Source organism: Changchengzhania lutea, assembly GCF_006974145.1.
GTDB lineage: Bacteria > Bacteroidota > Bacteroidia > Flavobacteriales > Flavobacteriaceae > Changchengzhania > Changchengzhania lutea.
In genome coordinates, this window is the sequence record NZ_CP039456.1 from 2,401,785 (window position 1) to 2,517,127 (window position 115,343).

Consider the following 115,343-nt stretch of genomic DNA (forward strand, 5'->3'; position numbering starts at 1 on the left):
AGTAATATCATAATTCCCTTCAGGATAACCAGAAAGATTCAAGCCTCCAAACTTTGTAAGGTCACTTGAACCGGTCTCTACCAGCTGCCAAACAACTTCATCGCTTGTATTACTTGGGATAAAATTAAATTCATCACCATCCATTAAATCAATGTTAATGGAAAAATTGTTAAACTCTGAAGAATTCATCGGTAATCCTTGTGCTGGATCCCAGTTTGTAAACGAACCGTTAACAAACAATTCAGCAACCTCAATAACAAAAGGAGTAATAGATAAAGAGACTGTATTCGATACATCTCCATTAGATGCTACCACTCTTACATCTATAACAGATGATACAGCTTGAGGTATTTTTACTGCATTTACAAGAAACGTATTTAATGCTTCAACAGATAAGGTGAAATTATCTGAATCGGATGTTCCAGCTATAAAACTCTCAGCAAAATCTGTAGCGGACTCTGCAAATTCTATACTGTAAGAAGCGCCTGTATTTTGAGAGTCTGCCCAAGTTACAGTCAATGCCTGGTTGTCTGGATTTGCTCTGTTTAAGACAATATTAGATCCTGAATTTGGAACTTCTATCAAGAAACTGGCTTCAGGTTGTTCTAATATAAACTTATCATCATCAGAACAAGAAAAAGCGACTATAACAACTAAGAGACTTACAATAATTTTATATAATTTTTTCATAGTCTTAATTTAAAGTTAGTGAATATGTGTATTCTCTGGGAGTACTTAAATCTAGTACAACCGTGTAGTTGCCACCAGTTGGTACGGTAATATTTGTTGACCCAGCTACACTTTCTAAAGATCCATCGGCGTCATTATCTCCATAAGCCCAGTCCCAAGCATCATTTGCTCTAAATTTAATTTCTTCTGCAGTTAAATTAAGTGTGATTGTCCAAGTTTTAGAAACAGGATCATAGGTCATATCTTGGTCACTATCCCAATTGTCGGGAGTTGCTGAGCCAATAAGCCCCCAATTATATAAAGTTTCAGAATAGATTAAAGCATCAGTATCTGCCTGGATAAAATAATGTCCAGCAGGTGCAGCGATAATATCACTTTCACCATCTTCTAAAAGTTTGCCTGTAAACGTACCATCATCGCCCCAATCTATATTTCCCCATTCAAAATTACCATTATTGTTTGGACCCACAAATTTATGTCCACCATCTAACCATACGTATCCTTCATATTCAGTATTGCCAAATTCTAATGCAGCTAATAAAGGTGCTGTTGGAGGGTCCCATACTCCTTGATGGTCTCCAGGGACTGCTATTGTTGGCAAATCGGTTGTAAATGGTGTTACTAAAACTGTTATAGGTTCTGAATATATTGGTAATTCGTTTTGCGATCCTATGTCAGATTTAATTCTGATATCTAAGCTGGCTTCAGAAAATGGCACGAAACCTAAATCGGAAACGGCACTATTAAATTCTGAAATAGTCATTGTTAAAAATGGATTCGTTGTAACAGTAGCAATAACCGGTTCGGCAAAATTTGTTCCTGTACTAGCAAATTCAACAGTATAACTTATTACAACTTGGGTCTGGTAACTTGCTTCTTCCCAGCTAATAGTAATTGAAGGATTAGTAGATGTTTCTTCTATATTCAGCACAAATACATCGTTATTTTGTGGCGTATTAATTACTGCGCTAATACCACTGTCAGAACTTAATCGTGTTAGTTCTATATCATCTTCACATGACCAAAAAAGCACGGTGAAGCAACTAAGATAGATTAATTTATATATATGTTTCATTTTCATAATATTTAAAAATTAGTACCCCTGGTTTTGGGTTAGATTAGGATTTGTAGACAATAAGTTTACTGGTATAGGAAATATATTTCTAAACTCACCAACTGATGATCCATTAACAACATTACCTTTAAAAGGCCATAAAAGGCTACCTGTAGTAAAGTAATTGTATCGTACTAAATCGGTACGTCTTTGGCCTTCCCAATATAATTCTCTAGAGCGTTCATCTAAAACAAAATCTAAAGTTAAATCGCCACTACTAATATTCCCAGATGTATCGCCATAAGCACGAAGTCTTAATTCGTTTATTTTAGTAACAGCTAAGTTTAAATCGCCTCCGCTACCTCTCAAGCTAGCTTCGGCATAGTTTAAATAAATTTCGGCTAAACGTATTAATGGTAAATCGGTATCGACAAGATCTCCCGTGGTATCACTACCAGCATTTCCATTAGAATCTAGATTTTTAAATTTTCTAACAGCATAACCGTCTTCAAAATCAGTAATGGTAGCTATTTCTAAGTTTTGACCATCGGTATGAAACATTCCTCTAGCATCGCTACCTAACTCAAACTTATTTACTAAAGTTTTTGTAGTACGTAAACCAAACCAACCTCCATTTACCCCAAAATCTGTTGGGTCCATATTGCCTCCAATGGCTGCATGCACTAAAAAGCTTGTACCTCCAAAGGTTTGAGATTGGAGTCCATCGAAGTTTAGAGCGAAAATAAATTCATTTTGTGCACCATTGGAATCGTTATCTGCTAAAAACAACTCGTCGTATGAAGTGCCATTACCATTAGCATCATTCATATTAATAGTATAAGATGAATTCATAACCATATTAGAAAAGGTTACACATTCACTATATTTTGGAGTTCCTGTCCAAATTTCAGCATTTAGGTATAAACGCGATAATAATGCCCAAGCCGCAACTTGATCGACACGACCATACTCGTTTGAGCCACTTGCTGCTAATTGATCTTGAATTTCTAATAGTTCAGTTTCTATAAAAGTGAAAATTTCAGCTCTATTACTTTGCAGAGGCAACTCTGTAGAAACTTCTGTTACTAACGGCACATTGGCATATAAATCAATAAGGTTATAATACGCATAGGCTCTTATAAACCGCGCTTCTGCTATAAATGTTTGTACTTCGGCATCTGCTAATGCTGATGCGTTTGTTATATATGAATTCGAAAAACTTACTGTTTGTGCTAAACGAGAGTACATGGCTTCTACAAAGTCATTACTGCTTGACCAAGTCATAGCATGTAAATTTGGCAATCCTGGATCTGCCCAAGCTACCACAGCATGATCTGTAGTAAGTTCATTAAGGTTAAACAACATTCTCGAAAATTGTGAAAACCCTTCATCAATATCAGCAATATCTGGTTGTCCAGCAGGGCCTTGTTGTCCTGTAAGAGTCAAAGCACTGTATAATTTTGCTAAAGCCCCTTTGGCAATCTCTGCATTTGCAAAGACATCTTCTTGTGTAAAACTATCGGGATCAATCGGTAATTGATCTAAATCGTCATGGCATGAGGCCATAAAGAACGCAATAGAAACCAATAGTGTGATTTTTTTAATTTTATTTTTCATATTTAAATTTTTTAAAAATCAATATTAACACCAAAAACAAAAGTTCTTGGTCTAGGATAAAAATTATTGTCAATGCCAGATGTACCATCTGCTGTATTTACAATTTCTGGATCTAATCCATTATAATCAGTAACTGTGGTTACATTTTGTACAGACCCATAAAATCGTAAATTAAGGTCCTTAAAGACGTCTTTCGGTAAACTATACCCTAATGTAATATTATCAACCTTGAAAAAAGAAGCGTCTTCAATATTATAATCACTTAATAAGCTCTGCTCTGTTATTTCAACAAAACCGGTATTTAAAAAATCGGCATGCAAATTTGTTAAAATGTTGTTTTGGGTAGCTCTCGTTAAATATGCATTACTTGAGGCTACATTATTATAGGCATAATTACCAATATTAGCTCTTGTTACTACAGCCAAATCCCAATTTTTATAAGATAAATTTGTATTTAGTCCCATAATTACGTCGGCATAAGGATCCTTATATATATACCTGTCTTCACTATTTATAACATTGTCTCCGTTTCTATCAACATAAGCCCCTTCAATAGGTTTTCCGGCAGTATCATATATTTGTTTATACACTAAAAAACTAAATGGTGCTTCACCTTCCTGATGTGTTTGTACATTGTTTCCAACACCACCACTAATGCCTCCTACTGCTTGTTCAAAAGGAAGTCTTGTAATTTCATTATCGTTAAACGCTACATTATAACTAATGCTCCACTCAATATCATTAGTTTGTACAGGAATCACATTTACTGCCAATTCAATCCCTTTGTTACGCATATCACCAATGTTTTTATCTATCTTACTTCCAAAGTTTGTAAAAGGATCTATGTTAGCAAAAGCTATTAAGTCATTGGTGTCTTTTATATATGCATTGACAGAGCCAGATATTCTACTATCAAATAGACTATAATCTAAACCTACATTAAAAGTTTCTCCTACTTCCCAGCGTAAATCTTCATTGATAGGTTCTGGTCTAAATGTCTGAAGGAAGGCAGATCCAAATTGATAGTTTGCAGTGCTTTGACTTCCGGTATACCGAGTTAAAAAATTATAATCTCCTAATCCGTTAACATTTCCAATCTCTCCGTAACCTACACGTAATTTTAATTGGTTAATAAATGAATCTTCCATAAAGTCTTCTTTATGAATGTTCCAGGCTACAGCTACAGAAGGGAAATAACCCCATTGGTTATCGGGATTTAGTTTAGATGATGCATCTGCTCTTAGGGTCGCCGTTAACAAATATTTACCATCATAATCGTAATTTAGCCGACCAAAATAAGATAACAATACACTTTTGGATTTATCAATAAACTCAAAATCCTGACCTTGTTCTTCTTTTTCGCTATCATAATCAAAATTATCAAACTCAAAAGATTGATATGAATAACCAGCCACTGTTGTAATATTATGTACTTCGTTAATCGTTTTTTTATAGGTTAGATACGCATCAAATAATTGGTTAGTAGCTTCTTGACTGAAAGTTGTTCGAGAGCCATTAAAAGTTTGGTCTGCTGTTGGAATGATTTTCGATGTAATTTTTCGACCACCACTATCCGATTTATCTAGACCTACATTTATAGTAGCTGTTAGATCTGGAAAGAAATGCAGTTTGTAATCAAATTTAGCATTACCAACAAAGCGTCTTACTTCAGCGGTGTCATCTGTTAAATCTAATAATGCTCTAGGGTTTGCTGGAGCCAAATTAAATTGATAACCTGTACTGGCATCTATCCATGCAAAATACCCGCCAAATTTGTCCAATAAGGGGTTATTATTATCAAAAACCGACTGGGTTGGATCAAATTGTACTGCATTACCTATAGCACCTCTGTCAGCAAATGTGTTTTCAATGTACATACCACGTGCATTTAATTCTATTTTGAGATGGTCGTCTAAAAGTCTAGGTGTAAGGCTTAATGACGCTGTTGTGCGCTTAAAATTATCACCATCTAAATTACCATCTCGGTCAGAATAGCCTATTGAAGCGCGCATGGGCACACCCCAAGCACCACCTAGAGCACTAAAGGAATGATCTGTGCCCATGGCATCGACATAAATCTGGTCTTGCCAGTCTGTACTCGAAGAGCCTAATCTTGCAATAGCAGCTGCGTCACCGGTTGAATTAACCAGATCCCTAAATTTATTGGCAGATAAAAGATCTATTTTATCAATTTGCTTGTCAAAAGTCACTGAAGAATTTAAGTTGAATTTAAATTCAGAGCCCTTTCCTTTTTTGCTAGAAATTATAATGACGCCGTTTGCGGCTCTTGAGCCATAAATGGCTGTAGCGGAGGCATCTTTTAACACCACCATACTTTCAATATCGTTTGGATTAATCAAGTTTAATGGATTTCTTGTTCCACCAACACCTCCACCGTCTAAAGGTAAGCCATCAAGAACTATTAAAGGTGAGCTAGACAAAGACAAAGAACCAACCCCTCTAATTATAATTTCCTGACCTTCACCAGGAGCTCCACCACCAGAAGTTATAGATACGCCAGCAACCTTTCCTTGAATCAGTTGTTGGGGAGAAACAACAGGGCCTTTATTAAAATCTTCCGCTGATATCAAATCGGCAGCTCCTGTTAAATCTTCTTTCTTTACGCTACCATAACCAATAATCACTATTTCTTCTAACTGTGCTGCATCTTCAGCAAGTTGAACATCGAGTGTTGATTGACCAGAATAGTTAATTTCAATAGGTGTATAGCCAACATAAGAGAATACAATAACATCTCCATTATTAACTACAATTTCATAGTTTCCATCAAAATCCGTCGCTGTTCCTGTGGCCGTTCCTTTAATAACGACATTCACGCCAGGAAGCGGAATAGATGTTGATTGCTCAGTTACAGTTCCTGTAAGTGTTGTTTGACCGAATACATATACGGGTGCAAAAAACAGAAGAAACAGTAAGCTATTAATAATTGTCTTCATAAATTGTTATTTAATTAATGTCATAAATAGTTAGTTATATTTTCACTTCTCGGGTTAAATTTATGTAAATTTAGTATAGGAATAAAGTGAGATTTTGCGAATATCGCAACGAAAACGTTTTCGTGTTGACAACTTTTAAATATTTAACACGATAATTGTGTAAAAACGATAATTTAGCAATCAATTAAGACTTCATTATGAAACATGAATAACTAAAACTTGATACCCAAGTGAAATGATTAAATGGATGTCGCATGTGACCAATAAAAAGCAATACATATAAACACATGAAAAGAAAAGTAACCTTAAAACAAATTGCTAGGGAATTAGATGTCTCTATTTCAACCGTTTCAAAAGCATTAAGTAATAGCAAAGAAATCAGCCAAGACACGACACAAAAAATACAGGCCTTTGCCAAATTGTATAATTACAGGCCCAATAATATTGCTTTGAGTCTTAAAAACAGAAAAACAAAAACCATTGGTATTCTTATTCCTGAAATTGTGCATCACTTTTTTTCGACCGTCATTTTGGGTATTGAATTAGTCGCCAACAAGCGCGGCTATAATGTTATTGTAGGGTTATCAAATGAGTCGTTTACCAAGGAAATTATAAATATGGAAATGTTGGCCAACGGCAGTATTGATGGTTTTATACTATCCATTTCCAAAGAAACATTATTAAAACAAGATTATCATCACTTTAAGGCCACTATAAATCAAGGCATGCCCATAGTTATGTTTGATAGAGTCGTGAATGAAGTACATTGTGACAAGGTCATTGTTGACGACTATCAGGGTTCGGTTAAAGCCGTAAAAAAACTTATATCCAATGGCTGTAAACGCATTGCATTAATTACCACCATGGATTATGTAAGCGTTGGAAAATTGAGAACGCAAGGCTATTTAGAAGCTTTAGAAGCCAGTAAAATTACGCCCGACTCTAATCTTATCTTGAAGGTTGATGATCGTCTGGCAGATGAAGATGAACTGCAGACCTTAGAAAGTGAAATAGAACAGTTCTTGACTGTAAATAAGCAAATTGATGGCATTTTTGCCGTGAACGAATTGTATGCGGTAACGGCCATGAAGGTGATGAGGAAACTGGGTTTGAGTATTCCAGAAGATGTACAGGTTATTGGTTTTACAGACGGAGTCCTCTCTAAACATGCCACGCCAAGTCTAACAACGGTGAGCCAACACGGGCAGAAAATAGGTGAGCAAGCTGCTGATTTACTTATAGATAGGTTAGAGCTTGAAGATGAATCGCCAGACACATTTATAGAAGAAAGTGAACCTGAAGATAATTTTAAAACAGTAGTTATAGAGACCGAAATTATAGAAAGGGATTCGACCAAATAAAAAATTTTATTAGGAAAATTTAAAATCTTTTATATCTTTACCCCGAAATCAAAGCTTATATTTTCACTTCTCACATAAGTTTTGATAAGTAATCGCTTATCAAATAGTATTCATTTAAACATACTATTTCATGGAAAAGCGTCGATTAAGTTTCTGGCAAATTTGGAACATGAGTTTCGGATTTCTAGGAATTCAAATGGGTTTTGCCCTACAAAATGCCAATGCCAGTAGAATTCTTCAAATTTTCGGAGCCGACGTTCATGAACTGTCTTGGTTTTGGATTATAGCGCCCTTAATGGGTTTAATTGTTCAGCCAATTATCGGTCATTATAGCGATAAAACTTGGGGCCGTTTCGGAAGAAGAAAACCATACTTTTTAGTAGGTGCTATCTTAGCATCAATTGGGTTGGTATTAATGCCGCAAGCTGATATATTTATTGCTTTTTTACCCGCACTTTGGGTAGGCGCAGGGATGCTCATGATTATGGATGCGTCTTTTAACATCGCTATGGAGCCTTTTCGTGCTTTGGTAGGTGATAATTTAAGAACAGACCAACGGACTTTAGGATTTAGCGTACAAACAGCTTTAATTGGATTTGGTGCTGTTATAGGCTCATGGCTGCCTTATGCATTAACGAATTGGTTTGGTGTTTCAAACGAAACTGCAGCAGGTTCTGTTCCTCTCAATTTAATTCTGTCTTTCATTATTGGCGCAGTTATTTTAATTATTTCAATCCTTGTAACCGTAATTACTACTAAAGAATATTCTCCTGAAGAATTAGACAGTTTTGAAGACGAAGATTTACATGCAGAATCTACCGTAGAAGAAGAAGGGAAATCCAGTCTGATGGATATTTTTTACGATTTCCAAAAAATGCCAACCACGATGCGGCAACTCAGTTGGGTTCAATTTTTCTCCTGGTTCGGACTATTTGGTATGTGGGTTTTTGCTACGCCTGCCATTGCGCAACATATTTATGGCTTGCCATATACAGATAGCAGTAGTGCAGCCTATCAAGATGCTGGCGATTGGATAGGGATTTTGTTTGGTGTCTATAATTTAATTTCAGCACTTTATGCTTTTGCACTGCCTTATATAGCCAAAAAAATTGGTAGAAAAAGAACACATGCAGCCTCACTGGTCATAGGTGGCTTAGGCTTATTGTCTATTTATATTATGCCAGATAAAAATTGGCTTATCGTTTCCATGGTAGGTATCGGTATTGCGTGGGCCAGTATTTTAGCGATGCCATATGCCATTCTAGCTGGATCCATTTCTCCTAAAAAAATGGGTGTCTATATGGGGATTTTTAATTTCTTCATAGTGATTCCGCAAATTATCAACGCCCTTATCGGTGGACCATTAGTAAAATACGCTTATGATAATCACGCCATTTTCGCTTTGATGATGAGTGGCGTTAGTTTTATTATAGCAGCAACATTAGTTTCAAAAGTAAAAGATGTCGATGACATCGTTCAGTCTTAAAATATTATGGGTAAAAAAGGATTTATATTCGATTTAGACGGTGTTATCGTCGACACTGCAAAATATCATTTTCTAGCGTGGAAAGCCTTAGCCAATAGTATAGGTATTGATTTTTCACATCAGCAAAATGAACAATTAAAAGGCGTAAGCAGAGAACAATCGCTTATAAAAATTTTAGCTTGGGGTAATAAAAAATTATCCCAAGACGAGTTTTTAAGTCTGATGGCAAAAAAAAACGAGGCCTATTTAGAGTATATATCAAATATGGACGACAGCGAAATATTGCCCGCAGTTAACGAAACACTTAAATATTTGGCTAACCAGAGGCAACCTATCGCTCTAGGTTCAGCAAGTAAAAACTCTAAACAAATTTTGAAAAAGGTCAACCTCTTAGAAAAATTTGACGCCATTGTTGATGGCAACAATGTTACAAAGGCAAAACCAGACCCCGAAGTATTTTTAAAAGCTGCACAGGCCATTAATGTCCTGCCAGAAGATTGTGTGGTGTTTGAAGATTCTGTGGCAGGTATTCAAGCAGCAAATACGGCCCATATGATTTCTATTGGAATTGGAGAGGCATCTGTTTTAAATGAAGCAGACTTTATATTTAAGGATTTCACATACATGCCTCCAGGATTTCTATACAAGTTAACCACCTTAAAAAAAGATGCTATTAATAAGGATGATAGATCGAATCAACATTCGAGCTAATGTCTATTTTATAATTATTAGAAAATGAATTTAGATTATATAAAACCAGATAACTGGTCCATCATAGAAGAAGGGTTTGATGCTAATCACATGAAATCTTCCGAAAGTTTATTCAGTATCGGTAACGGTGCCATGGGGCAACGGGCCAATTTTGAAGAGCACTATTCAGGGCCAACTTTTCAAGGCAGTTACATGGCGGGTGTTTACTATCCTGACAAAACACGTGTGGGATGGTGGAAAAATGGCTATCCAGAATATTTTGCGAAAGTATTAAATGCGCCAAATTGGATTGGTATCAATGTAGAAATCAATGGAGAACCACTTGATTTATTTGCCTGTAAAAAAATAGAAAATTTTAAAAGAGAACTCAACATGAAAGAAGGTTGGTTGTCAAGAGAATTTATCGCAACATTGAAAAATGGCATTAGCGTTGCCGTCGATACCAAACGTTTTTTAAGTCTAGATTTAGATGAAATAGGTGCCATTCAATACAATATTAAACTGTTGAATAGTGATGCTGAAATTTTGTTTCAACCCTATTTAGATTCAGGGATTACTAATGAAGACACCAATTGGGATGACAAATTTTGGAATACCACAAAAGTGAGCCACGCCAATCATCAAGCGTTTATCGAGGCCAAAACCATGAAAACGGATTTTCATACCTGTACCTTCATGGCGTCAAAGCTTTTTATAAATGGAAAAACGGTATTGATTGAACCTGAAATCAAAGCAGATTCTAACTATGCATCATTTTGCTACAAACATCAGGTTAAGAAAGGTGAAACCTATTCCATTCAGAAATTTGGAGGTTATGTGGTGGATACAAATCATGATAAAACGAAGTTGCTTAGCGCTGCGAAACGTATTTTAAGTAAGGCGTCTAAAAAAGGGTTTAATCAATTATTAGAAGATCAAAAAAGGGCTTGGGCTGCTATTTGGAGCATGTCTGACATAACTATTTCTGGCGATGTAAAAGCGCAACAGGGTATTCGCTTTAATATTTTCCAATTAAACCAAACCTACTTAGGTAAAGATTCCAGATTAAATATCGGGCCTAAAGGGTTTACCGGCGAAAAATATGGCGGAAGTACCTATTGGGATACAGAAGCTTATTGCATTCCTTTCTATATGGCTACCAAAGATCAAAAGGTAGCAAGGAGCTTACTGGAATACAGGTATAATCATCTGGAAAAAGCTATTGAAAACGCTGAAAAATTAGGTTTTACCAATGGTGCTGCGTTATATCCTATGGTCACCATGAATGGTGAAGAATGTCATAATGAATGGGAAATTACCTTTGAGGAAATTCATAGAAATGGTGCCATCGCTTTTGCTATTTATAATTATCACCGTTATACGGGCGATTACAGCTATATACGTGAAAAGGGACTGGAAGTACTCATCGCCATTGCACGTTTTTGGCAGCAACGCGCTACGCTTTCAACAGCTAAAAATAAGTACGTTATTCTAGGGGTGACTGGCCCCAATGAATATGAAAATAATGTGAATAATAATTGGTATACAAACTATCTGGCGCAATGGTGTATAACATATGCTTCAGAAAATATTGCTAAACTGAAGAAGGAACATCCTTCAGATTATACGCGTATTTTGAATAAGGTCAAGCTATCGAACGCTGAACTTAAAGAATGGCAAAATGTAGCGGATAATATGTATTTCCCGTTTTCAGAAAAGCATGATATTTACTTACAACAAGACGGTTTCTTAGATAAAGAATTAATTACGGTTGAAGACTTAGCCAAATCTGAAAGACCTATAAACCAAAAATGGTCTTGGGACAGAATTTTGCGCTCACCGTATATAAAACAAGCTGATGTGTTACAGTGTTTTTATTTTTTTGAAGACCATTTTACTACCGAGGAATTAGAAAAACACTTTGATTTTTACGAACCATTTACGGTACATGAAAGTTCCCTATCGCCATGCGTACACAGTATTCAAGCTGCCAAATTAGACAGAATGGAACAAGCGTACACCTTCTATCTAAGAACATCAAGACTAGATTTAGATGATTACAATCATGAAGTGCATGAAGGATTACATATTACCTCCATGGCAGGCACATGGATGAGTATTGTTGAGGGCTTTGGAGGGATGCGTATTCAAAATGATATGTTATCCTTTACACCCAAAATTCCAAAACAATGGAGCGCTTACTCGTTTAAAGTTAATTTTCGAAATCAGATTTTAAAAATAAACGTCAGTCATTCTGAAACAAATTTTGAGTTAGAAGGAAATGAGGCGTTACAAATTTTATTAAATGGAAACTCTTTAACTATTGAGCCAAATCAATTGGTGGTTTATTAACGTTTAAATTATTATAGCATGAAACAATTACTAAAAATATATCTCATATGTACAATAGGCATGCTTGTTTCGTGTAAACAAGAAGAACGAATTAATGTGGTTGCCATAGAAAATAACGAGCCTATTGTCGAGCGAAATGATATTGCACGGGTAGAGCCCCCAAATTGGTGGATTGATTTTAAAAATACCGAATTACAAGTATTGATAAAGCATCCAAACATTGCAAAGGCTTCTGTTGAAATTAATTATGATGGTATCACTATAAAAAAAGTGCATCAAGCGGATAGTCCAAATTATTTATTTATTGATTTGAATATTGCTAAAACCACAAAAGCAGGACAATTCAATATTATTTTTACGTTTGATAACGGAAACCAATTAGAACAGACTTATCAACTCAATTCTAGAGAAAAACCAGCAGAAGAATATATAGGATTTGATAGTTCGGATGTGTTGTATTTAATAACGCCAGACCGTTTCGCAAATGGAGATGTTTCTAATGACATTGCCTTAAAACATTCTGGGATCAATGAATCTGGTCAAAAGGTGAGCATGCTAAAAGAAGCCACTATTAATAGATCAGATGATTATGCACGCCATGGGGGCGATATAAAAGGCATGACACAACATCTTGACTATATAGATGAAATGGGCTTTACTGCGATTTGGCCATGCCCGCTATTAACTAATGATATGCCCAAAGCATCCTATCACGGGTATGCTATGACCGATTTTTATCAAGTAGACCCACGTTTTGGAACCTTAGCCGAATACAGGGAATTGGCTGATAAAGCTAGAGAAAAGGATATAAAATTGGTTATGGATATGGTCGCCAATCATTGTGGGAGCGAGCATTGGTGGATGAAAGATTTACCATTTGACGATTGGATAAATTATCAAGAAAATTATGAAAACAAGGGAAAACTCATCACTTCTAATCACAGGCGTACTAGCAATCAAGACTTATATGCCTCACAAATAGATAAAAATGAAATGGCCGATGGATGGTTTGTTTCAGCAATGCCAGATTTGAATCAACGTAATCCGTTTATGGCCAATTACCTCATTCAGAATAGTATTTGGTGGATAGAAACTATTGGTTTAGCGGGTATTCGTCAAGATACCTATCCCTATCCTGATAAGACATTTATGAGCAAATGGGCAGGAAGCATTATGAATGAATATCCGAATTTTTCAATAGTTGGTGAAGAATGGAGTATCAATCCGTTATTAATTGGTTATTGGCAAGATGGTGCTAATAATAAAGATGGATATGATTCTAACTTAAAATCCCCCATGGATTTTGCCATGCAGCATCACATAGTAAATGCCTTGAACGAAACGGAGGCATGGGATACTGGTTTAGTGAACATATATGAAGGTCTGGCAAACGATTTTCATTATGCCAAACCAAAGGACATCATGATTTTTCCGGACAACCATGATATGAGTCGCATTTTTACACAACTAAAAGGGGATATTGTAAATACCAAAATGGCCTTAAGTTATTTATTGACCTTACCACGAATACCGCAAATTTATTACGGAACAGAAATCTTAATGAATGATTTTGAAAACCCTGGAGACCATGGCTTAATACGTACAGATTTTCCTGGAGGTTGGCAAGGGGATACGGTTAACGCATTTACCGGGGAAGGCTTGGCAGATGACCAAAAAGATATGCAGTCCTTTGTTAAAAAAGTATTGAATTACAGAAAAAACAGTAAAGCCATACATGAAGGGGAAACCATTCATTTTGCACCAGAAAATGGTATTTATGTATTGTTTAGAATTTTAAATGACGAAACGGTAGTACACATTCTTAATAAAAATAAGGACACTGTGAGTGTTGATCTATCTAGATTTCAGGAAGTCGGTCTGCAGGACAAAACCTTAAGAAACATCATTACTGGAGAAACAATTAAGTGGGGAGATTCCTTAAAATTTAATAAAGCGGGCAGTATAATGTTAACCACCAAATTGTAAAGTATGAGACCTTTTTATACCTTAATTATTTTCGTATTGCTAAGTGCGTCATGTAAAAATGCTATCAAAGAAACGAAAGAAACCATTGAGGTGAATGATATTGAGGTCGTTGAAGCCAAGACTGATGCAGTAGATACTATTTATAATGACATTCTAGTAAACAAATTAAGTGATGCTGTTTTAGAAAGCGGATCGATATTCAGAATTGATAGTTTCCCAACACACTTCATCAAGCCGCGTCCTGTTGATATATGGTTGCCAGAAAACTATTCAGAAGAAAATAAATATGCCGTTTTATACATGCACGATGGTCAAAATTTATTTGATAGCACGACCACCTGGAATAAAAAAGAATGGAAAGTAGATGAATGGGCGTCCAAACTAATGAAGAATCAAGCTGTCAAGAATTTTATCGTGGTGGGGATTCATAATATTCCCGAACTAAGATGGCAGGATCTATTTCCAGAAAAAGCTTTAAATTATTTAAATAAAGAGGTTAGGGATTCTTTGTTTTCCGATGCTAAAAAGAAGGATTTCAATATGGATTTTAGAGGTGATAATTATCTAAAATTTTTAGTAGCTGAAGTAAAACCATTCATCGATGCCAATTACACCACTTTTGCAAATCAAGAAAATACATTTGTTGCAGGTTCAAGCATGGGTGGACTCATGTCTATGTATGCTATTTGCGAATATCCAGATATTTTCAATGGAGCGGCATGTTTGTCTACACATTGGTTAGGTGGAAAGCCTAATGACCAAAATCCGTTTCCAGATGCAATATTCGATTATTTGGAAGAGCATGTGCCCGATCCAAATACGCACCGACTCTATTTTGATTATGGTACAGAATCATTGGATGCGTTTTACCCACAATATGCGCCAAGAGTGGATGCTATTTTTAAAGCTAAAGGTTATACAAATGATAACTTTAAAAATTTGAAGTACCAAGGAACGACCCATTCAGAATCGTCATGGAGTAAGCGTTTAGATATTCCTTTCACATTTTTACTAGGTAATAAAAATGACTAAAGTTTATTTCAATATTATTGTTTTTTTACTCTCGATATCTTGTTTGGCACAAAATAAAGATCGAGATTTTGTAAGTGCCAAAGTTCATGAAGACAAGATTCTAAAAGTTGAAGTAAGCGATGGCGAGTATCATATTCAATTCTATTCTACTGAAATTGTTGAAACCACCTTTGTTCCTTCAGGCGAAGCCTTAAATAATAGTTCTCATGCCGTAGTTTTAACACCATCAGTTTTAGAGACTCATCACAGTGAAAATGAATTAGAGGTGCTCTTTAAAACCAAAGGTCTCTCTGTAACTATTCAAAAGAAACCATTTCAAATTTCTTATAACAATAAGGGGAAATCCATCATTTCGGAAAAAGCGGGGTATGTTAAAAATGACAGTTTAGAAACTATAGAATTTAATATAGCAAAAGATGAGGTTTTATACGGTGGAGGTGCCAGAGCACTAGGGATGAATCGCCGCGGCCATCGCTTGCAACTCTATAATAGAGCCCATTATGGTTATGAAACGACAAGCGAATTGATGAATTTTACCATACCCATCGCGATATCGTCAAATAAATATATGTTGCACTTTGATAATGCACCCATCGGATTTTTGGATTTAGATAGTCAAGCTAATAATACCTTACGATACGAAACGATTTCTGGCAGAAAAACGTATCAAATTATAGTTGGTGATTCCTGGTATGAATTAATAGATAACTATACCAATTTAACCGGAAAACAGCCCATGATACCACGATGGGCATTGGGTAATTTCTCAAGTAGATTTGGCTATCATTCACAAAAGGAAACAGAGGCAACCATCGATAAATTTATTAAAGATAGTATTCCTGTTGATGCCATAATTTTAGATTTATACTGGTTTGGTAAAGCGTTAAAGGGGACTATGGGTAATTTGGAATTTTTAAAGGATTCTTTTCCAAATCCCAAACAAATGATTGCCAATTTAAAATCTAAACATGTCAATACCATTCTTATTACAGAACCTTTTATTTTAACCACATCAAAACGTTGGGATGAGGCCGTAAAGGCTGATATTTTGGCAAAAGATACGGTTGGAAAACCATTTACCTACGAATTCTATTTTGGAAACACAGGTTTGATCGATATTTATAATCCTAAAGGAAAAACTTGGTTTAAAAACATTTATAAAGAATTAGGGCAGATGGGTGTTACTGGGTTTTGGGGAGATTTAGGAGAACCCGAAGTACATCCATCCGAATTGCAACATGCCACAGGTACAGCAGATGAGGTGCATAATATTTACGGGCATCATTGGGCGCAATTAGTCTATGAGGCTAACAAGGACATTCTCCCAGAAAACAGACCTTTTATCTTAATGCGCGCAGGTTATTCAGGGTCGCAGCATTACGGACTTATTCCTTGGTCTGGCGATGTGAATAGAACATGGGGTGGTTTACAATCGCAGCCCGAAATTGCCTTACAGATGAGCATGCAGGGATTGGCATATATGCATAGTGATTTAGGTGGTTTCGCTGGGGCAAATTTAGATGATGAGTTATATGTGCGCTGGTTGCAATATGGTGTTTTTCAACCTATTTATCGGCCACACGCGCAGGAAGATGTGCCAAGTGAGCCCATTTTTAGAAGCACCAAAGCAAAAAATTTAGCTAGAACAGCTATAGAGTTGCGTTATAAAATGCTTCCTTATAATTACAATTTGGTTTACGAAAATAATCAGTTTGGAAAACCGCTGATGCGTCCGCTATTCTTTGAAGAACCCAATAATGTGAGTTTAAAAGAGTATTCTGAAGCCTATTTATGGGGGCATGATTTTTTAATAGCGCCCATATTGGAAGCTGCTAAGAAGGCCCAACAGGTTTATTTTCCTAGAAACAATAATTGGTTTGATTTTTATACCGATAAAAAAATTAAGGGTGGTCAAACCTTACCTGTGTCTACTAGAGAAAGCTCTATACCTACATTTGTACGTGGAGGCGCTTTTGTACCATTAAGTAAAGTTGTTCAAAACACGGAAAGTTATAATCCCAATGACATGGAACTGCATTATTATTATGATGAAAGCATAAAAGCAAGCCAAAGAACATTTTATAATGACGATGGAAAAATGGCAAATGCTATTGAAAAAGGACTTTATGAAAAACTGTATTTTGAAGCTGACATTGACATTAAAAAGAACATCTTAGAAATTGAGTATAAAGCAGAGAAAGGCGCAGGATATCAGTCGTCAACAAAAAACCTAAATCTAATGATTCACAATATAAATCGAGCCCCAAAGAAAGTCAAAATGAGTGGAAGGCGATTAGATTTTTTTTGGGATTCCCAAAAGAATCTCTTAACGATCCCTAGTACTTGGAACACGGTAAAAGACATTGAAATTAAAATCAAATTTAAATAATTAATACCCAATGAAAAAATCACACATCTGTATTTTATCACTGTTTTTCCTCATTTTTATGGGATGTAAAAATGAAGAAAAGCGGGTGGAAAAGTCTGATTTTCAGAATATAGAATTAAAGCAAAAACAGGTCGTTTACCAAGTGTTTACAAGACTATTTGGCAATAAGAACGATACCAATAAACCATGGGGCACCATAGAGGAAAACGGTGTAGGCAAATTTAATGATTTTACCGATAAGGCGTTACAGGAAATTAAAGATTTAGGGGTCACTCATATATGGTACACAGGGGTTCCGCATCATGATGTAATTACAGATTATTCTAAGTTTGGCATTTCTAAGGACGATCCCGATGTGGTTAAAGGGCGGGCAGGATCCCCATATGCGGTAAAGGATTATTACAATGTAAATCCCGATTTGGCCGTAAATGTTGAGAACCGTTTAGAGGAATTTGAAGATTTAATTGAACGATCTAATAAAGCAGGATTAAAGGTTATTATTGATATCGTTCCTAATCATGTAGCAAGAAATTATAAGAGCATCTCTAAACCAGAAAGCGTAAAAGATTTTGGAGAAGATGATGATACATCAGTAGTGTATCACGTTAATAACAACTTTTATTATATTTCTAAAGAGCCTTTTAAAGTTCCAATTTGGGAAGATGGTTATTCGCCATTAGGTGGCGAAAAACATCCGTTATCAGACAGGAAATTTGACGAGAATCCAGCCAAATGGACTGGTAATGGCTCACGATTAAGTCAGCCAAATTTTGGAGATTGGTACGAAACCGTTAAGGTCAATTACGGCATTAGTCCAGATGGTAAAAAGGATTTTGATGAACTGCCAGATGATTTTGCAAATAAAAATCATAAAGCTCATTTTGACTTTTGGAAAGATAAAACGGTTCCCAATTCATGGAAAAAATTTAGGGATATCGCTTTATACTGGACGGATAAAGGTGTGGATGGATTCCGGTATGATATGGCAGAAATGGTGCCGGTAGAGTTTTGGAGTTATATGAATTCATCCATTAAGATGAAAAATCCAGAAGCATTTTTATTGGCTGAAGTTTATAACCCGAGTTTATACAGAGATTATATAAGAAAAGGGAAAATGGACTATTTGTATGATAAAGTTAAGTTGTATGACACTATAAAAAATGTGATGCGAGGATATGGAAAAACAGATCATATTCCGCCTATACAAGAGGGTTTAAAAGATATTGAACATCACATGCTTCACTTTCTTGAAAACCATGATGAGCAACGCATAGCAAGTCCAGATTTTGCAGGAAGTGCCCTAAAAGGAAAACCAGCCATGGTAGTTTCGGCCACAATTAGTACCGCGCCAACCATGATTTATTTTGGTCAGGAACTGGGAGAGCCAGGAGCAGAGGATGCTGGGTTTGGAAAACCAACCCGAACGTCCATATTTGATTACATCGGTGTGCCAACAATTCAACGTTGGATGAATAATGGCGCTTTTGATGGTGGTAGATTATCACAAGAGGAAAAATCTCTACGTGATTTTTACAAACGTCTTTTAAATTTTACCATAAATAGTTCAGCCTTGGCAGGAAATTATGCCGATATCCACCTGTATAACAGAAAGTTCACAAAGGACTATACTGATAAAGTCCTGTCTTATGTCCGCTATAGTAATTCAGAAAAATTAATCATCATTTCAAATTTTGATGCTGAAAAAGGATATGAATTTGAATTGCAGATTCCAAAAGAGATCATCCTATTATGGAATTTGGAGGATAAAGATTTTCAATTATCAGAACAATTATATAACAAGTATAACACCAATTTGAGAGTAGATGAATCCATCGGAAACATTAAAATATCATTAAAACCATTGGAGTCATTCATCTTAAAATTAAATCAATAATCATCGCATATGAAAATATTTCTAAAGGCATTTTCGGTTTTGCTGATACTCGTAAGCTGTAAAGAAAATACAAAACAGCATACGCAAGAATCACAAGATATATCCGCTCAAGAAACCCCTTTTTTGTGGGAAGCAGCGAGTATCTATTTCATGTTGACGGATCGGTTTAATAATGGAGATCCTTCAAATGATGTCAATTTTGAGCGTAACAAAAAAACTGGTAAACTAAGGGGTTTTGAAGGAGGAGATATAAAGGGTGTGATTCAGAAAGTAGAAGAGGGATATTTTACGGATTTAGGGGTGAATGCCATTTGGATGACACCCATTGTTGAGCAAATTCACGGCGGAACAAATGAAGGCACAGGAATAACGTATGGGTTTCATGGCTATTGGACTAAAGACTGGACGGCCTTAGATCCTAATTTTGGCACCAAAGCCGACTTAAAAAAACTTGTGGAAGTGGCACATGTTAAGGGCATCCGTATTGTGCTTGATGCGGTGATAAATCATACAGGACCAGTTACTACAAAAGATCCTGTATGGCCTGAATACTGGGTACGCGTGAGTCCAAAATGTGCATATGATACTTATGAGAATACCATTACATGCACTTTAGTGGATAATCTTCCAGATATAAAAACAGAACGTAATGACACGGTTAGTTTGCCTCCAAGCCTTATTCAAAAATGGAAAAGCGAAGGCCGTTATGAAGAAGAGGTCAATGAATTGGATGCCTTTTTTAGGCGAACGGGGTATCCAAGAGCACCGCGATTTTATATTATTAAATGGCTAACGGATTATATTACAGAGTTTGGTATTGATGGCTATAGAGCAGATACCGTAAAGCATACTGAGGAATATGTATGGCAAGAATTTAAAACTGAATGTGATTATGCATTCTCAAAATGGAAAGCAAACCATCCAGAACGTGTTCTAGATAATAATAATTTTTATCTAGTTGGTGAGGTTTATAATTACAATATTAGTTCGGGAAAGACATTTAATTTTAGTGATAAAGCAGTTAATTATTTTGACAATACGTTTCATAGCTTAATAAATTTCGAATTTAAATACGACGCCACGAAGACTTACGAAACTATTTTTTATAAATATTCAAAAGTGCTTAACACCGATTTAAAAGGCTATGGCACTTTAAACTATTTAAGCTCACATGACGATTCTAGTCCGTTCGACCCAAGTCGGGAAAAATCTTTTGAAACGGCCAATAAGTTATTGTTGTCTCCCGGAACGGCTCAAATTTATTATGGTGATGAATCAGCAAGATCTTTAATTATTGAGGGAACAAAAGGTGATGCCACTTTAAGATCTTTTATGAATTGGGATGATATAGCCAACAATGATGCAACAAAAACGGTCATGGCACATTGGCAAAAACTAGGACAGTTTAGAGCGAAGCATCCTGCGGTTGGCGCTGGTGTCCATCAAATGATTACTCAAAAACCCTATGTGTTTTATCGCAGTTATTCCAAAGGGGATTTTGACGATTTAGTAATTATTGGACTAGATTTAAATAAAGGAAACAAAACGCTGGACATATCACGAGTTTTTAAAAATGGAACGCTGCTGCATGATGCTTATTCCAAGCAAGATGTAGAGGTTAAAGATGGTGAGGTAACCTTAAGCTCTGAATTCACTGTTATGCTTCTTGAAAAAAAATAATGATGAAAAAACTGATTTTACTATTTATTTTGATAACGTCGCTGTCATGCAGTCCTAATGTAAATGAACGATTAGAAGTTAAATCTCCCAATTCTAATATAGTGTTGATGTTCGATGTCGATTCAAAAGGCAAACCCTTTTATAACACGACATTCAATAATCAAACTATTATAGACACGTCCTATTTAGGTTTTAAGCTGATAAATGCGAAGCCTTTAAATGAAGATTTTAAAGTTGTTAACTCGTCATCACGATCATTTAATGAAACTTGGGATATGCCATGGGGAGAGCAATTACATGTAGTTAATCATTATAATGAATTAAAAGTAGAGCTTCAAGAAACCTCTCAAACACATAGAAAGCTAAACATTGTTTTTAGGATTTATGACGATGGCTTAGGTTTTCGATATGAATTCCCAGAACAAGAACAGTTTAAAGAAGTATTAATTAAAGAAGAGAACACGCAGTTTAATTTAACCAAAGACTATGAAACATTCTGGATTCCAGGTGACTGGGATAGTTATGAGCATCTGTATAATACAACGAAGCTTTCAGAAATAAATGCATTAAAATTTGCAAAACACAAAGATTTAGCACAATCTTCTATTCCAGTAAATGCAGTTAATACGCCAGTGACAATGGTTAGTGATAAGGGTGTTCATTTGAGTTTCCATGAGGCCGCTTTAGTTGATTATTCAGGTATGACTTTAATGGTTGATACCGAAAATCTAAGGTTAAAAAGCAACTTAGTGGGTTCAATAAACACCGATTATAAAGTAAAAAGAAGTTTGCCGTTTGAAACGCCTTGGCGAACCATTCAAATTACAGATAATGCACCAGATTTAATTGCATCAAATTTAATAGTGAACTTGAATGAACCCAATGCCTTAGGTGATGTTTCGTGGTTTATACCCATGAAATATACAGGGGTTTGGTGGGAAATGCACTTGGGGAAATCCTCATGGGATTATGGTATGACTTTAGATGCCAATGGAGCTTGGGTAGACACAGGGAAAGCACATGGAAAACACGGAGCAACAACAGAAAACGTTAAGCGATTTATTGATTTTTCAGCAAAAAATAATATAAAGGGCGTATTGGTTGAAGGCTGGAATACGGGATGGGAGCATTGGATTGGTTTTGAAGATAGAGAGGGCGTCTTTGATTTTGTAAGCCCATATCCAGATTATGATTTATATGAGGTCGTACGCTATGGTAAAGAAAAGGGTGTTGATATCATTATGCACCATGAAACCTCTGCGGCTACAGAAACTTATGAAAAACAGCAAGATACGGCCTATGCCTTAATGCAAAGATTGGGAATTCACGCCGTAAAATCAGGTTATGTTGGTAAAATTTTGCCTAAAGGCGAGTATCACCACGGACAATACATGGTAAACCAATATAATAGAGCGGCAATAAAAGCAGCTAAATACCAAATTGCTGTGAATGCCCATGAACCAATAAAAGCTACCGGTTTAAGAAGAACGTATCCTAATATAATTTCACGTGAAGGATTACGAGGTCAAGAATTTAACGCCTGGTCTACAGACGGCGGAAACCCACCTGAACATTTACCAATAGTAGCGTTCACAAGAATGCTTTCAGGTCCCATTGATTTTACTCCAGGGATTTTCAATATTAAATTTAATGAATATAAAGACAGCAATCAGGTAAACAACACTTTAGCACAGCAGTTAGCCCTGTACGTGGTGATTTATAGCCCAATACAAATGGCGGCAGATTTGGTTGAACATTACGAGGCTAACCCAGAACCACTACAATTTATAAAAGATGTTGGTGTAGATTGGGAAAAAACGATAGTTTTGAATGGCGCCGTTGGCGATTACGTAACGATTGCCAGAAAAGAACGTAAAACAGGCGATTGGTTTATTGGCGGTATAACTGATGAAAATGCACGGGTTCTTGATTTAAATTTAGATTTCTTGGATGAAGGGCAAGAATATACAGCAGTTATTTATAAAGATGGAGAAAACGCCCATTGGAACTCTAATCCTTTAGATATTAGTATTGAAACTATTGAGGTTAATAAAACATCTAAACTTAAAGTAAAATTAGCCCCAGGAGGAGGGTTTGCTATGAGTTTAAAGAAATAAAAAGCTCCTCAATAAAACATTGAGAAGCCCTTCAATTTGAGTTAGTCACTTATTTAATTTATTCAGAACCACTGAACTTGCTATAAACCAGACTAGCAAGAATACCCATAATAATATAGAATACTATATAAATAATGGCGTTTATAATGGTGCCAGATAAATCCAATAGATTAGAAGTCGCGTGATCAATTAATCCGCCACCAAGCCCAATTAATAGGGCTAACCATATTCCAAATTGCGCACCATGTGACACATTGTGTGTGCCTCTTGCCCATTTTGAATATATGGTGGAGAAAGCAAACCCACCAATCAGGCACCCAATTCCAAGTATTACCATATTCGGCATGTCTCTCATAAGACCAGCAATTAAGGTGTGGTCTTCTAGCATGGGCTCACCTATTAAGCCCCATAGCAACCAGCCACCTAAAAAGCCCCAAAGCGCAGTTACAAGCGTTGCGATTAAATTAGTTTTTGAAAACATATTGATAGTTTAGTTATTGATTATACGGTTAAAATTATTCTAAATTATCATATTCATAAATAAATCATAAAATAATTACGAACAATTTAATATGTAATTAAGTTAATAACTCTCCGACCAATAGTAATTATTACTATTTTTATAACATTAAAAAAAGAATTTCCAAAAAATGTACAATCTGCAAGAATCGCCCATGCAAATTTCCATAAGTTTTAATAAACTTATGGAGCATTATGAGGCTATGGCAAAAGGTAATAACCAGTTTGCTGCTATCAAGGCGCAACATATTTTAGATGTACAAAAACCTTATCCTGTTCTTAGGGATGGGTTTTCAGATTTTTCCTTGTTGGAAAAATATAAAGAAGAAATTGGTGTTATTCTTCAAGACACGTTTAGTCCAGTATTAACCAATAATGAAATTAAGGCAGCGTCTGCACCTTTTCAAAATATTATTTTTAATAGTTCAGAACGATTTAAAAATATTATTAAAGCAGCTGGAGATGACTTTGAGTTGCAGATAAAAAACATGCCCGAAGATGACACCTATATTATTGCATGTGGTATTATCTTAAACTTCTGCTATGGGTACAATCTTAATTTTAAACGGCCTTTCTATTACGAAATACCAGATGCAAATGGTGTGACAAGGTTTTATAAAATTCTTTATAATGCCGACTTTACTGAAATAATCCCTACTGAAAAAGCTATTAAAATCACTAAAGAGGATTATGATGAATTGATTGATGATTTTGAAAACATTGAGCTGTGGAAAGAAAAATTTCCACCAAATAGTTATATTTTTAAAGGATTTGTGATTTCTAATATATTCGATATTACCGATGATCAGTCTATTTCGAATATAAAATCGAACCTCATTGGAGAAAACAAGCATAAGGACCAAAACTTTATAAATAATTTCCAGGAAGTGTTTCGATCGCTTTTCGGAATCAAGGATCTTCGTGTTGGCTTTTCAATTTATAATCAAGAGGATGATGTTTTTGAGCACGTTTATGGCGAGGGCATGATTAGTTTTCTGTTAAATGGATTAGAAAATGTGGATTGTAATCAGGCATTGTGCGGTTGGTCATATGATAGATTATTGAAAGAGAATAAATACTTTTCAATTTCAGATGTTGACAAATCCTTTACTAGGTCAAAAGGTAAAGCACCACATATTAAAGCGCTACAAGAACAGGGTATTAAGAGTGCTATTTTTGCCCCTATAGCCAATGACAAAGGGCTAATGGGGATTTTAGAGATAGTCTCTCAGGAGCCTAAAGTACTCAATAGTATTAATGCAGTGAAGTTAGTTGATGTGATGCCATTTATCGTATCGGCCGTAGAGCGCTCAAAGAACGAAGAAAAAAATTTAATACGGTCCATAATACAACAGGAATGTACATCTATACACCCAAGTGTGTCTTGGAAATTTGAAAAAGCTGCCAAACAGTTTATTATAGATAGAGACCATCTAGGCGATAAAAAAGCGTCTTTTAAAAATATTGTTTTTAAAGATGTGTATCCTTTATTTGGACAAATTGATGTTAAAGGCTCTTCTGAAGCTAGGAATCTAGCCACTCAAAAAGATTTAGCTTTGCAGTTGTCGGTTATTGAAAAGATTATTAAAAAAATTTCAAAAGAAGATAAATTGCCAATTTATGACCAGATTAGATTTCAAATTGAAAATTTCAATGCAGAACTGGCAGATGATTTTAAAGTAAGTAGTGAACACCTTTTAACTGGGTTTTTTAAACAAGAGATTAAACCACTGTTTAAATTCCTTTTAGAAAAAAATACCATTGTAAAAGACGATATAACAGACTATTTCAATAAAATTGATGCCGATTTGGATTTAATTTATTTCTATAGAAAACATTACGATGACACGATTGCACTAATAAATAAAAACATGTCAGGCGTGTTAGATGAAAAGCAGGTAGAAGTCCAAGCCATGTATCCACATTTTTTTGAACGTTTTAAAACGGACGGGGTAGAGCATAATATGTACATTGGTGAATCTATCACCAAAGAGCATAGTTTTAATCCTATTTATTTATATAATTTGAGGCTCTGGCAATTACAAGTGATGTGTGAAATGGAAAATCATTTCTATCAGAATCAAAGTGATTATCCAATAAGTTTAGACGTGGCGTCTATGATTCTAGTATTCAACCAACCCTTGTCTATTAGGTTTAGAATGGATGAAAAACAATTTGATGTAGACGGTACGTATAATGCCAGATATGAAGTGGTTAAAAAGCGTGTGGATAAAGCTTTGATAAAAGGAACGGAAGAACGAATTACCACCAAGGGAAAAATCAGTATAATTTACTCCCAAAAAGAAGACGAAATGGAATACTTAAAATATGTGAAATTTCTTCAGTCAAAAAATATGTTGGCCGATGATATAGAGTTATTGGAGTTACAGGATTTACAGGGCGTTACTGGGCTTAAGGCCATTCGCATAGGTCTAATTTATGAAACTAATATTGGCGAAGAAAAATCGTTTTACACTTACAGTGACTTAATGAAGACCTTAAAGGCCTAATTAACCTAATCTATAAGTTTTATTAAGTTCTGGTGTCACCACATCTATTTGCATGGATGTGGGATCTGTTGGTAACACATCTTTTAATTCTGCTCCAGGATGAGTTTTTAATGCCACTCCAAATGCGATTACAGAAACAATCATGCCTGTCATGAAAATGGTGTACGTTACTCTAAGAATACGATATTTTCGTTCTAACACTTTACCAAGAAAATATAAATCCTTAGTTAGACTACTATAGACGTAATCTTTATCTTTTATCAATTCATTGACTGCCCATTCATATTCCTTGAGTTCCATTTTATGAAAATTACCAAAGAACGTCAGGTTCACATCTTTATTGGCAACATCTTCTTTGGTGAACTCCCCACTTGTAACATTGGGTCTTGTCGCAATAATAGATAATACCATAGAGATAACACAGGACAGTGTAAAAATGGCTGTAGGGTAAATCAAATAGGCATTAGTGTCTAATTTTGAAATAAGGTTGGCCAATACCAACGAAATGATAATGGCATTTACAGACAGTAATATATTGGCTTTGGTGTCTGCAATATCACTTAACTTTATATGATTTCTTAAAGCCACTCTATAAAACGTTTGAATCCCACGCTCAGGACTTGCGTTTTTGTATTGTGCTTTAAATTTGGCCTTCATCTCCTCTGTCTTCATTTTGCTCTTTGCCTTTTTCTTGGTTTTTATAAGTTTAGATAAATTCTTTTCCTTTCGAGGTTGCCAATTTTTCAAAGCATAATCTGTATAAAATTCATGCTTCTTAGAAAGAACTTTTATATTCTCATCAAGCCATTCAGAAGGCGAATAGGTTTTAATCCCCTGTATTTCTAATTCTTTTCTTAAGAATTCGCTTGCCTCTGGAAAGTATTTTTTTCCAAAATGAGAAGCATCAGCATCTCTAATAATTTTACCCAAATGTGTACTAGGAGAGTCTTTAAACTTGGTTTCCATAATACATTTTTCAACCTCATTAATGGTGGCTTCCTCAACTTTGTTTTCTTTTAAAAAGTCATCTGCAATTTTTACACTTTCCTCTTCATGTCCATCTCTAACTTTAGTATATCCAGTATCATGAAGTAGAGCAGCAAGTTGTAGAACTAGTGCATCATGCTCATTAATATCGCTATTTTCGATAATCTCTCTAGTACTTTTTAAAACACGTTCGGTATGTGTATGATTGTGATAAAGAAAGGTGTTATCCAAATCGTTTTTAAATAAATCAAAGACAAACTTTTCGGTTTTTTCAATAATATTAGACATGCTGAAGATTTTTTAAAAATTGTAATGCAAAATACAGAAAAATTAGTCACAAATATTAACCTTATCAAAATTAAAAGTAGTTGTAACCAAATATTTCAATATTTAGGTTTTCGTTGTATCTTAGAAACCTGAGATTATCGAGGTAAATATTTAACCGAATGAAGTAAACATACCGTAAGATTGCTTTATCTTTATTTTTTTAAAAGACAACTAAATGAAACATATTATTAAATATTTTACAGGCATTTTACTAATTGTTCTAATCCATTCTTGTGCTACCTATGAACCACAATATGCCAATGAAGAAGACAAGCAGAATATATTCCCTGAAAAAGAAATTGATAAAACATTTTATTTAATTGGAGACGCTGGTTTATCACCACAAGACGGTATGTCATTAGCACTAACAGCTTTTAATAAACATATTGAAGGCAAGAAAACAAAAAATGACTACACGCTTTTTTTAGGGGACAATATTTATCCTGCTGGATTACCAGACAAAGGAGAAGAGGGAAGGTCCAGTGCGGAAAATGCATTAGAGGCACAAGCAAAATCTGTTAAAGGCTTTAAGGGAGAAACCATTTTTATTCCAGGGAATCACGATTGGTACGCAGGCGGATTAAAAGGATTAAAGCGTGAAGAAAAATATGTTGATGATTTATTGGGAAAAAACACATTTCAACCCGAAGATGGCTGCCCGCTTAAAAGTATTGATGTTAGTGAAACCATACAATTAATTATTATTGACACCCAATGGTATTTAGAAAATTGGAATCAGCATCCAACTATGAACGACGAGTGCGAAATTAAAACCAGAGCACGGTTTTTTGAAGAAATAGAAGGTGAATTAAAAAAGGCACAAAATAAAACGACCGTTTTTGCCATGCATCACCCCATGTATACCAATGGTTCGCATGGTGGTAAATATGCTTTGAAAAAACATTTGTACCCGTTTCAGAGTAAAACGCCACTTCCAGGAATTGCATCGTTTATAACACAACTTAGGACCCAAGGTGGTGTCTCCATTCAAGATCGATATAACGAAAGTTACCATGAATTAATGAGTCGTTTAGAAACCATGACTTTTGGTGCTGATAATATTGTATTCGTTTCGGGGCATGAGCATACCTTGCAGTACATAGAAAATAAAGGCATTAAGCAAATTGTTTCAGGTTCTGGTGCTAAGGCGTCTTTTGCGGAGTTGAGTGATAACGGCTTGTTTTCATCAGGAGAACAAGGTTTTGTGGAGCTTACTATCTTTAAGGACGGAAGCAGTTGGGTAAAATATTTTGGTGAGGAAAATGGCGAACCTAAATTATTATTTCAAAAAGAGGTTTATCCTCCAACTGAGTATTTTGATGTTTCGCATTTACCAAATGCCTTTCCACAAGAAGTTGAAGTGTCTATTTATTCAGAGGAAGAAACTGAGAAAACAGATTTTTTTAAATCGGTTTGGGGTGATCGTTACAGAGAGGTCTATGGCACCAAGATAAAAGCAAAAGTAGCAACCATCGACACGTTATACGGTGGCTTGGAAGTGGTAAGAAAGGGTGGTGGCCACCAAACACGTTCACTGCGTTTAATAACAAAAGACGGAAAGGAATTAAATATGAGGGCACTCAGAAAAAGTGCGACACAGTATCTGCAGTCCGTTATTTTTAAAGACACCTATATTCAGGATGACTTTGAAAAAACAGCTATAGAAAGTTTAATTTTAGACTTTTATACGGCAGCACATCCCTATGCATTTAGTGTAGTTCCAGATTTATCGGATGCCGCTAAGATTTATCATACCAATCCAAAACTATATTATATCCCAAAGCATAAAGCACTAGGGGATTATAACACGGAATATGGCGGGGAGCTGTATATGATTGAAGAACGCCCGGAAGAAGCTTATACAAATGAAAGGAACTTTGGTTACGCCGATGATATTGAAAGTACGCATGATATTATTGAAAAAAGTCGCGAAGATGAAAAATATAAAATCGATGAAAATGCCTTTGTAAGGGCAAGATTATTTGATATGCTTATAGGGGATTGGGACAGACACCAGGATCAATGGCGTTGGGCACAGTTTGATATGGAAAATGGAGACAAGTATTTTAGACCTATTCCTAGAGACCGAGATCAAGTTTTTTCAAATTTTGATGGCGCTTTATTGGGGATTATGAAAATTATTTCTGGTTCTACAAAACAACTTCAAGTTTATGACGAAGAGCTAAAAGATATTGAATGGATGAACAGTGCTGGTATTAAACTAGATCGTGTTATGGTTCAGCAAGCCGATAAAGAAACATGGTTAAAGCACGCCAAGTTTCTTCAAGAAAATGTAACTGATGACGTTATTGACAAGGCCTTTTTAAAAGTACCTGAAGAAGTACGAGACGAAACACTTCAAGAAATAAAAGAAAAGCTTAAAGGTAGGCGTGGAAACCTTCAAGACATTGCAACTCGCTATTATAATTACTTAAATGAACTTGTGATATTAACAGGAACTGATAAAGACGATTATATCGAGGTTACACGAGTAGGTGATAAAGAAACCAATATTAAAATTTCTAGAATTAAAGATGGTGAGAAAGGGGAAGTTATCGTTGATAAGACCTTCAATAAAGACATCACAAAGGAAATCTGGATTTATGGATTAGATGACAAAGATGTTTTTGAAGTCACTGGACAAGCGAACAATTTAATTTTTACAAGACTTATAGGGGGTCAGGAAAATGACACCTATATTATAAAAAACGGTAGACGCATAAAGGTGTATGACCATGAAAGTAAAAAGAATACCGTTCAAGAAAACAATGGTGCTAAAATTAGAATGACCGATGTGTACAACTTGAATCTGTTTGACTTTAATAAAAACATTGTAAGAAATGGCGTTATTACACCGGCCATTGGGTTTAATCCAGACGATGGCTTTTTATTAGGGCTGTCCATGGTTAAAACAACCAATGGGTTTCAGCGAAATCCATTTTCCCAACAACATAGATTTAAAGGTGGATATTATTTTGCAACCAAAGGCTTCTCCTTAAATTATGATGGCGAATTTGCTAACATCATGAATGACTGGAATTTACACATCGGCGGACAATTTACCACCGAAAATTTCACGAATAACTTTTTTGGCTATGGTAATGAAACGGTGAACAATGATGATGAATTAGATTTAGATTACAACAGGGTTAAAACAAGTATCCTTGCAGCCAAGGTTGGGATTCTTAAAAAAGGGAGCTTTGGTAGTGATTATGGCTTTAGAGTCTTATTAGAAGGTATTAAAATTGATGAAACACCAGACAGATTTATCTCTACTTTCATGCCGTTAACTAATGAGGAGTTTTATGAAAGACGTTTCTTTGGGGCTATTGAGTCAGAATTTAATTATGCCAGTTTTGATAATGCCATAAACCCAGCTAAGGGGATGACCTTTCTTTTAACCATTGGTGGTAAAACCGAGTTTAAGGAAACTAAAAATACCTATGGTTATTTAAATTCTAACCTTGGCTTTTATAATTCTTTGTCTACAAACAAACAATTAGTTCTAAAAACAGATGTTAGAACTCAAATACGCGTCGGTGATGACTTGTTATTTTATCAAGCGGCAAATATTGGAGGCAAGAACGGGTTAAGAGGGTTTAGGACTGAACGCTTCACAGGTAGAAATTCATTTGTGGGAAGTGCAGATGTGCGTTATAGTTTCCCATCTTTTAAAACAAATACACTGCCGTTGCAAATTGGGATTTTTACTGGTTTTGATGTAGGTAGAGTATGGGTAAAAAATGATCCTTCTAAAAAATGGCACAACGATTATGGAGGTGGTTTTTGGGTAACTGCCGCAGAGAGTTTATCAGGGACATTCAACTTTTTTAATAGTGAAGAAGGTTTAAGGTTCTCGTTTGGATTTGGTCTTGATTTCTAATACTGTAAAATTGGCCATTTACTTTTTTAACCTATTAAATTTATGAAAGGAAATTTCCATAAGGTTTTTGATTATATTTTTAAGTTGGAAAGTAAAATAGCTTTTTATCCAACTCTTATAAGTTTGGCAGGTTTTCTGTTTGCCTTCTTTATGTATTATATTGAAAATCTCGATGTATCAAAGTATCTCGTTGAAAATGTACCGTGGCTCGTCATAAATAATGTCGATACCGCTAGAATTATACTAGCAACCTTTGTTGCAGGTCTTATCTCTATCATGGTTTTTAGTTTTTCTATGGTAATGATTTTACTCAGTCAAGCATCAAGCAATTTTTCACCTAGAGTTTTACCGGGTCTTATCTCCAACAGAAGACACCAAATTATTTTGGGAATCTACAACTCCTGTTTGTTGTATTGTATATTTACGTTAATAGCCATCGAACCCACTGGAGATAAATACCAGCTCCCCGGATTTTCTGTGCTGTTGGCCATTGTTTTTATGACACTTTGCCTGGGCGCTTTTATATATTTTATCCATTCCATATCCCAAGAAATCCAAATCAATAATATTATGAGTGCTATCTTTAATAAGGCTAAAGGTAGACTTAATAGGTTGATTGAATCTGAAAAGGATACCTCTGCAAAATTTCCAGATGCTTCGAATTGGCAGGTTATAAAATCGCCAACTTCTGGCTATCTTGAAGACATAAGTTTATTGACCATTTATAATGAAATATCTCAGAATGATATAAAAGCAGATATTTTAGTTTATAAGGGCGATTATATTTTTAAGGACGCTCCGCTACTAAATATCGAGAAAAAATTAGACGAAGAAGCCACTAATAATTTGCTGTCTGCCTTTGATTTTTCAAAGAGTGAATTGATAGAAGACAATTATGTATTGGCATTTAAACAAACTACCGAAATTACAGTAAAAGCGATGTCACCAGGTATTAATGATCCTGGAACTGCCGTAAATGCTATAGATTATCTTACCGAGCTTTTTCTATTGCGCATGCAAAAAAAGGATACGAGTTATTATTACGATGCATCTGGAGTGGCTTGGATTCATATTAAGAGTGTCGATTTTAAAACCTTGCTCTACACGGTCATGGCATCGTTAAGAACGTATTGCAAGCACGATGTCATTATAGTTCAGAAATTGTTTGGCATGCTAAAGTATTTGCTGAATTGTGCCGACTGTATTAATAATACTTATAAAGAAAGTGTCAAGGTAGAAGTAGAAAGCCTTTACCAAGATGCTTCAAGCGCTATCGAAAATGAAAACGATTTGGCACTGATTAAAGCTTCAATGGATACTTTTGTAGTATAAATTTTCTTCTAACATGATGGTGGGTCAATTAACTACAGGGCAAACTCACACTTTTTTCAGCCATTTTGTTTACTTAAAAACACACTTAATTATCTGATATTTAGTTAGATAGCTGTTGTTTTTCATTTTAAATTATTGTATATTATACTGATAATCAATAATTTAAGTGTTTTAAAAACAATGAACAAATTCAAGTCTATATTCAGTAAGATAAACGATCCTAGAAGCGATATAAACAAGCTTCATAACTTAGAAGACATCCTTCTTATTGGTATAATTAGTGTGATTTGTGCGGCAGATTCATGGAAAGATATGGAAACTTATGCCAAAGCAAAAGTAGATTTTTTGCGTTCATTTCTTGATTTGCCAAATGGTACGCCCTCTGATGACACCTTTAACCGAGTGTTCTCTTCCATTGATTCAGAACAATTTGAAACCTGTTTTATAGATTGGGTCTCTAATTTGATTGATATAACGGCTGGCGAGGTTATTCCCATTGATGGTAAAACCTTGAGAGGTGCTAAATCTAATGGTAAGAAATCCCCTTTTCACATGGTAAGTGCTTGGGCAAGCAAAAACAATATGGTTTTAGGACAGGTCAAGGTTTCTGAAAAATCCAATGAAATTACGGCCATACCAAAACTACTGGAACTAATTACTGTAAAAGGATGTGTAGTTACCATTGATGCCATGGGCTGTCAAAAGGCTATTGCAGAAACTATTATTAAACAAGAAGCAGATTACATCTTAGCTGTAAAAGAAAACCAAAAGCAATTGCATCAAGATATTCTAGACGAATTTCGCTTTGGCAAGACTATAGATAGCCATACCGATGAAGATCTGGGACACGGCAGGATAGAAACACGAAAATGTAGTGTTATCAATGACTTTAAATTTATTGAAGACCAAGATAAATGGACAGGGCTGGAAAGTATAGTAAAAGTAGAAAGTATTAGAGAATTTAAAAACTCCGACAAGCCAACAGAAACAGCTACAAGATATTATATATCAAGTGTGAAAACAGATGCAAAAGCACTACAGAAAATGATACGCTTACATTGGGGAATTGAAAACAAACTACATTGGGTACTCGATGTGGCTTTCTCTGAAGACGCCTCAAGAAAAAGAGCTGGTAATGCTGCCCAAAATTTCTCTATACTAAGCAAAATTGCACTAAACTTGCTAAGAAAAGATAAACAAACCAAGCAAGGACTAAAAGGAAAAAGGCTAAAAGCGGCTTACAATAACAACTATCTTATTAAGATCTTAGGAATAAAAGTGTGAGTTTGCCCTGCAATTAACTACAGAATCCACATGACTTTATTTTTTATCTATACTAATTCTTTTTAAGTAATTATGTCTACGTAATGTAAGAAGGTCTTTTCAGAATTACAATTACAAAGAAAGTAATACAACAATGACTATACGGTTTAATGGAAATGTCATAAATTGCCTTCTGTTAAAAATTTGATTGTCACAAAAGTTGGATACGTCCATTTTATCACTTATAATGGTATTGAACTCATCTTGACTTTTTGTGTTTAACCGAATCCGATGGCTATCGGGAGAGATGAAATTTGTCCAGATTAGGCACTTTTTGAAAGCCATAGCATCGCTACGGATAAAAAAAGCAACGAAATATGGGTAGATTTCGGCCATTTTTTAGGAAATAGAAAAAGTCAAGATGAGTTCATTGTAATTCTAACAAATAACAGTGAACTGGTTTAAACTTTTTGGATTATAGCGAAAATTAGACATTTTGTGACCAGTTGAAGGCTTTTATTTGTTGCATAGCATCGCTACGGAACTAAAAAAAGGCGAAAAATGGGTGCAAAAGGACCATTTTTTAGTCAATCATAAAAATTTAAACCAGTCACTATAAAAACGCCTTTAGTTTTAATAAAATCTAGGATATAGTTTAAAATATATGACTACAGTAAACGATTTATTAAATCTTTTAGTTTTAGAAAAAACTAATGAGAATGAATTTAATGGTATTAGTAAATCCGTTGGCAGCCCCATAGTGTTTGGAGGCCAGGTTTTAGCGCAAGCTATAAACGCAGCCAGTAGAACGATTACTAACAAACGGGTCCTACATTCAATGCATTCGTATTTTTTAGAAGCTGGCGATTTAGAATGTCCAATTACTTATAACGTGAGTGTGGTGCGAGATGGCGGGAGTTTTTCAGTACGTAGGGTTACAGCGCATCAAAAAGGGAATACCATATTTATACTATCGGCGTCTTTTCATAAGCCAGAGATGGGATATGATCATCAAATTGAAATGAAACCAAATTTAAAGCAACCAGAAGACTTATTAAGTTGGACTGATATGCTCAGGAAATATGGCAATATCATACCAAAAGGACTCAAGGCATTTTTTGAAATAGAACGCCCTGTAGATTTTAAACCAGCTGAGTTTGTAAATCCTTTGGAGAAAAAAAATTTACCACCTTATTATGATGTTTGGTTTAAACTTAAAGGCAACATGACTGATTTAGATTTAGCAACTAAACAACAAATTTTAACCTACGTTTCAGATTATAATATTTTGGTATCTGCCCTTAACCCACATGCCAGTATAGCCCACTGGGGAAACACACAGACCGCAAGTTTAGATCATTCCATGTGGTATTTTAGAGAATTTGATTTCAGTGATTGGCTGCTTTTTTCAATGGAATCTCCAAGTACTTCAAGTGCAAGAGGCTTTGCCAGAGGGAATATTTTTACTAGAGATGGAAAACTAATAGCATCTGTAACACAAGAAGGTTTAATGCGACCGAAAAATTAAGTATGAATAAAATTTTAAAAATTGGACATCGAGGAGCAAAAGGACACATTACTGAAAATACGTTGGAGTCCATTCAAAAAGCTTTAGATTTAGGAGTTGACGGCGTAGAAATAGATGTGCATTTATGCGCCTCTGGAGAATTGGTTGTTTTTCATGACTTTACTTTAGATAGAATGACTAATGGCAGTGGCGAAGTAGCAAAACATACACTCAATGAGTTAAAAAAGGTTAAGGTTAAAGGGAATTATAAAATCCCAACATTATCTCAAGTATTGGCTTTTGTTGATAAAAGATGTCTGATTAATATTGAATTAAAAGGACAAAACACAGCTAAAGAAGCATGCAGGCTAATAAAATTCTACATTGATAAGAAAGGCTTGGGGTATGATGATATTTTAGTATCCAGTTACCAACCAACTTTATTAGAGACCGTATATAATTTGAATAAGAATATCCCATTAGGCGTTCTTACCCATACAAATTTGGAAGAAGCCGTTGCTCTCGCTCAAAAAGTAAAAGCACGTACTATCCACCCAGACCATACCATGTTGAGTAAAGATATTGTAGAGGAGTTGCAGAAGGATTACAAAGTGTTTACTTATACGGTTAACAATTTGAAGCCTATTGCACGTATGAAAGAATATGGGGTAGACGCTATTATTTCCGATTTTCCTAATAGATTATGATCAAAAGGGATGTTATTATTGTTGGCGGAGGAGCGGCAGGTTTTTTTGCAGCCATCAATATAGCAGAACAAAATCCAGAATTGAAAGTTGCTATTCTAGAGCGTGGAAAAGAGGTGCTTGCCAAAGTTAAAGTATCGGGTGGGGGCCGTTGTAATGTGACACACGCCGAATTTGTGCCTTCAGACTTGGTATTGAATTACCCCCGTGGTGAAAAGGAATTACTAGGCCCTTTCCATCAATTTATGACGGGTGATACTATGGAATGGTTTGAAAAACGCGGTGTGACATTAAAGATTGAAGATGATGGGCGAATGTTTCCTGTTTCCAATTCATCACAAACCATTATTGATTGTTTTTTAAATGAAGCCGAAAAGTATAGTGTAGAGATCTTCTACAATCATTCAGTAAAATCACTTAAAAAGATAGATGAATTATTTCAGATTGAAACTTCCCAGGAACATTTTTCATCAGAAAAAACATTAATGGCAACTGGGAGTAATCCAAAAATATGGAAGCTTTTGGAAGCTTTAGGCCACACGGTTTCCCAACCTGTACCATCCTTGTTTACTTTCAATGTAAAAGATGATCGTATTAAAGATATTCCAGGTGTTGTGGCTTTAAATGTTGAGGTAAAAGTTGTAAATACCGATTTATGCAGTGAAGGGCCATTGCTTATTACACATTGGGGATTTAGCGCACCAGCTATATTAAAACTTTCCGCTTTTGGAGCCTTAGATCTGGCAAAACGAGATTATAAATTTCAAATAGAAGTGAATTTTATAAGACAAACCTTTGATGACTGTTTGGAATGTTTAAAAGCATCAAAAAAAGATTTGGCTAAAAAGACGGTATTTAAATCTACACATTTTGAATTACCAAAACGCCTTTGGCATCAATTGGTTTTAGCTTCAGGAATTGACGAGCAAACACGTTGGGCAGATTTAAACAAACAGCAATTAGAAGCATTAACAAGTCAGTTAACCCAAGCCATTTTTAATGTAGATGGTAAAAGTACCTTTAAAGAAGAATTTGTAACTGCTGGCGGGGTAAATCTTAAAGAAATCAATTTTAAAACCTTTGAAAGTAAACGAATTAAGAATCTATATTTTGCAGGGGAAGTATTAAATATCGATGCCGTTACTGGAGGATTTAATTTTCAAAATGCATGGACCGGAGGCTACATTGCAGCAAAGGCTATTTCGAAATAATTTATATGTCAGACTGTTGGATGTCAGTAATATATTTTTTATATATTTGATATATATAATGTATATACTATGGAAAAAACAAAGAAACTCATAGAATTAGACGATAAAGCCATTGCTATTTTAGAAAAACAGGCAAAACTTCAAAAACGATCTTTAAAAAATTATATTGAATTTACTTTAGAAGATATCGCTTTACGATACAGCGAGCCTTCAGAAGCGTATAAAGCGATGATGGATGACATGATTAGAAAAGATGACGAAGGAACTTTAAAAACACATCCTTGGGAAGATATCAAAGCGCAATATGGCAGATAGGCATATTGAATTTTCTGAGGAAGCACGAATTGAATTTTATAAAGCCAAATGCTTTATGGAGTTTACAGGTAAGGAAGATGAATTTTGGGGAGACATTGAGAGACAGTTAAATTTAATTGTTGACTATCCTGAAGCTTTTCAAGTACGCTATAAAAATATTCGTATCATTCCATTCCTTTAGAAAAATTTAATTATTCTATGCACTATCTTATAAAACCGTACGGCGTGTTGGTGTATAGATTTCTTAACCAAAAACAAGGATTTTAATGCAAACCTACATAGCGCTGTTAAGAGGGATAAACGTTAGCGGACATAAAAAAATACCGATGGCCGATTTAAGAACCTTACTCTCAGAATCTGGTCTAAAAAACGTACAGACCTACATTCAAAGTGGCAATCTCATATTTGAATCATCCGAAGAAAACATTCAAAATTTAGAATTGAACATACACGAAGCAATTAAATCGAATTTCGGTTTTGAAGTGCCAGTTTTAGTGAAAACGCCAGGGGAACTTAAAAAAATTTTTGATGACTGCCCTTTTTCAGAAGAAAAAAAACAACACAGTTATTTCTCATTATTATATTCAATCCCAGAAGAAATAGCAGTCCAGGAAATTTCAAAAATGTCACATCCCAACGAAGAATTTATTATAACAGACCGATGTATTTATTTCTATTCCTCAATAGGCTACGGCAGAACAAAGTATAATAATAATTATTTTGAACGAAAACTAAAAACTACAGCGACAGCGAGAAACTACAAGACAATGCTAAAGTTGCTATCTTTGTCAACTGAAATATAACAAATGACAGAACAAGAGTTTATTCCAAATACGTATACCTATACTCTAGAAAATGGATCTTTTAAATGGTCATCACCAAGTAATATAGCGCTTGTTAAATACTGGGGAAAAAAGGAAGATCAAATTCCAGAAAATCCATCTATTAGCTTTACGCTGAATGATTGTAAAACTATTACGACTTTGAGTTTTGTTAAAAGAGAAGTGAGTGATTCCTTTTCTTTTGATGTATTTTTAGAAGGCCAAAGGAAGGATGATTTCAAACCGAAAATTGAAACGTTTTTCAAGCGTATTGAGAACTATTTACCATTTTTGAAAGCGTATCATTTTACAATTGAAACGTCCAATACATTTCCACACAGTTCTGGAATTGCATCCTCTGCATCAGGTATGAGCGCATTGGCCTTATGCCTTATGAGCATTGAAAACGTTCTAAGCGATGAGATTATTACTGATGGATTTTTTATAAAGAAAGCCTCGTTTTTGGCACGCTTAGGTTCTGGTAGTGCCTGCCGCAGTCTAGAAGGAGCGTTAATTGTATGGGGCGAAAATAAAACTATTGAAGAGAGTAGCGACCTATTTGGTGTAAAATTTCCATTTCAAGTTCATCCGGATTTTAGGAATTACCAGGATACCATTTTATTGGTTGATAAAGGCGAGAAGCAAGTGAGTAGTACGGTTGGTCATAGTTTAATGCATAATCATCCCTTTGCCCAAGAACGTTTTAAGCAAGCGCATACCAACCTATCAAAACTAACTGAGATTTTACAAGAAGGAAATCTCGATGAATTTGTTGCATTGGTAGAAAGTGAGGCCCTAACTTTGCACGCTATGATGATGACGAGCATGCCATACTTTATATTAATGAAACCAAACACCGTAGAAATAATCAATAAAATCTGGAGTTTTAGGCAGGAAACCGGTTCAAAAGTTTGTTTTACTTTAGATGCTGGTGCAAATGTACATGTATTGTATCCTGAAAAAGAAACCGACAAAGTGTTGAAATTCATTAAGAATGAATTAGTTGCATATTGCCAAAACGGGCATTATATTTGCGATAAAATTGGTAATGGAGCAAAACAATTGTAACTTTATAACTCTAAATCTAGGTTAAAGAATGAAAGGACCTCTTTTTTATTCAAAAATATTACTCTTTGGTGAATACGGTATCATTAAAGATTCCAAAGGTTTATCTATCCCTTATAATTTTTATAATGGTGCTTTAAAAACGGATGAAAATCCAAGTGAAAGCGCTATGGCTTCGAACGAAAGCTTAAAACGTTTTGTTGATTATTTAGAAAGTATAGATAGGGATTTGGTTGTTTTTGATACACAAAGCCTAAGTGATGATGTTGATAGAGGCATGTATTTTGATTCTTCAATTCCACAAGGCTACGGGGTTGGAAGTAGTGGGGCATTAGTTGCTGCTATTTACGATAAATATGCACAAAATAAGATTACGGTTCTTGAAAACCTGACACGTGAAAAGCTCTTAAAACTGAAAACCATTTTTTCTGAAATGGAGTCTTTCTTTCATGGTAAGTCTTCAGGCTTAGATCCATTAAACAGTTATTTAAGTATTCCCATATTAATCAATTCAAAAGATCATATTGAAGCCACGGGCATACCTTCTCAAAATACAGAAGGTAAAAATGCCGTGTTCTTATTGGATAGCGGAATTATTGGTGAAACAGCACCAATGGTAGGTATTTTTATGGAGAATATGAAACAGGAAGGCTTTCGAAGTATGTTGAAGAACCAATTTATTAAACATACCGATGCCTGTGTTGAAGATTTTCTAAAAGGGGACGTAAAGTCCTTGTTTAAAAACACCAAACGACTTTCGAAAGTGGTGCTAAACCATTTTAAGCCTATGATTCCACATCAATTTCATGATTTATGGAAAAAAGGCATTGAAACAAATGCTTACTATTTAAAGCTTTGTGGCTCTGGTGGCGGTGGTTATATACTTGGTTTTACAGAGAATATTGAAAACGCAAAATTAGCTCTTAAGGATCATAAATTGGAAGTGGTTTACAGCTTCTAAACTTCATTTAATGTCATTCTGTCCCGATAGCTATCGGGATTGTTTTAGGATGTCACCAAATACTTATTCGATGTTATCTAGAAAACAGAAACACATTCTACTTAAATTTTTCAGTTTGTTTTCTGTTGTCCGAGGCTATAATATTCTGGTCATTGTCATTGCGCAGTATTTAGCATCGGTGTATATCATGGCGCACGACAAACCTCTAAAATCCGTTTTATTTGACGCTAACCTTTTTATGTTGGTGCTAGCTTCGGCTGTTACTATTGCTGCTGGTTATATTATTAATAATTTTTATGATTCAGAGAAGGATTTAATCAATAAACCTTATAAGTCCAGATTAGACCGTTTGGTGAGTCAGAACACGAAACTGTCTTTTTACTTTGTTCTTAATTTTATGGCAGTCATCATGGTTAGTTATGTATCCTTCAAAGCTGTTGTTTTTTTTTCTATCTATATTTTTGGAATTTGGTTTTATTCACACCGATTAAAAAAGATGCCCTTTATTGGTAACCTAACATCAGCTGTCTTGACCATCACGCCATTCTTTGCCATTTTTATGTATTATAAAAATTTTGAAACGGTCATTTTTGTACATGCAATTTTTCTGTTTTTAATTATTTCTATGCGGGAACTGACAAAAGATCTAGAAAATATTATAGGGGACTTAGCACAGAATTATAGAACCATTCCAATCGTTTATGGCGAAACGGCTTCAAAGGTTATGCTCACCATATTATCCATTTTAACACTGATCCCAACCTACTTATTACTGTACCGTTTTGAGGTAGGGCACATGTATATTTACTTTTATCTTAGCTTAGGCTTATTGGCCGTGTTTATGATTTTACTTTGGAAATCTAAAACTAAAACAGACTATTTAATACTTCATAATATCCTCAAATTTATCATTGTAGCCGGTGTATTTTGTATTGTATTAATCAATATTGATGTCGTTTTAAATCGGATTTGATAAAATTATCCCGCTATTCTTTTTAAGGGAGATTTTGTTAAATAGGTGCATAAAAGCAAATTAGCTTTCAGTATCTTTGCAAAAAATTTAAGCAATGAGTAATCAGAAAGGTGGACAACGAAAAGGAAAGACTCCGGTTAGTGACTCTAAAAAGGACTATAAGAAAAGTTTTGTAAAAGGGAATACGCCGTTTAAAAAAAGTGATTCTGCACCAAAAAAAGCATCACAACGGCAAAAACCTTCTAATCCAGATGAGATTCGACTAAATAAATATGTTGCCAATTCAGGCATGTGCTCGCGTCGTGAGGCCGATGTGCATATTGCGACCGGATTAGTTTCTGTAAATGGGAAAGTGATTACAGAGATGGGCTACAAAGTGAAATTGGATGACGAAGTGCGTTATGATGGCGCAAGAATAAACCCAGAGAAAAAAGCTTACGTATTGCTTAACAAACCTAAAGGATTTGCTACAACCACAAGTGAGGGCAAAGGCAGAACCGTAATGGATTTGGTTGCGAATGCTACAAGTTCGAGGATAAAACCTATTGGACGGTTGGGCAGAAACTCTAAAGGTTTATTATTGTTTACCAATGATGATGTTATAGCAGATAAATTCACAAACTCGAAACATGGTGTAGCACGCTTATTTCATATTGAATTAGATAAAAATTTAAAACTTGAAGATTTAAAAAAGATTCAGACAGGTTTTAAAATTGATGGAAAGCTCATAGCAGTCGAAGAGATTAGTTATATTGATGGTGCTTCAAAAAAAGAAATAGGTTTGAAGATAAAGAACACAGGCAATACTATTATCCGATCTATTTTTGATTATTTAAAATATGAGATTATTGGTTTAGACTGTGTGGCCATTGGACATCTTACCAAAAAAGACATCCCTCGTGGTAGTTGGAAACATTTAACAGAACAAGAGTTGAATACGCTGAAGATGCTTTAGTATTTAAATTTATTGCAACAAATTAAAATCTTTATTAAAAATGTTTCATTTTTCTATCTCTCTTTTAATACAAAAGCTTCTAAAGACTCTGGTTAAAATGCTGTAAAACAGTAGAAAACTTTTTTTATACGTTATTTGTGTAGAATAATCATAAATAAGTATATTTAACTTGTGAAACTTTTTTAGCAGAAAATGAAAAAAAGAAATGATAATTTAAAACGCGTTATCGTTGATTTTAAAAAATTAACCCCAGAAATCTTAACGTTGTTAGTTGAAAAATATCCCGATGGGTATGACGACGACCACATAATTTCATTTAAAAATATACATAATGAAATTATAGAAGCGGTTGAGGTAAGAACGGACGACTATATCTATTTGGTAAAAGTAGGGGTGCGCTTAGTGAAAGCTATGGAAGATTTTGGAGATGATGATGATGATGATATTTTGGATGATTCTGTGAATAAGGAAACTCCCGAAGTTGAACTTGAGGATATTGAAGCCGAAGAAGAAGATTAAAATTAGTATACATGGGAATTGCAACATTTCAGAAGTACAAAAACGGATACTATACGTTTTTATTTGATGATGGTACCGAAGTAGATTTTGAGGAAATAAGCCCAAAAGCTTTGTACAAATATAAATTGAACACCGACAATTCATTTGTCGATAAGGATTTTAAACTCACATTCTCCGAGGTGATAAGTAAAATTACAGACGATACTATTTACAGAATAGATAGTTTGCTATTACTTTAGTTTTTTGTCTTTACAAAATAAATCTCCTTTGTTTTTAAAAAAGATTTCCCAGAAAAATACCCCGTACACAATAACATATTCTATTAGTATAATGTAAAGATTTTCGGAATTATCAGTGTTACTATAAGTTAGATAGCTTAAAATGATAACAAAACTCCAAACCAATGGAAACTTATACCTTGTGAATACAGATAATATTAAAAGCGTTGCTATATACCAAGGATGCACTGTGGTTGCCGTAAAATAATAAAACGTAAGCACCAATAACATGCCTGAAATCAGGGCTTTTAAGGTTGTGTTTTTCCTAAAAAAACTTAGTGTTAAAATAAAGATAACAGCCAATAATGACATTATTTCACCAATGATAGCTATTTCATTATACCCTCTAAAAAGATATCCTATTTCTCTGGCAACGTAGTATAAACTGGCGTTAAACTCAAAGTTAGTAAACCATAAACCAACCGTTTCGGTGTAGTTATTTATAAACGCAGAGGAATAAAACGGTGCAAATAGGAAGATCGTGGTTAGACCAACTATAATATAAAAACCAACTAATTTAGCTATTCGATGCATGAGGTCATGGCGAGGAGTAAGCGACAAAGCCAGCCCATCTTTTTTAGCAGATGGCTTTGTTTTAGTCGCAATGCCATTCTGTTTTGTAAACCATTGAAAAAACAAAGGCAAAAATATTAAGGGAATCAATTTAACTGAAATTGACAGCGTCAAAACCACAGCGGCCCATTGCCATTTTCCACGATGTAATAAATAGAAACTCCAAACCAAAAAGAAGATCATAACCCCTTCGAAATGGAGGTTTCCAGTTAATTCAATAATTATAAACGGATTTAGAATGAACCAAAATATATTGTGAACGGGTATGTTTAAACGCTCTAATAATTTTTTTCCGAAGTAAAGGATTCCAAAATCGGCAGCGATAATAATCATACGCATCACCACCACAGAACCTAATATACTTTTACTGGCAAACAGGGCAGCAATAGTAAAACAAAGCTGATTTATGGGTGGGTAATTGGTGAAATGGCTGCCGTTTAATGCGCCCATGCCTGCGTATAATTCTTGGGTCTGAGCCACTGGAAATTCACCAGAATTTATAAACGATTCCACCGTAAATAAATAAGGGTTAAAGCCTTCGAGAATCATACGGCCATCCCAAATAAAGCGGTAAAAGTCCTGCGAGAGATTGGGGATAGCCAAAATAAAAACAGCTCTAAAAATAAAAGCCACCCAAATTAACAACTGATAATGGGTTTTTAATAAGGTCACCAATTTATAAAACAAATAGAAAAGTGCCGTATATAAGGTGATGAGTTTGAAATAATCAGTGCGAACCAAATCATACCCAAATGAGATATAGAACAAGACGCTTGCCAATATTATAAATAGGGGTGTTCTATATAATTTTAAAAGCGATGGGTTGAGCCGCATGGTTCAAATATAGTTTTTATTTGTTGTAGCTTTTTAAAGCTAAAGTACTCTTAATGTCGAACAAACTTGTCTCTGAATTATTGATTGTAGTGGCACGCTTTTTAAAACTTCATTTTTAGATGAACACCCTTGCTTCAAACTTTAGAAGTCAGTGATTTAAAAAACACATAACCAAATCCTAAAAAGAGCATGAGATGAAACGGGAACAGCCCAAAGTCGCCGCCAGTATCACCTACTACAAAAGCGCTATACATACCAAAAGCAAAATAGAGCATAAGTAAACCTTCAAAAATAACATGCACAGACACGGTTCTTTTGATGTATTTGTTGCGCTTCATATTGTCTTTAAAGGTTTTGATATTGAATTTTGGGGTGCGTATAAAGTCACTTTTTTTTCCTAAATGGCCTTCTAAAACGGCAATGGAATTATGCAGGGAAAAACCCATGGCTATTGAAAAAAACACGAAAAACATACCGATATAATTAATAAAATTTTTAAAGCCGCCACCATATATTTTTTTATACATCACCCAGTAGCAACCAAAAAAGATTATGGTACTAACTACAAAGAAACTCATCACATAAAAGTAGGGTTTTAAGTGCGCATATTCATTTTTGATGTAAAGCATGGGAATACTCAATACGGCCACGATAAGTATGTTTAAAAACATGGTGCTGTTTAGCAAATGCAAAAGACCATGTGCTTTTGTTTTGGTCGAAAGATTTTCGTTTTTTAAGATGCGCCACATCATTTTTCTAAAATTTTCTGCACCACCCTTATTCCACCTGAATTGCTGCGATCTAGCGGCACTTATAATAATGGGCAGTTCCGCAGGTGTTTCTACATCTTCAAGATATTTAAACTTCCAGTTTTTTAACTGGGCACGGTAGCTTAAATCTAAATCTTCGGTTAGTGTATCGCCTTCCCAATTTCCAGCATCAATAATGCAAGATTTTCTCCAAACACCAGCGGTTCCATTAAAATTGATAAAATGCCCTTTAGAGTTTCGGCCTACTTGCTCTAGCGTAAAATGCGCATCTAGGGCGAAGGCCTGAATTTTTGTAAGGAGGGAATAGTTACGATTAATATGGCTCCAACGCGTTTGCACGACACCAATGGCTCGGTCCTTAAAATAGGGGATAGTGCGGTTTAACCAATCTGGTTTTGGTAAAAAATCTGAATCAAAAATGGCGATAAATTCACCATTAGCTACACTCAAGCCTTCTTTTAAAGCGCCTGCCTTAAAACCTTGCCGGTTGGTTCTGGTGATGTGTTGGATGTTTAATCCAGATTGTTTTAAAATGGCGATATGATTAGAGGTAGAGGCCACCGTTTCATCGGTAGAATCATCTAACACTTGAATTTCGAGCTTGTCTTTTGGGTAGTCTATTTTTGAGATATTATCGAGCAAACGTTCCATAACATACATTTCATTATAAACAGGGAGCTGTATGGTGACCAAGGGAATGCTATCTACTTTTGAAAAATCTAATAGAGGTGCTATCTTTTTTGTCTTTTTAGAACCCAAATAATTAAATAACAAATTGAGTTGCGCCAAGGCATACAAAAGTATGAGCATGAGCGCAATCGTATAAATAAGTATGATAATAGATACGAGAATCATTTTTTAATACTGTATTGAAATATCCAACCTAAAATTTTAAACCCTGCAAATATAGCACCTTTAACGGTGCCAGAAACTTTTGAAACACCTATTCTATTTCTGTAATTTACCGGCACTTCAGTGTAGGTTAATTTTTGTTTTAATGCTTTGAGTTGCATTTCTACCGTCCAGCCATAGGTTTTGTCTTCCATATGCAGGGCTAGTAATTTAGTGTATTTTATAGCTCTAAACGGACCAAGATCCGTAAATTTTGCTCCAAAAAAAAGGCGCATTAAATTTGTCGCTAACCAATTTCCGAAAACTTGAGGTATCGTCATAGCTCCTGCTTCTCGTAGTAGTTTAACACGGGCGCCAATTACAAAATCAATATTTTTTTCTAATATGGGCTGCACTATTTTGGTTAATTCTTCGGGGTAATCACTGTAATCGCCATCTAAAAAAACCACAATATCTGGTTTGTTTTCTTGTATTGCTAGGTATTGCATACCTTTTAAACAGGCGTATCCGTAGCCTTTCCTGTTTTCGGTAAGTACAGTGGCGCCTGCATGTTTGGCATTGGCTTCTGTGGCATCTGTAGAATTATTGCTTACTACAATAATTTCATCGACAAATGCGGGAATATCCTTGATGACTTTGGAAATTGAGTCTGCTTCGTTATAAGCAGGGATAATGACTTTTATTTGGGGCATTTGTGGTGAAATAAATTTTGTTTTAAAGCAATAAAAAAGTTTATTACTTAATTAAATTTGTTGATTCTCGTTTTTAAAAAAGATGAAGCTAGAAGTAAACTTATTACTATTTCTGATTCACTAAATCCATTAAGTCTACATCATTTCCCAATAATATATCTGTGGGATTGATACGCCCTTTTTCAGGTCCGTTTTCTAACTTTAAAACACCTCTCGGGCAAACCGCACTGCAAATACCACAGCCTACGCAACTGGATCTTACAATGTTTTCGCCTTTTTGGGCATAGGCCCTAACATCGATGCCCATTTCGCAATAGGTAGAGCAATTGCCACATGAAATACATTGGCCGCCGTTAGTGGTTATTCTGAATCGGGATTTAAAGCGTTGCACCAGGCCTAAATACGCAGCAAGCGGACAGCCAAAACGGCACCATACCCGATTACCAAAAATAGGGTAAAAGCCAGTACCAATAACACCTGCAAAAATGGCTCCTATTAAAAAACCATAAATGTCTTGAACGGTTTGTGTTTTAATGCCCAATACCGAAGGGCTTCCTGAAAAGTAAGTGTATAATGTAAAACCTGTCATCACTAATACAAAAACCAAAACCCCATGTACAATCCAGCGTTCAAACTTCCATGCTATTAACGATTTGTCTGATAATTGCCGATAAGGATCCCCTAAAGTTTCGGCGAGTCCACCACAACCACAAACCCAAGAGCAGTACCATCGTTTTCCAAAGAAATAGACCATCACAGGCACAATGACTAAGGTCAACACGATTCCCCAAATAAGAATGAATAATCCCAAGCCACCACTGGTAATAAGTTCGTCTAGGTTCCAACTAAAGAAAAAATCATAATCTAATGGGAAGGCATTTTTAAAATCGTACCAAGGTTTTTCAAAACGCACTAAAATTTCAGGAATTAAAAAGGCAAAAACAATTTGAAAGAACAAGACAGATGTAGTACGTAGTATTTGATAGTTATTATGCCGGTATTTAATATACATTCTAACGGCCATAACCGTCATTACCGTGCAATACATAAAGCCGTACAAAAACCACTGGCTGGCTAAGTTCCCGCTCAAATTTTTACTAATGGGATCCACTATATAGGTCCAATTGACAATATAATCTGGTCTAAAATACAGCAGTAAATAAAACCCGACCAGAAAGATAAAGGCAAACCAACCTATCCAACCTCTGTTGGTGGATGCATCAAACCAAATGCCGTTATTTTTAATGCCTGGCGGCCCTAAAGTAATCACTTTAGGTGTCATATACAGGAGTGCCCCAATAATACCCAAACCAAAAGTTAGCCACCAAAAAAGCCATTTATTCTGTTTAATAAGTCCGGTGCCCGAAGCTTTTACTATTTGATAAGAAAAGCTGTGCGGCTTATCCCAAATGACTTTATCCCAGAGCTCATTTTTTCGATGCTTTATATTCGCATTTTCTATGGCAGTTGTGATTTCTGAAGAAAGCGTAAATGGATTGGTGAAGGGTTTCCCCACGACATCTTGATTCATGTCATTGATGAACAAGTCACTTTTTATGCCTTTATCACTAATAACAGATTCGAACACTTCAGAAGTAACCTCATACTTGCCTAAGAAAATGAGCGCTGTGAAAACGGACAGTCCGATTAAAAAAAGGCTCAGACCAATGTTTTGTATATTTTTCATAGGATTAAGCACTGAAAATACGTTTCCAGCTTTTCTTTTTTAGTTGCACATTGGTGTTATTTTCTAAGTTGAATTTTGCCACGATGTTTTTTTCGTAAAGTTTGTAAAATTCAGGATCAAAATTAGCATCTGCCAAATGCTCTAAAACATAATTAATCGAACGTTTTTCAGTTAAAACGGCATCAAAAAAGTCATGCCGCATTCTAATACCAAATGTATTGATGCCTATAAACTCCCCTGTTGTATTGTTATAACTTAGGTGTATGCCCTTGTTCCCGTCGGTATGTTCCCAATAAAACCGAGTTTCATGGCTTTTGGGTTCTGCCCAAACCCAACCATAGGTTTGATATTCAATGTCGAAAAACTTAGCGGAGTTGAACCAATGTCCCGGTTTATATGGTATTCTGTTTCCGCAAATGGTCTGTGCTAGCGTTTCTCCCATCATGCGCCCTGTATACCATACCGCCTCAATAGGTCTGCGTTGGTCTATACCTTTATGTTGTTCGGCACAATCACCAATAGCGTAAACATCAGGGATATTTGTTTCGAGAAAACGGTTCACTTTAACACCTCTACCGGTTTCTATTTCTGAGTCTTTTATAAAATCTATATTTGGTGATACGCCAGCCGTCAAGCCAACAACATCACAGGCTATTTCCTCGCCTGTTTCTTCAATTATAATGGATTTGACTTGCCCGTTTTCATCAGAAATGATTTCTTTAAGATTTGTAGATAAACGTAAATCTATTCCATTTTTTAAGATTTCTCTGTTAATCATTGTACTCTCCTCTCTTGGTAAAACAATGTCCCAAAAACTACTTTCCCTAACCAGAAATGTCACCGGGATATCACGCGAGTGTAGCATTTCGGCAAGTTCAATACCAATTAAGCCACCACCGACAATTACTGCTCGTTTACAAACCGTGTTATTGGGGGCGTAGGTTTCAAGAAGGTCCAAATCTTGTTTGTGGTACATGCCCATCACGCCTTTTAAATCTTGACCGGGCCATCCAAACTTATTGGGTTTGCTGCCTGTGGCAATAATGAGTTTGTCATATTGAAGCGTGTCACCTTTTTGAAAGTGTAATGTTTTACTCTGGGTGTCAACAGTTTTTACAAAGCCTTTTTTTAAGTGTATTCTATTTTTCTCCCAAAACCAATTTTCGTAAGGTTGCGTATGTTCAAACTTCATGTGCCCCATATAGACATACATTAACGCTGTACGTGAGAAAAAATAATCGGTTTCAGCTGAAATAATGGTGATTTTTTTATCGGAAAGTTTTCTAATATGTCTGGCAGCGGTTACTCCAGAGATACCGTTTCCAATAATAACGATGTGTTCTTCCATAGTTTGGCGGTTGTGTTGTATAGTTGGTCGAAGCTAAAGATAATAACTTATCTTGGTGTTGTTAATTTAGAATGGGTTTAAATTGAATTTTAAATGTAAGGATTCATACTTCCGTAAGATATTAAAAATCTTTTTTATTAAGTGTAAGTTAGCCATCACTTTATTCGACATAGCTGTTGTTACTTTACGATTAATAAAACAAAAGGATGAAAAAAGCATTACTAATACTTGTCGCCATAACGTTCAGTTTTAATTGTTTTTCACAAGAAGAAAATCAGGAATCATCAAAAAGTAATATTCAAACCTATACCCCTTCAAAACTATTAAAGAAAGGGCAGTGGGATATAAAATGGTTTAATAATCTTTATACGGAGACGAAAAGTAAATTTAATGGTGTAAAGAGTGACAAGGCACGTGAAACTTATTTCACATCAACGGTAGACATTTTTACAGGAATTTCAAATAACAACAATTTTAATATGGGTTTGTTGCTTGAGTTTCGTTCTAATGCCGTTGCAGGTAGAGATGCTTTAGATGTATTTTCTTTTGATGGCGAGCGGGGAACGGCGCGTTCTGGTTTTACGTCCTTTGCTCCTGCAATAAAGTTTAACCCTATTAAAAGTGTTTCAAATTTCACTGTTCTAACGGCATTTCATATTCCTCTAGTTGATAACGAATCGGAAGATTTTTTACCAGTAAATAACAATAATGGGGTGTTTTTAGACCAAAATGGCTTTATATTCCAAAATCGTTTTTTCTATGATTACAGTTTTGCAGGTGGTGATTGGCAGTTGTTTTCAGAGCTTAATACAGAATACAACTTTGGTAAAGAAGAAGATAGTTTTGCTAATAATAGCTTACGTTTAACTCCAGGTCTGTTTTTAAGTTACTTCCCAAGTTCAAATTTTACAATACTGGCGTTAGCACAACATTCACAATTAATTGATGCTGGGAATGATTTTTCTCAAGATTTTACAGCATTAGGAGGAGGTGCAAAATACCAATTAAGCGATGTGTTAAATATTGAGGCACTTTATACCAATTTTGTAAGAGGTAACGATACAGGTTTAGGACAAACATTTAACTTAGGCTTAAGGGCATTGTTTTAATGATTAATAGTAAATTAGAAGTTTAATAGTCATTTTAATGAAAAACATTAAACTCCTAATTGTTTTATTTGGCCTTACTATTCAATCTTGTAGCACTCAAACTGAAAAGATTAACGGCGTTAGTTTTGTAGCTTCTAGTGAAGCGATTGATGAGACCCATACAAAGCCCGTAGTTAATATAAATGCAAATTATGCAGCGATAATGCCTTTTGGGTTTATCAAGGATTTAGATCACCCTGAGATAATTCATAATACCGATAGACAATGGTTTGGCGAAACCAGAGCAGGGGCAAAGCAGTACATTAACGAACTTCGAAAGAAGAAGATTAAAATTATGCTGAAACCCCAAATTTGGGTTTGGAGAGGTGAGTTTACTGGTTATATCGAAATGAAAAATGAAGCCCATTGGAAAACTTTAGAAAACTCCTATTCAAAATTTATTTTGGAATATGCAGAACTCGCTCAAGACATGAACGTGACTGTTTTTTGCATAGGAACAGAGCTTGAAAAATTTATTGATAACAGACCAACGTACTGGAATAGATTGATTGTAGAAATAAAAACGATTTATAAAGGGAAACTAACCTATGCAGCCAATTGGGATGAGTTTAAACGCACACCTTTTTGGAATCAGTTAGATTTTATAGGTGTTGATGCCTATTTTCCCGTAAGCAATAGTAAAACGCCCACACTAACTGAATGCTTAGAAGGTTGGGGGCAACATAAAAATACTATTCAAACTATATCTAAAAAACATAACAAACCTATTTTGTTCACAGAGTTTGGTTATAGAAGTGTAGATTATTCTGGGAAAACCCCTTGGATAAGTGATAGAAGTATGGATCAAGTTAATCTCGAGGCACAAACCAATACAACACAAGCGCTGTTTGAAACCTTTTGGAAAGAAGAGTGGTTTGCAGGTGGTTTTATTTGGAAGTGGTTTCACAATAACGATCGTGTTGGAGGCGAAAGCAATCATATGTTTACCCCGCAAAATAAGCCAGTGGAGTCGGTTATAATGTTGCATTATTCTAGAAAATGAAAAAAGCCATCTTCATTTTTTTTATATCAATATGGGCTCATTGTTTTTCGCAAGATCACCTGGTTGCCGATTTAAAGATTCAAGGCAATAAAAGGCTCAAAGCGTCCTTTGTAAAAAGCATATCAACTATAGAATCGGGTGGTGTTTTAGATTCAACCATTATAGCACAAGATATTTTGCGGTTGAAACGATTGCCCTCTGTATCCCATGCGTATTATCAAGTGTTCCCTTCAGAAGGAAATCAATTTAACGTGTTTTATAATATTGAAGAGAATTTCACACTTATACCATCTGCCAATGTATATACCACCAATGATGATGAATTTGCATACAGATTGGGACTTTATGAGTTTAATTTATTAGGGAGGAATATGATTTTTGGAGGGTTTTACCAAAAAGATATATACAGTTCATATGCCATAAATTTTAGAGCGCCTTATTTGTTTTCCAATAAGTTGGGACTGGCATTAAACCATCAGGATTTAACCACTCAGGAACCCGTTTTTTTTGATGATGAAACAGCCAATTATAAATATAGAAATAAGTCGTTTGAGATTTTAGGGTTGTATGAACTCAATTTTAAGAACAGGCTGGAATTAGGAGTCAATTATTTCACTGAAGATTACAGTTTTAAAGGAGAAAACATTAATAACAGACCAGAATTGAATGTGCATAAATGGCTTGTCAAGGGCATTTATGAATATAATAATTTAGATTATTACTATCAGTATATCTCTGGATTTAGAAGTCAGTTTAACTTTCAATATGTTACGTCAACAAATGATATGCTCCCTGATTTTTTTATAGGCTGGAATGACTTTTTTTATTTTAACCGTTTGGGGAAAAGCGGGAATTTGGCAAGTCGATTAAGGCTAGGCCTATCCACTAATGATGAAACACCATTTGCTCCGTTTTCAGTAGATAATAATTTGAATGTTCGTGGCGTGGGTAATACCATTGATAGAGGGACAGGCGTTATCGTTCTAAATACCGAGTATCGCCATACACTTTATGAAAAAGAGTGGTTTGTTTTGCAAGGAAATGCTTTTGTAGATGCTGGTACATGGCGAAATCCAGGAGGCGATTTTGGGGATTTTGGAAAAATGGAAAACGTTAAAATATACCCTGGTCTTGGGCTTCGATTTATTCATAAAAAAATATACAATGCTATTTTTAGAATCGATTATGGTTACGGAATCACTAAAAATTCAATAAAAGGCTTAGTGTTTGGTATTGGGCAGTATTTTTAGCTATTCCATGACCAAAACCAAATCTTCCGAATTTACCATAACACCACTTTTTAATGCTATTTTCTTAATGGTTGCCTCTGTATGCGCTGTTATAGTGGTTTCCATCTTCATCGCTTCAATAATAAATAAAGGTTGATTCTTTACCACCTGCTCTCCTCTTTTTACCAAAATGGTAGATAACATACCTTGTAAGGGCGCTCCAATTTGTTTTGGATCTGTGCTGTCCACTTTAATATGCTCAATCTTTTCAACTTTAATGGAAGTATCCTTAATTCTAACACTTCTCCCTTGTCCGTTTACTTTAAAATAAACGGTCACCATACCATTGCTATTGGCTTGACCAACAGAATCCAGAGTAATCAATAGTGTTTTTCCTTTGTCTAATTCAACAATAATTTCCTCTCCTATTTCCATACCATAGAAAAAATTCTTGGTCGGCAAGTTCATGAGGTTATCATATTTTAAATGATTATTATAGGCATCAGTAAACACTTTAGGATACAATTGGTATGAGAGAAAATCAGTGTATTCAATGCTCCTGCTTAGATCATTTTCAAATATATTCTTGAATGTCGCATATTCTTGCTCAATGTCTAAATCCGGAAGATGCGCATTTGGCCGGTCTGTATAGGGTTTTTGATCTTTTAAGATAATGCTTTGTAATTTTTTAGGGAATCCCCCAACAGGTTGGCCCAAGTCGCCTTTAAACATATCTACTACCGACTGCGGGAAAGATAGGGTATCACCTTTTTCAAGAACATCCTGAACGGTTAAATTATTACTCACTAAATATTGCGCCATATCGCCCACAACTTTTGAGCTAGGTGTCACCTTAATGATATCTCCAAAAAGGGTATTGACATCCCCATACATCTTCGTGATTTCATAAAAACGATCCCCCAAACCTAAGGCCTGTGCTTGTGGTCTTAAATTAGAATATTGGCCACCAGGAATTTCATGCTTGTAGACTTCCCCAGAACCTGCTTTTAAACCGGATTCAAATGGATAATAATATTCCCTAACGGTTTCCCAATAATTGGAGTAGTCGTTTAAGGAATCTATATCCATATGGCTCGCTCTATCTTGAAACTTCAACATTTCTACAATGGAATTGAAATTGGGTTGCGAGGTCAACCCGGAGACACCGCCAAGGGCGACATCCACCACATCTACACCGGCCTCAATCGCTTTTAAGTAAGTGGCAGATTGAATGGATGAGGTGTCGTGGGTATGTAAATGAACAGGGATATTGAGTTCGCTTTTTAGTGCGGAGATAAGCTCGTAAGCGGCATAAGGTTTTAATAATCCTGTCATATCCTTTACGCCTAAAATGTGGGCGCCTGCATTTTCGATCTCCTTAGCAAGATTGACGTAATATTTTAAATTGTATTTGGTGTTTTTCGGATTTAAGATATCGTTGGTGTAACATAGAGAACCTTCCGCAAGACCCTGTGTTCGGGTTCGCACGTGCTCAATACATGGCGCAATGGATTTCATCCAGTTAAGTGAATCAAATATTCTAAAAACATCCACGCCATTTTCCCAAGATTGGGAAACAAACTCACCAATTAAATTGTCTGAATACGCTTTATAGCCAACCCCGTTGGAGCCTCTAATAAGCATTTGTAGCAGCAAATTTGGCATGGCCTTACGCAATAAACGCAGTCTTTCCCAAGGGTTTTCTTGAAGAAAACGTAAGCACACATCAAAAGTAGCGCCGCCCCAAACTTCCATACTGAATACATCCGGATGATTTTTAGCATACCCTTCGGCCACTTTAAGCATATCAAATGTTCGCATGCGCGTTGCCAACAGACTTTGATGGGCATCTCGCATGGTGGTATCTGTAAAATGAACCTTCTTTTCATTTTTCAACCATTGTGAAAATTTTTCTGGACCTAATTTGGTGAGCAAATCCTTGGTGCCTTTTGGATATTCCGCATTCACATCAAATTTCGGTACTGTTGGCTTTACGAACGTTTTGCTAGGGTCTATTTTTTTTACGTCGGCATTACCATTTACAATAACATCCCCTAAATATGTGATTAATTTGGTTGCCCTGTTTCTTGGCTCTTTAAAAATAAATAAATCGGGGTTTGCTTTGATAAAGTTTACCGTAACCTTTCCTTTTCTAAAAGTATCATGTGTTAGAATATTACTAAGAAATGGCATATTTGTTTTTACGCCACGAATCCTAAATTCTGATAAGGCACGTTGAATTTTTCTGCTGGCACCATCAAGTGTCCTACTGTTTGCAGTCACTTTAACTAACATGGAATCGAAAAACGGTGAAATGGTAACCCCTTGATAGATGCTTCCTGCATCCAGTCGAATGCCAAACCCAGAGGCACTTCTGTAAGCTGTAATGGTTCCGTAATCTGGTTTGAAATCGTTTTGGGGATCTTCAGTTGTAATCCGACACTGCAGCGCATATCCATTAACGTATATGGATGCTTGACTTGGTATTTTAATTTGTGTGTCAGCAAGTTTATAACCGCCAGCAATAAATAATTGGGTTTTAACCAAATCTATATTGGTCACCACTTCGGTAACGGTATGTTCTACTTGGATTCGTGGATTGACTTCAATAAAGTAGATGGAATCAGCATCTACTAAAAATTCAACCGTACCAATATTATTATAGTTTACGGCTTTGCATATTTTTAGCGCATAGTCGTATAAAGCTTGTTTTGTTTTCTGTTTTAATCCGTAGGAAGGTGCAAATTCAATAACTTTTTGATAGCGCCGTTGTACGGAACAATCTCGTTCATACAAATGTACCATATGGCCATGATTATCGGCAACAATTTGTATTTCAATATGTTTTGGGTTTTCTACAAATTTCTCTAAAAAGACGGTGTCATCTCCAAAAGCGTTAAGGGCTTCTCGTTTACTTTCATTAAAAGCACCCTTTAATTCATCTTCTTTTCTTATCACGCGCATCCCCCGACCACCGCCACCAGAAGCCGCTTTTAGTATAATTGGATACCCTATTTTTTTTGCTTCGCTTATGGCCGTTTTGATATCTTTTAAAGGTTTTTCGTTACTCCGTATTATAGGTATACCATTAGCTACAGCGACTTTTTTCGCAGTAATTTTGTCGCCTAATGATTTCAAAACGGATACTTTTGGTCCAATAAATATGATGCCGTTGTCTTCACATGCCTTTGCAAAAGCAGCATTTTCAGACAAAAACCCATAGCCAGGATGAATAGCGTCAACCCCATTCTTGAGCGCCACTTGTATAATATTATCAATATCTAAATAGGGTTTTAAGGGCTGGTTATCTTCACCAATTTGATAGGATTCATCGGCTTTATAACGATGCAGGGAATACCGATCCTCATAGGTATAAATGGCTATCGTTTTAACATTAATTTCTGTACAGGCTCTAAAAATTCTAATCGCAATTTCTCCTCGGTTGGCAACAAGTACTGTTTTGATTTTCACTAGTATGTGGGTTTAAATAAATTATTGTAAAAATTTTAACTAAAATACTTAAAATAATGTAAAATTCTGGTAATTTTTATATTACTTACTGGTAATAATTCAAGGGGTGTTTTTCCTAAAATTGCATTAGAAAATCATAGAGGCTCTTTTATGAATTTAGTATTCAAGGTCATCATTCTTGACAAAATCCGTTAGTTTTGTTGTATATAATTTGATTATGAGAACATTGGTTATTGGAGATATTCATGGTGGTATGAAAGCGCTGGTTCAACTGATGGACAGATTGGAGTTGAGACCAAATGATAAGCTCATTTTTTTAGGGGACTATGTAGATGGCTGGAGCGAAGCATCATTAGTGATACGATATTTAATAAGGCTTTCGCAAACCCATGACTGTGTTTTTATTAAAGGAAATCATGATGTATGGTGTGAAAATTGGTTAAAAACTGGAGATATTGATCCAATTTGGCATATTCATGGTGGCAAAGAAACGATAGCGAGTTATACCTTTATATCTGCTGAAGAAAAAGAAACACATCTTAATTTTTTTGAGAAGATGCCATTATACCATATTAATGCAGACATGCGGTTATTTATTCATGCTGGTTTTACGTCTATGCACGGGGTCACCAAAGAAGTTTTTAAACCTGCCTTTTATTTTGACAGGACCCTTTGGGAAATGGCACTAACTATGGATAAAGGTATTACAGAAGATTCAACGCTGTACCCTAATCGTTTAAAGCATTACAAAGAAATTTACATTGGGCATACGCCAACGATAAATTTTGACTGTTACGTACCGATGAATGCTGCTAATGTCTGGAATGTGGATACCGGAGCAGCCTTTTATGGTAAATTGTCTGGGATTGATTTGGATACGAAAAAAGTTTTTCAAAGTGATATTGTGAAAGACCTTTATCCTAATGAAAAAGGGAGAAATAAATCGTGATGGGTATAATATTAAGAAGCGATGTGTTTTTTGTAGTACTGATGTAAATCGGTCGCCGAGGCTCCAAACCATTTTTGGACATAAATATTCCAAAAATGAAATTGTAATTTCCAAACACCATGTTTTTGATATAAACGCGCAGAGGTTGTGAGTTTTTTTTGAATCACTGTAAACTCGTCAATAGCGTAAAGTTTACTTATTAAATCGTTGTCTTCGTATATAATATAATCTTCATCAAAACCGCCAAGATCTTTAAATAACGTTTTGGTAATAAATTGACTTTGATCTCCGCCACGGCAGGCACGCCATTTAAATTGCGTGAGCCAACCGGCCAATTGCAGCCACCAATGGGTGTTATTAAATTGCATTCGGAAGCACCCCGCTTTGTTGCCGTTTTCAATTTCATTAATAATGAGTTCATCAAAATGTTTAGGCGGAAAAGAGTCAGCGTGTAAAAAGTACAAAATCTTTCCTTTGGCATGTTGTGCCCCTAAATTCATTTGTTTAGCACGTCCCTTTTCTGAATTTAAAAGTAGTATTTGTGGATGAGTGTCACTTTGGAGAAATCTATTAATTGTGTTCTGAGAGCCGTCTGTACTACCGCCGTCTACAATAATGATTTCTGGAACCAAGTTAGTTGACACATGACCTATAAGATGCTGAAGCACATGGGTAATGTTTTTAGCTTCATTAAGCATAGGTATAATAATCGAGATGTTACTCATTTAACTCCCAATTATAATCTTTAAAACTCATTCGCGCTTTTTCAGAAATAGTGATATCTGTGTACTGATTTAAAAAATTTATAAGACTTCCGTTCTTTTTAAAATCATCATCAAACCATTTAAAAATTTTAGAAATTTCAATTTTGTTCGGCGCTATCTTATTTCTTTTTTCGTTTGATAAAAATGTTTTAGTCGCTGCTGTGAGTTGGGCTTCTAAATCGTTAGAAGTATAGGCTGTGTTAGCTAATTTAGGACAGGAATATGAGGCACAGACTATAGCGAAATGAATACGTGGTTCGTTCATTTTTCTTAATATATCGTGCTCAATATGGTTCAGATCAACCTGTTTATCTCCAAATTGCCACAACGCTTGATCCCATGGATTTTTAATATCTTTTATGCTATTTACGGGGTAATTTTTAATAATTAAATCGATGGTTAAAGCATTGTATGCATTAATCCAATAGGCTAAAACCTCATTTCTTTTCCAACTGGAATCAGGTACGTTTTTACTGAGGTTTTCAATATAGACACTTAACTTTTCTTTGTTTTTTTTGAATGCCTTATAATTTACTTGACCATCTTCTGAAACATATTGTTGGAGCAATGTGTTCCATAGCTCATGATTGAATGCCTTTTGTTTAGTAGTAAGGCTGTTTTGAGTACTGTCAACAAGTTTAATGTCGTTATTCAAAAGACTATCTGTGGTTTTGGTTTGACCAACCGATGTGGTCTGTGTGGTATTTGATACAGCTTTTGGAGCATTTGTACAAGCTGAATAATTGAATAAAAGACTGATAAAAGTAAGAATGAGATATTTCATTTTTTCGTTATTGGATATAATTCTTGATTTATAAAATTTTTTGGGGAAGGTTTCATCACCAGAAAAACCGAGTTCAATATCTTTTTCGCTATGTGGGACATAGTTGGTTTTAAATAGATAATCCCAAATATTTAAAGTAAGTCCGTAATTAACATCAAAACTTACATATTTAGGTAAGGCTTTGGCGTGATGCCAAATGTGCCTTTTAGGATTGTTAAAAATGTATTTTAAAAATCCATAGGCCCATCCCAGATTGGCATGGTTTAAATGTCCAATAATGATGCTAAAAAATACACGATGACCATACCCTGTGCGTCAAAATCATCAATAAGCGCAATAGGAATTTTTTATGCTCTCTATGTATTTATTTTTATTCATGTCACGATTTTATAATTGTTTTGCTATTTAGGGTCTCTTCAGAATCTCTGAAACACCTGTATTTATTGAGTTTTTTTCTGTTTTTATTGTTTTTTAATGCAGGGTTATTGCTCTATTAATGCAATGCCTTTGTATTTCAGAACAACTATTTAGACAAAAAAACTGAAATTTGAAAAACACAATAGACTGTCCATGAACAAAACCTTCTTAAAATGCTTTAAAATGCGTTTAGAGCAGCATAAAAAAACAGAATATATCCAGTAAGTCAAAAGTTGACATTCTGAGGAAACCCTATTTAGCAGCAGCCTCCACCATCATAATGAAACGTGGATTCTGAAAAATAAATGTCATCTCTTTGTAATGCTTGCAAGGCGGCAGCTGTTTTATCGCATATGGCCAGTGGCTGATTTTTTAATAAAATATGGCCTGCTTTATCATCAAAGTAATCGTTCTCTCCATAATAGATTGCTGATTTTCCAGTAAAAACACAAGGGCCATCTGCTGGCATAGGGTCTTTAATGGCGGCGACTTCAATTGATTCAATATAAATTAACTCATCTGTAGGGTAGCTTTTAGGATCGAGAATCCTGTAAGGTTTACGCGCTCTAATTTCAATCGTACCAAAACCGGCGTCTGTTAATGCTTTGACATATTCTGAAATGGGCAAGCTGCCACTTAAACACAAAGCACGAAGTCTTTCATCATTTCTCAAGGTGTCATTCATGGGTTGCTCACAGGTGGGATCACTCATAACTAAACGGCCATGAGGTTTTAATACGCGGTACATTTCGGCAATAGCCCGTTTTAAATCATCAGCTTTAAAAATATTGAATAAACAGTTCTGTGCAGCCACGTCAATACTGTTATCCTCAACTGGCAAATGCATGGCATCTCCTTTTTTGAGGTCTATAAAGTCGCTTTTAAACCAATCATTTTGGGCTTCTGCCTCAATAAAGTTTTTTCTAGATGCCTCTAGCATTTCATCAACCACATCAACGCCAATAACCCCACCTTTTTGTCTATTGAAATAAGCAAATTGTAAGAGTTCCATACCACCACCAACGCCAACATAGAGCATTTTGGGGTTGTTGGTCAAGTCTCTGGCATGCACCGTGCTACCACAGCCATAATTCATTTCTTGCATAATTTTAGGGATTTTAAGCCCTGGCAATTCCCAAATAGGATTGGTGGTGCAGCATAAGCCAACATCTGGCGTTAAGGCTGCTTCTTTGTATACGTTGTGTGTTGTATCTAAATAGCTCATATTATAAGGTCTTAATCAATGCTTTAAATAGGGTAATCATGTTTGGCTCTGCTTTTGAAGCCATGGCAATAATTTCTGAAATATCTACAGGTTTTAAATCGTCTGGATCACATTCATCGGTCAAAACTGAAACCGCTGCAGCTTTTAAATTTAAATGCTTGGCGACAATAATCTCAGGGACCGTGCTCATGCCTACAGCATCAGCGCCAAGGGTTTTCAACATGCGATATTCTGCGCGTGTTTCTAATTGTGGTCCTACTACAGAGGCATAAACGCCTTTATGCAAGGTGATGTTGTGTGCTTTGGCGATGCTTTCAAACTTTGAATTAATTTCTAAGTCGTAAGGCGCACTCATATCTGTAAAACGTTCACCCAATGCCGACACGCCTTTAAAGGCTAATGGTGAGCCACCTTGTAGATTAATGTGGTCATCAATCAACATGAGCTCCCCTTTTTTGTAATCGAGATTAATGGCACCGGCCGCATTGGAAACCAATAAGGTTTTAATGCCTAATTTTTCCATAATTCGCACGGGGAAGGTGACATCTTGCAATGAATACCCTTCGTAAACATGGAACCTGCCTTGCATGACCACTACTTTTTTTCCAGCTAAATTGCCATAGATAAGTTTGCCTTTATGAAACTCAACCGTGGCTGTTGGGAAGTTAGGGATGTGATTGTAACTCGCTTCAACAAGGACTTCAATGGCATCAATAAGTTGTCCTAATCCTGTGCCTAAAATGATGCCTACTTCTGGATCATCAAAGCCTTTGCTTTGTAAATATGCTGTACTTTCTGTAATCTGTTTAATCATGGAATTGTTTTAGTTTTTTCTGTAATTCAGGATTCAATTTATAAAACGCTGAAGTTACTAAATCCTCATACGTATCTATATCATTGAGTGTTTCTAATAGGGCATAATCCATATTGTTTTTTACTAATTCTTTTAGGGTTACCTGTAATAACTGTGGCTGGCTCCACGGTTTATTATCAAATACCAAATCGTTCATTTTAGAAAGCCCTATAAGGTAATAACCACCATCTTCTGCAGGACCAAAAACAAGGTCTTTAGTTTTCAGGACTTCAAGTCCGTTGATAATATGTTTGCTGGTAATATCTGGTAAATCGGAGCCAATTAAAACAATACGCTCATAACCCTCTTCAAAGCCTTTTTTAAAAGCATTCCTCATGCGCTCTCCCAAATTTTCACCTTCTTGAACAGCCTTGTAATCGTTTTTCCATTTGTTTTCGATGATGGCATCAGAGAAATAAATCCGCTTATCTGTTGTTGTACTTTTAGTAGCACCTTCGGTTATTTTTACAAGTTCCTTATATACTTCAAAAGCGCCTTGATTGCCTATGGTCTTTGCCAGTCGCGTTTTCACCTTGCCCAGTTTTATGTTTTTTACAAAAATAATGATGAGTTCTTTAGTCATAAACCTTGATGCCATTTGTGAGCCATTTGCTCCATTCCTTTGAAAATGTATGAACGGTGTCCGTTTCCTTTTCTTCAGCATTATAAACGGGTAAATCATTATTTTTCCACTCAAAAATACCACCGAATAAATTATAAACATTGTTATAGCCTACTTTTTTAAGGCTATCTGCAATAGATTCAGAACGCACTCCAACGGAGCAATACACCACAATTTTTGATTCTTTGTTTGGAATTGTTTTCTGAACACTATCTATTTTAAAATGGGTATAACCTACATGAATCGCATTTTTTAAATGACTCGTTTTATATTCTTTTTGTTCTCTAGAGTCCATTAGGATAACAGGTTCTTTTCCAGTTTTTAAATCTTCAACAGAAATGTATGGGATACTTTCATCATTATACACTTTTAAAAGCTTAGACAGGGTTTTTTGTGAAAACCCTGAAGACGAAAATCCAATAAAAAGGAATACTATTAGCTTTTTCATAGTTACGCGACCACACCTTGACAGCTACTTCCTGCACCTGCTGTGCAACCATAGCAATGTTGGGAAATAACGATGTTTCTACCCTCTAATAGTGCTTCGTTATATTCTGAAATATGTTTTGCTTTACTGTTAACGGGCAGTTCTAGCATCTGATTGAAATCACAATCAAACAAACACCCATCCCAACTAATAGACAGGGTATTGGTGCACATCACCTTGGCAACCGCCGTGGGATTGTAGGCTTCTACTAGCGAGTACATGTAATCCTCATAATTTTCTGAAGCAATTAAATAGTCTAAAAAACGTGAAATAGGCAGATTGGTGATGGCGAATAAATTATGAAATTCAATATCAAAATCGGCTTTGAGCGCTTTTTTAAAATCTTTTTCCATAGAAGCCTGATCGCCAGGTAAAAATGCGCCGGACGGGTTATAGACCAAATCTAAGCGCAAGTTGCTTTCTGGCATCCCGTAACCCACCGCATTCAATTCCTGTAATGCTTTTATCGATTTATCAAAAACACCATCACCGCGTTGTTTATCCGTTTTTCCACGGGTCCAGTGTGGCATCGAACTTACCACATGGATGTTATGTTTTTTAAAGAATTCGGGCAAATCGTAATATTTTTTGTTGGCCCTAATGATGGTAAGGTTAGACCGCACAATAAAATCCTTAATACCCGCCTTGGCAGCTTCTTCGACAAACCATCTAAAATCCGGATTCATTTCTGGGGCGCCACCTGTTAAATCCAATGTGTGCGCCTCTGTTTTTTTTATGACTGCTAAACATTGTTGCATGGTGTCGCGTGTCATAATTTCCTTTCGGTCTGGACCAGCATCTACATGGCAGTGCTCACAAACCTGATTACACATGTAACCCACGTTTATTTGTAAAATCTCTAATTTTTTTGCTTTAAGCGGAAATTGATTGGACTCAGAAATTTTATTTTTGAATGTTGGTAATTCGCCATCTTGAAAAATCCCATTAGAAAGAATTTCAAGTTGTCTGTTGCTATTTGCTAAATCGCTTTCGCGCTTATGAAGGGACTTTGTTACCATTTATTGGTTTTATCTTAATTAGTGTTATGGTGAAAAATTAGAGTTGGATTTTGCGTTAGGGATTGAACGGTGTGTTTGAGCTCGCCGACGGTAGGAGGCAGCGAGTAGTGAAAGCCCGACCCTTGGGGAACGCCCAAATATTACATGTCCAACTTATTCACTTTATTCATCATTTGGACCCCGTGCACTAAAGTGGCACCACTTTTAATGGCGGCACCAACGTGTAGTGCTTCCATCATTTCCTCTTTGGTAATCCCGCGTTGCAAACCGTCCTTGGTATAGGCATCAATGCAATAGGGGCACTGCTCGGTATGTGATACGGCCAGTGCAATGAGTGATTTTTCTCTAGCTGTAAGGGCGCCATCTTCAAAAACCTTTCCGTAGTATTCAAAAAATGCATCTCCCAACTCCTGATTCCATTCACTAATTTTACCAAACTTCTTTAAATCGGCAGGGTCGTAATATGTTTTTTGCATGAAGTTTTATTTTTAGCTAATATAAAATGTATTTATGTAAAGTCGAAGAGAATATAATTACTTAACAAAAGAAGTCTACTTTTGTGTATAATTTGAAACATTTTTATGGATTACTTTAATATCATTACCATTCTTGTCTTATTGGCTGCTGCTTTCGGATATATTAATGTACGCTTTTTAAAACTGCCAAATACTATTGGTTTAATGTTTATTACTATAGTTTTTACTTTAGTGATATTTGTGATTAGCTATTTTGACTCGACCCTATTGGATGCCGAGCGCTATATTATCACTCAAATAGATTTTAAAGCGGTATTATTGGACATCATGCTAAGCTTTTTACTTTTTGCAGGGGCTTTGCATACCAATTTTCAGCAATTAAAGGTACAGCGATGGCCCGTGTTGGTGTTTTCTACTTTTGGAGTATTAGTGTCTACTTTTTTAGTTGGGGTGAGTGTTTATTTTTTATTACAGCTTTTAGGCCTACAAGTCGATTTTATTTATTGCTTGTTGTTTGGGGCATTAATATCTCCCACTGATCCTATTGCTGTTTTGGGGATTTTAAAGAAAGCGGGTGTTCCAAAAAAACTGGAAGCTAAAATTGTTGGCGAATCCTTATTTAACGATGGTGTTGGTGTGGTGGTTTTTTTGACCATTTTTCAAATAGCGCTTTTGGGAACGGGTGAAGTTGAGACTTTTGATGTGTTTAAATTATTTGGTCAAGAGGTGATAGGCGGTATTTTACTTGGAGGGATTTTGGGTTGGATAACCTATAGATTAATGAAGTCTATTAATGATTATGATATTGAAGTTATTATAACGTTGGCAGCAGTTATGGGCGGCACCTTATTGGCGCACCATTGGCATTTGTCTGCGCCCTTGGCTATGGTTACCGCTGGTTTGATAGTCGGAAATGATACCGTTAGAAATGCATCTATGAGTGAGATTACAGAGACCTATGTTGATAAATTTTGGGAGCTTATAGATATTCTCCTCAATACCATATTATTTGTTTTGATAGGTATGGAGATGTTGGTACTCACCTTTAAAATGGATTATATTATTGCGGGGCTTATTGCCATTCCTATAATTTTAATTTGTCGATATCTGTCTTTATTATTACCAATAAATATCTTTAAAAAGAAATTGGATTTTGTACCCAAAACAAACTTAATCATGACTTGGGGAGGTTTACGAGGCGGAATTTCCATTGCTTTGGCTTTGGGTTTGACCGACGCCATGCAGCGTGATTTGTTTTTGGTCATTACCTATGTGGTGGTGGTGTTTTCCATATTGGTACAAGGACTTACTGTCGAGGGCTTGGTAAAACGGTTTAAAGAGGACTAGTGGTCTTGCAAAATACTTTAAGTTTATATTACTCATTATTAAAAAGTTTTGAAAGTTAGCTATTGTTGGGATCTTTAACTGTAATGTCTTTTTGATGATCGTTTTAAGACTTCAGTAACTAAGAGTGATGTAGTGCTAGCGTTTTTTGTTTTTATTGGACACCTGTTTCCATTCCATAATCTATGTATGGAAGTATGTGTACTCGACTGCAATGTTCCGATTATGTTTTATTTTGACTTACACATAAACAAAAAACTCACAACTTTCTAATAATTAGATTGTTATGAGTTTTTAAAGTGGTACCTCCAGGAATCGAACCAGGGACACATGGATTTTCAGTCCATTGCTCTACCAACTGAGCTAAGGTACCTCGCCAAAGCGGATGCAAATATATATTCAATTTTATTATTTGCCAAAGGAAAATGCTAAAAAAAAGCATGAATGAAGCCTTTGTGTTTCAATAATACAGATATAACTAAATATCAAGCATTTATTATAAAGAGTTTAACAAAATTATAATTATTCCTTTTTAAATTTACACTTTTAAGAAAAATATGAATTTAATAATTGATGTTGGAAATACCTTTGTAAAACTGGCCGTTTTTAAGGAATCCGACTTAGTGTATAAGGACACTGTTCTAATAGACGATATTCGTGATAGGGTAGATGCTCTCAATACCAAGTTTCCCGCTATTACTAACGCTATTATTTCATCGGTAGGTAGATTGGGAGACACTGATTATGATTTTATTGCATTCCATTTTAAAGTACTTGTACTAAATAGCAACACAAAATTGCCATTTAAAAATGGCTACTCAACCCCAACAACCTTAGGAAACGATAGATTGGCATTGGTTGCTGCAGCAGTGCATCAATATCCAAATAAACATGTGCTCGTCATTGATGCTGGTACATGCATTACTTACGATTTTATTACAATAAATGCCGATTATCTGGGTGGCGCCATAAGTCCGGGGATAAAAATGCGCTATGAATCGTTACATAATTTAACGGCGAACTTACCGTTATTAGAAGCAGCTGTACCGCATGATATTATCGGGAATTCAACAAATCAATCCATACATTCCGGTGTCGTGTATGGTGTTTTAAAGGAAATTGAGGGCGTTAAAGAAGCATATCATCAAAAATATTCAGATTTAACAGTTATTTTAACAGGAGGGGATGCTAATTTCTTGTCTAAACAATTAAAAAGTAGCATATTTGCCAACTCTAATTTTCTTTTAGAAGGTCTAAACTTTATTTTACAATTTAATTCAAACTAATGATAAAAAAACTTGTATTAGTTTTTATAGTGCTTTTCACAATCCAGTCTTACGCACAGGAAAGTACAGCCTCTCCGTATTCCTTTTACGGGATAGGAAGTCTAAAATTTAAAGGTACCGTGGAAAATAGAAGTATGGGAGGTTTAAGTATCTATACGGATAGTATTCATGTGAATTTACGTAACCCTGCCTCTTATGCTGGAAATAATTTAGCCGCTTTTAATGGTGAAACCAGACCAGTGAAGTTCGCAGTTGGTGGTTCGTATTCTAGTATAACGTTAAAAAGCACTACTGGTAGTGATGATGCATCATCTACCACGTTTGATTATTTAGCATTATCTGTTCCTGTTGGAAAATTTGGTTTTGGGTTCGGTTTATTACCTTACACGTCCGTAGGTTATAAACTGGAATCTCTTAATGAGGATGATGCCATTGAAAACAGATTTAGGGGCGAAGGTGGTGTTAATAAAGCTTTTTTCGGATTGGGATATCAAATTTCTGAAAAGTTTAGCGTTGGTATAGACGTTAATTATAACTTTGGTAATATTCAAAATAGCACTATCGAATATAATTTTGATAATGATGGAAACCCACTTCAATTCCAATCTCGTGAAAATAATAGATCCGACTTAAGTGGTTTAAATATTAACTTAGGCCTTTCCTATAAAACCATGTTAAATGAAAATTTAGAATTGGTTTCAGGTTTGACGTATACACCTGAGAGTAATTTAAGTTCTGAAAATGAACGTTCTTTTTCAACTATCACAATCAGTTCTTCCACAGGGCAAGAATTTGTAAGTAATACTGTTGAAGTTGATCTTGATGCATTGGATTTAAAAGAGACGGATTTAATTTTACCGTCTAAATTTTCTATAGGAGCAGGAATTGGTAAACCTAGAAAGTGGTTTGTTGGTGTCGAATATGCTTCTCAAAGAACTAGTAATTTCTCAAATCCTCTATATGTCTTTAGTGATGAAGATGGAAATCCAATAAATAAATACGAAAATGCATCCTCATTCTCACTAGGTGGTTTTTACATCCCGCAGTACGATGCATTTAGGGGTTATTTAAAACGGGTTGTATATAGAGCCGGTTTACACTACGAAAAAACAGGTTTAAATATAAAAAATGAGTCGATAAACGAGTTTGGCATATCTTTTGGATTAGGATTACCAGTTGGAACCTTTTTCTCTAATGCTAATTTAGGTTTTGAAATAGGAAAACGCGGAACGACAAACAGCAATTTGATAGAAGAGAATTTTATTAATTTCCAATTAAGTTTATCTTTGAACGATAAATGGTTCCAAAAAAGGAAATATGACTAACAGCATAACATTTAAAATTATGAAAACGAAAATTACATTAGTACTAGCATTATTATTTATAGGCATAGGTGCAGCTTTTGCACAACAGAATGAAGAATGCATGACCAAGCTATCTATTTTTCATGAATACGTTAAGGCAAAAAACTACGACGCAGCTTATCAACCTTGGATGGATGTAAGAGAAGCGTGTCCTAAATTTAATACCGCTATCTATGTAGATGGTGAGAAAATTTTAGATGATAAAATTGAGAAGGCAACTGGCGCTGAAAAAGTTAATTATATAAACGACTTATTAAAACTTTGGAAGGAAAGAGAGGCTAATTTTGCGAGTAAAACAGATAAGGGCGAATATGCCGCCAAAGCATGTCAGTTAATGTACGATCATAGAGAGGCTTTAAATAAAACAGATGAAGAGTTATATGAATGTTTTGATGCCGCTTACAAATTGGACAAGGCGACTTTTACAAACCCTAAGAGTTTATATACCTATTTCTCTTTAATGGTAGATTTATATGATGCCGGTAAAAAACCTGCAAAAGATTTATTTAATAAATATGATGACGTTTTTGAAAAAGTTGAAGACGAGGTGAGAAACTACTCTGAAAACTTAAATAAGCTTATTGAAAAAGAAGAAGCTGGAACGGAGTTAACAAAAAAGGATGGCAAATATAAAAACTACTACGAAAGTTATTTAAAAGCTTACGATCAGATTTCTGGAAGTATCGACAGCAAATTAGGTGAACGCGCAAACTGTGAAAACTTAATTCCGCTTTACACTAAAGATTTTGAAGCGAATAAAACTAATGCCCTTTGGTTACAAAGAGCAGCTGGCAAAATGTCTGAAAAGGAATGTACAGATGATCCATTATTCTTTAAATTAGTAAATGCATATCACGAAATCAGTCCGTCGGCGAATTCAGCTTACTATTTAGGGATACTTAAAGACAAGGAAGGTAAATCTAACGAAGCCATTAAGTTTTATGAGCAAGCTATTAGTTTACAAACTGATAAGTTTAAAAAATCCAAACTCTACAATAGAGTTGGTTTAAAGCTGAAAGCAAAAGGCAACTATGGAAAAGCTAGAAGTTATTTTAGACAAGCTTTAGCCTTGAACCCTTCAAATGGTCGTCCATATTTATCAATTGCAGGCATGTATGCTTCAAGTGCAAACAGCTGTGGAGACACAAACTTTAATAAACGTGCGGTATTTTGGTTAGCTGCAGATGAGGCAAGAAAGGCTGCTCGTGTAGATCCAACATTAAGTGGGGCAGCATCACAAACGGTAGCGAACTACATGGCGAAAGCCCCAAGTAAAGCGGATATTTTTAGTGCAGGTAATTCTGGACAAAGTATAAGTATTGGTTGCTGGATAGGAGCTTCGGTTACGGTTCCAAAAATCTAAATGAAACATAAGATTACATATTATATACTAAACATAGTCACAGTAATTACTGTGACTATGTTTTTTTCATGTAAAGACAATTTTAGAGATGTTCAAAAACTAGGTATTTCAGAAAACGAACCTATTGGCGTTGCGGAAAATATAAATTTAAAATATACAGATTCCGGTAGGGTAAAGGCCGTTTTATTAAGTACTAAAATGCTCGATTATTCTAATAGGGATTTTCCTTTTAATGAATTTGTAAATGGCGTAACACTGGATTTGTTTGATGAAAACAATGAGAAAAGTGTTATTGTGGCAGATTATGCCATCGTGTACAATAAAACGAATTTGATCGATATGAAAGGGCATGTAAAAATTTCAACTAAAGACAATGACACCCTATTTGCCGAACAACTCTATTACGATCGAAATAAAGAGTGGTTATTTACCAACAAACCTGTAAGTTTTAAAAGAGGGCTTGACTTAATATACGGAAATGGATTCGATTCCAATTCCAATTTCACCAATGCAGAGGTTTTAGAAGTCAATGGTACAATTACTGTTGATGAATAAAGCCAATTCTTAAAAAAGGAGAAGAAGCGGATGTTAAAGAAGCCAACCCATAATTTGTTATAGAATCATTATTGTCCGATAAAAGAATTAAGACCGCTGCGCTGCTAGAACATACCTGCCTGCCGGCAGGCAGGGAATCAAGACGTGGTTTTAACTAATTGATAATCATCGTATAATACATTTATCATTTCAGAAAGGATATAATTTTTTATTTTTTTTTAATTAAAACCCGAAGCATTCCTACTACTTGGAGTTCCGACAGTGGTCGGAATCAGCGATTTTCAGAAATAATGAGCTAAGGGCAAAGTAAGAACAGTTCAATTTAGGATTGAATACGTAAACGTCTTTAAAAACTAAAATTGATCATGTATTGGCGAATGGTGCGCAGCAATTTCCCTATAAATCGTTTTGATTTTTTGGTTCTTTAGCATCAAGGCAAAAGAACAAAGAAAATAATTATGTGAGGCAAAATACAAAATTTCGATTTTTGGCTCCAAGCCAAAATGAAACCAGTGAGAACACCCCTATGTCTTGCCTCGGGTATAGTCGGTTTCAAGAAATTTTTTAATTATCTTTGCGTCAAACTTAAGTTTCTTTTATGAAATACTCTAACATTTTTGTTTACGCCTATTTAGCATTTGCTATTTTATTTCTATATGACGGTATTGCAAAATATTTAAATGAAGGCACCATAGCATACCCTTCTTTTTTATTGGCAGCTTTAGCTGTTTTTATGTTCTTCTTTAGACGAAAGTTTAGAAATAAATATAAAAATAAAGACAACTCAAATTAAATGAGCATTTATGTTATTATAATAATTACTTCATTACTACTTTCTGCTTTTTTTTCAGGCATGGAGATCGCTTATGTGTCGTCCAATAAAATACACATTGAAATTGAAAAAAAGCAAGACGGCATACTGGCTAAAGTATTAAGTAAACTCACTGCAAGACCATCAAAATTCATTACCACGATGCTTATTGGAAACAATATTGCCTTGGTGCTCTATGGGTTTTTTATGGGTGATGTATTGGTTAATTGGTTTGCATCTATGTTGCCAACGTCATCAACGCTATTGAATTATTTATTTAATGATTTAAGCTTATTGACCCAAACCGTAATTTCTACTCTCGTTATATTAATAACTGCGGAATTTTTGCCAAAAGTGTTTTTTCAGATATATTCAAACTCATTAATGAAATTGCTCGCTATTCCAGCGTATATTTTTTATGTGCTTTTTACATTTATCTCAGATTTTGTCATCTGGATTTCAGATTTTGTGTTGCGAACATTTTTTAAAACGGAAGGCGATCAAATTCAATTGGCATTTACCAAATTGGAATTAGGCAACTACATTAGTGAGCAAATGGAGTCGGTTGAAGCGAATGAAGAAGTAGATACTGAAATACAGATTTTTCAAAATGCCTTGGAATTTTCCGAAGTTAAAGCGCGGGAGGTCATGGTGCCCAGAACCGAAATAATAGCTGTGGAAATTAAAGCCTCTATTAAATCGCTCAATGCGCTATTCACAGAATCGGGTTGCACTAAAATCTTGGTCTATAAAGATACTATTGATGATATTTTAGGCTACGTACATTCTTTCGAATTATTTAAAAAGCCAAAAAACATAAAGGCGATGTTGTTGCCTGTAGAATTCGTGCCAGAAACGGTACTTATAAAAGATGTGCTTAATGTGCTTATAAAAAAGCATAAGAGTATTGCGGTTGTCTTAGATGAATACGGTGGCACTTCGGGTATTATGACGGTGGAAGATATTGTTGAGGAATTATTTGGTGAAATTGAAGATGAACATGACACCGTTGTATTAATAGAGGAGCAATTTGATGATGATCATTTCAAATTTTCAGCGCGCATTGAAGTCGACTATTTAAACGAAGTATATAAATTAAATTTGCCTGAAAGTGAAAACTACGAAACACTTGGAGGTTTAATAGTAAACCATACAGAAGAGATTCCAGCTAAGAATGAAATTGTAAAAATGGATGCGTTTCAATTTACAATTTTAGAAGTGTCTAACACTAAAATAGACATGGTAGAACTCAAATTACTACAAGAAGAGTAAGGGTAATATTATTTAAGATAATTTATGCTGCGTTCTCCTTTTATTATTAAAAGGAAAATGGTATTTTCGCGCACGATATTTTGGTCAAATAGCAGCCTATAAAACGCTTATTTTTCTGATTAATATCTAATTAACCAGTAAAATTCCGCTGATGGGATTTTTAAAATTTAAATGACACATGGCAGTTTTAAATAAAATTAGACAACGCTCACTATTCTTAATCTTAATAATAGCCCTAGCGTTATTTTCTTTTGTATTAGCAGATTTATTTAAAAACAGTGATGCGCTTACTGCAAAATCACAAAATATAGTTGCTACCATAAATGGTAAAGATATCACCAGAGAAGACTTTTTGCAAAAAGTTGAAGCCGCTCAAAGACAAGCAGGACCAACGGCTACCAATTCGCAAGTAATGAATAGGGTTTGGGAGCAGGAAGTTAGAGAAGCTGTTATGGGGACTCAATTTGAAGAATTGGGGATTAGTGTTGAAAAGGACCAAATGAGAGATTTGCTTAAAACAGCGTTGGCAACAAGTCCAGAATTTTTAAACGAAGCTGGTCTTTTTGATGAAGGGAAACTAAACGAATATATAGCCAACTTAAAAGAAACATCTCCTGCAGGATATGAAGGTTGGGTGAATTATGAAAAGTCATTAGCATCTAACGCACTACAACAAAACTATTTCAATTTAGTAAAAGCTGGTTTAACAGGGACATTGGCCGAAGGAGAATGGGCACATAAACTAGAAGGGAATAAAGTAGATATAAAATATGTGCAAATTCCTTACGCCTCTATTCCAGATAGTACGGTTAAAGTAGCAAAATCGGATATTTCAAAATACATTAATGCCCATAAAAAGCAATATGAAGTTGAAGCCTCTAGAGATATCAAATATGTGGAGTTTAAAGAAGTGCCTAGTGTTGAAGATGAAGATGCCATGAAAGCTGAAATGAACACTTATGTAAATGGACGTTTTGTTGATGGGACAGGAAGAAAGGATACAATTGCAGCTTTTTCAAAAGTCAAGAATAATGAAGATTATATCAATTCAATTGCGGAATCTGACATAAAATTCGATGTACGTTTTGTGTTTAAATCAGGTTTGCCAACTGCTTTTGCAGACAGCATTTATAATCTAAATGTTGGTGAGGTTTATGGACCATATAAGGACAATGGGTTTTTTAAAGTATCTAAGGTTATCGCTGTAAAGCAAATACCTGATTCTGCTAAAGTAAGACACATTTTAATTCCTTTTGTTGGAGCAAGAAGTGCTACGCCGGACATTACACAAACAGATGCCCAAGCCAAAGCGACTGCAGATAGTTTGTTAACGGTTTTAAAAGCAGATCGCTCTAAGTTTCCAGAGTTTGTAACAACCTATTCTTCAGATCAAGGTAGTGTTCAGAATGAAGGGCGCTACGACTGGCATCCATATAATTCGATGGTACCAGAATTCAATGATTTTGAATTTGAAGGTAAAACAGGCGATTTAGGTGTGGTTAAAACCATATTTGGATACCATATCATCGAAATTGAAGGTCAGAAAGATAAAAAGAAAGCCGTTCAAGTAGGAACTATTGCTAGAAAAATAGAGCCATCTGAAGCCTCGGTAGATAAAATTTTTAGAGATGCCTCTAATTTTGAAATTAGTGTGGCAGATAAAGATTTTGAAACTGTAGCAAAAGAGAGTAAGTATGTAGTAAGACCTGTAAATGGTATCAAAGCTTTAGATGAAAATATACCAGGTGTAGGCAATCAAAGACCTATCGTGCGTTGGGCATTCGAGGATGGCGCAGAAGTTGGTGACATCAAGCGTTTCAATATTCCTAACGGATACGTGATTGCGCAATTGGTAGCAAAACACCAAGAAGGCTTAATGTCTGTTGAAGATGCTACTGCAAGCGCTTTACCAGCTATTCGTAAAGAAAAGAAAGCGGAGATGATTAGAGACCGTGTATCGGCTACTACGTTAGAAGATTTAGCTGCCACTGAAAACACATCGATAAAGACAGCCTCTGCAATCAACATGAAAAATCCAACATTATCTGGCGCAGGAAGAGAGCCTATGGTTATTGGTGCTGCCTTTGGTTTAAATGAAGGAGAAACATCTAAATTAATTGATGGTGCGAACGGCGTTTATATGATTCAAGTCACAAAGGTAACTCCAGCAGTTGAGTTAGATAATTATCAAGCTGCTGCCAACAGGGTAGAGCAACAAAAAACAAGTGTGGTTAATACCAAGTTGTACAATGCTTTAAAAGAAGCGGCCGATATTGAGGATAACAGAGCAAAAACCCAAGTGCAATAAGCTTAAAAATCATATTGAATAAAAAGAGGCTATCTGAAAAGGCAATTTTATTCGTCATTACGAGAAATTTTAATTTCGAAGTAATCTGTTAATCAATAACTTAAATTCAACAGATTGCTTCTCCCGAATACTCGGGATCGCAATGACGGTCTTTTAAGACAGTCTCTTTTTATTTAATCATAGTCGTGTAAGGAATGACAGTTTCATAGCCTTTATTCAAAAAATAGTCCGTAGGATTATGGATGGCAGTTGCCAAAACAAAATCGCCACCCCAAGCACCAAGGCTTTTAATACTTCCAGGGAAGTCCTTAAATAATATTTCCTTTACAGGGATCTGCTTTGTTATTCTAGAAATGATATGCTCATGAGCAATAATGAGTAATTCAAATTCAGCCAGAGTTTTACAACCAATCATATTGGAAGTAATATTACTAATTTCTGAAATAACTTGACTATGTTTAGCACTGTTTTCTCGATACATCGCAATACCCTTTCGACTATTCTGTTTCTTATTTAAATAAACGAAATAAAGCTGCGCTTTAAAATCTGGATTGAAATCAACAGGGCTGATTATAGGTGTGTTTTTATCCAACTGATAGGTGATTGGTGTGTTGTGTTGTGCACAAGCAATATCATAACCGCTACCGCCAAAGGTCATCTCTAAGAGTTTATAAGCATCTACTTGAGCCCACTGCGCAATATTGTTAATTAATGTAGAGGATGTGCCAAGGCCCCAATGGGTTGGGAATTCTAAATGTGTGGTGACCTTAAATCCGCCATTACTTTTAATAAAATTGGGATTGAGTGATTTTGCAGCGTTAAAAATTTGAACCAATCTTTTAGACCTGTCGTCATGTTGAACGCGACTCAGCATCCTAGCATTAGTCCAGTCAAATGCACCCTCAAACCAAATATTGCTGTTTTCATCTAAACTCTTCCAAATTAGTTTAGGTTCGTTTATCGTTTCAACTTCCAAGGATTGCCCATATTTAGTTGGTATGGCAAGGGATAGCGCACCATCAAGAACCACATATTCACCTGTAATCAATAATTTCCCGTTGCTTTTAAAGGTTTCCATGTTCATGTTTAAAAATCAGAAAATTATAGGTTTAAAAAATGTAATCTGTACTTTATAATGTATTTTTATTATATAGTCAATAGTCAATAGTCAATAGTCAATAGTCAATAGTCAATAGTCAATAGTCAATAGTCAATAGTCAATAGTCAAGACCTATTTCTCAATTGTCAATCGTAAATTCTGCAACGCTTCCACCACAGCACTATGCGTGACGGTATGATTTTTAAAGTGCGTGGTTAGGGCCATTTTTTCAGAATCATTGGCTTTAAACTGGTTTAATATATTCATTAAATGCATTTTCATATGACCTTGCTGAATTCCTGTTGTGGTCAATGATCGTAAGGCAGCAAAATTTTGAGCTAATCCAGCAACGGCAACCACTTGCATGAGTTCTTTGGCGTTTGGTTTATGTAGTAATTCTAAAGACAGTTTAACCAAAGGATGTAAACCGGTAAGTCCGCCAACGGTTCCTAGAGCTAAAGGAATCTCCATCCAAAAGGTAAAAATTCCGTTTTCAACCTTAGCGTGTGTTAAACTACGGTATTGTCCATCTTTTGAGGCATAGGCATGAACACCAGCTTCAACGGCTCTAAAATCATTCCCTGTGGCCAAAACCACTGCGTCAATACCATTCATGATGCCTTTATTATGTGTTACGGCACGATAGGGTTCAACCTCTGCAATACGAACCGCTTGAATGAAGGTGTCTGCAAAGTCTATACCCGAAACAGAAGGGTCTTCAGACAGTATTTCCACGGGGCAGCTCACTTCGGCACGCACCAAACAATCAGGAACATAATTGGACAAGATACTCATCACAATCTCTATAGGATGGTCCAGTGAGGAAAAACCATCATAATGTTCGGCTTCGGCTTTAAACGTTTTTGCAAATTGCTCTAGGCATGAATTAATAAAGTTGGCGCCCATGGCGTCTAAAGTTTCAAACGATGCGTGGAGTTGGTGATAGCCTTTAATATCTTGTGTTTTATTGCGGAGTTCAATATCTATAATACCGCCGCCACGGGCTTCCATATTTTTAGTAATGCCCTGCGTATCTTTTATAAGTTTTGATTTTACATTTTGAAAAAAGGCATTTAGTATTTCAAAATCGCCGTAGTACATAAAATGCACCTGCCCAATTTTGGTGGTAGAGATAACTTTTGTTTTAAATCCGCCTCTATCTAACCAGAATTTTGCAGCTTTACTGGCCGCAGCCACTACAGAACTTTCCTCTATGGCCATCGGGATGGTGTAATGCCTATCATTAATTAAAAAATTAGGGGCCACACCAAGTGGTAAGTAATAATTGGAAATTGTATTTTCTATAAATTCATCATGGAGTTGTTGCAGCTTTAAATCGTCATTCCAATATTGCTTTAAAATGCGTTTGGCATCCTCAGCATTAGAAAAATAACTGTTCACAATCCAATCTATCTTTTTTGATTTTGAAAGTTTAGAAAAGCCTGAAATCGATTTACCCATAAAATTGTAATTTTCAATGCAAAGATAATACTCTTCCTATGAATATTGAATTTGCTTTTTAATACGGGCATTTAACTGTTAATATTACAGGTTTTTTGCAGAATTTTTAGTAAACTTGACAACATTTTGTGAATTAAACATTTTTAAATGAAATACCCTAAATTATTACCTTGTGTTTGCCTTTTCTTAACGACTTTATTACCAGCACAAACCAAGGAAATTTCCCTAGATGATATTTGGAATGGCACCTATAGAACAGAGCGTATGGATGTTTTACATTCCATGGCTAACGGACAGCAATATTCTGTTTTAAATTTTGATAGAACTGCACGTTCTACTTCCATAGATATTTATGATTATAAAACCTTGAATAAGGTAAAAACCTTGGTGGATTCTAAAGACCTTGAAAATCTTGAATATTTCTCAGACTATAGTTTTAGTAAAAACGAAGACAAACTTATCTTGGCAACTAATGAAACGTCTATTTATAGAAGATCCTCATTAGGAAACTATTATGTTTATGATATCAAGACCAAATTACTTTCATCGATAGCCGAAGAAAAAATACAGGAACCTACATTTTCCCCAGATGCTACTAAAGTAGCCTACGGCTTAGATAATAATATTTTTATAAAAAATTTAAAATCTGGAGAAGCCACTCAAATCACATTTGATGGCGAAAAAAACAAAATCATTAATGGTATTGCCGATTGGGTCTACGAAGAAGAATTCTCGATAGTTCGTGCGTTCGAATGGAATAGTAACGGTGACAAAATAGCATTTATCCGTTTTGATGAAACCGAAGTGCCAGAATTCTCCATGGATGTATATGGAGAAGGACTTTATCAAACGCAGCAAGTCTTTAAATATCCAAAAGCAGGTGAGCCAAATGCTTTGGTGTCCCTTCATATCTACGATTTAAAAACAAACAAGACGGAGTCCGTAAAGGTAAATAAAGATTATAATGATTTCTATATTCCTAGAATCAAATGGACAAATAATCCAGAGGTTTTAAGTGCGCAATACATGAATAGACATCAAAACGAACTTGATTTGTGGATGATAAATGCCGAAGAAAACAGCTCTAAATTAGTATTAGCTGAAACGGATAAAGCTTATGTAGATGTGACTGATAATCTAACCTTTTTAAAGGATAATAGTTTTATTTGGACCAGTGAAAAAGATGGCTTTAACCATATTTATCATTATTCCAAAAAGGGGGAGTTAATCAATCAGGTTACAAAAGGAAATTGGGAAGTCACCAATTATTACGGTTACGATGATAAGACCAATAAAATCTTTTATCAATCTGTTGAAAACGGTTCGATTAACAGAGACGTGTATGCGATTAAATTAAACGGAAGAAATAAAACGCGATTGACAAAAAATGAAGGCACCAACGGGGCATCATTTAGTAAAGACTTCTCTTATTTTATTAATACGTTTTCTAGCGCCACAACACCACCAGAATACACATTGAACAGTGCTGAAAGTGGAGATGTAATTAAGAGCATTAAAGATAATGATGTCTTAGTGCAGAAACTTTCAGATTATAAAACTTCCAAAAAAGAATTTAGTACCATCCATATTAATGGAAATGATTTAAATATGTGGATGATAAAGCCAGCAGATTTTGATGCATCTAAGGCATATCCACTATTTATGTTTCAATATTCAGGTCCAGGCTCACAACAGGTGGCAAACAGATGGAATAGCGCTAACGATTATTGGCATCAGCATTTGGCACAACAAGGCTATATTATTGCCTGTGTAGATGGACGTGGTACCGGCTTAAAAGGCGCTGATTTTAAAAAAGTGACTCAAAATGAATTAGGGAAATATGAAGTTGAGGATCAAATTGAAGCTGCAAAAGCCTTAGGGGAATTACCATATATTGATGCCAGCAGAATAGGAATTTGGGGTTGGAGTTACGGAGGTTTTATGAGTAGTAATGCCTTGTTTAAAGGTAATGATGTCTTTAAAATGGCTATTGCCGTGGCTCCTGTAACAAGCTGGCGCTTTTATGATAGTATCTACACAGAACGGTATATGACTACTCCGCAGGAAAACGCGAGTGGTTATGATGAGAATTCACCGCTCAGTCATGTTGATAAACTGAAAGGCGATTTTCTGTTGGTTCATGGATCAGCAGATGATAATGTGCACCTGCAAAATACGATGCGTTTAGTTGAAGCATTAATTCAAGCTGATAAGCCATTTGATTGGGCCGTTTATCCAGATGACAATCACGGTATTTACGGTGGAAACACCAGACTACATCTTTATAAAAAAATGACTAATTTCATTCACGAAAATTTAGGCGACAAGATTGATAATACCCCAGAGGGCGAGAAGGAAGACATAAACATAAAAGAATCACTAGACAACTAACTAACAATTATTTATATGGCAGCTACGGCATTGAAACCACATCAAAGAGAACTTTTTGGACAACCTATTGGCTTGTACATTTTATTTTTAACCGAGATGTGGGAGCGCTTCTCATACTATGGTATGCGCGCCTTATTGGTGCTTTATATGACAGCATCAACATTGGGTGATGACGATAGGGGTGCTGGATTGGGCTGGACCAGTAAAGAGGCTTTAGCGCTTTATGGCTGGTATACCATGTTGGTTTACGTCATGTCCATTCCAGGGGGTATGATTGCCGATAAATTGATTGGTCAAAAAAAAGCTGTTCTACTCGGTGCTATTATATTGTGTGTTGGTCATGGTGTCTTGGTATTGACCGATATTTGGGCATTTTATGCCGGTTTAGGTCTGGTAATTACAGGGGTAGGCTTATTAAAGCCCAACATTTCCACAATGGTTGGTGGCTTATACAAACAAGGCGATATTAGACGTGATAAAGGCTTTAGTATTTTTTACATCGGTATTAATCTAGGATCCTTATTAGCCACTATGATTGTAGGAGGCGTAGTTGCCAAATGGGGCTGGCACGCCGGTTTTGGTCTTGCAGGTATTGTGATGGTCTTAGGATTGATCAATTACGTTTTAGGTCAGAAATACTTAACACAGGTTGGGAATTTTGTTTCAGATAAAAACGACCCTAATGAAGTGTCTTACGGCAAACTTTACAGCAAGTTATTCAGTTCCCCAAGGCAATTATTGTATGCAGGCATATTATTGTTAGGAACTGTTATTGGTTGGTATTATATGGATTGGGGTTATGGTTTATTGTTTTTATTTTTAACAGCTATCGCATCCCTTTTAATGATGATTTATAAAGAATTGGATTCTCAAGTATTTAAAGATCGATTTATGGTATTGTTATTATCATTTATTATGGTCATTATTTTTTGGGGCGCCTTCGAACAGGCTGGTGGACTAATGAATTTATATACCGATACTAAAACCAATAGAATGTTGCTCGGTTGGGAAATTCCAACGGTGATGTTCCAAAGTTTAAATGCTGGATTTATTATCCTGTTTGCAACACTTGTGGCTAGTATTTGGGCAAAACGAAAGTTAAAAGGCAAAGAAGCGTCGTCATTATTTAAAATGGCATTGGGTATCATCATCATGGGCTTTGGCTTTTTGTTTATGGTGTTTGCCGCCATGGAATTCGAAAAATCAGGTTCATCTAGCATGATTTGGCTCGTTTTGGCTTACTTCTTTCATACCATTGGAGAACTTTGTATTTCACCGGTAGCGCTATCATTTATAACTAAATTGGCCCCAGTAAAATATGCTTCTTTAATGATGGGTGTTTATTTTGCAGCCACTGGTTTAGGTAATAAAGTGGCAGGAATTGTTGGGGAATCTGCCTCAGATTATGGTGAGTATGCGGTGTTTTCAGGAATCTTAATATTCACGGTCATTATAGGGTCATTATTTATCCTTATTCTAAAACCTCTTAAGCGATTAACGCATGGCGCTGAAGATAAAGAACGTATGATGCACTCTGATGAAGCAGAAGGCTTTGAACTAGCAGATAACTAAACTAAACACTATGTCAGCAAACACTACCGATCAGTTTTTTAAACACAATGTCTTAGGACATCCAGCAGGATTATTCGTTTTATTTTTTACAGAAATGTGGGAGCGATTTTCATACTATGGTATGCGTGCCTTGTTAGTATTATTTCTTACTGCATCCCTCTTAGATGAAGGTTGGGGTTGGCCTCGTGAACATGCCATGGCGCTATTTGGTTCCTACGTTGGTTTGGTCTATTTGTCAACCATGATGGGTGGCTATTTTGCCGACAAAGTGATTGGCTATAGATGGGCAGTAGTTGTTGGCGCACTATTGATGACCATGGGGCATGCCTCTATGGCTGTCGAAACACAATGGTCTATTTATTTAGGTTTAGGTTTACTTGTTATAGGTAATGGATTCTTTAAACCAAACATGACCTCTATTGTTTCTGAAATGTATAAAGATAGGCCAGAGAAGAAAGATGGTGCCTACACTATTTTTTATATGGGTGTAAACGCAGGTGCTTTTTTAGGGATTCTACTTTGTGGTTATTTAGGTGAAAAAGTAGGCTGGAGCCTAGGTTTTGGACTAGCGGGAATATTTATGTTTTTTGGACTTGTACAGTTTTGGTTAGCACAAAATATTTTTGGAAATATTGGCTTAAAGCCAAAAAAGAATGATGCCAATTCTATTGAAGCTCAAGATAATGATAAGCGCGTACCGTTTACACCTTGGCAATTAGGACTCATAATCTTAATGGTACTATTGGGGCTAATGTGGATTTTAAATGCCCCCGCAACCACTATAACAGAAGGAAGAGTTAACGTCTTTTCATTTTTAGGACCTAACGGAAATAACATTGCTATCCTAATGGCTTTAGGTCTATTTCTTATTCTACTGTTTTATAGATTTACACAGTACTCAAAAATTACCAGGGAAAAATTAATGGCAGTTTCATTCTTTGCTTTACTATCGGTATTCTTTTGGGCTATTTTTGAGCAGTCGCCAGGTACATTGACGATTTTTGCAAATGATTATACAGATAGAACACTAGACGGTACTTCTGCCAATGTGTTTAGAATAGTCAATGCCGCCATGACCATTATACCTTTGGGAATTATAACATGGGTGTTATTTTTATTATTTAAGCAAACTTTCGGTCTTTATAAATGGTCTAACTTAATTTTGAGTTTGAGTTTTTTAATTGTGTGGGCCATTGCTATTTGGATGCTCTTAAATCAACTGAAGGAGGAAGATTTGGAAGTGCCTGCTTCTTGGTTTAGTGTATTGAATTCATTGTTTATCATTACGCTCGCTCCGCTATTTTCAAAATGGTGGGAGAGCAAATACAATCCTTCTGCCAATATGAAATATGGTATAGGTATGTTTTTATTAGGCTTAGGAATGGCTTGCGTTGCCTTTGGAGCCGGTGGTATAGAACCAGGAGCCAAAACAGCATCAGTGAGCATGATTTGGTTAATTCTTGTTTACCTATTTCATACCATGGGAGAACTTTGTATTTCACCTGTTGGATTATCATATGTTAGTAAATTAGTGCCAGCTAGAATGATTGCATTTATGTTCGGGGTATGGTATTTGGCTATAGCGATTGGTATGAAAGGAGCCGGAGTTTTTGGTGAGAACGTGGATAAAATAGCCAATGAGAATGGGATAAGTTACTTTTTCTGGATATTAACAGCTATTTCAATAATTGTAGCTGTATTTTCCGTGGTGATGTCGCGAATAGTTAAAAAACTAATGCACGGTGTCCGTTAATCGAAAAATTATCTTAAAATTTTAAAAAATGTTCCTGTCTAGGAGCGTTTTTTGTAAGTTCGGAATAGCTTTTGCAACAAATCAACTTATGAAAAAGATAACAGTTATTTTAATATTAATGCTCCTGAGCACTATTAATGGTGTAGCACAGGAAATCAATTGGGTCTCTTTAGAAGAGGCGTTAGAACTTCAAAAGAAATCTCCTAAGAAAATAATGATGGATGTTTATACCAATTGGTGTGGTCCCTGCAAACTTCTTGATAGAAACACGTTTCAAAATAAAGATGTTGCTAATTATGTGAATACCCATTATTATGCTGTAAAATTCAATGGGGAAGGCAATGAGAGCTTTACTTATAAAGATAATGTGTTCTCAAATCCCAACTATAATCCAGCGAAGGCAAATAGAAGAAATTCGGCACATCAATTTGCAAGTTATTTAAGGGTAAATGCCTATCCTACTATTATTTTCTTTGATGAGAAAGGAGACGTGATTGTGCCTTTACCAGGTTATAGAACACCACCACAATTAGAACTTTATTTGAAAATGTTTAAAAACGACGAACATACGTCTATTGATTCACAGGAGAAATTTAATGCCTATTCCGAAAGTTTTGTACCTGAATTTAAAAGTTAACTTTAGACGCTAATAAGTAATAATGAAAGCGCCCTTTTTACTGGTTTGGTGAAAAGGGCGTTTTCTTTTTTCACATATCTCCGCCCATTGTTTTACATACGATTTATAGTTACTGCCATCTGCAATAATATATTTTGGTTTAATTGAATCAATTAATCTGTTTAAATTAATCTTCGGAGATGCTCTTAATAAGACGTAATCCGGATGGAAGGAGTTCACCTTGTACGCCCCTAGACTATCAATTACCAATAGGGTTTTATTGCCTACAGCATACACCGTTTTTAGGGAACCCTCTTTTATGTCTTTAATATCATTCCCTACTGCATAATCATTTATAATGTTGTTCTTCATTTTAGAGAGACTATCTGAATTTGAGGCGATGCTTAAAGTCTTTCCTTTTTGATGGCCAATCAGACTATATCTGCTTTTATGAAACACAATAAAGGCGTCCGATGTACTTTCATGGGTATTGTAAATAAGGGCGATTTGAGCAATAATAATGGCGACTAGTAATATTTTCAGATTGCGGTAATTATAGGTTTTCAATAATTTAATGGAGCTTACTATAATCAGGTATGACACCATCACATATAATAAGTTAAACGCAATGTCCTTAAATAAAAAGGATTCTTGTTTGGACACCCACCCAACAAACCAATTCATGCCACCTATAACAGTTCCAAAAACATCTGCTAGTATATGAGGTAATAGGTTTAAAACAGCCAATAAGATAACTAAAACCCCAACTCCTAACACAACACCCAAAAAAGGAATGATGACCAAATTAGAGATAAAAAACAAACCGGGAAATTGATGAAAATAATAAAGTGCTACAGGAATAATACCGAATTGCGCAGAAACCGTTATGGTGAGGGTGTGCCAAAATTTATCGACAATATAAGGCTTCGGTTTCCAAAGTTTGTACAGCATGGGGTCTATGGTCACAATGGCAAAAACAGCCAGATAGCTTAACTGAAAACCAACATCAAAAAGAAACAGCGGTTTAAAAAGTAAAATAACAAACATGGAGATGGCCAAGGTGTTGAAAATATTGGTAGGGCGCTTTAAATTTATAGCAATGGCCACTATACTGAACATGGTCACCGCTCTGGTTACAGATCCTGATAATCCAGCAATTAAGGCAAAACTCCACAAGAAGCTAACCAGCAAAACCATTTTAATGAGTTTCCCCCTTTTAAGCCGTTCGATAGGTTTTAGAACAATACTTAAAATTAATAAAATGATCCCAACATGTAGCCCAGAAACCGCTAAGATATGTATGGCACCGGCGTTGGTATAGCTTGTATAAATGTCTTTGCTAATGTCTTGCCGCTGCCCTAAAAGCAGTGCATTGATTATAGCAAGTTCATCTGGTTTAAAATGATAGGGTTCCAATTTCTTATTGATATGTTCTCGAACTTCATGGGCTATTCCAAATACCGTATGCACTTGAGAATCTAATAGTAATAGAGATTCATTGGCTATAAAAAGCTGATGATAGATGTACTTCTTTTTTAAATATTCTTTATAACTGAACTGATTGGGATTTAATGGATTTATTAAATTTTTAAAAGTGCTTCTCGTGACATAAACAGCATCAACTTTTAGATTGGCGTTTAAAGAATCATGGGTCACATTTAATAATGATTTCCCTCTAACTTTTTCTTTGTTAATGGAAAGAATATCAACCACATGCTTATCATAGAACTGACCAGGTTTTAAAACTTCCCTGATTCTAAAGGTGATCGTATTTGCTGAATCTGTAATCTGTTCAGCATATTGCGTGTAATGGTTCGAAAAATTTTTCTGATTATGGAATTGCGTCGTCAGCACGCCAATATTAATCATCATTAAAAAGGAGGCTATTCCAAACCATATGGTTTTGGTAAATCGCTTTTTAGCGCTGAGGTAGAAAACAAATAAAACGATAAAACCCGAAGAAGTAGAATAAAGTACGTCTCTGATTGATGGACTAAAATAATGCCCTATAACAATGCCAATTACAAGACAAAAGGTGAGTTTTATTATAGTGAAATTGAGAAGCTTCATGAAGCTGTAAGATAAAAAATAATACCATTTCTTGTTTGAAATTACTGTAAAAGAAAATGATGATTTTTTGCTTTTTAAAAAATAGAAAAACAAAGCATAGCCATGGTTATGGTTTAATTGAACTCATCTTGACTTTTTCTATTTCCTAAAAAACGGCTATAATTTATCCATATTTCGTTATTTTTTTTATTCGTAGCGATGCTATGCCTTTCAAAAAGTATCTCATCTGTACAAATTTTATCTCGTTTTCGGTTAAAAACAAAAGTCAAGATGAGTTCATTTTATGTGTGTGCCCAGCATGGGCATCTTTTATTTACGGAAAGGTAAATAATTAATCTAGAGGGTGCAAGTCCCTTATGTACAGGAGTAACGTCTTGAAGCATTAGTAAGTCGCAAGGGTGAAAACCGTGAGGTTCTATCTGAAGGAAGCGGAACTACAAAACTCGGTACTGACGAACAGAAATCGTATACAGAGGCATATTTACTTGGGTAAGCAAGCACATCATTGTAACGCCCAACGAACACCAAAAGGGTAAATATGTAGATACGGCAGTGATTGAGAGAAAGAAGATGTCATTACCTGGGGAGGTCTCCAAAACTACGAGTTGGTTATTTGGAGAAGTCAGCAGAGGTCATAGTACCTACGGGAAACGAGTTGAGGCAATACCTCAGATGGTCTCACAAGTAGGGAAGGACAGAACATTAAATTACGTTGGAATTCGATTAGGATGCCTAGCTAGCCTAGTTTTAAACCAACAGGAGTACACGAATTATTAAACCTATGATTGAAAACGTATAATCAGCAACAAACCTTTTTAAAGCAACACGACAAGTGGAGCGCAATAAAGGCGCGAGCGGTGTAGATGGTATGAAAACAACGGAGCTTTCCGCTTATATATTAGAAAACCGTTCGACTATACTATCGACTATTCGCACAAACAGCTATAATCCAAATTCAATATTAGGAGTAACCATTCCAAAAGGACAGGGTAAAACCCGACTATTAGGAATACCAACTGTAGTCGATAGGTGGCTTCAAAAAGCGGTAAGTCAACAATTAATGGTTCATTTTGAATATGATTTTGAACCCGTTAGTTACGGTTTCCGTCCACAAAAGAACATCCAAAAAGCAGTATTACAAGCTCAAACGTATATCAATTCTGGTTATCAAGATATTGTAGATATTGATTTAGAAGGATTCTTTGACCAAGTAGACCACTGTATCTTACTGCAACTTATTTACCACAAGGTAAAATGTCCGACCACTTTGCGATTAATCCGAAAATGGCTTAGAGTTCCCATATTAATAGATGGAAAACTCCAAAAGCGCAGAAAAGGCATCCCGCAAGGCAGTCCAATTAGTCCCTTATTATCTAATATTATGTTAGATGTTTTGGACAAAGAAATGAAAAGCATGGGCTTGCGTTATGTTCGCTACGCTGATGATTTTAGCGTTTACGCCAAAAGCAAAAGCGAGGCTAAACAAATAGGAAATAGACTGTTTGTCTTCTTAAAAGATAAACTTAAATTACCTATAAACAAAGCCAAAAGTGGCATCCGCAGACCTGTAAACTTTGAGTTACTCGGGCATGGTTTTGTACCCATCTATAAAAAGGGTGTAAAAGGACAATATGTACTAGTGGTAGCCAATAAAAGTTGGGCAAAGTTTAAACGTAACCTAAAAAGTATAACCAAGAAAACCAAACCCATGTCGTTGTTAGAACGACTCGAACGACTTAATCAAGTCTGCCGAGGCTGGATGAACAATTACCGCTTAACCAACATCTATGCAAAAAGTAAAAAGCTAGATGAGTGGCTAAGAAATCGGTTGCGCTATTGTATTTGGCACGATTGGAAGAAACTAGAACGGAAACGTAAAAACCTAATTCAATTAGGTATAGAAATCGGACAAGCCTATGCTTGGAGTAGAACAAGAATGGGAGGCTGGGCAGTTGCTCAAAGTCCTATTCTAAAGACTACTATTACAGTCTCTAGACTTAAACGAAAAGGGTATAAACCTTTGTTAGATTACATTAATAATACGCAAACTTCAATTTGGTGAACCGCCGTATACGAGACCCGTACGTACGGTGGTGTGAGAGGCGCAGTGACGACTTTTAAGTCGTCACCCGTCTACTCAATTGTAGTAGAAAGGAAAAAAGGGCGTTTTATTACAGTTATTTTAAATGTATAACTTATAAAACCCGACGTGCTTCTACAAAAGCGGCATTCCAATACGGATCTGTGAATGAAGATAAGATGACGCCCCGTCGCGTTGTAGCGTGAATAAATTCAATATTTCCATTGTCAACCGACGTTACTAATCCCACATGATTAATAGCACTGCGCCTATTTTTTTTGCTCGTTTTAAAAAAGAGAAGATCTCCTTTTTTAAGCTTTCTCAAAGGAATTTCAGAACCATTTTTCGCCATATCCCGCGATATTCTGGGTAGAAAAATATCATAGGCTTTAAACGATTCAAAAATTAATCCAGAGCAATCCATTCCAGATGTTGTAGTGCCTCCCCATTTGTAGCGCACACCCTCAAACTGTCTGGCATAATTGACAATATGATCTGAAGTGGAGAAATGGGTATGGTCATTATCCCGATTTTCAGCTGTATTATTTTTTGTATGTCTTTTAGTTGAAATGACTTCAGACGTATTCGTTTTGCTAGTCCTTGCTTTTTTAGAAGATTTGCAAGCAATAAAACTGAAAAGCACCAGAAGTAGCCAAAGTATCTGTTTCATCACTAGTTTATGCTTTAATAGATTCATAAATAAGTTTCGCCGTTTTTTCGCTAGCACCTTTTCCGCCTAAGGCTTTTTCCAAATCGAAATAATCTAAAAATAATTGTCTGCGTTTAGAAGGGTCAAGAATTTTAGTGAGCTCCTTTTTAAGACGTTTTTTATTAAAGTCATTCTGAATCAGTTCGGTGACCACTTCTTTATCCATAACCAAATTCACTAAGGATATATACTTTAAGGTGATAATGCGTTTTGCAATATGATAGGAAATAGAACTCCCCTTATAGCAAACCACCTGAGGTACTTTAAAAAGCGCTGTTTCCAAAGTAGCTGTGCCAGAGGTTACTAAGGCAGCGGTTGAAACACTCAGCAAATCATAAGTTTTATTAGAAATAAAATGTACATTGGACGATTTGATAAAAGGCTTATAAAAACTATAATCTTGACTAGGGGCACCTGCGATTACGAACTGATAGTCTTTAAAGTCATCTACCAAACTCAGCATCACAGACAACATTTTTTTGATTTCCTGCTTCCGGCTTCCCGGTAATAAGGCAATGATGGGTTTATCGCTTAATTTATATTTTTCCCTAAATTTAAATTCACCAATTTGTTTTCTAGTTGAAATGCCATCAATAAGTGGATGCCCAACGAAATGCACATCATAATCATGTTTTTTATAAAAGTCTTTTACAAAGGGAAGTATAACATACATGGCATCAATATCCTGTTTTATAGCTTTTACCCTGCCCGCTCTCGATGCCCAAACTTGTGGGGAGATATAGTAATGTGTCCTGAATTTTTCTTGCTTTGCCCATTTGGCAATGCGTAGGTTAAATCCTGAATTATCTATAAATACAATCACGTCTGGATTAAAATTGGCAATATCTGTTTTACAGAATGAAATATCTTTGAAAATTTTAGATAAATTCATTACAACTTCAGCAAAACCCATAAAAGCACGTTCTTTATAATGCTTTACCAAAGTGCCGCCAACAGCTTGCATCAGGTCACCACCCCAAAATCTAATGTCGGCATTACTGTCTTGTTTTTGCAAGGCCTTCATTAAATTAGAGCCATGTAAATCACCAGATGCTTCACCAGCTATAATATAGTACTTCATTTAGAATAGTTTAAAAACAAATGTAAATACGGCTATAAAAACAGTAATCAATAGAACGCCTCTGGCACGATAATCTTGCTTTCTTTTAATAAAAATAAAAAACGCAATTAAATTTAAAATAGCACCTAAGCTTATTAGTTTTCCTAAAAAACCTTCAGCAACCGCAGCTTGAATAACTTTGGTAAAATCATCACCTTGTCCTAAAAAGGTAGCGGCAAAAAACAGGCCTATAGCATTGGCTATCAACCCAACCAATATTCCAATTATAACTTCTTTTTTAATCATTTAAATTCCATGAGTTTAAGTTTTGAATAAAATGGTGCGCCGTCAAATCAAATTGTACGGGCACCACAGATACGTAGTTATGTTCTAAAGCCCATTCATCAGTATCTTCACCGCCATCTAAATTAACAAATTCCCCAGACAGCCAGTAATATTCCCTGCCTTGCGGATTTTTGCGCTTATCAAACGATTCCACCCAATTGGCTCTTGCCTGTCTACACACTTTAATGCCTTTTATGTCTTTTTCTGAAACATTAGGGATATTCACATTTAGTACAACGCCTTTTGGTAACCCTTCTTTTATTACCTTTTCTGTAATGGTTTTTACGAACGCTTTTGAAGCTCCAAAGTTGGCATTCCACGTGTAATCCAATAGCGAAAAACCGATAGCGGGAATACCCTCAATACCAGCTTCTAGAGCGGCACTCATGGTGCCGGAATAAATCACATTGATAGAGGAATTAGACCCATGATTGATGCCAGAGACACACAGGTCTGGTCGTCTATCTAAGAGTTCCCTAACAGCCAATTTGACACAGTCTGCTGGCGTGCCAGAACAGCTGTATTCCTTTTGTGGGCCACCTGTGTTTTTTATTTCTTCAGCGTAAAGCAATGAATCCAAGGTAATGGCATGCCCCATACCGCTTTGTGGACTATCTGGCGCTACAACAATAACATCGCCAATAGTGGTCATGATATCCACTAATGTTCTAATACCCGGTGCATTAATGCCATCATCATTAGTCACTAATATTAATGGTTTTTTCGTCATTTACTTGCGTTATAAACATCGCTAAAATACATAATTTCATCTGTAAAGCCTTAATTTCTTTGGTTTAACAAAAATTTAGTAGCAATTGACTCTGTTGGCATGGTTTTTTCTTTATTTTAGTGAAAAATAAGTTGTGCTCGTACAGTGCTATGAAACTTAAACGAATGAAAAAAATTATGAGAGGCAATTATAAAATATTATTGCTAATGCTGTTATTAGCATTCGCATCATGCAGCTTTACAACAAAGACATTTAGTAATCCAGATCGAGATAAATTATTAGTTCAAGTCATCACTTATGTTTTGCAACAAGGGCATTTTGATCCTATTGCTATGAACGATGAATTTTCAGAGGAATTGTTTTCAGATTATATTGAAACATTAGATCCCGTGAAACGCTATTTTCATCAATCGGATATCACCTATTTTGAAAACTTTAAACTGGCCTTAGATGATCAACTAAAAGCAGCAGATATTACGTTTTTCAATATCACTAACGAGCGCATGATGAAGCGTATAGAAGAAGCCAAAGTCATCTATAAAGAAGTGTTGTCTCAACCCTTTGACTATAGCATTGATGAGGATTTTGATACCGACTATGACCATAGTGATTTTGTGAATAGCAAAAAGGAGATGAAAGAGCGCTGGAGAAAACAACTTAAATTCTCTACACTTTCAAATTACGATGACATTATGACGCAAGAAAAGCAAACTAAAGAAAATGATCCTGCTTACGTCATGAAAACGGAAACTCAAATTGAAAAAGAAGCCAGGGAATCTACATTAAAGTCTATTGACGTTTATTTCAATGACAACATTGATGATTTGGAGCGTGAGGATTGGTTTGCAGTGTATGTAAATACCATTGTAGAGGAATTCGATCCGCACACCTATTATTTAGCACCTCAAGGTAAGGAAGTATTCGATCAACGCATGTCGGGTAAACTTGAAGGTATAGGTGCACGCTTGCAAAAGCGTATGGACTATATTAAAATAGTAGAACTCATTTCTGGCGGCCCCGCTTGGAGAAGTAACCAATTGGAAGTTGAGGATGTTATTTTAAAAGTAAAACAAGAGAATGAGGAATACCCAGTAGACATTGTGGGAATGCGTATTAATGACGCTATAAAATATATTAAAGGTCCTAAAGGCACTAATGTTACGCTTACCATTAAGAAGGTAGATGGTTCTATCAAGGATGTTACCATTACGCGCGATATTGTTGAGCTTATGGAAACCTATGCAAAGTCATCCGTAGTTGAAAAAAATAATCAGAAGTTTGGGGTTATTAATTTACCGGCTTTCTATGTGGATTTTGAAGATTATAAAAACGTAAACGCCGCGCAAGACGTTAAAAAGGAAATTGAGCGATTAAAAGCTGATGGCATGGAAGGTTTGGTGCTCGATTTACGAAATAATGGCGGTGGCTCACTGCCAGCAGTGGTAGATATGGCAGGCTTGTTTATAAAAGATGGTCCCGTAGTGCAAGTGCGATCTACAGGTGAAGCCAAAGAGGTTTTAAAAGACAGGGATAAATCTATTTCATGGGACGGTCCTTTAGTAATTTTGGTCAATGAAATTTCAGCATCTGCATCAGAAATCATGGCTGCAGCTATGCAAGATTATAAGCGAGCGATCATTATTGGAAGTAAACAAACCTATGGTAAGGGTACGGTTCAAAATGTAATTAACCTTAATAATTGGCTCCGTGGCAATACAATTGGTGATTTAGGCGCTTTAGCATTAACCACTCAAAAATATTATAGAATTAACGGTGGCTCGGTTCAGTTGGAAGGCGTTAAAAGTGATGTTCAGGTTCCAGGTCGTTTTAGTTATATCGACGTAGGGGAAAAGGACAAAGAAAATCCATTGCCTTGGGACGAAATTGATGCCGCCAATTTTACACCGTGGGAGAATTATTACGATTACGATACCACCATTAAGAAAAGTGAAAAGCGTATGAGTAACAATGCCCAGTTAAACCTGATTGAGGAAAATGCAAAATGGGTAAAAAGTAAAATAGACGAAACAGTATTTTCTTTAAACTATAATGAATATAAGGCTCAATTAGAGAAAAATGAAGAAGAGTCAAAACGATTTGATCCTATTTCAGAGTATAAAACCAACTTAACATTCGAGTCTCATTCGTATGAAAGAGGTCTGTTTGAAAGTGATACTACCGATTTAAAAGAGAAACGCATCAGATGGCACAAGAATTTAAGTCAGGACATTTATATCGAGGAGGCGCTTAATGTGCTAGAAGATTTAAAAACAACATATCCCATTAAGAAAGTAGCATCTGCTGTAAAAAATTAGAATTTTAAATGCCTATAAAATCTAATTCGCTAAAACAATTAGCGCTCCAAAAGTTTAAAAAGAGCTTTTGGGGCGTTTTTAGTATGTATTTTATTCTGCTCGTGGGCTTGGTTTCTATTTTCGCTTATGCTATTGCCCCAGATAGTTCAAAATATGCCAATCAGATGCATTTGGCAATTCACTCCAAAAAACCAGGATTTAGCGTAGATATGCTCACGCTTCCTGCGACGTCAACTACCCCACAAAGTCAGTTTGACAAATTGTTTTTCGGAAACAAAAATGTCGATTCAGAAATCCCTATTTCAGAATATACAATAAATGAAAACCAATTAACATATATTGAGTATGCTTCGGATGGCTTAACGGGTTTAGAAAAATCTATTGATATAAATCTCTTGGAAAACAAAAATCAGAATGATTTTATTAAAGAAAAAACCTTCTATTTTGGCACTGATAAGTATGGTAGGGATTTATTAAGTCGCGTTTTGGTAGGTGCTAGAATTTCATTTTTTATTGGCTTTGTTGCCGTTTTTATTTCGTTGGTCATTGGCATTTTTATGGGAAGTGTTGCTGGGTATTTCGGCGGTAGGGTAGATGTATTCATTATGTGGATTATTAATGTGACCTGGTCCATTCCAACGCTGTTATTGGTCATTGCCATTACTTTAGCACTCGGTAAAGGGTTTTGGCAAGTATTTATTGCTGTAGGGCTTACCATGTGGGTAGAAGTGGCTAGAGTGGTTCGGGGGCAAATAATTAGTGCCAAACAGATGCAATACGTAACGGCGGCCAGAGCTTTGGGATATACAGATTTTAGAATCATCACCAAGCATATTTTGCCCAATATTATGGCACCGGTGATCGTGATTTCGGCAGCTAACTTTGCCGCGGCTATTTTAATAGAAAGTGGCCTTAGTTTTTTAGGTATAGGCGCCCAACCACCTATGGCCAGTTGGGGTGCCATGATCAAAGATCATTATAATTATATTATTCTAGGTAAACCTTATCTAGCCATTATTCCTGGCCTTTGTATTATGAGTTTGGTGATGGCGTTTATGCTTATTGGAAATGCGTTACGTGATGCTTTGGATGTTAAGAGTTGATGGTTCGTTTAACAAAACTGAAAGACTGTTGGATTAAGTCATTAATTTACTGTGTTGGCAACAGCATATTTATTATTCAGAGATTAATTCAGGTGAAATGGGATATATTTTATTGTCATCAAGCATTAAAAATTCTGGTTTAAAATCTTCAGGACAAGTTATAGCAATCTTTACTTTTTTTATTTGTTGACCTTTTATCTTTTTTGGTTTTCTATATTTCTTGGGATTCAGCTTTCAGCCGATAAGGTTCAGATTGAAAAAGGGAGGAAGCTTCCTTCAGTTTGATTGTAAAATGAGCCGAAAGTCCAAGGTTCGAATCACAAGAGAACTCCGTACACTTGCTTTCCATAACAAAACTCAACGTGGGATACAGGACTTAGCAAATTTGCTGAACCCCAAGATTCGTGGTTGGATTCAGTATTATGGAAAGATAAGTCGTAGGAGCCTACAACCTGTGTTCTATTACCTGCATAATCGTATGATCAGATGGATATTGAACAAGTACAAAAGCTTCAAAGGAAGCAAAATCAAAGCAGTAAAATGGCTTAGGTTTATTACAAAGTCATATCCAAATCTGTTCAATCATTGGGGACTGGGATACAAACTGGTCTAAATACAATTTAGGCTTTATCGACTGTATAACAAGAGCCGTATGAATCGAGAGGTTCACGTACGGTTCTGTGAGAGGTTTAGGGGTGAAATTCCCCTTTACCTACTCGACTGGTGGTAGTTTTTAAACGATTTATTCTTTTTTCCCAATCTCCATTCCAACCTTATTTTTGTGCTAAAATACAAATTGATATTGCTTGTTCATATTTTTTCTCTTTTTGTAGTATAATACTATATTGCTTAAAACCATAGTGAGAAGGAAGTGGTGCTCCAAACTTTTCTAAAAAAATCTTTTTTACTTTTTCAGCAATTTCAATTTGACGCAAACAATTTTCTTTAGCTTGATTGTAAAGTTTTATATTTTTTTGTCTTTTTCTGTAATTATAAATTTTGTATATCCGTTTAATGTCCATTAGCTGTAATGCTAGCAATAATAAGCCTATCAAAGATTCGTTCTCCAAAATACCTGCGGTTGAGCTTATAAACAAACTCGTTCAGATATAATTGCAAATATTTCTTCTTGATTTTATGATAAGTTCCCGCAAAGTTCCTTTTAGCATTGCTTATTGCTATATGCACCCATTTGAGTGTTTCTTTGGTGGTTTGTTCGTTTGATTTCTCTGTCATATGTATTTCTACATAGTCTGCAATATTTACATATGAAGTACTCTTATCTGTAAATATAATAGTTTGCTCGTCATCAATAGCGTCTTTGAAGCTTTGGTCTGTGCCATCTGCCTTGTGGTCTTCTAATACCTTAGCTTTAAAATAACGGCATTGTCTATCTACTTTTCCTGTTTCTATATCTTCCAGTATGGTGCTTTCTGCCATAATCATAACATTGGATTTAGTTTTGCTCCCTCGACCTGCTTTTTGGGTTTTGTGTGCTTGTTCCGAGGCTTCAATAGTAAAATAGCCTTCATCCATTTCTATCATTCCTTCCAATGTGTACCTGTCATCACGATCCCCCATTGCTCTACGCAGTTTATGGACCATTGCCCAAACTGGCTCATAACGTTTTAGCCCCAACTGGCGCTGTATCTCTTTACTGGAAAATCCTTTTTTTGTGGTGCTCATCAAAAAAATGGTCTTGTACCAAACCAGAAATGACAATTTAGAGCTTTCCATTATGGTGCCACTGCGCAATGATGTCCTTGAGTTGCAGGATTTACATTGATAGCTCCATTTATTGATCAGCCAATAGTGGTCTGTACATCCGCAACGCTTACAAACAACACCTTGCTTGTCCCTTTGCTCCTTGAAATGAAGCCTGCAACTCTTTTCATCTGTGAAATGAACCCCAAAAGAAAATATATCCATAGCTAACTGTTTTTGAATCAATTAAATATACAAAATATTAATCAATATAGGGGTGTTTACGGATATACAAATTATAAATTATGATATGCTGTAAATAAAAATGAATATCAAGTATTTTTTTACATTCTGAAATAGTTGATTCTGATTGTTCGATTATTTTGCTATATAATATTTCATCACTATCAACTTTTGGTGATTGCAAGAAAATTGTTAAAAATGATAATTTAGATTGATTTGATGATTTTATATCAATATCAGTTAGACTTTTTGGATTTACTCCGAGACCACTATTAAATTTATTTCTTAGATAATTTTGTTGTTCTAATGATAAGCTCTTCCAAAAATCGATAAGATTAAAATATTTAATTAAACCTTTAGTTTTAGCTTGTCTAAATTTGCCGAAAATCATTTATTAATTAAATTTTAAAGGAGGTAGTTCAAAATTGATTTGTGCTTTTTCTCTTATTTTCAAAAGTTCCTTTTTAGAAATTGTATGTGTATACTTTTTTCTTTTGTAGCATTTTCCATTCGTCAAATCCATTTTGATATTACTGTCAATTAAATGTGCGTGTGGATTGGAAGGAAAAGGGTCTAAATCGTATTTATGAATTCTCCACTTTAAGTTTTTTAATTTAATACTTATTTTATATCCAACAAGATAATCTTTTGGTATTAAATTCCTTGAAGTTTCAACGGGAAATAAAACGGTTTTAAAATCAAAATTTGAAAGGATTTTTTTTAGTTTTTCAAAATCGGCATCTATGTCCCAAAGTTGAGTTGGATGCTCAAAATTATATTTCTCTTTTAATTCTAAATATAGAGCATCATAAATATTCTCAATTGTTATTTGAGAAGACAATGATTTTGAAAACTCATCTTTTAATTTAGAAAGAATTAAGTCCAATTCCTCAATTTTGGAAAGTTCTTTATCTATTTCTTCATTTGTCATTTTGTTTTGTTCAAATGTTTGTTAAGGCACATCGTTTACACAAGTTAAAGATTAGGCTTTATGCTAAATTAGTTTCTAGCCTTAAGGATTGTACTTTTACCTCTGTTGCTTTTTAAAACCACAAAACAAGAAATTCTGTGAGGTGCCGAATGGTGTTAAATGGTTTTCTTTAATACAGTTAATTTTTTCAAATCCATGCTTAAATTCTGAAGCCAACATATCTTGATTGTATTGTTTAATCTCAAGGCCACTGCATTTGGTAGGACCGTTTTCCGAAAATGTTCCAATTATTAAAAACCCATCCACGAAATTCGTGGTAATTTCCTTGTATTTTTCAACTTGCTCATCTGTGGTTAAAAAATGAAAAGTTGCTCGATCGTGCCAAACGTCAAAAGTAGATTCTGGTTCAAAATCAGTGATGTCACTTACAACCCAATTCACCTTTTTTGACTTATCACCTAGCCGTTTTTTAGCCTTCTCAAGGGCTTTTGATGAAATATCCAATACGGTTATGTTTTCAAAGCCTTCATCAATTAGGTAATCCACAAGTTTACTGTCACCACCACCTATATCTATGATTTTCGCGGTTTTTTCAAGTCCAAATGAATTTATAAACTCCAAGGAGGTTTTTGGTGTTTCTTGTGTCCAACTAACTTGGTTTGGGTTTTTAGTTTTATAAACTGTTTCCCAATGTTGTTTTTTATTCAATTCCATTTGTATGTAGTTTAGCTTATTCTAAGCGTATTATAGAACCGTAGTTTATACCGTGCAAAGTAATTAATTGGAATCCAATTGCATATTTTCATTTAGGCAGTCAATATATCCCAATACCTCTTCCTTTCCAATATCTTTAGAAGAGGAGGTAATAAAATAATTAGGGACATGTTCCCAAGTTTCCAAGAGCACTTTTTTGTAAGCTTCCACATGGTTTTCTATCGCTTTGGGTCTAAGCTTATCGGCTTTTGTAAAAATGATAGAAAACGGGATGTTGTTTTCCCCCAGCCATTGCATAAATTCTAAATCGATAGGTTGTGGGTTATGCCTAATGTCCACTAAAACAAAAGCGGTGACGAGTTGTTCGCGTAAGCCAAAATATTGTGTTATAAATTTTTGAAACACCTTTTTCGAACTTTTAGATACCCGGGCATACCCGTAACCTGGTAAATCTACCAAATGCCAGTTTTTATTAATTAAAAAGTGATTGATCAATTGTGTTTTTCCAGGTCGGCCAGATGTTTTAGCCAAACTTTTTTTGCTCGTTAGCATATTTATAAGAGAGGACTTGCCAACGTTACTTCTGCCAATAAATGCGTATTCCGGTAATCTGCTTTTAGGGCATTTGGTAACATCAGAGTTGCTCATCACAAATTCGGCAGATTTAATATGCATGTATGTATCTTAAAAAATTTATTTAAAAAAAGCTGTTCGGTTGAGTATTTTACAGATCTATTTATTTATTGACTATAGGCCTCGTTCCTGTAACCAAGTATTTAAAATGGTATTGAATTCGTTTGGATGTTCCATCATGGCGGCATGCCCACACTTGTCAATCCAGTATAAATCGGAATTTGGTAATAACTCGTTAAATTCTTCAGCAACATCTGGCGGTGTGACCGTATCGTTTTTACCCCAAATAATGCAGGTTGGTGTGGTCATTTTTGGCAAATCTTTAGCCATATTATGCCTAATGGCACTTTTGGCAATAGCTAAGGTTTTTATAAGTTTATTGCGGTCATTTACGGTTTCATAAACTTCATCAACAATGGTCTTGGTGGCTACGGCGGGATCGTAAAAAACATCTTGTGCTTTTTTCTTGATCACCTCATAATCACTTCGCTTGGTATAACCGCCACCCATGGCACTTTCGTACAAACCAGAACTTCCTGTAATTATTAGCGCTTTTACTTTTTGTGGATATTGTTTCGTGTAATATAAACCGATATGCCCTCCTAGGGAATTACCCAATAATATAAAGTCTTTAAAACCCTTAAATTCAATAAAATCATGGAGATATTTAGCGAAACTCTTAACATTGGTTTTTAACAGGGACCTTGAATAAATTGGTAGCTCTGGTATGATAACTTTGTAGCCGTTTTGGCTAAAATAATCAGTCACACCATCAAAGTTACTGAGGCCTCCCATAAGACCATGAAGTATTATTATTGGCGCACCTTCACCCGCTTCAATATAACTATATTTTTTTTCCTTCTTTAAACTGTAGGTCATTAAATGGTTGGTCATTTCGTTAAAAACAAATATAGTTAATTCATTCATATTTCAAGAATTTTAATTAATTCTCAAAAAAGTTTTATAGATGAATGAAATGTTAACAAAAATCTTTGCTCCCAACTACTTTTTATAATTGATTGACAGTAAGGCTTCCTGCTAGTTTTTTGAGTCCAATAGAACCTTCAGCTTGCCTTTAGTCGAAAAATTATTAACAAAGTGGGGTAAAGTGGTAAAATGTGGTAAAATTTTCAATATATTTGAAACTTAATCATCTAAACTTCAGCAAAACCGCTTTGGACTTACTTACAGGAACATACGAATGTAAAGTTGATGCCAAGGGCAGACTAATGATGCCAGCTGCGTTAAAAAAGCAGTTGTCGCCAGTATTACAAGAAGGTTTCGTGCTGCGCCGTTCGGTTTTTCAAACCTGTTTAGAGTTGTATCCCATGAGTGAGTGGCAAAAACTCATGCAGAAAATCAATAAGCTTAACCGGTTCAAAAAAAAGAACAATGATTTTATCCGTCGGTTTACCGCGGGTGTGAAAATGGTTGAGGTCGATGTTAACGGACGCTTATTAATCCCAAAGGACTTAACGGTATTTGCTAATATTTCGAAAAATATTGTGATTACGTCGGCGATCAATATCATTGAAATTTGGGATAAAGATTTATATGAACAGGCTATTAATGATGCGACGACCGATTTTGCTGACTTAGCTGAAGAGGTTATGGGACAAGATGACGAAGACTATGGAATATCATAATCCGGTTTTATTAAAAGAAACAGTAGATGGTTTAAATATCAAAGCAGATGGCGTGTATGTGGATGTCACCTTTGGTGGTGGTGGACACAGCAAAGAGATTTTAAACAGATTAGGCCCTAAGGGTAAATTATACGCATTCGATCAAGATTTAGATGCGCTTGAAAACGCTATTGATGATGACCGGTTTACATTGATCAATGAGAACTTTCGTTTTGCAAAACGGTTTTTAAGATTTCATGGTATTAAAAAAGTGGATGGCATTTTAGCAGATTTTGGAGTCTCCTCACATCAATTTGATGTCGCTGAACGCGGATTTTCAACACGATTTGAAGCCGATTTAGATATGCGAATGAACCAGCAAAATAAATTATCGGCATTTCATGTTATTAATGAATATGAAGAAGAAGCGTTGAAACAAGTGTTTTTACAGTATGGCGAATTAAGAGCGGCGCCTGCTATGTCGCGATTAATAGTTGAACATAGAAAAACGGAATCAATAATTACTAGCGAGCAACTGAAAACTGTTTTAAGAAAATTTTTACCGCCACGTCATGAAAATAAAGTATTGGCTCAAATATATCAAGCTATTCGTATTGAGGTAAATCAAGAAATTGAAGCGCTCAAGGAATTTTTAATGCAGACGCCAGAAATGCTTGATACTGGTGGGCGTTTAAGTTTTATCTCGTACCACTCCTTAGAAGACCGGTTGGTAAAGCGTTTTATAAGAAACGGCTTGTTTGAAGGAGAACCAGAACGTGATATGTATGGCAATTTTGAAGTGCCATTAAAAAAAGTAAACGGATTGATTGTGCCATCGGCAGAAGAAATAAAAATAAACAGTAGGGCGAGAAGTGCAAAACTGCGTATCGCTGAAAAGATTTAAATGAAGAACAATATTTATAGCATATTAAAAGGCACCTTTTTGGTGAGTGATGATTCTTTCAAGAATTGGAGATTCATCATTTTCATTTCCATATTGGCTATAATTATGATAGCCAGTTCACATAGTGCCGATAAAAAAGTTTATGAGATCGCACGCTTAAAAAATGAAGCTAAGGAAATGCGTTCTGGATTTGTGGATGGTCGTTCTAAGCTGATGAGGCTTAAAATGGAATCGGCAGTCATAAAAAAAATGAAAGCAAAGGGGTTGGCGCCCTCAGTGGTGCCAGCAAAAAAGATAAAAGTTAAATCTCAAAAACTAAAGTAAGACTTTGGCAGTAAACGAGAAAGGCATATTAAACCGATTATATTTTATAGCAGGATGCATGTTCGTCTTTGGGCTTGCCGTGGTTTTTAAGTTGCTAAGTATTCAGTATTTACAAGGAGATAAATATCGTTCGCTTGTCGAGAAACGCGCCATAAAAAATGTGACCATTCCAGCAAATAGAGGGAATGTGTATGCCGACGATGGCAGTTTATTGGCAACCTCAATCCCTAAATATAATATTGCTATTGATGCCGTTATTGCGCCAACAAATACGTTTGAAGAATTTGTAAATCCGCTGTGCGATTCATTGTCTAATTATTCAGGCAAATCGGCATCGTATTATGAAAAGCTTATTAGAAAAGCCCGCGCCAATAAAAATCAATATTTACTATTGGCAAGAAATATTAATTATACAGATTATACACGTTTTAGAAATTTCCCGCTGCTGCGACTTGGAGCCATTCCTGGTGGATTAATTGTAAACCAGAAAACAAAACGCGAATTCCCCATGGGTGAAATTGCACAACGTTCTATTGGTTATGAGCGCTTTGATGAAAAAGGCAATGTGACCAGAGCTGGGATTGATGGTGCTTTTGGTGTCAAGTATTTAAGAGGAACCGATGGCAAACGCTGGAAGCAGAAAATAGGAAATAACAAATGGAAACCGCTTACAGATTATAATCAAGTGGAACCAAAAGATGGCTATGATGTCTACACGACTATAGATGTTAATATCCAAGATATTGCACACCATTCGCTGTTGGGGCAATTGGAATATTACGAAGCAGAACACGGCTGTGTTGTAGTTATGGATGTAAAAACAGGGGAAGTAAAGGCCATTTCTAATTTAGCAAAAACCAAAAAAGGAAACTATTACGAAAAACGTAATTATGCCGTTTGGGAATCTCATGAACCGGGATCGACCTTTAAAGTGATGGCTTTAATGGCGGCTTTAGAAGATAAAGTCATTGATACTGCAACCATTGTTGATACCAAAAGAGGGACGAAGCGCTTTTATGGCAGAACTATTTCTGATTCCCATCATGGAGGCTATGGTAATATCTCTGCCGCTAGAGCCTTAGAGGTATCTTCAAATATTGGCTTAGCAACGCTAATAGACGAAAACTATTCTAAAGACCCAAATAAGTTTTTAAAGCGTTTAAAAAAATGGAATCTGGATAAGCCTTTAGGAGTTTCAATTATGGGTGAGGGCGATCCGTTTATTCCAGAACCAGGTCATAAAAAATGGAGTCGAAATGCATTGCCATCAATGGCCTATGGTTATGGTATTTCTTTAACGCCATTACAAACACTCACATTTTATAATGCCATTGCAAACGATGGTGAAATGGTGAAGCCACGATTTATTAAAGCGGTCAAGGAGTTTGATAAAGAAATTGAAGTTTTTGATAAGGAAGTGACTAACAAAAAAATATGTTCAGATAAAACGCTTGGTGAGATTAGAGAGATTTTGAAAAATGTTGTCGTTAGAGGTACTGGGCAAAAGTTGTATTCCACAAATTTTTCGATGGCGGGAAAAACAGGAACCGCCCAAACGGAGTATTGGATGGACGATTGGAAAGAAAATAAAAGATATATCTCGTCTTTTGCTGGTTATTTTCCTGCTGATGCCCCTAAATATTCATGCATAGTCATCATCCATAAGCCAAGTACTAAGAAGGGTTATTACGGTGCGGATGTAACGGGGCCCGTATTTAAAAGGATCGCTCAGAAAATATTCACCGATACACCTTTAATAGACGAAATAGAATCGCTCGACGTCAAGCGCGCTTCAACCATTAATGAATACGATAGTTTTTATACGTCATCAAAAACCTATAAAACCATCATGCCCAATGTTATTGGGATGCCAGCGATGGATGCTTTAGCGCTATTGGAGAATATGGATGTTAAGCTGAAAGTGAAATTGAGTGGTAATGGTATAATAAAAACACAATCCATAAATAAAAGTGTCAAACTGAAAAGTAATCAAACTATTGTTTTAAAGGCTTCATGATAGTATTAAAGGACATATTGTATAGAGTAACCCTGAATGCCGTAGTTGGTAGTACAAGTATTGGTATTCGTGCTATTCATTTTGATTCTAGAAAAATCGAGAATGATGATGCCTTTGTGGCTATTCGCGGTTACGCAGTAGATGGTCATGACTATATAAATGTTGCTTTAGCAAATGGTGCTAAGGCCATAATTTGTGAAGTACTACCCGGAAATCTAGTAGATGGTATTACGTATATAGAAGTTAGCGATTCCAGTAAAGCACTCGCCATAATGGCTTCAAATTTCTATGATGTCCCATCAGAAAATTTAAAACTAATTGGTGTTACGGGCACGAATGGTAAAACAACCGTGGCCAGTCTGTTATATCAATTGTTTAAAAAAGCGGGCTATAAAGTGGGATTGCTCTCTACCGTAAAAATTATGGTAGATAATAAAGTCTATAAAGCCACGCATACCACCCCGGATTCATTAACCATAAATAAGTATTTGATGGAAATGAACCTAGCCGGTGTAGAATTTTGTTTTATGGAAGTGAGCTCTCATGGCATTCATCAAAACCGTACTGAAGGTTTGTGTTTTGAAGGTGGCATTTTCACAAATTTATCTCATGACCATTTAGATTATCATAGCACTTTTGCAGAATATAGAGATGTAAAGAAGTCCTTTTTTGATGCATTACCAGCTAAGGCTTTTGCACTTGTGAACACGGATGATAAAAATGGTCTGGTCATGCTGCAAAATACAAAAGCTAGAAAATACACCTATGCTTTAAAAGGGTATGCCGATTATAAATCTCAAATTTTAGAGAATCAGTTTGGAGGCTTATTATTAAAAATTAATGATAGTGAAGTTTGGACGCGATTGGTAGGGAATTTTAATGCTTACAATGTGCTTGCCATTTACGCCACTGCGGAATTATTAGGGCTCGAAAAGGTGGAGATACTTCGGTTAATAAGTGATTTGGAAAGTGTGAGTGGGCGTTTTCAATATTTAATTTCAGATGAAAAAATAACGGCTATTGTAGATTATGCACACACACCTGATGCCTTAAAGAATGTTCTGGAAACCATAAATAGTATCAGAACCCAAAATGAAGAACTCATTACGGTTGTAGGTTGTGGTGGCGATAGAGACAAAACTAAGCGCCCAAAAATGGGACATATTGCGACCGCTTTAAGTACCAAAGTGATATTTACAAGTGATAATCCAAGAAGCGAAGTTCCTGAAGACATTGTTAAGGATATTGAAAAAGGCGTGGAGCCACAAAACTTTAAAAAAGTGTTAACCATAGTGGATAGGGCACAGGCTATAAAAGCAGCGTGCCAAATGGCGCAACCTAACGATATTATTTTGATAGCTGGAAAGGGGCATGAAACCTATCAAGAAATTAAAGGTGAGCGCTTTGATTTTGATGATTATAAAACAGTACAAGAATTACTAAGACAACTAAGCAAATAACCAAAACCAAACAACTCATTTATGTTGTATTATTTATTTGAATATTTAGAACAAGAGTTCCAATTGCCAGGGGCTAGCCTATTTCAGTTTATTACGTTTAGGGCTGCTTTGGCTATTTTGTTTTCATTGTTGTTATCTACCATATTTGGGCGAAAAATAATTTTGTATTTACAAAAACAGCAAGTAGGTGAAACGGTAAGGGATTTAGGTTTGGTGGGTCAAGTTGAAAAAGCAGGTACGCCAACCATGGGCGGTATCATCATTATTATTGCGACGCTGTTGCCGGTGTTATTGTTTGCCAAATTAGATAACATATATGTTATTATGCTTGTTGTGACCACATTATGGATGGGTTTGATAGGTTTTATTGACGATTATATTAAAGTATTTAAAAAAGATAAAGAAGGCCTAAGTGGAAAATTCAAAGTGCTTGGACAAGTAGGGTTAGGAATTTTCGTAGGTGCGGTGATGTATTTCCATCCTGGAGTCACTACAAAGCAAGAGAAAATTAATCCTAAATATTCCAATGAAAAAATTACCCAGAATTCACCTAATGAGTTTTTTGCAGCAGAAAATAGGTCTTTGAAAACCACCATTCCTTTTGTTAAAAATAATGAGTTTGACTATGCGAGTTTGGTGTCATGGATGGGTGATGATTTTGCAAAATATGCATGGCTTATTTTTATACCAATTGTTATTTTTATTGTAACCGCGGTTTCAAATGGCGCCAATCTCACTGATGGTATAGATGGTTTAGCGGCGGGAAGTTCTGCCATTATTGTATTTGCCTTGGCCATTTTTGCTTTTATCTCTGGAAACATCGTGTTTTCAGATTACCTTAATATCATGTTCATACCTAGTTTAGGTGAGCTTGTGGTATTTATTGCGGCATTCGTGGGTGCACTCATTGGTTTTCTATGGTATAATACCTATCCAGCTCAGGTTTTTATGGGGGATACAGGAAGTCTGACCATTGGAGGCGTTATTGCAGTCATTGCCATTGCGGTAAGAAAGGAGCTGCTTATTCCTTTACTGTGCGGTATTTTTTTCGCGGAGTCTCTATCGGTGATTTTACAAGTAAGTTATTTTAAATATACCAGAAAAAGGTATGGAGAAGGGCGACGCATTTTTAAAATGTCACCCTTGCATCATCATTATCAAAAATCAGGATATCATGAAAGTAAAATAGTCACGCGATTTTGGATTGTGGGTATATTTCTGGCAATTCTGTCCATAGTGACATTGAAATTAAGATAAATTACTATGAAAACAGGAATCTCATGAAATAAAAGCGGAATGACAAAGGAAAAACAGCAGATTGGGAAGTCCTTACCCTTTGGGGAAGGATTTAGGATGGGGCGTTTAGTCGTATTAGGAGGTGGAGAAAGTGGTGTTGGAACGGCATTACTGGGAAAAGAAAAAGGGTTCGACGTTTTTGTTTCTGATAAAGGAAAAATAAAAGAAAAATATAAACAAGTTCTTATACATAATGCCATTGAATGGGAAGATGAAATGCATACGGAGTTAAAAATCCTTAATGCTGATTTAGTGATGAAGAGTCCAGGCATTCCAGATAAGGTGCCTTTGATAAAGCGAATTCGCGAACGGGGGATAAAAATCGTTTCAGAAATTGAATTTGCATCCACATTTACCGATGCTACCATAATAGGGATTACAGGAAGTAATGGGAAAACAACCACCGCCACCTGGACGCATCATATTCTAAAAGAAGCATTACATGTGGGATTGGCAGGCAATATTGGAGACAGTTTTGCAAAACAGGTTTTAGAAGAGGATTATAAAAACTATGTGCTGGAGATTAGTAGTTTTCAATTGGACGATATCATAGATTTTAAACCGAAGATAGCGGTAATAACAAACATAACACCAGATCATTTAGACAGATACAATTATGAATTTCAAAATTATATCGATTCTAAATTTAGAATAGCAATGAATCAAACAAAGGATGATTATTTAATATATGATGCCGACGATGAAGTTATTACCAATCATTTAAAACAACACCCAGTTCAATCCACATTATTACCATTTTCATTAACAACACCTATTGAAAACGGAGCGTATTTAGAAAAAGACAAAATAATAATAACAATAGATAACAATAAAATAATTATGCCAACTACAAACCTGAAATTAGAGGGATTACACAATACTAAAAACGCTATGGCGGCCTCTACTGTGGCACATCTATTAAAAATTAGAAAGCAGACCATACGAGAAAGTTTAGAAAATTTTCATGGTGTCGAGCACCGATTAGAGCAAGTGCTTAAAATTAATAAAGTGCAATATATCAATGACTCGAAAGCAACTAATGTGAATGCCACATATTATGCTCTGGAAAGTATGGATGCACCAACGGTATGGATTGTTGGAGGAGAAGATAAAGGAAATAATTATGCGGAGTTATTTCCGTTTATTAATGAAAAGGTTAAAGCCATTATTTGTTTAGGTGTGGATAATGAAATGCTTTTGCACACGTTTGGCAATATGGTTGATATTATAGTTGAAACCCAATTTATGAGTGAGGCGGTTAAAATTGCTTATAAAGTTGCCGAGGCAGGTGATAACGTTTTATTGTCTCCTGCTTGTGCCAGTTTCGATTTGTTTGAAAACTATGAAGACCGAGGGCGTCAATTTAAAAATGCCGTTAGAAATTTATAACCCATCTTGATCCTTCTAAAGTCAAGAAACTGTTATGGGTTAAGTAAATAATTAATAATAAAACAAATTTTTCCTTCTGGGAAATGTCTGTAGGACAATGGGAAACATATTTAAAAACATAAAAGGAGACCGGTTAATATGGGCTATAGTAGCATTACTGGCCATATTGTCATTTCTGCCCGTATATAGTGCAGCTAGTGATTTGGCTTACGATAAGTATGATGGCAACACATTTATAGCCTTTGTCAAGCATTTTATGCATTTGTTTTTAGGCTTTTCCATTATGTATGGTGTGCACAAAATACCGTATCGATATTTTAAAGGATTGTCTCTAGTCATGATTCCAATTGTATTGGTGCTGTTGGTTATTACCATGTTTCAAGGTACGGTTATGGGAGGTGCCAATGCTAGTAGGTGGATTAAAATCCCCATTGTAGGCATGTCATTTCAAACCTCTACGTTTGCTATGGTGGTGCTTATGGTGTATGTCGCGCGTTATATGTCTAAAATTAAGGATATATACGTGTCTTTTAAGGCGAGTATATTGCCTTTGTGGATTCCTGTGTTTTTGGTGTTAGCCCTCATATTGCCATCTAATTTTTCAACGGCGGCGATTATGTTTTTAATGGTCATGATCTTGGTGTTTTTAGGAGGTTATCCTGTACGTTATTTAGCTGTAATTATTGGTACTGGTTTGGTGGCTTTAACCTTTTTTGTCATGGTCGCAAAATTAACCACAGGATCCCTAAATGTAAAGGTGACGACTTGGGAAAATAGAATTAAGAATTATTCAAATGGCGAAGATACCCAGGCCGACTATCAAATTGAAAAGGCAAAAATAGCCATTGCGTCTGGAGGGATAAAAGGTGTTGGCCCAGGTAAAAGTATACAGAAGAATTTTTTACCGCAATCCTCTTCAGATTTTATATTCGCCATTATTATTGAGGAGTATGGGTTAATTGGAGGGTTTCTGATTATTATTTTATACATGTGGCTATTGTTTAGAATAGTCATCGTAGCCCAAAAATCGGACACTATTTTCGGGAAGCTCTTAGTGCTCGGTGTGGGATTGCCCATTGTGTTTCAAGCACTCATTAATATGGCTGTTGCCGTGGAGCTGTTTCCTGTTACAGGACAAACATTACCCTTAATTAGTAGTGGGGGTACTTCGATATGGATGACCTGTTTGGCCATTGGCATTATATTAAGTGTGAGCGCCAAACGTGAAGAAATTAAAGAAAAAGAAAGTTTAGAAGATAATCCGTTAGAAATTTTATCAGAAGCTATATGATTTAAGATATACGATTTGTGAATTACGATTGAAAAGCATGAAACATCCATAACTAAAAGTTCGATACCTAAGGACAATGATTATATGGATGCTACATGTGACCAATAAAAAGCAATAGAATAAACACATGAAACAAATATTAAAAAATAGAACAAAGAAATATGTAGCTGATTGTTGGAGTCTCTGCAATAAGTTTCCTGTCTCAAGAGAGTACAATGCATTTTATAATCAGTTAATAAGATGCTCAAGTTCGGTTGAGGCGAATTATAGGGCAGCTTGTAGAACAAAATCTGATGCAGATTTTATTAATAAATTAAAAATAGCAGAAGAAGAGGCGGATGAGAGTATGTATTTTTTGGAATTATTATTGGAATTAAGTGATAAAGAGGATAAAGAAATAAAAAGATTGCATGCTGAAGGGAATGAGTTGTTATCAATAGTTGTTGCGTCTATTAAAACGATGCGTAATCGTAAATCATAAATCGTGAATCGTAAATCTATCAAATATAAATTCATATTGTCTGGAGGAGGTACAGGAGGTCATATATATCCTGCTATCGCTATTGCAAACGAGTTAAAATCTCGTTTTCCAGATGCAGACTTTTTATTTGTAGGAGCAAAAGATAGAATGGAGATGGAGAAAGTACCAGAAGCGGGTTATGCGATTAAGGGACTTTGGATTTCTGGTATTCAACGAAAACTAACATTAAAAAATGCAATGTTTCCATTTAAAGTAATTAGTAGCTTATGGGATGCCCGTAAAATTATAAAGTCTTTTAAGCCGGATGTCGCCATTGGTACTGGTGGTTTTGCCAGCGGTCCATTATTACAAATGGCTGCATATAAAAATATCCCGAGTTTAATACAGGAACAAAATTCATATCCTGGAATTACCAATAAGTTACTATCTAAAAAAGCAAAAAAAATATGTGTGGCATATGATGGTTTAGAGCGGTTTTTTCCAAAAGATAGAATTAGAAAAACTGGAAATCCAGTACGTCAAGGCTTATTGAATATTGAAACTAAAACGGTAGAAGCAAAAAACTTCTTCAACTTAAAGCATGGTAAACACACACTCTTGGTTTTGGGAGGCAGTTTAGGATCGAAGCGGATAAATGAATTAATAGAAAATAAATTAGATTTTTTAGATACTAAAAACATACAGATTATCTGGCAATGTGGAAAATTGTATTATCAGCAGTATAAAATCTATAATAACACGAATAATGTGCAGGTGCATGAATTTTTGAATAATATGGATTTTGCCTATGCGGCGGCTGATATCGTGATTTCTAGAGCGGGAGCGAGTTCGGTTTCCGAGCTTTGTATTGTTGGTAAACCGGTCCTGTTTATTCCATCCCCTAATGTGGCAGAAGACCATCAAACCAAAAACGCCATGGCTGTGGTAAAAAACGATGCGGCACTATTAATTAAGGAATCAGATTTAGATGTGGATTTTGAAAATAAGTTTTCACAACTCATCGCTTCACCAGAAAGACAAAAGCAGCTTGGTGACAATATTAAAAAACTAGCATTAGTAAATGCAACCAGAGATATAGCTGACGAAGTAGAAAAGCTATTAAAAATAAAACAATGAACTTAAACAGCATACATAATATATATTTTATTGGCATTGGTGGTATCGGCATGAGCGCACTGGCGCGATATTTTCAAGCTGGTAAAAAACAAGTTGCTGGATACGATAAAACAAAAACCGAAATCACTGAGAGTTTGGAAACATTAGGTATTTCAATTCATTTTGAAGATGATATAGTGAATATTGATAAGGCTTATCTGGATCCTAAGGATTCACTAATTATTTATACGCCAGCCATAAATAAACATAATAAAGAATTAGATTATTTCAAGACCAACGGGTATCAGGTTTTAAAACGATCTGAGGTGTTGGGTATCATTACAGAAAACACCTTTTGTTTGGCCGTTGCGGGTACCCACGGAAAAACTACGACCACAAGTATTTTAGGGCATTTATTGTATGAATGCCAAGTGAGTGTCACGGCATTTTTAGGAGGTATTAGTGAAAATTACAATTCCAATTTAATATTAAATGGTAAAGACGTCTCAGTTGTTGAAGCTGATGAGTTCGACCGATCATTTTTAACCTTATCACCAGATATGGCTTGTATTACCTCCATGGATGCAGATCATTTAGATGTTTATGGTGAAGCAGGTGCTTTAAAAGAGTCATTCATAGCATTTTCAAAACGACTGAAACCTAACGGAAAATTATTTATAAAAAACGGACTGCCACTAAAAGGCATCACCTATGGGATTGAAGATGATTCCGATTATGCCATTCAAAATATAAACATAATAAACGGCACTTATTTTTTTGATGTAAGAACACCAAAAAAAGTGCTGGAAAATTTACAATTTAACCTGCCTGGTAGACATAATTTGTCGAATGCATTAATAGCCTTGGCGATGGCTGCAGAATATGGGTGCCCTTACCCGCAGCTCGCCAAAGCTTTAGCATCTTATAAAGGTGTGAAACGCCGGTTTACCTATCAGATTAAAACAGACGATTTAGTTTTTATAGATGATTACGCGCATCATCCAGAAGAAATTAACGCCGTGCATCATGCGATACGGGAAATGTATCCCAATAAAAAAGTATTAGCGGTTTTTCAGCCCCATTTATATAGCAGAACGCGTGATTTTGTGGGCGATTTTGCTAAAAGTTTGTCACAGTTTGATGCGGTTATACTGCTAGATATTTATCCTGCGAGAGAATTGCCAATAGAAGGCGTTACTTCTAAATGGTTATTGGATAAAATAAAAATTAATAATAAAAAATTAGTAAACAAAACCGAACTGGTTTCCACAATACAGCATAGTCATGCGGATATTATTTTAACTATTGGTGCGGGGGATATTGGAGAAGAAGTAAAACATATTAAAAAAGGATTAAGTCTTGCGAGTTAATTGGAATTACATAAAGATGATAGGCCTACTTAGTTTAGTAGTGTTTCTCTATGCTTTTTCATCCCATAGAAATGAGCTAAGAACAGTATCAGAACCAAATGTAAAATTTGTTGGAGAAAACAACCTTTTTATTACTAATGAGACTGTTAGTAAATTGTTAATACAAAATCAAGAGGGTCTTAAAAATATGCCTAAAGAAACTTTAGATTTGAATGAATTAGAAGATGCCCTAAATTCTAATCCAATGATTAAATCAGCGGAAGTCTATCTTACTGTAAATGGTACACTTCATGCTGAGATTAAGCAGAAAACACCTATTGCTAGAGTAAACACAAATGCGTCATATTATATTGACGATGACGGTTTGTTTATGCCATTGTCATCAAATTATTCGGCACGAGTACCTTTGGTTACTGGTTATATTGAAAAAAACAATTTAAAAAATGTATATGAGGTTTCGCAAAAGATTGTAAATGATGAGTTTTTAAGAACGAATGTGATTGAAATCCATCAAGCCTTAAATCAAACCATATATTTAAAATTAAGACAGTGCCAGTTTAAAGTACAATTAGGAGACGTAAGTAACTTAGATAAAAAGATAAATAATTTTAAAGCGTTTTATCAGAAAAATTTAAAAGAAAAAACACTGAACAATTACAGAAATGTCAATTTACAGTTTGACAACCAAGTAGTGTGTAGCAAAACATAAAGAATGGAGCATAATATATCAGTAGGGCTAGACATTGGAACCACAAAGATTGTGGCCATGATCGGTCGTAAAAACGAGTACGGGAAAGTAGAAATTTTAGGTATTGGTAAATCCAAAAGTTTGGGGGTACACAGGGGTGTTGTAAATAATATTACGCAAACCATTCAATCTATTCAACAGGCTATTCAAGAGGCTGAAGCTGCCGCTGAAATAAAAATAGATGGCGTTACCGTGGGTATAGCGGGTCAGCATATTCGCAGTTTGCAACATAGCGATTATATCACCAGAGCAAACTCCGAAATCGTTATTGATGAAGAAGATATAGATAGATTAATCAATCAAGTGCATAAGCTGGTCATGCTTCCGGGTGAAGAAATTATTCACGTTTTACCACAAGAATATAAAGTAGATGGTCAAGCAGAAATAAAAGAACCTATAGGCATGTATGGCGGCCGTTTGGAAGCTAATTTCCATGTGGTTGTTGGGCAAGTATCCTCTATAAGAAATATAGGGCGCTGTGTACAAAGTGCTGGTTTAACCTTAGAAGGGATCACATTAGAACCTCTAGCTTCAGCGAATGCCGTATTAAGTCAGGAAGAAAAAGAAGCTGGTGTTGCACTAATTGATATAGGTGGTGGAACTACAGATTTGGCCATTTTTAGAGACGGCATTATTCGTCACACAGCAGTTATTCCTTTTGGTGGTAATGTCATTACCGAGGACATTAAGGAAGGCTGTTCCATAATAGAAAAGCAAGCAGAACTTTTAAAAATAAAATTTGGATCGGCATGGCCCGGAGAAAACAAAGATAACGAGATTGTCTCTATTCCAGGGCTAAGGGGCAGAGAGCCAAAAGAAATCACCCTCAAAAACCTTTCAAAAATAATTCATGCTCGTGTTGTTGAAATTGTCGAGCAAGTTTATGTTGAGATCAAGAATTACGGACACGAAGAGCAAAAAAAGAAACTTATTGCAGGCATTGTATTAACCGGTGGTGGTAGCCAGTTAAAACACTTAAAACAGTTGGTAGAATATATAACGGGAATGGATACAAGAATAGGCTATCCTAATGAACATTTAGCTGGTGATAGCGATGACGATGTTACAAGTCCCTTATATGCCACAGCTGTCGGATTGGTTTTAGACGGATTGAAAAGGCAGGAGAGAAAGAAAATTGAGCAAGAAGAGCAAGTTAATGAAGATGAATCGTCTGTTGAAGAAGATATTAAAGATAAACCAGTAAAGGAACGGCGTTCTTTTCTAGATAAATTAACCGAACGCGTTAAAGATTTTCTAGACAACGCAGAGTAACGAAAAGAGCAAGAAATCCATTGAATAAAAATAGTAAGTACAAAACCCCAGAAAAAACAGAATTTATGAGCAGCAAGAAAGAATTCGAAAGTATCGCCTTTGATTTACCTAAAAATCAATCAAATGTTATTAAGGTTATTGGTGTTGGCGGTGGTGGCAGTAATGCCATAAACCACATGTTCCAACAAGGCATCAAGGGCGTAGATTTTTACGTTTGTAATACAGATGCACAAGCCCTTCAAAATAGTGGCGTTCCCAATAAAATCCAGTTAGGTCTAAATTTAACTGAAGGATTGGGAGCCGGCGCAAACCCAGATATTGGGGAACAATCAGCAGTTGAAAGTTTTGATGATATCTCTCAAATGTTAGATACCAATACAAAAATGGTATTTATAACGGCAGGAATGGGTGGAGGTACCGGTACAGGTGCAGCACCAATTATTGCTAAAATGGCTAAAGATTTAGACATCCTAACTGTAGGTATTGTAACGATGCCATTTCAGTTTGAGGGCAAAATGCGTATAGAACAATCTCAAAAAGGGATTGAAAAATTAAGAAATGTAGTGGATTCCCTAATCGTTATAAATAATAACAAACTTCGTGAAGTTTACGGAAACCTTGGTTTTAAAGCTGGGTTTTCTAAAGCAGATGAAGTGCTATCTACCGCTGCTCGTGGTATTGCCGAAGTTATTACACATCACTACACGCAAAATATAGATTTACGCGATGCCAAAACGGTATTGAGTAATAGTGGTACAGCCATCATGGGATCTGCATTGGCTTCAGGTCAAACCCGCGCGCAAGATGCCATTCGAAAAGCCCTCGATTCACCTTTATTAAATGATAATAAAATTACAGGTGCTAAAAATGTATTGTTACTTATTGTATCTGGTTCTCACGAAATTACTATTGATGAAATCGGGGAGATTAATGATCATATTCAAAATGAAGCAGGCCATGGTGCAAATATCATTATGGGTGTTGGTGAAGATGAATCTTTGGAAGAATCTATTGCAGTAACTATTATAGCTACTGGGTTTAATATCGAACAGCAAGATGAAATTTCGAATACTGAAACCAAAAAAGTGGTGCACTCTTTAAGTGAAGAGAAAGAATTAGATACTATAGAAAAAGAACCTATAATTATCGCACCAATTATAGAATTAGAAGAAAAGAAAGAAACACCCATTGTTAGGCATACCTTAGATTTAGACTTGGAAGAGCCTAAACCAAAACAAGAGGCTCCTAAATCTCAAGTGCAGAGGGATACTGAAGATTTTAATATTATACCAACCTCCGATATTATTAGAGATATCAATGTGGTTTACGATGAGGTTTCAGCTAATATAGAAGAAGATGAAGATTTTATAATTAAGCCGATAACCAGAATGTCAAGTGATCTTGAAGATATTGGTAGCGTAGAAGTGGTGTCAGATTATATTGAAGAAGAACAACAAATCACGCTAACGTTCGATATGCCACTATCGTTCGGTCAGCAAGAATCTATTAAAGAAGACGATACGATTTCTCATAACCTTACAGACGATGTAAAGAAAATTCCGGTTAATGATTACGTAGAATTAATCCCAGTAAACGAAACC

95 protein-coding genes, 1 tRNA gene and 1 pseudogene (2 of these 97 cut by a window edge) are annotated in these 115,343 nt (G+C 35.6%); 60 read left to right on the forward strand and 37 right to left on the reverse strand.

Annotated elements, in window-relative coordinates:
• The 4 genes in view from FAF07_RS10830 to FAF07_RS10845 are tightly spaced (at most 18 nt apart) and all read right to left on the reverse strand, a layout consistent with a single transcriptional unit that may run on beyond the window.
• Window positions 1-690, reverse strand: the start of a protein-coding gene (locus FAF07_RS10830; RefSeq protein ID WP_142785125.1) for a SusE domain-containing protein. 966 nt of this gene lie to the left of the window's left edge; only the first 690 of its 1,656 coding nucleotides appear in the window; the start codon lies at window positions 688-690; its stop codon lies off the left edge, out of view.
• 4 nt (window positions 691-694) lie between these two features.
• Complete coding sequence (locus tag FAF07_RS10835) at window positions 695-1,765, reverse strand: SusE domain-containing protein (RefSeq protein WP_142785126.1); 1,071 nt, start codon at window positions 1,763-1,765, stop codon at window positions 695-697.
• A gap of 18 nt (window positions 1,766-1,783) precedes the next feature.
• Entirely contained in the window at window positions 1,784-3,361 is a 1,578-nt protein-coding gene (locus FAF07_RS10840; protein ID WP_142785127.1) for a RagB/SusD family nutrient uptake outer membrane protein, read from the reverse strand.
• An 11-nt stretch (window positions 3,362-3,372) separates the two neighbouring features.
• Window positions 3,373-6,318: a SusC/RagA family TonB-linked outer membrane protein gene (locus FAF07_RS10845; RefSeq protein WP_142785128.1), complete on the reverse strand. Its 2,946-nt coding sequence runs from the start codon at window positions 6,316-6,318 to the stop codon at window positions 3,373-3,375.
• Window positions 6,319-6,605: 287 nt separating this feature from the next.
• Here FAF07_RS10845 and FAF07_RS10850 point away from each other — a divergent pair, with 287 nt between their 5' ends.
• The 10 genes from FAF07_RS10850 to FAF07_RS10895 all read left to right on the forward strand — a co-directional run bounded on the left by FAF07_RS10850 (window position 6,606) and on the right by FAF07_RS10895 (window position 23,305).
• Window positions 6,606-7,679: a LacI family DNA-binding transcriptional regulator gene (locus FAF07_RS10850; protein ID WP_142785129.1), complete on the forward strand. Its 1,074-nt coding sequence runs from the start codon at window positions 6,606-6,608 to the stop codon at window positions 7,677-7,679.
• 130 nt (window positions 7,680-7,809) lie between these two features.
• A complete protein-coding gene (locus FAF07_RS10855) occupies window positions 7,810-9,165 on the forward strand; it encodes an MFS transporter (protein ID WP_142785130.1) in 1,356 nt (451 codons plus the stop codon).
• A 6-nt stretch (window positions 9,166-9,171) separates the two neighbouring features.
• Entirely contained in the window at window positions 9,172-9,876 is a 705-nt protein-coding gene (gene pgmB / locus FAF07_RS10860) for a beta-phosphoglucomutase (RefSeq protein WP_142785131.1), read from the forward strand.
• 24 nt (window positions 9,877-9,900) lie between these two features.
• On the forward strand, window positions 9,901-12,207 hold the full coding sequence (locus tag FAF07_RS10865) for a glycoside hydrolase family 65 protein (protein WP_142785132.1): 2,307 nt from the start codon (window positions 9,901-9,903) through the stop codon (window positions 12,205-12,207).
• 18 nt (window positions 12,208-12,225) lie between these two features.
• A complete protein-coding gene (locus FAF07_RS10870) occupies window positions 12,226-14,193 on the forward strand; it encodes a glycoside hydrolase family 13 protein (RefSeq protein WP_142785133.1) in 1,968 nt (655 codons plus the stop codon).
• Window positions 14,194-14,196: 3 nt separating this feature from the next.
• Window positions 14,197-15,225 carry an alpha/beta hydrolase gene (locus FAF07_RS10875; RefSeq protein WP_142785134.1) on the forward strand — a complete coding sequence of 343 codons (1,029 nt, stop codon included), beginning with the start codon at window positions 14,197-14,199 and terminating at the stop codon, window positions 15,223-15,225.
• Window positions 15,218-17,614, forward strand: coding sequence for a TIM-barrel domain-containing protein (locus FAF07_RS10880; protein WP_246067689.1), 2,397 nt, complete (start codon window positions 15,218-15,220; stop codon window positions 17,612-17,614). The genes FAF07_RS10875 and FAF07_RS10880 overlap by 8 nt, the downstream gene beginning before the upstream one ends.
• A 10-nt stretch (window positions 17,615-17,624) precedes the next feature.
• Window positions 17,625-19,508, forward strand: a complete 1,884-nt coding sequence (locus tag FAF07_RS10885; RefSeq protein ID WP_142785136.1) for an alpha-amylase family protein — start codon at window positions 17,625-17,627, stop codon at window positions 19,506-19,508.
• Between the two features lie 9 nt (window positions 19,509-19,517).
• Window positions 19,518-21,188 carry an alpha-amylase family glycosyl hydrolase gene (locus FAF07_RS10890; protein WP_142785137.1) on the forward strand — a complete coding sequence of 557 codons (1,671 nt, stop codon included), beginning with the start codon at window positions 19,518-19,520 and terminating at the stop codon, window positions 21,186-21,188.
• A gap of 2 nt (window positions 21,189-21,190) precedes the next feature.
• Window positions 21,191-23,305, forward strand: coding sequence for a glycoside hydrolase family 97 protein (locus FAF07_RS10895; RefSeq protein WP_142786599.1), 2,115 nt, complete (start codon window positions 21,191-21,193; stop codon window positions 23,303-23,305).
• Window positions 23,306-23,363: 58 nt separating this feature from the next.
• On the opposite strand, the gene FAF07_RS10900 is transcribed toward FAF07_RS10895, so the two are convergent.
• Window positions 23,364-23,786 (reverse strand): hypothetical protein, encoded by a 423-nt coding sequence (locus FAF07_RS10900; RefSeq protein WP_142785138.1) that lies wholly within the window; start codon window positions 23,784-23,786, stop codon window positions 23,364-23,366.
• A gap of 169 nt (window positions 23,787-23,955) precedes the next feature.
• On the opposite strand from FAF07_RS10900, the gene FAF07_RS10905 reads away from it, so the two are divergent.
• Window positions 23,956-26,334: a GAF domain-containing protein gene (locus FAF07_RS10905; protein ID WP_142785139.1), complete on the forward strand. Its 2,379-nt coding sequence runs from the start codon at window positions 23,956-23,958 to the stop codon at window positions 26,332-26,334.
• On the opposite strand, the gene FAF07_RS10910 is transcribed toward FAF07_RS10905, so the two are convergent.
• Entirely contained in the window at window positions 26,335-27,609 is a 1,275-nt protein-coding gene (locus FAF07_RS10910) for a Pycsar system effector family protein (protein WP_142785140.1), read from the reverse strand. It abuts the gene before it with no gap.
• 214 nt (window positions 27,610-27,823) lie between these two features.
• On the opposite strand from FAF07_RS10910, the gene FAF07_RS10915 reads away from it, so the two are divergent.
• The 3 genes from FAF07_RS10915 (at window position 27,824) to FAF07_RS10925 (ending at window position 34,147) form a co-directional block, all read left to right on the forward strand.
• A complete protein-coding gene (locus tag FAF07_RS10915; protein WP_142785141.1) occupies window positions 27,824-31,531 on the forward strand; it encodes a metallophosphoesterase in 3,708 nt (1,235 codons plus the stop codon).
• A gap of 42 nt (window positions 31,532-31,573) precedes the next feature.
• On the forward strand, window positions 31,574-32,863 hold the full coding sequence (locus tag FAF07_RS10920; protein ID WP_142785142.1) for a DUF2254 domain-containing protein: 1,290 nt from the start codon (window positions 31,574-31,576) through the stop codon (window positions 32,861-32,863).
• 180 nt (window positions 32,864-33,043) lie between these two features.
• Window positions 33,044-34,147: an ISAs1 family transposase gene (locus FAF07_RS10925; protein ID WP_142785143.1), complete on the forward strand. Its 1,104-nt coding sequence runs from the start codon at window positions 33,044-33,046 to the stop codon at window positions 34,145-34,147.
• A gap of 111 nt (window positions 34,148-34,258) precedes the next feature.
• On the opposite strand, the gene FAF07_RS10930 is transcribed toward FAF07_RS10925, so the two are convergent.
• Window positions 34,259-34,522: a hypothetical protein gene (locus FAF07_RS10930; RefSeq protein WP_142785144.1), complete on the reverse strand. Its 264-nt coding sequence runs from the start codon at window positions 34,520-34,522 to the stop codon at window positions 34,259-34,261.
• A gap of 268 nt (window positions 34,523-34,790) precedes the next feature.
• Here FAF07_RS10930 and FAF07_RS10935 point away from each other — a divergent pair, with 268 nt between their 5' ends.
• The 12 genes from FAF07_RS10935 (at window position 34,791) to FAF07_RS10990 (ending at window position 43,396) form a co-directional block, all read left to right on the forward strand.
• Entirely contained in the window at window positions 34,791-35,654 is an 864-nt protein-coding gene (locus FAF07_RS10935) for an acyl-CoA thioesterase (protein WP_142785145.1), read from the forward strand.
• A gap of 2 nt (window positions 35,655-35,656) precedes the next feature.
• The gene (locus FAF07_RS10940) at window positions 35,657-36,340 is read left to right on the forward strand and encodes a glycerophosphodiester phosphodiesterase (RefSeq protein ID WP_142785146.1); all 684 of its coding nucleotides are present in this window, start codon (window positions 35,657-35,659) and stop codon (window positions 36,338-36,340) included.
• On the forward strand, window positions 36,337-37,548 hold the full coding sequence (locus tag FAF07_RS10945) for a BaiN/RdsA family NAD(P)/FAD-dependent oxidoreductase (protein ID WP_142785147.1): 1,212 nt from the start codon (window positions 36,337-36,339) through the stop codon (window positions 37,546-37,548). Before FAF07_RS10940 ends, FAF07_RS10945 begins: the two co-directional genes overlap by 4 nt.
• A gap of 69 nt (window positions 37,549-37,617) precedes the next feature.
• Window positions 37,618-37,863, forward strand: a complete 246-nt coding sequence (locus tag FAF07_RS10950) for a hypothetical protein (RefSeq protein WP_142785148.1) — start codon at window positions 37,618-37,620, stop codon at window positions 37,861-37,863.
• A complete protein-coding gene (locus FAF07_RS10955) occupies window positions 37,853-38,044 on the forward strand; it encodes a hypothetical protein (protein ID WP_142785149.1) in 192 nt (63 codons plus the stop codon). Before FAF07_RS10950 ends, FAF07_RS10955 begins: the two co-directional genes overlap by 11 nt.
• Before the next feature lie 85 nt (window positions 38,045-38,129).
• A complete protein-coding gene (locus FAF07_RS10960; protein WP_142785150.1) occupies window positions 38,130-38,666 on the forward strand; it encodes a DUF1697 domain-containing protein in 537 nt (178 codons plus the stop codon).
• A gap of 3 nt (window positions 38,667-38,669) precedes the next feature.
• The gene (locus FAF07_RS10965; protein WP_142785151.1) at window positions 38,670-39,752 is read left to right on the forward strand and encodes a diphosphomevalonate/mevalonate 3,5-bisphosphate decarboxylase family protein; all 1,083 of its coding nucleotides are present in this window, start codon (window positions 38,670-38,672) and stop codon (window positions 39,750-39,752) included.
• Window positions 39,753-39,780: 28 nt separating this feature from the next.
• Window positions 39,781-40,710 (forward strand): mevalonate kinase family protein, encoded by a 930-nt coding sequence (locus FAF07_RS10970; protein ID WP_142785152.1) that lies wholly within the window; start codon window positions 39,781-39,783, stop codon window positions 40,708-40,710.
• Between the two features lie 70 nt (window positions 40,711-40,780).
• On the forward strand, window positions 40,781-41,683 hold the full coding sequence (locus tag FAF07_RS10975) for a geranylgeranylglycerol-phosphate geranylgeranyltransferase (RefSeq protein ID WP_142785153.1): 903 nt from the start codon (window positions 40,781-40,783) through the stop codon (window positions 41,681-41,683).
• 94 nt (window positions 41,684-41,777) lie between these two features.
• A complete protein-coding gene (locus FAF07_RS10980) occupies window positions 41,778-42,638 on the forward strand; it encodes a pseudouridine synthase (protein WP_142785154.1) in 861 nt (286 codons plus the stop codon).
• Window positions 42,639-42,830: 192 nt separating this feature from the next.
• Window positions 42,831-43,157, forward strand: a complete 327-nt coding sequence (locus tag FAF07_RS10985) for a hypothetical protein (protein WP_142785155.1) — start codon at window positions 42,831-42,833, stop codon at window positions 43,155-43,157.
• A gap of 11 nt (window positions 43,158-43,168) precedes the next feature.
• Window positions 43,169-43,396 (forward strand): hypothetical protein, encoded by a 228-nt coding sequence (locus FAF07_RS10990; protein WP_142785156.1) that lies wholly within the window; start codon window positions 43,169-43,171, stop codon window positions 43,394-43,396.
• Here the strand turns inward: FAF07_RS10990 and FAF07_RS10995 are convergent.
• The 5 genes from FAF07_RS10995 to FAF07_RS11015 form a co-directional block, all read right to left on the reverse strand.
• A complete protein-coding gene (locus FAF07_RS10995; RefSeq protein ID WP_142785157.1) occupies window positions 43,388-44,842 on the reverse strand; it encodes a mannosyltransferase in 1,455 nt (484 codons plus the stop codon). The genes FAF07_RS10990 and FAF07_RS10995 overlap by 9 nt on opposite strands.
• A 134-nt stretch (window positions 44,843-44,976) precedes the next feature.
• The gene (locus FAF07_RS11000) at window positions 44,977-46,467 is read right to left on the reverse strand and encodes a cellulose synthase family protein (RefSeq protein ID WP_142785158.1); all 1,491 of its coding nucleotides are present in this window, start codon (window positions 46,465-46,467) and stop codon (window positions 44,977-44,979) included.
• Complete coding sequence (locus tag FAF07_RS11005; protein ID WP_142785159.1) at window positions 46,464-47,156, reverse strand: glycosyltransferase family 2 protein; 693 nt, start codon at window positions 47,154-47,156, stop codon at window positions 46,464-46,466. The genes FAF07_RS11000 and FAF07_RS11005 overlap by 4 nt, the downstream gene beginning before the upstream one ends.
• Window positions 47,157-47,262: 106 nt before the next feature.
• Complete coding sequence (locus FAF07_RS11010; RefSeq protein WP_142785160.1) at window positions 47,263-48,843, reverse strand: 4Fe-4S binding protein; 1,581 nt, start codon at window positions 48,841-48,843, stop codon at window positions 47,263-47,265.
• A gap of 4 nt (window positions 48,844-48,847) precedes the next feature.
• On the reverse strand, window positions 48,848-50,191 hold the full coding sequence (locus FAF07_RS11015) for an NAD(P)/FAD-dependent oxidoreductase (RefSeq protein ID WP_142785161.1): 1,344 nt from the start codon (window positions 50,189-50,191) through the stop codon (window positions 48,848-48,850).
• Window positions 50,192-50,397: 206 nt separating this feature from the next.
• On the opposite strand from FAF07_RS11015, the gene FAF07_RS11020 reads away from it, so the two are divergent.
• The 3 genes from FAF07_RS11020 to FAF07_RS11030 are packed head-to-tail and all read left to right on the forward strand — an operon-like array spanning window position 50,398 to window position 53,592.
• Entirely contained in the window at window positions 50,398-51,300 is a 903-nt protein-coding gene (locus tag FAF07_RS11020; protein WP_142785162.1) for a hypothetical protein, read from the forward strand.
• Window positions 51,301-51,337: 37 nt separating this feature from the next.
• The gene (locus FAF07_RS11025; RefSeq protein WP_142785163.1) at window positions 51,338-52,342 is read left to right on the forward strand and encodes a glycoside hydrolase family 113; all 1,005 of its coding nucleotides are present in this window, start codon (window positions 51,338-51,340) and stop codon (window positions 52,340-52,342) included.
• On the forward strand, window positions 52,339-53,592 hold the full coding sequence (locus tag FAF07_RS11030; RefSeq protein WP_142785164.1) for a BamA/TamA family outer membrane protein: 1,254 nt from the start codon (window positions 52,339-52,341) through the stop codon (window positions 53,590-53,592). The genes FAF07_RS11025 and FAF07_RS11030 overlap by 4 nt, the downstream gene beginning before the upstream one ends.
• On the opposite strand, the gene FAF07_RS11035 is transcribed toward FAF07_RS11030, so the two are convergent.
• Window positions 53,593-57,042, reverse strand: a complete 3,450-nt coding sequence (locus tag FAF07_RS11035) for a pyruvate carboxylase (protein WP_142785165.1) — start codon at window positions 57,040-57,042, stop codon at window positions 53,593-53,595. It abuts the gene before it with no gap.
• Window positions 57,043-57,259: 217 nt separating this feature from the next.
• Between FAF07_RS11035 and FAF07_RS11040 the strand changes: the two genes are divergently transcribed.
• Window positions 57,260-57,991 carry a metallophosphoesterase family protein gene (locus tag FAF07_RS11040; protein WP_185956425.1) on the forward strand — a complete coding sequence of 244 codons (732 nt, stop codon included), beginning with the start codon at window positions 57,260-57,262 and terminating at the stop codon, window positions 57,989-57,991.
• 11 nt (window positions 57,992-58,002) lie between these two features.
• Here FAF07_RS11040 and FAF07_RS11045 read toward each other — a convergent pair whose 3' ends face one another.
• The 9 genes and pseudogenes from FAF07_RS11045 to FAF07_RS11085 form a co-directional block, all read right to left on the reverse strand.
• Window positions 58,003-58,716, reverse strand: coding sequence for a TIGR04283 family arsenosugar biosynthesis glycosyltransferase (locus FAF07_RS11045; protein WP_142785166.1), 714 nt, complete (start codon window positions 58,714-58,716; stop codon window positions 58,003-58,005).
• Entirely contained in the window at window positions 58,709-59,539 is an 831-nt protein-coding gene (locus FAF07_RS11050) for a DUF547 domain-containing protein (protein ID WP_142785167.1), read from the reverse strand. The genes FAF07_RS11045 and FAF07_RS11050 overlap by 8 nt, the downstream gene beginning before the upstream one ends.
• A gap of 165 nt (window positions 59,540-59,704) precedes the next feature.
• Window positions 59,705-59,821: pseudogene (locus tag FAF07_RS19025) on the reverse strand (sterol desaturase family protein); the annotation flags it as partial.
• Window positions 59,822-60,212: 391 nt separating this feature from the next.
• Window positions 60,213-61,181 carry an arsenosugar biosynthesis arsenite methyltransferase ArsM gene (gene arsM, locus FAF07_RS11060; protein WP_142785168.1) on the reverse strand — a complete coding sequence of 323 codons (969 nt, stop codon included), beginning with the start codon at window positions 61,179-61,181 and terminating at the stop codon, window positions 60,213-60,215.
• A gap of 1 nt (window position 61,182) precedes the next feature.
• On the reverse strand, window positions 61,183-61,995 hold the full coding sequence (locus FAF07_RS11065; RefSeq protein ID WP_142785169.1) for a purine-nucleoside phosphorylase: 813 nt from the start codon (window positions 61,993-61,995) through the stop codon (window positions 61,183-61,185).
• Window positions 61,988-62,617 (reverse strand): TIGR04282 family arsenosugar biosynthesis glycosyltransferase, encoded by a 630-nt coding sequence (locus FAF07_RS11070; RefSeq protein ID WP_221930752.1) that lies wholly within the window; start codon window positions 62,615-62,617, stop codon window positions 61,988-61,990. The genes FAF07_RS11065 and FAF07_RS11070 overlap by 8 nt, the downstream gene beginning before the upstream one ends.
• Window positions 62,610-63,104 carry a rhodanese-like domain-containing protein gene (locus tag FAF07_RS11075; protein WP_142785171.1) on the reverse strand — a complete coding sequence of 165 codons (495 nt, stop codon included), beginning with the start codon at window positions 63,102-63,104 and terminating at the stop codon, window positions 62,610-62,612. The genes FAF07_RS11070 and FAF07_RS11075 overlap by 8 nt, the downstream gene beginning before the upstream one ends.
• A 2-nt stretch (window positions 63,105-63,106) precedes the next feature.
• Window positions 63,107-64,162, reverse strand: coding sequence for an arsenosugar biosynthesis radical SAM (seleno)protein ArsS (gene arsS, locus FAF07_RS11080; RefSeq protein WP_142785172.1), 1,056 nt, complete (start codon window positions 64,160-64,162; stop codon window positions 63,107-63,109).
• Window positions 64,163-64,302: 140 nt separating this feature from the next.
• A complete protein-coding gene (locus FAF07_RS11085) occupies window positions 64,303-64,638 on the reverse strand; it encodes an arsenosugar biosynthesis-associated peroxidase-like protein (RefSeq protein ID WP_142785173.1) in 336 nt (111 codons plus the stop codon).
• A 105-nt stretch (window positions 64,639-64,743) separates the two neighbouring features.
• On the opposite strand from FAF07_RS11085, the gene FAF07_RS11090 reads away from it, so the two are divergent.
• Window positions 64,744-65,985 carry a cation:proton antiporter gene (locus tag FAF07_RS11090; protein WP_142785174.1) on the forward strand — a complete coding sequence of 414 codons (1,242 nt, stop codon included), beginning with the start codon at window positions 64,744-64,746 and terminating at the stop codon, window positions 65,983-65,985.
• A gap of 297 nt (window positions 65,986-66,282) precedes the next feature.
• On the opposite strand, the gene FAF07_RS11095 is transcribed toward FAF07_RS11090, so the two are convergent.
• Window positions 66,283-66,355 (reverse strand) — tRNA-Phe (locus FAF07_RS11095).
• Between the two features lie 184 nt (window positions 66,356-66,539).
• On the opposite strand from FAF07_RS11095, the gene FAF07_RS11100 reads away from it, so the two are divergent.
• The 7 genes from FAF07_RS11100 (at window position 66,540) to FAF07_RS11130 (ending at window position 74,941) form a co-directional block, all read left to right on the forward strand.
• Complete coding sequence (locus FAF07_RS11100) at window positions 66,540-67,268, forward strand: type III pantothenate kinase (protein WP_142785175.1); 729 nt, start codon at window positions 66,540-66,542, stop codon at window positions 67,266-67,268.
• A complete protein-coding gene (locus FAF07_RS11105; RefSeq protein WP_142785176.1) occupies window positions 67,268-68,593 on the forward strand; it encodes an outer membrane protein transport protein in 1,326 nt (441 codons plus the stop codon). The genes FAF07_RS11100 and FAF07_RS11105 overlap by 1 nt, the downstream gene beginning before the upstream one ends.
• A gap of 19 nt (window positions 68,594-68,612) precedes the next feature.
• On the forward strand, window positions 68,613-69,995 hold the full coding sequence (locus tag FAF07_RS11110) for a tetratricopeptide repeat protein (RefSeq protein WP_142785177.1): 1,383 nt from the start codon (window positions 68,613-68,615) through the stop codon (window positions 69,993-69,995).
• Window positions 69,996-70,550 carry an LPS export ABC transporter periplasmic protein LptC gene (gene lptC, locus FAF07_RS11115; protein WP_142785178.1) on the forward strand — a complete coding sequence of 185 codons (555 nt, stop codon included), beginning with the start codon at window positions 69,996-69,998 and terminating at the stop codon, window positions 70,548-70,550. It begins immediately after the preceding gene.
• Between the two features lie 598 nt (window positions 70,551-71,148).
• Window positions 71,149-71,343, forward strand: coding sequence for a hypothetical protein (locus FAF07_RS11120; RefSeq protein WP_142785179.1), 195 nt, complete (start codon window positions 71,149-71,151; stop codon window positions 71,341-71,343).
• On the forward strand, window positions 71,344-72,633 hold the full coding sequence (locus FAF07_RS11125) for a hemolysin family protein (RefSeq protein ID WP_142785180.1): 1,290 nt from the start codon (window positions 71,344-71,346) through the stop codon (window positions 72,631-72,633).
• Window positions 72,634-72,811: 178 nt separating this feature from the next.
• Window positions 72,812-74,941 (forward strand): SurA N-terminal domain-containing protein, encoded by a 2,130-nt coding sequence (locus tag FAF07_RS11130; RefSeq protein ID WP_142785181.1) that lies wholly within the window; start codon window positions 72,812-72,814, stop codon window positions 74,939-74,941.
• A gap of 169 nt (window positions 74,942-75,110) precedes the next feature.
• On the opposite strand, the gene FAF07_RS11135 is transcribed toward FAF07_RS11130, so the two are convergent.
• Entirely contained in the window at window positions 75,111-76,019 is a 909-nt protein-coding gene (locus FAF07_RS11135; protein ID WP_142785182.1) for a GYDIA family GHMP kinase, read from the reverse strand.
• A 153-nt stretch (window positions 76,020-76,172) separates the two neighbouring features.
• Entirely contained in the window at window positions 76,173-77,501 is a 1,329-nt protein-coding gene (locus FAF07_RS11140) for a hydroxymethylglutaryl-CoA reductase, degradative (protein WP_142785183.1), read from the reverse strand.
• Between the two features lie 147 nt (window positions 77,502-77,648).
• Here FAF07_RS11140 and FAF07_RS11145 point away from each other — a divergent pair, with 147 nt between their 5' ends.
• The 4 genes from FAF07_RS11145 (at window position 77,649) to FAF07_RS11160 (ending at window position 83,854) form a co-directional block, all read left to right on the forward strand.
• On the forward strand, window positions 77,649-79,892 hold the full coding sequence (locus FAF07_RS11145; protein WP_142785184.1) for a S9 family peptidase: 2,244 nt from the start codon (window positions 77,649-77,651) through the stop codon (window positions 79,890-79,892).
• Window positions 79,893-79,907: 15 nt separating this feature from the next.
• Window positions 79,908-81,464, forward strand: a complete 1,557-nt coding sequence (locus FAF07_RS11150) for a peptide MFS transporter (RefSeq protein ID WP_142785185.1) — start codon at window positions 79,908-79,910, stop codon at window positions 81,462-81,464.
• Between the two features lie 10 nt (window positions 81,465-81,474).
• Complete coding sequence (locus FAF07_RS11155; protein WP_142785186.1) at window positions 81,475-83,217, forward strand: peptide MFS transporter; 1,743 nt, start codon at window positions 81,475-81,477, stop codon at window positions 83,215-83,217.
• Between the two features lie 88 nt (window positions 83,218-83,305).
• Window positions 83,306-83,854, forward strand: coding sequence for a thioredoxin family protein (locus FAF07_RS11160; RefSeq protein WP_142785187.1), 549 nt, complete (start codon window positions 83,306-83,308; stop codon window positions 83,852-83,854).
• 9 nt (window positions 83,855-83,863) lie between these two features.
• Here the strand turns inward: FAF07_RS11160 and FAF07_RS11165 are convergent, their stop codons facing one another.
• On the reverse strand, window positions 83,864-85,903 hold the full coding sequence (locus FAF07_RS11165) for a ComEC/Rec2 family competence protein (protein ID WP_142785188.1): 2,040 nt from the start codon (window positions 85,901-85,903) through the stop codon (window positions 83,864-83,866).
• 832 nt (window positions 85,904-86,735) lie between these two features.
• On the opposite strand from FAF07_RS11165, the gene ltrA reads away from it, so the two are divergent.
• Window positions 86,736-87,965: a group II intron reverse transcriptase/maturase gene (gene ltrA, locus FAF07_RS11170; RefSeq protein ID WP_246067690.1), complete on the forward strand. Its 1,230-nt coding sequence runs from the start codon at window positions 86,736-86,738 to the stop codon at window positions 87,963-87,965.
• A 133-nt stretch (window positions 87,966-88,098) separates the two neighbouring features.
• Here ltrA and FAF07_RS11175 read toward each other — a convergent pair whose 3' ends face one another.
• Genes FAF07_RS11175 through surE form a run of 4 tightly spaced genes read right to left on the reverse strand, consistent with a single transcriptional unit; the run spans window position 88,099 to window position 90,827 of the window.
• A complete protein-coding gene (locus FAF07_RS11175; protein WP_142785189.1) occupies window positions 88,099-88,653 on the reverse strand; it encodes a C40 family peptidase in 555 nt (184 codons plus the stop codon).
• 7 nt (window positions 88,654-88,660) lie between these two features.
• Window positions 88,661-89,773 (reverse strand): lipid-A-disaccharide synthase, encoded by a 1,113-nt coding sequence (lpxB, locus tag FAF07_RS11180; RefSeq protein WP_142785190.1) that lies wholly within the window; start codon window positions 89,771-89,773, stop codon window positions 88,661-88,663.
• Entirely contained in the window at window positions 89,774-90,058 is a 285-nt protein-coding gene (locus FAF07_RS11185) for a hypothetical protein (protein ID WP_142785191.1), read from the reverse strand. It abuts the gene before it with no gap.
• A complete protein-coding gene (gene surE, locus FAF07_RS11190) occupies window positions 90,051-90,827 on the reverse strand; it encodes a 5'/3'-nucleotidase SurE (RefSeq protein WP_142785192.1) in 777 nt (258 codons plus the stop codon). Before surE ends, FAF07_RS11185 begins: the two co-directional genes overlap by 8 nt.
• A gap of 176 nt (window positions 90,828-91,003) precedes the next feature.
• Between surE and FAF07_RS11195 the strand changes: the two genes are divergently transcribed.
• From FAF07_RS11195 to FAF07_RS11205, 3 genes are all read left to right on the forward strand, one after another.
• Window positions 91,004-93,142, forward strand: a complete 2,139-nt coding sequence (locus FAF07_RS11195) for a carboxy terminal-processing peptidase (protein WP_142786601.1) — start codon at window positions 91,004-91,006, stop codon at window positions 93,140-93,142.
• Between the two features lie 8 nt (window positions 93,143-93,150).
• Window positions 93,151-94,245 (forward strand): ABC transporter permease, encoded by a 1,095-nt coding sequence (locus FAF07_RS11200; RefSeq protein ID WP_142785193.1) that lies wholly within the window; start codon window positions 93,151-93,153, stop codon window positions 94,243-94,245.
• Window positions 94,246-94,537: 292 nt separating this feature from the next.
• Window positions 94,538-94,858, forward strand: a complete 321-nt coding sequence (locus FAF07_RS11205; protein ID WP_246067823.1) for a group II intron maturase-specific domain-containing protein — start codon at window positions 94,538-94,540, stop codon at window positions 94,856-94,858.
• Window positions 94,859-95,018: 160 nt separating this feature from the next.
• On the opposite strand, the gene FAF07_RS11210 is transcribed toward FAF07_RS11205, so the two are convergent.
• The 7 genes from FAF07_RS11210 to FAF07_RS11240 form a co-directional block, all read right to left on the reverse strand.
• Window positions 95,019-95,267 carry a hypothetical protein gene (locus FAF07_RS11210; protein ID WP_142785194.1) on the reverse strand — a complete coding sequence of 83 codons (249 nt, stop codon included), beginning with the start codon at window positions 95,265-95,267 and terminating at the stop codon, window positions 95,019-95,021.
• Window positions 95,257-96,174, reverse strand: a complete 918-nt coding sequence (locus FAF07_RS11215; RefSeq protein ID WP_142783597.1) for an IS1595 family transposase — start codon at window positions 96,172-96,174, stop codon at window positions 95,257-95,259. The genes FAF07_RS11210 and FAF07_RS11215 overlap by 11 nt, the downstream gene beginning before the upstream one ends.
• 37 nt (window positions 96,175-96,211) lie before the next feature.
• Window positions 96,212-96,583 (reverse strand): hypothetical protein, encoded by a 372-nt coding sequence (locus tag FAF07_RS11220; protein ID WP_142785195.1) that lies wholly within the window; start codon window positions 96,581-96,583, stop codon window positions 96,212-96,214.
• Window positions 96,584-96,586: 3 nt separating this feature from the next.
• Window positions 96,587-97,123, reverse strand: a complete 537-nt coding sequence (locus FAF07_RS11225; RefSeq protein ID WP_142785196.1) for a hypothetical protein — start codon at window positions 97,121-97,123, stop codon at window positions 96,587-96,589.
• 96 nt (window positions 97,124-97,219) lie between these two features.
• The gene (locus FAF07_RS11230; RefSeq protein WP_142785197.1) at window positions 97,220-97,837 is read right to left on the reverse strand and encodes a class I SAM-dependent methyltransferase; all 618 of its coding nucleotides are present in this window, start codon (window positions 97,835-97,837) and stop codon (window positions 97,220-97,222) included.
• Window positions 97,838-97,900: 63 nt separating this feature from the next.
• Window positions 97,901-98,512 (reverse strand): ribosome biogenesis GTP-binding protein YihA/YsxC, encoded by a 612-nt coding sequence (yihA, locus tag FAF07_RS11235; protein ID WP_142785198.1) that lies wholly within the window; start codon window positions 98,510-98,512, stop codon window positions 97,901-97,903.
• Window positions 98,513-98,584: 72 nt separating this feature from the next.
• A complete protein-coding gene (locus tag FAF07_RS11240; RefSeq protein ID WP_142786602.1) occupies window positions 98,585-99,349 on the reverse strand; it encodes an alpha/beta fold hydrolase in 765 nt (254 codons plus the stop codon).
• Window positions 99,350-99,645: 296 nt separating this feature from the next.
• Here FAF07_RS11240 and mraZ point away from each other — a divergent pair, with 296 nt between their 5' ends.
• The 14 genes from mraZ to ftsZ all read left to right on the forward strand — a co-directional run.
• Entirely contained in the window at window positions 99,646-100,116 is a 471-nt protein-coding gene (gene mraZ, locus FAF07_RS11245) for a division/cell wall cluster transcriptional repressor MraZ (protein ID WP_142786603.1), read from the forward strand.
• Entirely contained in the window at window positions 100,091-100,999 is a 909-nt protein-coding gene (gene rsmH, locus FAF07_RS11250) for a 16S rRNA (cytosine(1402)-N(4))-methyltransferase RsmH (protein ID WP_142785199.1), read from the forward strand. The genes mraZ and rsmH overlap by 26 nt, the downstream gene beginning before the upstream one ends.
• Window positions 101,000-101,323 (forward strand): FtsL-like putative cell division protein, encoded by a 324-nt coding sequence (locus tag FAF07_RS11255; protein ID WP_142785200.1) that lies wholly within the window; start codon window positions 101,000-101,002, stop codon window positions 101,321-101,323. It begins immediately after the preceding gene.
• Window positions 101,324-101,381: 58 nt separating this feature from the next.
• Entirely contained in the window at window positions 101,382-103,340 is a 1,959-nt protein-coding gene (locus FAF07_RS11260; protein ID WP_142786604.1) for a penicillin-binding protein, read from the forward strand.
• Entirely contained in the window at window positions 103,337-104,800 is a 1,464-nt protein-coding gene (locus FAF07_RS11265) for a UDP-N-acetylmuramoyl-L-alanyl-D-glutamate--2,6-diaminopimelate ligase (RefSeq protein ID WP_142785201.1), read from the forward strand. The genes FAF07_RS11260 and FAF07_RS11265 overlap by 4 nt, the downstream gene beginning before the upstream one ends.
• A 21-nt stretch (window positions 104,801-104,821) precedes the next feature.
• Window positions 104,822-106,057: a phospho-N-acetylmuramoyl-pentapeptide-transferase gene (mraY, locus tag FAF07_RS11270; RefSeq protein WP_142785202.1), complete on the forward strand. Its 1,236-nt coding sequence runs from the start codon at window positions 104,822-104,824 to the stop codon at window positions 106,055-106,057.
• A gap of 96 nt (window positions 106,058-106,153) precedes the next feature.
• Window positions 106,154-107,485, forward strand: a complete 1,332-nt coding sequence (gene murD / locus FAF07_RS11275) for a UDP-N-acetylmuramoyl-L-alanine--D-glutamate ligase (RefSeq protein ID WP_142786605.1) — start codon at window positions 106,154-106,156, stop codon at window positions 107,483-107,485.
• A gap of 97 nt (window positions 107,486-107,582) precedes the next feature.
• Window positions 107,583-108,776, forward strand: a complete 1,194-nt coding sequence (locus tag FAF07_RS11280) for an FtsW/RodA/SpoVE family cell cycle protein (RefSeq protein ID WP_142785203.1) — start codon at window positions 107,583-107,585, stop codon at window positions 108,774-108,776.
• A 127-nt stretch (window positions 108,777-108,903) separates the two neighbouring features.
• Window positions 108,904-109,257: a four helix bundle protein gene (locus FAF07_RS11285; protein ID WP_142785204.1), complete on the forward strand. Its 354-nt coding sequence runs from the start codon at window positions 108,904-108,906 to the stop codon at window positions 109,255-109,257.
• A 3-nt stretch (window positions 109,258-109,260) separates the two neighbouring features.
• Window positions 109,261-110,373, forward strand: a complete 1,113-nt coding sequence (gene murG / locus FAF07_RS11290) for an undecaprenyldiphospho-muramoylpentapeptide beta-N-acetylglucosaminyltransferase (RefSeq protein WP_246067691.1) — start codon at window positions 109,261-109,263, stop codon at window positions 110,371-110,373.
• Window positions 110,370-111,722, forward strand: a complete 1,353-nt coding sequence (gene murC / locus FAF07_RS11295; RefSeq protein WP_142785205.1) for a UDP-N-acetylmuramate--L-alanine ligase — start codon at window positions 110,370-110,372, stop codon at window positions 111,720-111,722. Before murG ends, murC begins: the two co-directional genes overlap by 4 nt.
• A gap of 16 nt (window positions 111,723-111,738) precedes the next feature.
• Window positions 111,739-112,431 carry a cell division protein FtsQ/DivIB gene (locus tag FAF07_RS11300; RefSeq protein ID WP_317130288.1) on the forward strand — a complete coding sequence of 231 codons (693 nt, stop codon included), beginning with the start codon at window positions 111,739-111,741 and terminating at the stop codon, window positions 112,429-112,431.
• A 3-nt stretch (window positions 112,432-112,434) separates the two neighbouring features.
• Entirely contained in the window at window positions 112,435-113,742 is a 1,308-nt protein-coding gene (gene ftsA, locus FAF07_RS11305) for a cell division protein FtsA (protein WP_142785207.1), read from the forward strand.
• A gap of 65 nt (window positions 113,743-113,807) precedes the next feature.
• On the forward strand, window positions 113,808-115,343 hold the 5' portion of the coding sequence (ftsZ, locus tag FAF07_RS11310; RefSeq protein ID WP_142785208.1) for a cell division protein FtsZ. 441 nt of this gene lie beyond the right edge of the window; only the first 1,536 of its 1,977 coding nucleotides appear in the window; its start codon is at window positions 113,808-113,810; the stop codon falls past the right edge of the window.

Coding starts and splice junctions, on each gene's coding strand:
- arsS (WP_142785172.1), bottom strand. CDS start 64,162: ATGGTAACAAAGTCCCTTCATAAGCGCGAAAGCGATTTAGCAAATAGC.
- FAF07_RS10910 (WP_142785140.1), bottom strand. CDS start 27,609: ATGTCTAATATTATTGAAAAAACCGAAAAGTTTGTCTTTGATTTATTT.
- FAF07_RS11280 (WP_142785203.1), top strand. CDS start 107,583: ATGGGAAACATATTTAAAAACATAAAAGGAGACCGGTTAATATGGGCT.
- FAF07_RS11230 (WP_142785197.1), bottom strand. CDS start 97,837: ATGGAATTGAATAAAAAACAACATTGGGAAACAGTTTATAAAACTAAA.
- FAF07_RS10980 (WP_142785154.1), top strand. CDS start 41,778: ATGAGTAATCAGAAAGGTGGACAACGAAAAGGAAAGACTCCGGTTAGT.
- FAF07_RS11140 (WP_142785183.1), bottom strand. CDS start 77,501: ATGGGTAAATCGATTTCAGGCTTTTCTAAACTTTCAAAATCAAAAAAG.
- FAF07_RS11015 (WP_142785161.1), bottom strand. CDS start 50,191: ATGGAAGAACACATCGTTATTATTGGAAACGGTATCTCTGGAGTAACC.
- lptC (WP_142785178.1), top strand. CDS start 69,996: ATGAAACATAAGATTACATATTATATACTAAACATAGTCACAGTAATT.
- FAF07_RS11040 (WP_185956425.1), top strand. CDS start 57,260: ATGAGAACATTGGTTATTGGAGATATTCATGGTGGTATGAAAGCGCTG.
- rsmH (WP_142785199.1), top strand. CDS start 100,091: ATGACGAAGACTATGGAATATCATAATCCGGTTTTATTAAAAGAAACA.
- FAF07_RS11090 (WP_142785174.1), top strand. CDS start 64,744: ATGGATTACTTTAATATCATTACCATTCTTGTCTTATTGGCTGCTGCT.
- FAF07_RS10950 (WP_142785148.1), top strand. CDS start 37,618: ATGGAAAAAACAAAGAAACTCATAGAATTAGACGATAAAGCCATTGCT.
- FAF07_RS10880 (WP_246067689.1), top strand. CDS start 15,218: ATGACTAAAGTTTATTTCAATATTATTGTTTTTTTACTCTCGATATCT.
- FAF07_RS11205 (WP_246067823.1), top strand. CDS start 94,538: ATGAGCCGAAAGTCCAAGGTTCGAATCACAAGAGAACTCCGTACACTT.
- FAF07_RS10875 (WP_142785134.1), top strand. CDS start 14,197: ATGAGACCTTTTTATACCTTAATTATTTTCGTATTGCTAAGTGCGTCA.
- FAF07_RS11110 (WP_142785177.1), top strand. CDS start 68,613: ATGAAAACGAAAATTACATTAGTACTAGCATTATTATTTATAGGCATA.
- FAF07_RS11100 (WP_142785175.1), top strand. CDS start 66,540: ATGAATTTAATAATTGATGTTGGAAATACCTTTGTAAAACTGGCCGTT.
- FAF07_RS10850 (WP_142785129.1), top strand. CDS start 6,606: ATGAAAAGAAAAGTAACCTTAAAACAAATTGCTAGGGAATTAGATGTC.
- FAF07_RS11000 (WP_142785158.1), bottom strand. CDS start 46,467: ATGATTCTCGTATCTATTATCATACTTATTTATACGATTGCGCTCATG.
- FAF07_RS11065 (WP_142785169.1), bottom strand. CDS start 61,995: ATGATTAAACAGATTACAGAAAGTACAGCATATTTACAAAGCAAAGGC.
- FAF07_RS11185 (WP_142785191.1), bottom strand. CDS start 90,058: ATGATTAAAAAAGAAGTTATAATTGGAATATTGGTTGGGTTGATAGCC.
- FAF07_RS11050 (WP_142785167.1), bottom strand. CDS start 59,539: ATGAAATATCTCATTCTTACTTTTATCAGTCTTTTATTCAATTATTCA.
- FAF07_RS10855 (WP_142785130.1), top strand. CDS start 7,810: ATGGAAAAGCGTCGATTAAGTTTCTGGCAAATTTGGAACATGAGTTTC.
- FAF07_RS11070 (WP_221930752.1), bottom strand. CDS start 62,617: ATGACTAAAGAACTCATCATTATTTTTGTAAAAAACATAAAACTGGGC.
- FAF07_RS11200 (WP_142785193.1), top strand. CDS start 93,151: ATGCCTATAAAATCTAATTCGCTAAAACAATTAGCGCTCCAAAAGTTT.
- FAF07_RS10925 (WP_142785143.1), top strand. CDS start 33,044: ATGAACAAATTCAAGTCTATATTCAGTAAGATAAACGATCCTAGAAGC.
- FAF07_RS10970 (WP_142785152.1), top strand. CDS start 39,781: ATGAAAGGACCTCTTTTTTATTCAAAAATATTACTCTTTGGTGAATAC.
- arsM (WP_142785168.1), bottom strand. CDS start 61,181: ATGAGCTATTTAGATACAACACACAACGTATACAAAGAAGCAGCCTTA.
- FAF07_RS10835 (WP_142785126.1), bottom strand. CDS start 1,765: ATGAAACATATATATAAATTAATCTATCTTAGTTGCTTCACCGTGCTT.
- FAF07_RS11075 (WP_142785171.1), bottom strand. CDS start 63,104: ATGAAAAAGCTAATAGTATTCCTTTTTATTGGATTTTCGTCTTCAGGG.
- mraY (WP_142785202.1), top strand. CDS start 104,822: ATGTTGTATTATTTATTTGAATATTTAGAACAAGAGTTCCAATTGCCA.
- FAF07_RS11025 (WP_142785163.1), top strand. CDS start 51,338: ATGAAAAACATTAAACTCCTAATTGTTTTATTTGGCCTTACTATTCAA.
- FAF07_RS10965 (WP_142785151.1), top strand. CDS start 38,670: ATGACAGAACAAGAGTTTATTCCAAATACGTATACCTATACTCTAGAA.
- FAF07_RS11195 (WP_142786601.1), top strand. CDS start 91,004: ATGAGAGGCAATTATAAAATATTATTGCTAATGCTGTTATTAGCATTC.
- FAF07_RS11155 (WP_142785186.1), top strand. CDS start 81,475: ATGTCAGCAAACACTACCGATCAGTTTTTTAAACACAATGTCTTAGGA.
- lpxB (WP_142785190.1), bottom strand. CDS start 89,773: ATGAAGTACTATATTATAGCTGGTGAAGCATCTGGTGATTTACATGGC.
- FAF07_RS10865 (WP_142785132.1), top strand. CDS start 9,901: ATGAATTTAGATTATATAAAACCAGATAACTGGTCCATCATAGAAGAA.
- FAF07_RS11010 (WP_142785160.1), bottom strand. CDS start 48,843: ATGAAAAATATACAAAACATTGGTCTGAGCCTTTTTTTAATCGGACTG.
- FAF07_RS11255 (WP_142785200.1), top strand. CDS start 101,000: ATGAAGAACAATATTTATAGCATATTAAAAGGCACCTTTTTGGTGAGT.
- FAF07_RS10960 (WP_142785150.1), top strand. CDS start 38,130: ATGCAAACCTACATAGCGCTGTTAAGAGGGATAAACGTTAGCGGACAT.
- FAF07_RS11220 (WP_142785195.1), bottom strand. CDS start 96,583: ATGATTTTCGGCAAATTTAGACAAGCTAAAACTAAAGGTTTAATTAAA.
- pgmB (WP_142785131.1), top strand. CDS start 9,172: ATGGGTAAAAAAGGATTTATATTCGATTTAGACGGTGTTATCGTCGAC.
- FAF07_RS11020 (WP_142785162.1), top strand. CDS start 50,398: ATGAAAAAAGCATTACTAATACTTGTCGCCATAACGTTCAGTTTTAAT.
- FAF07_RS11150 (WP_142785185.1), top strand. CDS start 79,908: ATGGCAGCTACGGCATTGAAACCACATCAAAGAGAACTTTTTGGACAA.
- FAF07_RS11260 (WP_142786604.1), top strand. CDS start 101,382: ATGTTCGTCTTTGGGCTTGCCGTGGTTTTTAAGTTGCTAAGTATTCAG.
- FAF07_RS10885 (WP_142785136.1), top strand. CDS start 17,625: ATGAAAAAATCACACATCTGTATTTTATCACTGTTTTTCCTCATTTTT.
- murC (WP_142785205.1), top strand. CDS start 110,370: ATGAACTTAAACAGCATACATAATATATATTTTATTGGCATTGGTGGT.
- FAF07_RS10990 (WP_142785156.1), top strand. CDS start 43,169: ATGGGAATTGCAACATTTCAGAAGTACAAAAACGGATACTATACGTTT.
- FAF07_RS11085 (WP_142785173.1), bottom strand. CDS start 64,638: ATGCAAAAAACATATTACGACCCTGCCGATTTAAAGAAGTTTGGTAAA.
- FAF07_RS10985 (WP_142785155.1), top strand. CDS start 42,831: ATGAAAAAAAGAAATGATAATTTAAAACGCGTTATCGTTGATTTTAAA.
- FAF07_RS10870 (WP_142785133.1), top strand. CDS start 12,226: ATGAAACAATTACTAAAAATATATCTCATATGTACAATAGGCATGCTT.
- FAF07_RS11135 (WP_142785182.1), bottom strand. CDS start 76,019: ATGGAAACCTTTAAAAGCAACGGGAAATTATTGATTACAGGTGAATAT.
- FAF07_RS10895 (WP_142786599.1), top strand. CDS start 21,191: ATGAAAAAACTGATTTTACTATTTATTTTGATAACGTCGCTGTCATGC.
- FAF07_RS10945 (WP_142785147.1), top strand. CDS start 36,337: ATGATCAAAAGGGATGTTATTATTGTTGGCGGAGGAGCGGCAGGTTTT.
- FAF07_RS10920 (WP_142785142.1), top strand. CDS start 31,574: ATGAAAGGAAATTTCCATAAGGTTTTTGATTATATTTTTAAGTTGGAA.
- FAF07_RS10900 (WP_142785138.1), bottom strand. CDS start 23,786: ATGTTTTCAAAAACTAATTTAATCGCAACGCTTGTAACTGCGCTTTGG.
- FAF07_RS10840 (WP_142785127.1), bottom strand. CDS start 3,361: ATGAAAAATAAAATTAAAAAAATCACACTATTGGTTTCTATTGCGTTC.
- FAF07_RS11005 (WP_142785159.1), bottom strand. CDS start 47,156: ATGCCCCAAATAAAAGTCATTATCCCTGCTTATAACGAAGCAGACTCA.
- FAF07_RS11285 (WP_142785204.1), top strand. CDS start 108,904: ATGAAACAAATATTAAAAAATAGAACAAAGAAATATGTAGCTGATTGT.
- FAF07_RS10905 (WP_142785139.1), top strand. CDS start 23,956: ATGTACAATCTGCAAGAATCGCCCATGCAAATTTCCATAAGTTTTAAT.
- FAF07_RS10955 (WP_142785149.1), top strand. CDS start 37,853: ATGGCAGATAGGCATATTGAATTTTCTGAGGAAGCACGAATTGAATTT.
- ftsA (WP_142785207.1), top strand. CDS start 112,435: ATGGAGCATAATATATCAGTAGGGCTAGACATTGGAACCACAAAGATT.
- yihA (WP_142785198.1), bottom strand. CDS start 98,512: ATGCATATTAAATCTGCCGAATTTGTGATGAGCAACTCTGATGTTACC.
- FAF07_RS11130 (WP_142785181.1), top strand. CDS start 72,812: ATGGCAGTTTTAAATAAAATTAGACAACGCTCACTATTCTTAATCTTA.
- FAF07_RS11225 (WP_142785196.1), bottom strand. CDS start 97,123: ATGACAAATGAAGAAATAGATAAAGAACTTTCCAAAATTGAGGAATTG.
- FAF07_RS10915 (WP_142785141.1), top strand. CDS start 27,824: ATGAAACATATTATTAAATATTTTACAGGCATTTTACTAATTGTTCTA.
- FAF07_RS11160 (WP_142785187.1), top strand. CDS start 83,306: ATGAAAAAGATAACAGTTATTTTAATATTAATGCTCCTGAGCACTATT.
- FAF07_RS11265 (WP_142785201.1), top strand. CDS start 103,337: ATGATAGTATTAAAGGACATATTGTATAGAGTAACCCTGAATGCCGTA.
- murD (WP_142786605.1), top strand. CDS start 106,154: ATGGGGCGTTTAGTCGTATTAGGAGGTGGAGAAAGTGGTGTTGGAACG.
- FAF07_RS11125 (WP_142785180.1), top strand. CDS start 71,344: ATGAGCATTTATGTTATTATAATAATTACTTCATTACTACTTTCTGCT.
- FAF07_RS10845 (WP_142785128.1), bottom strand. CDS start 6,318: ATGAAGACAATTATTAATAGCTTACTGTTTCTTCTGTTTTTTGCACCC.
- FAF07_RS11030 (WP_142785164.1), top strand. CDS start 52,339: ATGAAAAAAGCCATCTTCATTTTTTTTATATCAATATGGGCTCATTGT.
- FAF07_RS10890 (WP_142785137.1), top strand. CDS start 19,518: ATGAAAATATTTCTAAAGGCATTTTCGGTTTTGCTGATACTCGTAAGC.
- FAF07_RS11210 (WP_142785194.1), bottom strand. CDS start 95,267: ATGGACATTAAACGGATATACAAAATTTATAATTACAGAAAAAGACAA.
- FAF07_RS11215 (WP_142783597.1), bottom strand. CDS start 96,174: ATGGATATATTTTCTTTTGGGGTTCATTTCACAGATGAAAAGAGTTGC.
- FAF07_RS11240 (WP_142786602.1), bottom strand. CDS start 99,349: ATGACCTACAGTTTAAAGAAGGAAAAAAAATATAGTTATATTGAAGCG.
- FAF07_RS11165 (WP_142785188.1), bottom strand. CDS start 85,903: ATGAAGCTTCTCAATTTCACTATAATAAAACTCACCTTTTGTCTTGTA.
- surE (WP_142785192.1), bottom strand. CDS start 90,827: ATGACGAAAAAACCATTAATATTAGTGACTAATGATGATGGCATTAAT.
- FAF07_RS11300 (WP_317130288.1), top strand. CDS start 111,739: ATGATAGGCCTACTTAGTTTAGTAGTGTTTCTCTATGCTTTTTCATCC.
- FAF07_RS10940 (WP_142785146.1), top strand. CDS start 35,657: ATGAATAAAATTTTAAAAATTGGACATCGAGGAGCAAAAGGACACATT.
- FAF07_RS11145 (WP_142785184.1), top strand. CDS start 77,649: ATGAAATACCCTAAATTATTACCTTGTGTTTGCCTTTTCTTAACGACT.
- FAF07_RS11045 (WP_142785166.1), bottom strand. CDS start 58,716: ATGAGTAACATCTCGATTATTATACCTATGCTTAATGAAGCTAAAAAC.
- FAF07_RS10935 (WP_142785145.1), top strand. CDS start 34,791: ATGACTACAGTAAACGATTTATTAAATCTTTTAGTTTTAGAAAAAACT.
- FAF07_RS11105 (WP_142785176.1), top strand. CDS start 67,268: ATGATAAAAAAACTTGTATTAGTTTTTATAGTGCTTTTCACAATCCAG.
- FAF07_RS10975 (WP_142785153.1), top strand. CDS start 40,781: ATGTTATCTAGAAAACAGAAACACATTCTACTTAAATTTTTCAGTTTG.
- FAF07_RS10995 (WP_142785157.1), bottom strand. CDS start 44,842: ATGCGGCTCAACCCATCGCTTTTAAAATTATATAGAACACCCCTATTT.
- FAF07_RS11175 (WP_142785189.1), bottom strand. CDS start 88,653: ATGAAACAGATACTTTGGCTACTTCTGGTGCTTTTCAGTTTTATTGCT.
- FAF07_RS10930 (WP_142785144.1), bottom strand. CDS start 34,522: ATGGCCGAAATCTACCCATATTTCGTTGCTTTTTTTATCCGTAGCGAT.
- FAF07_RS11120 (WP_142785179.1), top strand. CDS start 71,149: ATGAAATACTCTAACATTTTTGTTTACGCCTATTTAGCATTTGCTATT.